The following is a 115,343-nucleotide window of genomic DNA, read 5'->3' as shown; positions in this document are numbered from 1 at the left end:
GGCATGGGGCAAACTGGACGTTTATGATCTGGGGCGGCCTCAACGCTTTATACTTTATGCCTTTGCTCATCATGAATAAAAACCGGCAGAATATAGAAGTTGCAGGGCAAGGGAAGTTTCTGCCATCCTTTAGAGAATGTTTCCAAATTCTGATCACCTTTCTGGTTACCTGCATCGCATGGATATTTTTCAGAGCAGAATCTGTAAGTCAGGCGATTCACTATATCGGTAGAATTTTTAGCCGTGAATTGCTTTCTATTCCGCATCCATTACCCGTAAAAGTATTGGCCTTGATCGGATTTATGATGATAGTAGAATGGATCAACAGGGAAAACTTCCACGGATTGGAAATTAAAAGATTTCAACCCTGGATAAGACGTATTTTCTATCTGATTGTTATTTATATCATTCTCAGGTATGCCAACTTCGGGAATAATGAATTTATTTATTTTCAGTTTTAGCATGAAGAAGTTTTTAATTAAAATAGTGCCTTATTTTGTTGCAGTACTTATTGTATTTGCAATTCTTGGATCTTATGCAGATGGCAATACGGATGATAACTATATGCATTTTGCGGTTAAAAAACCACAGAATATCATCTTGGGAGATTCCCGTGGCTCTCAGGGAGTGGTTCCGGGAATTTTAAAAAATAAACTTTCTGCTGATTTTGATAACTTTTCTTTGAACATTGTGCAGTCTCCCTATGGCCAGGTTTATTTTAAAGCCTTAAAAAGAAAATTAGATCCTGAAACCAAAAATGGTATTTTTATTTTAACAGTAGGTCCATGGAATCTTTCATTGAATAAGAGCATTAAAAGCGAAAAGGATTTCCCTGAAGTACATTCTCCTTTGAATGATATGTATTTGTATGACAGATCGCCCAATTATGAATATCTTTTGAAACATTATACAAGAAGTTGGTTTAAAATTTACACCGAAAGAGCGGACGCTGGAAGATCAAATAGTTTTCTTCATGACGATGGCTGGATGGAAATTACCATAGATATGAATGCGGATTCTGTAGCTGCAAGAACCCGTGTAAAGGAAATGGATTATATAAATCTGGCTAATACGGTAGAACTGTCGCCAGCTCGTTTAAAAGCTTTTAATGAAATTATTAATTATTTAAGAACCAAAGGGTCTGTCTATATTGTTCGTATACCAACATCCAAAAGCCTCACGATAATTGAGAATAAAAAATATCCCCATTTCAGCAAATTATTGAAAGATATAGGTCATAAGCAGAATGTTAAGGTGTTTGATTTTTCAAAAAATTATGCAGATTATGATTATACTGATGGAAATCACATGTATAAGGAATCCAGTAAGAAACTCACTGCTCAGATTGCAGATTCTATTATAATGAGTAGAAGCAAATAGAGTTGTAAAATTAGAACAGATTATTTCTAAAATTAATGTTATAAATCCCAGACCGTATGCTTTTGTAGTCTGTTACAAGATACTTCAGAATCATTCCCCATTTTTTTGAATTGGGAGAGTTGGCAATCTGAAAACTGCGGTACATTCTGTTGATGTGAAGCTTTACATGCTCAGGAAGTGTATTTTCATTTTCAGCCCATGCATCTACTTCTTTCCATAATAGGACCCGTGTAGTTGCAGGATTTATCTTTTTAGAATCTACCAGTGTAATTCTGTTGTCTTCATGTACGCCTCTTATTGCAATAGCTTTATCTAAAATTCCTGGGTAGAGATTAAGATAATAAGAAAGTCTGAATAAAAATTCCGTATCCTGATGCAGTCTTAGGCTGGATTTAAATAAAAAATCCATTTTTTTTACTAAAGAATCCCTACGGATCGTTAAAGCATCAATACTAAAGAGACCAAAGCTTCCCAGCATATAGATTTGTCCTGGAAATACGTCTCTAGGCTCATGTCTTTTATAAACAGTGGTTAATCGGTCCCCAAATAAAGAGTAGTATTGTTCTTTTGCTTTTTCAGTATAATAATGTACACCAAGCGCTCCATAAACGCCTTCTACTTCAGGTTTTTTGAAAAGTTCTTTTTCAGCATCAAATCTGTTAGGAAGAAAATAATCGTCTGCATCCAGAAATGAAATAAAATCTCCACTGGATTTTTCTATTCCAAGATTTCTTGTAGGGCCTGCGCCGTGATTCCCTTTATCCGGATGCTGATAAAGTTTTACCCTGTCATATTTTTCGGCAAGTTGTGTACACACCTCCAATGCATCATCTGGCGATTGGTCTTCCACCAGGATGACTTCACAAACTTCATCAAACTGCAGAGCAGATTCCACCGCCTGGGAAACATATTTTTCGGCGTTGTAAACGGGAATAATTACTGAAATTTTCATTTTTTGGTTTACTTAATTTTTTATATCATTCGTGTATGCAAAAGCGTTGCAAGATAGTTAATTATAAAGACTTATACCTGATTTTTTTTTACACTAAAAAATAGATATACTCTTTATTGAAATTCTGATTCAAAAAGTCTGCCGAACAAAGTGTTTTCAGATGGCTTTAACTATGAGCCTGCAACAATTTTTTTGATTTTGTGTTTTAATTTAAATTTTGAAGTGTATGGTTATTGTTTTAAGAGATTAATGAATGCCGGAAATTGATATTGTATAAACCGGACCTTATGCTTTTATAATCTGTAAAGAAATATTTAATAATCATTCCCCATTTTTTCAGTAATGGAGCTTTTGCAATTTCAAAACTTCTGTGCATCCTTTTGATGTGAATTTTTACCTCTTCAGAAATCTCGCTTTCAGTCTGAGACCAAAGGCCAACTTCTTTCCAAAGTATAGCTCGGGAAACGGAAGGATCTATGACACGAAGGTCTACTTTTGTAATTCTGTTATCTTCATGTACGCCTCTTACCGCGATAGCTTTGTCCAGAATTCCAGGATAAAGATCAAGATAATAAGAAAGACGGAACAGGAATTCCGTATCCTCATGAAGTCTTAAATGGGGTTTAAATAGGGGCTTTACTTTGCTCATTAAAGCTTCTCTGCGTACAGTTAAAGTATCAATACTGAAGAGCCCAAAAGGTCCAAGCATATGGAGCTGACCAGGAAAAACATCTTTGGGAGCATATTTTTTATAAACAGTAGTAAGCCTGTCCCCAAACAATTGATAATACTGTTCTTTTGCTTTTGCGGAATAATAATGTACTCCAAGGGCTCCGTAAACTCCTTCTACTTTTGGATCTTTAAACAGTTCTTTTTCAGCATCAAATCTATTGGGTAGAAAATAGTCGTCTGCGTCAAGAAAGGCAACAAAGTCACCGGTTGATTTTTCAATTCCCAAATTCCTACTTGGGCCAGCTCCATGGTTTTTCTTATCAGGGTGCTGGTACAGCTTTATTTTTTCATGTTTTTCGGCTAGCTGCTGACATATTTGTAATGCATTGTCAGGGGATTTATCTTCAATCAGAATAATCTCATGTACTTCATCAAACTGAAGAACAGAGTCTACTGCCTGGGAAATATACTTTTCTGCATTATAAACGGGAATAACTACTGAGATCCTCATTTCTTCTCCTTTTTACAATAAATTTAGAATTACAATTGCGTTTTATTAGTACCTTTTGAATTCGAAATTTAAGCTTTTAATTTTATTTTATGCTATTAAGATCTTCTTTTTTCCATAAAATGATAGGCAAACATCATAGACGTAACCAGAGTGATGATTTTTAATAATAAATTCCTTTTTAGAGTGAAAAAATATGTTAAAATTCTCCTTTATGGGGATTATTATCGTTATTTTTTTTGCCTGATTATGGGAAGAACAAAGCTTAATTTGATATATTAATGAAAATAAGTAAATCTATATTTTGTCCTCAGAATATTTGGATTTTTAAAAATAGCCGCCAACAATCCTATTTTTTTTGAAACACCCTTTTTTCCTGAAAGCTCAAATGCTTTTTTCTGGAGATAGATATGTTGTGTAATGTCTGTTTCAAGGGGTAAGGTATTAGACCATTCGTAGAGTGAGTTCCAGAAAAGGAATTGACGTTGGTTATACTGTGGAGAATACTTTATTATTTTAGTGATTCTGTTGTCATCATGCATACCCCGCATCGCTACAGGAAGATCTATAATACCAGATTTTAGATGGCACAGATATGAAAGTTTAATGATGAAATCTGAATCCTGATGAAGTCGGAGAGCCTCATTAAATCTTAAATTTTTAGATTCAAGTGAATGCCTTCTTACCGTAAGGGCATCTAAAGTGAAAAATGAACCAAAAGCCGTAGAAGTAAATCCAAGCAATCCTCTGAATACCTCCTTTCCCTCCGCGGCATAATTAACGGTTAGAAGCTCGCTGTCATTAATATTGGACATGAATTCTTCCTTACCTTTTTCAGTAAGATATTCTGTACCAATGGCATTGAAAACGCCATCTATTTTTGAATCTTTAAAAAGTTCTTTTTCAGCTGTAAATCTATTGGGTAGAAAATAGTCATCGGCATCCAAAAATGCAATGAAATCTCCGGTAGCTTTATTCAGTCCAAGATTTCTGCTTGCCCCTGCACCATGATTGCCCTGGTCAGGATGCTGGAAAAGTTTTACTCTATCATATTGTTGAGCCAGTTCTCTACACACCTGAAGAGCATTGTCTGGAGAGCGATCCTCTATCAGAATTACTTCATAGACTTCATCAAATTGTAAGGCTGATTCTACAGCTTTTGATATATATTTTTCTGCGTTGTATACAGGAATAATTACAGAGATCTTCATTTTCATCTATTGTAGTAAGTGAAACGATATTTGGTCTTTAATATTTCAGGGTTTTTAAGGGCTTCCCCTAAAATAGTACAGTATTTAATGAGACCTTTTTTCAAAGAAAGATCAAATGATTTATATTGTAAATAAATTCTTTTTCTGGCTTCCGTCGGAATATGATTGGATATAGCCCAGTCGTTTAGGGATTTCCATAAAAGAAACTGTCTTTGATTATATTGCGGTGAGTATTTTACAATTTTAGTGATTCTGTTATCGTCATGAATACCTCTCATAGCAACAGCCTCTGTTATATTACCTGTTTTTAAGTAACAATGATAAGCCAGTTTGATGATAAATTCCGAATCCTGATGGACTCGAAGGTCTTTATTGAATCGGATATGATGAGCTTCCAGAGCGGCTCTTCTTATAGTAAGTGAATTAAGATGAAAAGACGTGCCGAAAGTTTTAGTTGTTAAACTTAAAAGACCTTTAAATACTTCTTCGCCTTCGGTTGGATAATTGACAGTACTAAGAGATATTTCTTTAAATTTAGATTGAAATTCTTCTTTTCCTTTTTCGGTTAAATATTCTGTACCAATAGCATTAAATACTCCGTCTACCTTCGGATCTTTGAAAAGTTCTTTTTCAGCATCAAATCGGTTGGGGAGATAATAATCGTCTGCATCCAAAAATGCAATAAAGTCTCCTGTTGCTTTTTCTATTCCCAAATTCCTGCTGGCTCCGGCACCATGATTTCCCTGGTCTGGATGTTGAAAAAGTTTTACCCTGCTGTGTTTTTGTGTCAGTTCATGGCATAGCTGAAGTGCATGATCCGGTGATTGATCTTCTACTAAAACTATTTCATAAACTTCATCAAGCTGTAAAGCTGATTCTACGGCTTTCGAAATGTACTTTTCAGCATTGTATACGGGAATGATTACTGAGATCTTCATTTTCATCAATTATAGTGGAACTTTTTATTCAAATAGAACTATTTGATTATATTACAACATGGCTTTGTTATTATCTGCCCATAATGCAAGCTGTAAAAGATTCCAGTGTCTTTCATCTTTGTCAAGGAAATTCTGAGCTGCTTTAAAATCAATAAAATTAAATACCTTATGGTTAGGGTCTTTTAGCAAGTCATTTGAAAAATTCATCAGGTTTTCTTCTGCAAACCAGCTTTTTACTCCAAGTCCAAATCCTTGTTTATGGCGTTTTCTGATGGTTTCTGTCCAATAAGAGCCCATTGCTTCACGAAGAATGATTTTATCATTATTGTCATTCAGTTTCAGCTGATCGGGTAATTGAATACAAAACTCTGCAAAATCCAGATCCAGGAATGGAGTTCTCACTTCCAGGGAATTTGCCATTGCCATCCTGTCGGATTTTACCATCATATTGGCAGGAACGTAGTTTTCCAGATCTACTCTCATGATATCGTTAAGAGAGTCCGGATTAGGATTAAAGCTATAAGTCTGAAGATAATCTGAAGAAACCCCAAGGAGATCACGTTCTTTCTTGTTAAAAGCATTTCTTACATCATTCAGATGGAAATCCATGATAGATGAAAACTCTCCGTTTTTCCTGCTAAGGAAAGATGTCGGTTTTATTTGTTGGTATAACTTTAATCCGAATTGAGCGATGATATTTTTATAACTGAAATGCTGCTTCAATTTATTCTCAACGGTGTAAAAGTGATACCCTCCGAATAATTCATCTCCTACATCTCCTGATAATACAACTGTAAGATTTTTTCTGGCTGCTCTGCATATTTCATAATGAGGAATAAATGAAGCATCTGCAAAAGGCTCATCAAAAAATGGAGATATTTTTAGTAAAGAAGTGACAAGGTCAGATTTCTTTTCATGAACTTCTATATGGTTGGTTTTGTATTTGTCGGCAATTTCCTTTGCATATTTCAACTCGTTGTCTTTGTGGTCGTATCCGAAGCTGATGGTCGTTTGATGAGGTAAAAATTCATCTACTAACGCTACAACAGATGAAGAATCTAATCCTCCACTTAGGAAACTTCCTACTTCTACATCTGCAATAAGCTGCTTCTTTACTGCATTTTTCAACAGATACAGAAATTCTTCCTTTGCATCGGAAAGACTTATTACCCTGTCTTTGGCTGGCAGGCTATAATAACGGGAAATTGTGAATTTTCCGTCTTTCCAGATCAGTTGGTGTGCAGGTGGAAGTGTATAAATATTGCTGTAAATACTCTGTTGAGAACTTACATACCCATATTGAAGGTAGTGGGAGAGTGCCTGGGAGCTTACTTTTGGTTGGATAAGCCCAGAAGCTAAAATAGCTTTGATTTCTGATGCAAAAATAAATTCATTGTTCTTCCCAATGGCATAATAAAAAGGTTTTTCTCCAAAGCGGTCTCTGGCACAGAATAACTGTTGTTTTTGTTCATCCCAAATGGCAAATGCAAACATTCCCGGAAGATCATGGATGAGGTTTTCCTGTTTCCTTTGATACATGGCAAGAATAACTTCTGTATCAGAACCTCCATGATAAGGATACTCTGCATATTGTCTTTTTATGTCCTGATAACCGTAGATTTCTCCATTGAGTACAATACATTCATTTTTAGTATTGGAGAACATAGGCTGCTTTCCATTATCAGACAAGTCTATAATAGAAAGTCGGCGGTGGCCTAGTGTGGCATTTTCATAAAATTCATAGTGAGAAGAATCCGGACCACGGTGAACCAATGCATCTGTCATCTTTCGGATTTCCTCCTGGTAATTTCTGGCATTACTGCTTATAATTCCCGCTATTCCACACATAATATATTATTTTTCATCATTAATTTTCATTTTTTGTACAGCTAATTTACGACAGATTCAGAAAACTTGGGCCTGGTTGAGCCAATTGACTTCGTAAGCTGCTTAATTTTTCACTATCTCCTGCAATTTTTTTATATTTCAGAGAAAGTTCTTTGTATCGTGCAAAATTTCCTGTTATGAAATTCTTCAGCATGCTTTGCTTTAATGATTTTTTTTCCCGTTGTAAAGCATTGGGCAGGCTAGGATTCAAAGTGTTGATTTCTATCCGAACATCTTCGTACTTGGTAAAATCTATTTTATGGAGAAGTTGTACTCCATCATGAACCACCTTACTACCCGGAACCAGCAAAACTTTCTTGTGATGGAAATGAATTCTGTTGACGTACTCATCATCTTCCCCATAATGGAAAAAATAAGGATTAAATCCTCCTATGGTTTCTATAGTTTTTTTCGGTAACAGCCAATGAGCAGCATTTACAAAGTGAATTTCGTAGTAAGGTTTTAAAGTCTGAAAATACAGATCTGAAATCATTCTTGTCTTTTCATAATTCTTGGCAATATATTGATCCAGAAAGATGTCTAGATATTTTTCTGAACCATCAATGTGAATAGGACTTATAATCCCGATTTCGTCTTTGTTGGGATGGCTGTTATATATTTCAAGCATCTTTTCCATACTGTCTTCATAGAGCCATGCATCCTGATTCATCAGATAGAAGAAATCAGCACCATTTTTATAAGCTTTTTCAATGCCTATATTATTGGCTTTTCCAAATCCGAGATTAGATTCGGACTGAGTGAAATCTACTTCCGGGAAATGCTTTTGTATGTATTCCTGAGTACCATCTTTAGATCCGTTATCTATTACAAAGCACTTTACAGGAACAGATGATTTTCTTAAACTGGTAAAACATCGTTCTGCCCATTTCATGGCATTGTAGGTAACAATAATAATATGAATCTGAGGCATTTTTATTTTAATATTTTTTTGTTCCAGATTAATGAATAATCTGTGATTTTATATAGTAAATTAATGATTCTAAAATACAAAAAATAGTAGACTTGCTATTTTAAAAAAAATTAAAGTAGATAAAATAATACAGTTTTTTTTATCATGGAATCAATGGGCGGAAAGGTAAGGAAGCCTGCTGTAAACAGCAGCATTTTCCATAATGAATTAAATACAATCAATAGAATAGCTGTAATATCCTTTTTTAGTGCTGACTAATTGTTGTTTATTGGCTAATAAAGCTTGTTAACAGTGTATAGAAAATTCATTTTCATTTTAATTAATCTTTTTTGAAAATTCTAAAGGTGAAGAATTACTCTTTTTATTAGATTTAAACATAATACGATCTCTCAGTTTTGTAGTTGGCATCTCAAAGTATTTATAAATAAGGAATGCCCCCAAGAGCGATGCGCCCCAATAAAAAGTATTTTTAAGAAGATAAGCTTCTAAATAATCCCCGGCAAAAATGAAGGAAAAAATATGGTCTATCAATAGTTTTTTTATTAATGAATAATGAATCAGATATAAAGAGTATGAAATTAAACTTATATAAGTGATGGCAGTAGCTACTACATTATATTTTTTTAAGGTATACTGGCTCATTAAAGGTAGGAGACAGAATATAGCTGTACAAAAAAGGGGATAGAAAATATTAACGTAGTAAAAGCTGTTGATATCAGTATAAATATAAAAGAGAACTTTCCATATGAATACCAATACAATCCCGGCAATGAAAAATTTATATTTATGCTTCATCCAGAATTCCTGATAATAATAGCTGATATAGGCACCAATTACTCCATACATAATATTATCTATTCTCATAATAACCACGCGACGGAAATCAACCATTTCATACAATTGCCCGTTGTGGTGCATGTAATGTCTGAGAAATGTATAAAACAACAATAAAAAAATGGATACAATAAGCAACGATTTTTTGAATTTGATTTTAAATAAATTCACACAGCAGAAAAGAATAAGAGGAATGCTGAGATAAAACCATTCTTCTACGGAAAGGCTCCATGATTCTCCAAAAAAGGAATCATTGACATGAAATAAATTCTGGCAGAAAAATAAAAAAGGGAAAACCTCTTTAAGAGAAAATTTGCCCACAAAAAGTACACTTAAAACCGTAAGGATCAGTACAAAAAGATAATAGTTCGGAAGAGTACGGAACCATCTCCTTATCCAGAAATTGAAAAGTTCATATCTGGTGAATCCATTTTTTTCAACAGACTTGATGATGATATTTCCAATGAGGAAACCACTGAGAACAAAGAATATGCACACACCATCAAAAATGAAATATTCTAAAAAAGTGTAAACTGATGATGGAAGGAGAGAAGCATTATGGTTGATAACCACAAACATAATGGCAAGCATTCTCAGAATATCCAATCCGAATATCCGATTATCGCCAATATCAAAGGTGAAAATTCTTTTAACTAGCATGTGTTATTAATGATCTATGAAAACTTTTTTAAAAGTATCCATTACCGGATGAGGAAGAAATTTTTCATAAAGCTCTTTTGCAGATAAACTGAGATCTGCATCCAGGATGATGTTCTGTAGCTCCTTACTGTCATTATAATAATAAGCCTGATCTTGTAGATGGGTGATGTGAGCTTTTTCCGGAGGATTGGCAAAAGCAATCACCGGTTTATCCATAATGGCAAATTCAGCAACGGTAATTCCAAAAGTTTCTCCTCTTTCCCGTGCATGAAGTAAAGCATTGCAGGTATTGATGAACTTTTGCTTCATGATAATATCTGAACTTGGCGGAAGAAAGATGATGTTTGACGGAACAGATTTCCACCATTTCTTTTTGATGAAAGAATCTACTCCCATAAAAATGAAATAGATATCTTTATATTTTGATGCTATTTTTTCAATAGTTTTTTGAGCAAAAAGAATATTAAAGCTGATATGGCCGCCATAATATCCGAAAACCTTTGCATTCTTTGGAATATTCAGTTCTGCCCTTAAATTCTCATGAGTTTGGGAATCAAAATTGACCATGTGTGGAACATAAGGATATGTTGAATCTGTCATCTCTTGGCTCAGCCATTCAGAAACATAGGCATATACGTCTCCATGAGGTTCAAAATGTTTGAAAACACTATGGATTACGGATTTACATTCCTTGGTATCTATACCGTCTATATTTCCATTTTTAATAGCATAAAAAAGATCTATATGATCCTCACGGATAAGCTGATCCACTTCACTGAAGTCTGAATAACCATGTACACGGAATCTTTTTTCAAATTTTTCAACACCTAATGGATGATTGGTCTTTGAATTTTTATTGTAGACAATTATAGATTCATTGCCCAGATATCTCTCATTGAAATCTGCATAATCATATACTGCTATGGAAGTCCCTCTGTAGTTGAGTTCATCCTCATGGAAAAGAATCTTCATCTTTGGTGTGTTATTTAAATATATTTTTCAGTCTTCCTATGATCTTTTGAACAATGGTTTTCTTCGGATACTTGGTAAGGTCATTGTGTTTAAAAAGTCCTTCTCCCTGTGCAATCCTAAAATTTTGTTTTACCCACCAGGCAGCAATATTTCTTTCTAAAGAAGCTGTTTCTCCTGAGAAAGGGATAATGGTATCAAGCAAGAAATTTTTTCTGACAAGGTAAGGATTATTGGTCCAGTTGGCCCAACGTGAGGTGGTAATAAAATACTCACCTTGTTTTTGTATTTTATCAGGAAATTCTATTGCAGGATCAAGCCAATGCAGGGATTCCAGGAGATGAGGTGAAGTACATTCATGCCAGTCATCATAATAATTCAGCTCATTTCCTTTATGCCTGATGGAAATAAGAGGATAGCCTGGTGTATTTCTGCTTCTATATCGAACTACATCAAAACCATTGTCAAGCATTTTTAATCCGTTTTTAAGGCGGGAAAATACGGTTTCCTGATCTTCAATCAGCTCAAAGTCATGCTCCAGAAAAAGAATATTTTCACAAGCCGCATTTTCTGCCAACATTTTCATTCCTTTTCCGATTCCGATATTATCTTTTAGTCCTATATATCTGATTTTATACTGATTTGCCAGTTTTTTATCGGACTCACTTACTTCCTGAAAAAGAATTACAATATCATCAATCATATCCAGAAGACCATACTTCCGATAGGACTTTAATGTGTTTCTCAGTGTTTTTCCTGTTTTCCAGGAGAGAATGCAAATGCTGATAGGGAGTGATTTCAAAGGGTTAATTTTTATTTACTACATTATTCATCAGTTCAATTACTTTCGTTGTGTAACTTTCCCAAGTTTGATCTTTTACTAGTTCATGAGCTCTTAAACATAGTTTCGTATACTGCTCTTCGTTCATCGTAAGAATTGTTCGTATACTATCTACAATATCACTTACTTCAGTATTTTGAAGATAAATACCGAAGTCATTGTTCTCTCCATAATCTAAAGCAAAAGCTTCATAAGGTTTTATAATGATAGGCGTGTAGTAAAACATACATTCAATTGTACTAGAATATGCAGCCCAAATTTCGGATGGATTTACAAGAATTTTTGCTTTAGTAATAAGATTGTAGTATTGGGTATTTTGTTCCGGATCTCCCTTATCCAAATATTCATAACAAATTATGTTTCGATCTGTATTTTGTAACAACAATCGATCTTTTGGAATATTAATTATATTTAAAGTTAAATTAGGAAAATCTTTTTGTAAAATTCTAACCGCTTCTACCAACTTTCTCGCACCTAATAAATATTTCATTGATCCAATAAGCAGTAGTTCTTCTGATTTTTTTTTCTTATCTAAAATTTCTTGAAAAGTAGGCTTATTAAAGTTTATATCATTAACAACATTACTGCCGAGATGATGTACTTTTTTACCATGGCGTTCAGAAATGATTTTTTGTGCATCTTTAAAAAGTGAAACTACTAATTCGGAATTGTTAAAGGCTTCATGTTGATATTTGATAAACCATTTTTCAAAGAAGTAGGGTTTCCTCTTTAAGCGATCTAAGATAACCATGTCATAACTCCAATCGTGAAATAATAGCGATGGTGTGTTGCTGAATTTATTATAAAAATCGAAACTCAATATAATAACAAAATAAAGATCCGGGTTATTTTTTACAACCTTCTTGATCTTTTTATAAGCTATCATCCTTGAAATAGGAGTCTTAATAAATTCATATTGTTGACTCGGGAAAAATCGAGATAAAATTCTTCCCGGGTATTTATTCCATAAGGTTTCGTATTTCGTTGCAGGCGAGAGATCTACACGCAGAATTTCATATCCCTGCTTTTTTAAATTTTCAGAAAAAAGGAACGGTACATTAGACCAGGCTTTTGGAGAGTTTGAATCTCCATAACAAACGAAAAGAATTTTTTTACTCATTTAGAAATTTTTATAGATTTAAAAATGGGTGTGGTGAGTTAATAATTTGTTGGCGATGCTCATGAATTTCTTGTAAGCGAGGTAAAAAATATTGATTCATTTCACGTTGCTCAATACGTTCTTTTGTATAACCTTTTAATGCGAATTTATAAAAATCCCATAATAATTGCTTTTTTATTTTTATTGGATCAAAGTCAAATGCAGGATTCATAAATTGGGTTTGTTTTTGTAACCTCAATGAAAGCCATTTTTCTTTATAAGCGGCTTCGGGACTTTGAAACGTTTTATGCTGCTTAGTATCATGAACTACAAGGCTATCCGGACAAAGTATAACTTTCTTTTTATTATACAAAACACGATTTAAATAGTCATAGTCTTCGCCATAATGGAAATAAAACGGATTGAACCCACCAACGATTTCAATGGTAGATTTAGGTAATAACCAATGGGCAGCGTTTACAAAATCTATTTCATACCATTTACTTTGCTGTTTTAAAAATAGGTCGGAAATTAAACGGTTTGTTTTGGCATATTTTCCCAGATAATTTTCAAAATGGAGATCTAATTTTTTTTCGCTTCCGTCCAAATGCATAGGACTTAGGATGCCAATTTGCTCTTTGTTGGGATAATGATGATAAACTTCCAGTAATTGTTCTATACTGTTCGGGAAAATCCATGCATCCTGATTCATCAAATAAAAAAAATCGGCTCCTTGTTTATAAGCTTTTTCAATACCAATATTATTTGCTTTACCAAAACCTAAATTTTCCGGAGACTGAATAAAATCAACTTCAGGAAAGTTTATTTTAATATAATCTTGAGTGCCGTCCGTAGAGCCGTTATCAACAACGATTGTTTGTACGGGAATATTGGATTTTCGTAAACTGGTAAAACATCTTTCTGCCCATTTCATGGCATTATAAGTAACAATGATAATATACATATTAGCCATCTTAAATATACTTTTGAGTTAGCGTTTCTAAGTAATCTTCTGGACTTATTCCAGAGAAAAATGAGTTGATGTTTTCTCCAAAATCTACTTTATAGAAATCTCCTTCATCACTTTCCGAATAGATTCCTTTTTGCTGAGTTTTCTTTTCAATAGCTCCGATAATTTCCTTTAAATCATAATAATAAGGAAAAGCACAGTTAACAATATTATTACCAAGAAGAATACAGTTGGTTTCCAGGAATTTTGTAATATCATCCATGTCTATCAGTAATCTTCTGGCTTTATTGTGAACTGTAAATTTATGAGTATTTGTAATCTGATTGTTTAAATAATTAAAAAGAGTATTGGGGTTTCCACCTTTTCCTACAATATTCCCTATTCTTAAAATGAGGTAGTTATCTGAATTTTTTTTAATATAATTTTCCATAGCCAGTTTATGCAAAACATAGTGGCTATTCTGTTTAGACTGGTCATTTACACTTAATGTGGAAAAGTATATCAATTTTCTATCGCCAGTGTTTTCCAGAGTATTTTTTAAAAGAGTAAATTCTCTTTCAAACTCAGAGCTTCTGGTTTCAAGGGAATTTGAAACGCCTGAAGCAAAGAAAATATTATCCTCTGAATCTATGTCTTTTAATGAATTAGCGATAAGCCCGTTTCCTATGATCATATTATCTAATTATTCCCCTTGTGTTAAATTAATTTTTTTATTGATATCTCCAGAATGTCTGATGTAGCTAAGATATTTTTTCATTATTTCCAAATGATGCTTAAGTGTAAGTTTTTTAGGATAAAACTTCAAGGTAAACAAAATATTTTTTCGGTTAATTAGGTAATATGTAAAATAACGATAAAGAAAGTTATTAAATACATCTTTTTCGACTTCAGAATCTGTATGTATGTTGAAATTTGATCCTAATTTTAATTTAATAGCTATGTTTGTATCAAACCAGATCTTATTTAGATTTCCTCCCGAAAAATGTTGAATAAGAATATCGTCTATAACATAATTCTGAAATTTTTTGGAAGTCCTCAGGCTAAAATCAAGATCATAGCCGTGAAACCCTTTTAGATTTTCATCAAATCTGATCTGAAGATATTTCTCTTTTTTTATGGCTAAAAAAACACCATCTACAGCCAGTGCTTTCATTAGATTTCCCGCCATGGAATGAAGATGTGTATAATCTGTATTTTGTTTATTTCCTTGTAATATATTTATAAAATTATATTTTGTTGCCACTGTCCAACTTGAAGGGGCCGAAGGGACATAAGAAGAACCTGCTATTCCAATGACTCCTGTATTGTCTTTGTTCAGGCTACTTAATAGTTTTTCGCCCCAGTTTTGGGTATGAAAAATAATATCTTCATGAAGGAACAGAAGATTCTCGTACTGACTTTTTTTAGCTCCTATATTGTAAGCTTTTGTAATACTCATTAAATCAGGATTCCATATTTGAATAATTTCATAAAGAAAATGATCGCCAATAGTCTCGTTAATATTTTTAACAAGTTGGTCGTAATATTTTTGCTGATATGATGAAACTATAATGGAGAGCATTATTTACGGAGTTTTCTTAATATTTTTTTAAAAATAGGTTCATTAACAACTTCAGTTAATTTTTCATTGTCCGTTAGTAACTTTTTGTTTTGTCGTACGATATCAAAAAATGTTCCGTATATTTTAAAATATTCATTTTGGTGTTTATTGAATATGTACTTAAAAGCCTCTTGTTTTTGATGTAAATTTTTGTTAATATTTACATCCCTCGATACATCTTTTCTTCTGTAATAGAAACCTAAATAATCCATACAAATAACTTTCTTACTAGAATTTTTCAAGAGTTCAATCCAAAATTCCCAATCCTCAAATCCGTGAATAAGATTTGTATCATATCCAATTGTTTTTTCCCAAGCTGCTTTCTTGAAAAATGCGGAACAAAAGATAAGATTATGCATAAGCAGAAGATCATAAGAAAAATTATCTAAAATAAATTCTTCGTTGCTATTTCCAAAAAATGATGCCCTACAATAAATCACATCAGGATTTTTGTAGAATTCGTTAGAGGCAAATTCTAAGTATTGAGATGCAATTTTATCATCACCATCTAATGGTAATATCCATTCTGCATTAGCTTTTTCTATTCCAAAATTCCTAGCCGAAGATACACCTCCGTTTATTTTTTTAAAATATTTAAATCTTGAGTCTTTATCTAACCAATTTTTAACAATTTTTTCTGTGTTGTCTGTAGAACCATCATCAATTATAATACATTCCCAATCCAAATAAGTTTGATCTAATACAGATTGCAGACATTCATCAAGATAATTTTCTTGATTATAGCATGGTACTATGATGGAAACTTTAGACGCCATTTTCTTTTGATATAATAAATTTTTTTGAGAGCCTTTAAAAAAGCTTTAATTTTAAAATGTTTAAGATAGAAGAATATTACTGAACAATGAGCATTATATGTGTTATAATTACTGGAACTTAAATATTCTTCTACTACGTTGGCTATAAATTGGTAATCAAATAATGATGAGTATTTTGTGACCAGAATTTCTCTTAATTCAAAATGGGCCTTCAGCTTTTGATCATCCAAATGATCTGATCCTGAAATGCTGGATTCCGAAATTCTTACCTTTACTTTACTGTTCTTGGTATAAAGAATATTATTTCCTTGAGAAAATAACAAGATGGCCAAATCATCACTTCCCCAAGCTAACGTAATTTTTTGAAACCCAATTCTTTGATAGCTATCAAACTTAAAGATGTTTTCTGAGAGGCTACTTCGTATTTCTTGAGTATATTTTTTGATAAAAAAATCTGAGGGTTTTAGCTCCGAAAAATTATAATCAAAATTTTCTATTACTTGATTTTTTTCATCAATCCACTGATGTGAAAACTTAATGACAGAGATTTTTTTGTCTTCAACTAAAGGTAAATTTTGGTAAAACTCCTCTGTGAAATTTTCAGAAATCATATCATCATCACCTAATATCTGAAACCATTCTTCCTGAACATTTTCCAATATTCGCTCCCACTGAAGTGCTAGATTTTGACCGCCAATATTTTTTTTATAATCAAAATAATGATAGTCATCTGCTTCAAAATATTTTTGAATGATAGGCAGGGGGTCATTGGGGCTTGCATCATTACCTATATACAAGCTAAAGTTCTTATTGCGTTGTTTGGCAACGGATTTTATGGTTTCCTCAAAAAAATCTATCTTATAGTAGGGGATAACTATAGCCAGTTTATTCTGATGACTCTGAGTCGTCATTTTATCAGGTTTTATATGTTACACTTTCCGATTAAAAACTATGAATCATGCGTACAAATAATAAAGTCGCAATGCAAGACTTAGCTGATTCTTTTTTCAGAATAATTATTAAATATTTTTATTTAAATACTAGATTTTTTTTTCAAAACCAATAACTGATACCCTTCATCGCATAGATTCATATCATACTGATTGGTAAATTTTTCAAAATCTTTTCCAGTTATATTTATTACCTCTTCCGGGGATATTCTGTTTAGTATACGGTTTTTAAGAGTATATTCCTTTCTTTTTCTTTCACCCGGTATTTTTACCTGCTGCAGCATGATCTCTACGATTTCAAATTTATCTGAAAACAGCTTATGGAAATCATAGAAGTTCCATTCAATAACGTGAAAAGGGTTGTTGGGTTTTGTATTGGTGATTTTAGTAATAGGAGTAGAAATTAATAAAACGCCGTCATTGCTTAAATTATTATATAAATTATCAATAAAGTCAATGTAGTTGGGAACATGCTCAATAGTTTCAAAGCTTACTATTACATCAAAAGGGTATTCGTTTTTGTATTGTACTCCATCTTCTACTAATCTTTTCAAATTATGATGAGGATATCTATAATTTCCGTAACGAACTGCTTCATTACTTAAATCTACACCAATTATAGACTCTGCTTCTCCTTTATTTGCAAGAAGATAAGTTCCATAGCCACAACCGCAGGCAATATCCAACACTTTTTTACCTTTTGTATAGTTTTGTGCATATTTATATCGGTCAAGATGTTCATCTTCATATTTTTTTAACATAAAGCCATACACCCATCTTTCTGCTTTTCCATATACAAGTAAATCGGAAAGATTTCTCAGTTCAAAATTTGTACAGAATAGTTCTTCTTCAATATTATTTTCTCTCATTTGTCCATTTTTGGTTTATTATAAAATATCCTTGCGAATAGTCAGGTTTTTCTAAGGTGAAGTTGTCTTTTACATTAACTATGAGTCCTTTATCGTAGTAGTCAAGTGTTTCAGTATTGTCACCAATGTAAATTTCACAGGTATATTTGCCTGATTTTAATGGAAAATTATCTAATGTGCAATAAATCGTATTTTCTCCAATTGATAGATCAAACATTTTTTGAAAATGACCAGAGAAAGGAGTGAATAGCCTGTTACCCATGTCATCATTGAAACCAATACCTATTTTAACGTTTTTTAAATTTTTGTTTGAATAAATATTAAATTCCAAAACACCATTTTTGGCCGTTTGTAAATTGCTTTCAAGGTCATCTTCAGTATATGATTTGAAAGATTTCAAGTAGACATCTTTGTTAGAGTTAGGAATGATATCTTCGCTTTCAGCATTATGGGTGTACATGCTGATGATTGTACTAATATCTGCAGATTCTTTTAATAACCCATGTTCTAAAAGAATTCCTTTCTTACAAAGCTGTAAGATACTGGGAAGGTTATGACTTACGAAAAGAATAGTTCTTCCTTCTCCTTTGGTAACATCACCCATTTTTCCCAGACATTTTTTCTGAAATTCTGCATCACCTACCGCTAATACTTCGTCAACAATTAGAATTTCAGACTCTAAATGTGCAGCTACAGCAAATGCGAGACGTACGTACATTCCCGAAGAATATCTTTTAACAGGAGTGTCAATATACCTTTCTACTCCCGAAAAATCTACAATCTCATCAAATTTACGCTTGATTTCTTTTCTCGTCATTCCAAGAATTGCCCCATTTAGAAATACATTTTCGCGGCCAGTCATTTCAGGGTGAAAGCCGGTTCCTACTTCTAATAGAGATGCTATTCTCCCATTTGTAAAGATTTTACCTGTGGTAGGTTTAGTTACTTTACTTAAAAGTTTTAAAAGTGTTGATTTTCCAGCACCATTTTTACCTATTATTCCTACAGCATCTCCTTGTTCAATTTCAAAGTTGATATCACGGAGTGACCAAACGTAGTCAGAGTTTCCTTTGGAGCTTCGGTCATTGGCTTCACCAATCTTAAAATAAGGATCTTCTTTACCTCTTACCTTATGCCAAAATCTGTTGAGGTCATGTGATAAAGTACCGGTTCCCACTTCGCCCAGACGATATTGTTTTGATATGTTTTCTGCTTTTAAAGCTAGCATGTTGTAGTGTTTTAAATTTTTTATTCAGGTGTTTTTATCTTCAAAATACAGTTTATACCGTGTCCATAAATGTTTTTTCAACCTTGTTGAAGGTAACCACTCCTATAACAAGAAGAATTAAAATAATAACGGTACTGACAATTAACATTGTTGGAGAAAAATCTCCTACTCCCAGCCAGCCATATTTGAAACATTCGAAAATACCTGTTAATGGATTGAAGCTAGCTAGTTTTTTGAAATATCCTGGTAACATAGATACTGGATAAATTACCGGTGTGGCATACATATATAAGCTTATACCGAATGTTAAAAGCATACTTAGATCCTTATATTTTGTAGTAAGTGCTGAAAATATCATTCCCACTCCCAGAGCAAAAAGAGCCATGAGGATGAGTAAAAAAGGTGTTGCTAGAACCCACCAGTTGGGAGAAATCTCATTGTTGATAAGATAATATACCCATACAGTCAGAAATAGGAGAAATTGTACACTTAACCGCATTAAGTTTGAAATAACAATTGAAATGGGAGTTACTAATCTTGGAAAATACACTTTACCAAAGATATTGGCATTCCCTGTAAAGGTAGCCGTTGTCCCCAGTAGCGCTCCGGAAAAATAATTCCATAAAGTTACTCCTGCAAGGTAAAATAATACACCAGGAGCTCCATCTGTAGGTAACTTCGCAAATCTTCCAAAAATAATCAGATAAGTGATTGTGGTGAAGATGGGATTGATAAAAAACCAGATTGGTCCTAAAATGGTTTGCTTGAAGCTTGATATGAAGTCTCTCTTTACAAACATGTAAATAAGATCCTTATATTGCCATACTTCCTTGAGTTTTAAATCAAATAAAGAATGATTGGCTTCAATAGTTTCTGTCCACTTTTGCTGTGGTTCATTCATCTGTGTAAGTTTTTACAAATTTATAATAATTAATTCTTACCGGATTTTTTACCTTGTAAATTATTGTTTACATAAAACTAAAAAATAACAACTAATATATTGATATTTGTTATTATGAACAAAAACTATTGACTATAAAGCCAATAGTTTGTTATGTTTATAAATGATAGGGTTATTGTCCAACAAGTTGTTTCAAGTACTGACCGTAACCACTTTTTCCATATTTAACAGCTGTTTCCAGTAATTTTTCTTCATTGATGAATTTATTTCTGAAAGCAATCTCCTCAATACATCCAATTTTGAAGCCTTGTCTTTTTTCAATAACACTTACGAATTCTGAAGCATCATTAAGTGAATCAAAAGTTCCTGTATCCAGCCATGCTGTGCCTCTGTCCAGAACGCCTACTTCAAGTTTTGCATTTTTCAGATAAACATTGTTGATGTCTGTGATTTCCAATTCGCCTCTTTCAGATGGTTTTATATTTTTAGCGATTTCCACTACATTGTTATCGTAAAAATATAACCCGGGTACTGCATAATTAGATTTGGGTTTTAAAGGTTTTTCTTCAATAGAAACAGCTTTGAAATTAGCATCAAATTCTACAACCCCATATCTTTCAGGGTCTGCAACGTGGTACGCGAAAACAACACCTCCATCCGGATTAGTTTTGTTTTTTAATAAAGTTCCCATTTCAGAACCGTAGAAGATATTGTCTCCTAACACAAGTGCTGCAGGATCATTACCTATAAATTTGTCACCCAGAATAAAGGCTTGTGCCAGTCCGTCCGGGCTTGGTTGTACGACATATTCTATATTACAACCAATCTGAGAACCATCGCCTAACAATTTAATGAATCCAGCTTGGTCATGTGGAGTCGTAATGATAAGGATATCCTTAATTCCAGCTAAAAGTAAGGTGGATAATGGATAATAAATCATGGGTTTATCATAAACAGGCATTAATTGCTTGCTTACAGCAATGGTTAGAGGGTAAAGTCTTGTTCCGGATCCTCCGGCTAATATTATTCCTTTCATCTTTTTTATTATTTGGTATTCCCTATTAAATAGTTCATCTGATTTTGATATTTAAACCAATAGCAGGAGTCATTAAAAGGGCTGAATTGTTTTTTGGACAATTGGCCACCATACTCTTTTTTAATTTTTTCTAATAAAAGAAAATGAACTATGTAACGAAAGTTTAAAATCATCAAAATTGAAATTTTTGATGATTGAATTTGTTCTTAGTTGTATTGTTTTTCGTAATACTTTTGATAATCTCCGCTGGTTACGTTTTCCAGCCATTCTTTATTTTCAAGGTACCAGTCAATCGTTTTACCTAATCCTTCTTCGAATGTTACAGATGGTTTCCAACCCAACTCTTTGTTTAATTTATTGGCATCAATAGCATAACGTTTATCATGACCAGGTCTGTCCTTTACAAAAGCGATTAATTTTTCAGAGTGCCCTTCAGGTTTTCCTAATTTAGCATCCATTTGTTTAATCAATTCTTTTACCAGATCAATATTTTGCCATTCGTTGAATCCTCCGATATTGTAAGTTTCTCCGGTTTTAGCTTCATTGAATATCTGATGAATTGCTCTTGCATGATCAATGACAAATAACCAGTCTCTTGTATATTTTCCATCTCCATAAATTGGTAATGGTCTTTCATTAATGATATTGGAGATACAAAGTGGAATTAATTTTTCCGGGAAATGGTTCGGTCCGTAATTGTTTGAACAGTTTGAAACAATAAATGGCATTCCGTAGGTATTTCCATAGGCTCTTACCAAATGATCTGAAGCAGCTTTTGATGCGGAGTATGGAGATTGCGGATCATAAGAAGTAGTTTCTAAAAAGAAACCAGTTTCTCCTAAGCTTCCATAAACTTCATCTGTTGAAACATGATAGAAAAGGTTTGTCCTTTTTTCATTTGGAAATCTTCCATGGGTGTGATCTGGGTTTAAGGTCCAGAATTCCTTACAAAGATTAAGAAGGTTGGCTGTTCCGTTTACATTAGTATTGATGAATGCCATCGGATCAGTGATGCTTCTGTCAACGTGACTTTCTGCAGCTAAATGTACAACTGCATCTGGGTTATATTTTTCAAAAACTCTTCTTAGTTCTTCAGGTTTTGTAATATCTGCTTTTTCGAAAACGTAATTAGGCTCATTTTCAATATCTTTCAGATTCTCTAAATTTCCAGCATAAGTAAGCGCATCAAGGTTGATGATCATACTTTCCGGATTGTTTTTTACAAATTCTCTTACAACATGGGATCCAATGAATCCTGCTCCTCCCGTAATAATGATATTTTTCATTTCTTTATTTTGTAATTGTTTTTCTACCTATACTTTTATAATAGAATCCATTTTGTTCTGGAATTTCTAACGGATACATATTCCTTCCATCAAAAATAACTTTATTTTTCATTTTCCTAGCCATAAGCTCGAAATTAGGATTTTTGAATTCCGGCCATTCTGTAGCAATAAATAAAGCGTCTACATCTTCTAGTGCGTCATACATTCCTTTTGCGTATTGTATTTTGTCTCCCAGAAGTTTTTGTACATTGTTTTCAGCAATAGCATCATAAGCTACTACTGTTGCTCCTTTTTCTAATAAAAGAGCAATATTATCTAAAGAAGATGCCTCTCTGATGTCATCTGTATTAGCCTTGAAGGCAAGCCCCCACATAGCGATCTTTTTTCCTTCAATATTTCCACTGAAGTATTTTTCAATTTCAGAAACAAGTATTACTTTTTGAGAAGTATTTACGTTTTCTGTAGCTTCAAGGATCTGAAAGTTGAAATTTTCCTGTTTCCCTGATCTTATAAGAGCTTTTACATCTTTAGGGAAGCAGCTACCACCATATCCGATACCAGGGAATAGGAATCTGTGCCCGATTCTGTCATCACTACCCATTCCTAATCTTACCTTATCTACATCTGCACCTACTTTTTCACAGTAGTTGGCAATTTCATTCATAAAGGTAATCTTTACAGCTAAGAATGAATTGGCCGCATACTTGGTGAGCTCAGAAGATTTTTCATCCATGAAAATGATAGGGATACCGGTATTTGTAAATGGCTGATAAATTTTTGCCATAATATCTTTTGCCTTTTCAGAGCTGGCGCCTACAACTACTCTTGAAGGGTTCATAGAATCTTCAACGGCAAAACCTTCTCTTAAAAATTCAGGATTGGAAACAACATCAAAATTAATATTTGTTTTAGAAGATATTGCTTCTCTTACTCTTTCTGCCGTGCCTACAGGAACCGTACTTTTATTAACAACAACCTTGTACTCGGTCATCATTTCTCCAATGTCGTTCGCTACCTTTAATACATAAGATAGATCTGCAGAACCATCCTCTCCTGGAGGTGTTGGCAATGCCAGATAAATTACTTCGCTTTTGTCTAAAGCTTCTTTTAAATTGGTAGTGAAAAACAATCTTTCAGATTGAATGTTTCTAAGGAACATCTCTTCAAGGTTCGGCTCATAGATGGGAACGATGCCGTTTTTCATACCTTCTACTTTTTTTTCATCAATATCAACACAGTATACTGAATTGCCAAGCTCTGCAAGAGTAGTTCCTGTAACTAATCCTACATAACCTGTTCCTACAATCGTTATATTCAAAATGTTTGTTTTTTAAATTCAAAGACAAAAATAATAAAAATACCTTCATGTACTTGTTTAATTTAATGTAAATGAATTTTGATCTATTTGCTTGATAATAAGATAATTTTGCATTTTTAGAAAAAAAGCGTATATTTGCAATGGATTTACGGAAAAAATGGGAAGGCTTCGCAAGAAAGCCTTTTTTCGTACTGTAAATCAAGATAAAAGAATGTATGGAGTTTAAGAAAAGAATTGAAGAATTATTAAATGAATTCCTTGAGACCAGAAAAGATCTTTTTCTTATTGATCTTAAGATCTCTGCAGGGGATGATGTTACAGTGATTTTAGATGGTGACAATGGAGTTTCTTTGCAGGATTGCCTTGATGCAAGCCGTGCAATAGAATTCAATATGGATCGTGAAGAGCATGACTTCAGCCTTCAGGTGATGTCTGCCGGATTAAGCGAGCCATTAGTAACACCAAGACAGTTCAATAAAAACATAGGAAGAGAGATTGAGGTGATGCTGGAGGATTCTTCTAAAATTGAAGGAGAATTGTCAAAAGTAGACGAAGAGAAGGTCACTCTTGTTTTACGTTACCGTAAACCGAAAGATATCGGGAAAGGAAAGGTGGATGTGGAAGAGGAAAAAGAAATTCCTTACACTGATATCAAAAAGGCATTAGTAGTAATTAAATTTTAAAAAAGAAAAAAGAATAGATGGATAATATAGCGTTGATTGAATCCTTTGGTGATTTTAAAGACGAAAAGGGGATCAGTAAGATTGATCTTATGGCAATTATTGAAGATTCACTGAAGACTCTTTTGAGAAAAAGATTCGATTCAGATGACCACTTTGATGTGATTGTAAACCCGGATAAAGGAGATTTTCAGATATTTTTAAATAAAACAATTGTAGAGGACGAAATGTCTGAAGATGACGATTTGGAAATTGAAATTTCTGAAGCGAAGAAGATTGACCCTACCTTCGAAGTAGGTGAAGACTTTACAATGGAAATTCCTGTTGCGCAGCTGGGAAGAAGAAATATTCTTACCCTGAAGCAGATTCTGGCTACAAAACTTCAAGAGCATAACAATGCTATGCTATATGAACAGTTTAGAGATAAAATTGGTGAAATCGTTGTAGGAGAAATCCACCACATTCGTCACAAGCATGTAATCTTATTAGATGATGAAGGAAACGAATTTATTTTACCAAAAGAAAACCAGATCCCATCCGATTTCTTTAAAAAGGGTGAGAATATCAGAGCTATTGTTGAAACAGTAGATTTTAAAGGTTCAAAACCGCAGATTATTATTTCCAGAACTGCACCTAAATTCCTAGAGAAATTATTAGAGCTGGAAATTCCTGAAATCCAGGACGGAACTATCATGCTTAAAAAGGTAGTGAGAATCCCGGGAGAAAAGGCGAAGATCGCAGTAGATGCTTATGATGACAGAATTGATCCTGTAGGAGCTTGTGTGGGTGTGAAAGGATCCAGAATTCATGGGGTAGTAAGAGAGTTGAGAAATGAAAACATCGATGTTATTCAGTGGTCTAAAAACCCTGAGATTTTGGTGAAGAGAGCTTTAGGAAATGTTACCGTCAATAAAATTGACATCAACGAAGATGCTAACTATGCGTTAGTGTATACTCCTGTTGAGGAGATTTCTAAAGTAATTGGAAAACAAGGACAAAATATTAGACTGGCTTCTTGGTTGTCAGGATATGAGATTGATGTTTACAGAGAGTCCAGCGAGGATGACGATGTTGAATTGAGAGAATTTAATGACGATATCGAGCAGTGGATTTTGGATGAATTTAAGAAAGTAGGCCTTACAACTGCAAAATCAGTATTGGATAAAGAAACTGAGAGTCTTTTAAATATGGTAGACCTTGAAGAAGAAACAATTGAAGAGGTTAAACGTATTCTGAGAGAAGAATTTGAAGATTAAGATGTGAAATAAATCTTAATAAGACAGTAAAAAGGAAATACTTTAATTTTAAAAATTAAAAAACAGTAAATAATATAGATGCCAAAAATTAGATTAAATAAAGCGGTTAAGGAATTCAATATTTCGATGTCCAGATTAGTAGAGTTTTTACAAGCTAAGGGTATCGAGGTTGAAAGCAATCCTAACGCTCAATTGGAAGAATCGGCATATTCTGCATTGGAGGCTGAGTTTGCTAAAGACGGCGAACAAAGAAAAGCTTCCCATGAGGTGGTGATCACTAAAGTTCCGGAAGAAAAACTGGAAATTGAAGAGAAGAAAACCCCTGAAGTGATAAGAGCTAAAGCAAACAAACCAGAAACTAAAATTTTAGGTAAAATAGATTTAGAACCTACTAAACCTGAAGTAGAAGAAACACCTGCTGCTCCTGTAGCAACACCGGTTGAAGAAAAGAAAGAAGAAATAGTGAAAGAAGAACCGGAAGTTAAAGCTGCTCCTGAAAAGCAGGAATTTAAAGTTTTGGATAAAATTGATTTGTCTCAAATAGAATCTAGAAATAGACCTGTGAAAAAAGACAAACCAAAAATGGAGGAGAAAAAAGAAGAAGAAAAACCGGTTGAACCTGTAAAAGAAACTCCAAAACCAGTGGTAGAAGAGAAAAAAATAGAAACTCCAAAAGTGGAGGCTGAACCTGAAAATCAGGAACCTCAAAAAATTGAAACTGTTTATCAGAAACTGGACGGTCCTAAGATCGTAGGTGAGAAAATTGACTTAACTCAGTTTGCTCCAAAACCAGGTGCTGGTGCTAAAAAGAAAAGAAAGAGAATTGAAAAGCCAGGCGGCGGTCAGAATAACCAAGGCCAAGGTGGAAACAATCAAAACTCTGGAAATAACAACCAAGGTGGCCAGGGTGGAAACCGTCCTCACAATAATAATGGTGGTGGACAAGGTGGAAACCGTCAAGGACAAGGTGGACAAGGAAATCGTCCGCCAGGTCAAGGAGGCGGCCAAGGTGGTGGAAACCGTTTTGGAAATAACCAAGGTGGAAACCGTCCAGGTGGTCAAGGTGGTGGTGGCTTCAAAAAAGGAGGTCAAAACAACAGACCTGGTCAAAGAGTTATGCCAGTTGAATTAACTGACGAACAAGTTAAAAACCAGATCAAAGAAACCTTAGAAAAACTTACCAATAAAGGAGGTAAATCTAAATCTGCAAAACACAGAAAAGATAAGAGAACGTACCGTAGAGAGCAGGATGAGCGTCAACAAGAGTTTGAAGCACAGGACAGAACACTAAAGGTTACAGAATTTATCACAGTAGGTGAATTAGCAAGTTTAATGAACGTTTCTCCAACTGAAGTGATCTCTGCTTGTTTCTCACTTGGGGTAATGGTTACTATGAACCAAAGATTAGAAGCTGATACCTTATTATTAGTAGCAGATGAATTTGGGTATAAAATTGAATTCTCAGATGCTGACCTTGAAGAAAATGATGCTGAAGATGAAATCGATAACGAAGAAGATCTAGTTACTAGAGCTCCAATTGTTACTGTAATGGGGCACGTTGACCATGGTAAAACATCATTACTTGACTACATTAGAAAAACAAATGTAATTGCAGGTGAATCTGGAGGAATTACCCAGCATATTGGTGCTTACAATGTTAAGCTTGAAAACGGACAGAGAATTACATTCTTAGATACACCGGGTCACGAAGCATTTACAGCCATGAGAGCAAGAGGTGCTCAGATTACCGATATCGCTATTATTGTAATTGCAGCAGACGATGATGTAATGCCTCAAACGAGAGAAGCTATTTCTCACGCACAGGCAGCAGGTGTACCTATGATTATTGCCTTGAATAAGGTTGATAGACCAAATGCAAATCCTGATAATATCCGTCAGCAGCTTTCAGGGATGAATATCCTTGTAGAAGAATGGGGAGGGAATGTTCAGGCTCAGGAAATTTCCGCGAAATTTGGTAACAACATGGATGTTCTATTAGAGAAAGTATTACTTCAGGCAGAAATGCTTGATCTAAAAGCTAATCCTGGTAGAAATGCTCAAGGTGTTGTTATTGAAGCTTCATTGGATAAAGGAAGAGGATATGTTGCTACTATGTTAGTACAGGCAGGAACTCTGAAAGTTGGAGATTATGTAGTTGCGGGTAAAAATCATGGTAAAGTAAAAGCCATGCTTGATGAAAGAGGACGAAATCTTGCGGAAGCAGGGCCATCTATTCCTGTAACAATCTTAGGGTTAGACGGAGCACCTACTGCAGGTGATAAATTCCGAGTATATGCTGACGAAAGTGAAGGTAAGACTATTGCAAATAAGAGAGAACAACTTCAGAGAGAACTTTCTATCAGAACGAAAAAACATACAACGCTTGAAGAATTAGGTAGACGTATTGCTTTAGGAGAATTCAAAGAATTGAATATTATCCTTAAAGGTGACGTGGATGGTTCTGTGGAAGCGCTTTCTGACCAGTTACAAAGATTATCAACAGAAGAAATCAGCGTGAAAATCCTTCACTCAGGTGTAGGACAGATTACAGAGTCTGATATCAACCTAGCGGCAGCATCTGATGCTATTATTATCGGATTCAACGTAAGAGCTGGTGCTAATGCGAAAGATCTTGCAGACCGTGAGGAAATTGAAATCAGAACATATTCTGTAATCTATAAAGCAATCGATGAAGTAAAAGAGGCAATGGAAGGAATGCTTTCTCCGGAAATTCAGGAGCAGGTAATCGGAAATGTTGAGATCCGTGAGGTATTCAAGATTTCTAAAGTTGGTTCAATTGCTGGTTGTATGGTTCTTACAGGAAAAGTAACAAGACAGTCTAAAGTACGTTTATTAAGAGATGGTATTGTGAAATTTGACGGAGAACTTGAAAGCTTAAAGCGTTTCAAAGATGATGTGAAAGAAGTAACAAAAGGTTACGAATGTGGATTGAACTTAAAAGGGTATAACGATATTGAAATTGGTGATATTCTTGAAGTTTACGAAGAAGTAGCTGTTAAGAAAAAGCTGAAATAACATTCAGATAAATATATAAAGAAAGCTGTCTCATTGAGACGGCTTTCTTTGTTTATATTCCCTTTATTGAGGCTACTTTTCTTAAAATATATTGAAATTCTTTAATAAGAAATTTTCGTTTTCACTGTACATTTGTTGGGTTTCTAATCTATTTCTAAAATGAGGATATGTTAAAATGTTTTTTTGCTGACAATAGTGTTGTAGGATAGTTAATGAGTTGCTTAATAGGGTTTTTAAGTGAAAAATGAAAAACAGTCTTGTGGTATATAAAACTTTGTATATTGTTAAAATTGGTTGATTTTTTTTATTTTAAACATCTATTTAGCTGAAAATTAGCACTATTCTAATTTAGATTTATTATAAATAATTTTTTTTGAATCAAATTATTAATTGCTAAATCCCTTTTTAAAACGTTTATTTTTTATTTTCAACAGTAAATATGGGTAAATATTATGAATCTTTCTGTTTTGGAGGGGGTATTTGTATTGCATTGTGAAAGAAAATCACTAATCTGTGCATATAAAATTTGCTAGTGTTAATATTTATTAACATATTTGCCTCTAAAATATATTAAAATTTGTTAATATGAATGTTAAACTACGTGTATTAAGTGCTGGGGCGTTGTTCTTCTTGGGGCAAGCAGCTTTTGCACAGACAACAAAAAAAGATACGGCTAATGCAACTCAGATTGAAGAAGTTGTAATGGTTGGGTTCGGTCAGAAAAAAACAATTCAGGAGATGACTGGTTCTGCTAGTGTTATGTCTGCTAAATCAATTGAAGATATTCCTGTAGCTTCTGTCGATAAAATGTTACAAGGTAGAGTAGCGGGGGTTCAAACTGGTTCTGCTTCAGGGCAGCCTGGAGGTATGACGAATGTTCGTGTTCGTGGTATTTCTTCACTTAATGGAGTTTCTTCACCTATTTATATTGTTGATGGGGTAAGAGTTTCTTCAGGAGATATTTCAAAGCAAAATACAACTACCAATGCTCTTGCTGGATTAAACCCTGATGATATTGAAAATGTAACGGTACTTAAAGATGCTGTTTCTACTGCTGTTTATGGTGCTGATGCAGGAGCTGGGGTTATTGTTATTACGACAAAATCAGGTAAAAAAGGAAAAGCTAAATTTAATGCTTCTTTCAATAGTGGATTCAATGATAGAGCTATAAAACCACACGCTTCTTTCAGATCTGCAGACTGGAAAAATTATTTAGTTGATGCTTATTCAAACCGAGATAAAAAGACTTATACTGCGGCGCAAATTGCAGCTGGTGCTGCAGGAGCTACAGCAGCTGGGATTTTTAGATCTCCGAATGATACTGATTGGCAAGGAGCAACTCAAAAGAAAGGATATCAGCAAAATCTTGATATTAACGTATCGGGAGGAAATGAAAAATTTACTTATTATACATCATTTAACTACTTTAATCAGGAAAGTGTTGTTAAAGGTTCATATTTCAATAGACTCGCTTTTACAAATAAAATTGCATACCAGGCAACTGATAAGTTAAAAATAAGCACAGATTTCCAGGTTTCTTATGGAAAGATCAGTACATTGGCTGCTGGAGGAGCTTTCTCAAACCCTATTCTTGCTCAGTATTTTAACAGACCAACTGACCTTGCTAGAAACCCTGATGGAAGTCTTTATCTTGGTGCATCAAATGGTAGGTTAAGTAATGGTAACTTTAACCCGGCTGCTCTTCAAGAGATGAATTATCAGCGTGCTGGAACTTTCAGAGCTTTTGCTAATTTAAATGTTGAATATAAAATATTAAAAAATCTTACTTATAGATTTGTTTTCTCTCCTGAATACATTAACATGGAAGAGGAGCAATACTGGAATCCATTACACGGAGATGGTAGAGCTTATAGTGGACTAAAGCAATCTGGTGTAAACAGATTCTTTAATTTCAACGTACAGAATATCTTAGATTTTAATTATAGACTTGACCGTCATAATTTTGGAGCTTCATTAATTCAGGAAGCTTATAAAAAAGATAACAAATATTTAACTGCAACTGGAATTACTGTTGGTACTCCAACATTACAGACACTTGAAAACTTTGTTGTTCCTTTTGGATATAATGGACAATTAGATATATCATCGCGTTATGGATATGCTGTTACCGGACATTATGATTATGATAAGTTGGTTATGCTCGATGCATCATACAGACGAGATATCCTTTCTCAATTCCTTCCAGGAAAAAAAGCAGGTAATTTCTGGTCAGTAGGGCTTGGTTTAGATGTGGCACGTTTTGACGTGATTAAAAACATTGAGGCGATCTCTCTATTGAAATTTAGAACATCTTATGGTAAATTGGGGAACCAGATCACGGCAAACCCTTATGCTACCTATTCTTACATAAAGAATTATGACGATCAGGCAGCAGCGGTTATTAATAGAGTGTTTAGTCCTAATTTAAGTTGGGAAACTGTAAATCCATTTAACGTTGGATTTGATTTAGGTTTCTTTAAGAATAGATTGACAATTACTGCTGAATACTATAACAAGAAAACTAAGGATCTAATCTATAATATCCCATTATCTGCAGCTCAAGGAGGTATGGATCCAAACGAAACAAATAATCCTAACTCCAATAATTATGTTGTTGAAAATATTGGATCATTGGTAAACAGAGGTTTCGAATTTGCTGTAAACGGAGATATCTTTAGAGGAGATAGAAACCAATTTAACTGGTCTGTCGGATTTAATTTATCAACACTACATAATGAGGTTACGGAACTATATGGTGGAAATGTTGATACAGGAACACAAACAATTAGAGTTGGTGAAGGTGCTAGAACTTACTACCTAAGAAAATGGGCAGGAGTAGATCCAAGCAATGGAGATCCTCTTTGGTATGTGAATGGAGTAGATGGAGAAACGACTAACAACTATAACAAAGCTAAACAAGCAGTACAGGGATCTTTCTTAAGCAATGTATTTGGTGGAGCTAATACCTCCCTTTCTTATAAAGGATTCTCACTTGATGCACAGTTTACATATGGCTTTGGTGGTAAGATCTTTGATAACTGGGCTTCTTATTTATACTCTGATGGACAGTACACGGCTAGTTATCCTGGATATGATGTAACTGGTGATTACTGGACTCCATCTAATACAGGGGCATCTAATCCAAAGCCAATTGCTACTAATGGAAATAAAAGATCAAATTCTGCTTCTACGAGATTCTTATATAAAGGAGATTATATCCGTTTAAGCAATGCAAGTTTAGGATACACATTTAGTAGTGATTTCCTGGAAGGGACTGGTCTTAATTCAGTGAAAGTCTATGTAATGGCTAATAATGCCTGGACTTACAGATTTGATAAGAATCTGAAGTATGACCCTGAAACAAATATCTCTGGATTTTCGGATCTAAACTTACCAGTATTGAAATCATTCTTATTTGGTGTTAATTTAAGTTTTTAAAAATTAGAAGAAATGAAAAATAAAATATTAAAAGTAGCATTATTATCTCTAGGGCTTTTAATGGTAAATGTCTCATGTAGTGATGATTTTGTAGAAAGACAATTCAACCAGGAAGTGGAGCAGGCTCCTTTGAAAACGATTCAGGAATTGGAATCTTTTTCAAGAGGGATGTACAATGCAATGAGAAATAAAGCGTATTATGGGTGTGATTTCTTAGCATATGGTGAAGTGAGATCTGATGAAATGTATAGTAATCTTGCAAGTGGTTATTATGTGAATGTAATGAACTACACTCAGATATCTTCTGATGGATATGCAAAAGATACTTGGGCTTTTATTTACAGAACAGTAGCAACAGCTAATGTTGTTATTAATACAGATATCAGCGGATTCAATGCTAGTGATAAATCTTCTGCAAACTTTATACAAGGACAGGCTTATGCCGTAAGAGCTTTAGGTTTCTTTGATTTATTACGTGTATACGGACAAAAATATACTGGGGCATCAACAGGCTTAGGAGTAGTATTACCTCTTAAATATGATCCAAGGGCTAAACAAGGTAGAAGTACTATCGCTGAAACAGAAGCACAAATTGAAGCTGATTTTGCTAAAGCAGAACAGTTAATGACGACTAATAATAAAAGTACTAGTAAAACAGAATTATCTGTGGCTGCATTAAAAGGGTTAATGGCTAGATATTATCTGTACAAAGGAAATTATGCTAAAGTTAGACAGCTTGTGAATGATGTTATAACTGGTGGTGGGTATGCTGTTGTACCTGCTACTGATCTTCAGAATTCATATACATTTAAAATGAATGGTTCTGCTGCCAATTCAATTTTTGAGTTAGCGGTAGGAAATACAGGATCTCTTTCTACAGATTCATATGCATATAAAATAAATTATGACGGATACGGAAATGTAGTTGTAAATCCGGATGTTCTTAATTTATATGAACCAGGTGATGTAAGAGCGGATTTCTTTACGGAACTGGAAGGTGATCTATATGTGTCTGCAGGAGAAGCTGGTAAGTACTTGAATATTACAGGATCTGATAATATTAAGATGTTACGTTTTGAAGAAATTCTATTAGATGGTGTTGAAGCTGAACTTAATGGAGGTAGTGCAACTAAAGCTTTAGAATATTTTAACGAAATTAGAACTAAGAGAAATTTAGCAGCTGCTGCAAGTGTTGATATGGCTGAGTTGAAGAAGGAAAGAACAAGAGAACTTATTGGTGAAGGTTTAAGACAATGGGATCTTAGAAGATGGGGTGATGCTGTACCTAGACCTGCAGGTGCTAGTGCAGATCCATTCTTAAATGCATTCCCTATTCCATTATCAGAAACTAACGTGGGTGCTGTTAAAGGAAACCAAGGGTATGATAACTATAATTAATACTTTTACTTAAATAAGTATTTTATATAAAAACCGCTATTATTAGCGGTTTTTTTTATAAAATTGATTTGGAAATATAGTATCTTTACAAATATCAATATCATATAATATGAAAAAATTTTGTTTATCCTTATTTTTATTGTCGGCAACAATAAGTACCTATGCACAAGCAGGCAATGAAAATGTTTTTATGTCCAGTGATAAGATCTTTACATTGGGAGGGAAAAGAGCTAAAAGCGGTGAATATAAAATAGATGGAAATCCATATACCAGTAGTAAAAATTTTGAACAGGTTATTATTGATGGATATTCTAAAAATGTACAGGATCTTCGTTACAATGCTTATGCTGATGAAATGGAATATCTGGATAAGAAAGAGACCTACTATGCTGATAAAACAGATGGTTTAACCATTGTTTTCCCATCATTGAAAAAGACCTATATTGTTAAACATTATACCTATATGGGGAATGAAAAATTTGGATATCTTGTGCTTTTAAGTAAAAAAGATGCCAAATATGGACTGTTCAGACGTGAGAGGGTAGAACTTATGCAAGGAGAAAAGTCAGTGAGTGCTTTCTCAAAAGATGCTAATGATTACTATGCAAAAGAGAAGGATGTATATCTTGTTTCAAAAGGGAATACGTATTACAAGTTACCTAAAAATGTAGATGAGCTTTCAGAAGATTTTTCTTTAGACGCTAAAAGTGTAAAAGAATTTACTAAATCTAATAAGATTAACTTTAATAAAGAAGAAGATTTAGTAAAATTATTCGATTTTATTAATAAATAACACTACTTGAAATCCTATAGGATTTTATGTGTAAAGTAAAAGACTGTCATCAGAAATGAGGCAGTCTCTTTTATTTACGATTATTTCTTATTTTTGCTGAACAATAATGAATAATGAAGTATATCCTTTTCATAATCACTTTCTTTGGCTTCGCTGCCAGTGCACAGGTTGTTAAAACAGAAGATGTCAAAAAGCCCAAGCAGCCCGAAGATACACTGGTCATAGATTCCGGGAAGAAAGATTCCTTGAAAATTTTTAAACCTACTATCAACGATTACCAATATCAGACTCAGTTTTCAGAAAAGAAAGTTTTTGATACGGTAATGACTTTTGATAAAACGTATATTTTCTCACAATATAATAATAATGATAACTTCGGAAGAGTGCAGCCTGCCAATATTGGATCGGGATTTAACCCTCTTGTATTTGAAGTGAATGCAGAACAAAACTTGTCCTTATTACCTTCCAATAAATCTTATATGATTCTGGGAGCAAATGATGTGAAGTATTACGATGTTAAAACACCTACGGCAACATTTATCTATCATAATGCGATGAAAAATGGGGCCGCATTAAGATCTACCTATACTCAGAATATCGGAAAAAGATTCAACTTTGCGATTGAATATATGGGACTTCGTTCACAAGGGCTTTACAGAAACTCACTGGCTGCGAACAACAATACTATATTTTCAGGACATTATGTTTCGAAAAGTGGAAACTATGAATTGTTTGCACACTATCTTCATCAGAATGTCAACAATCAGGAGAGTGGGGGAATTACTGAAGATAACCTGTTTCAAAGTGGAGACAGCAATTACAAAAACAGACAGAATGCTCAGGTAAACCTGGCTTCAACGAGTTCACAATTTGCGTACAGAAGATATTATCTGAGCCATCAGTTTACTCCTTTCAATGCCGAAAAATTTCCATTCCGTATCAGGCATACAATCTACCACCAAGGGAATAAATATTATTATAATCAAGGAGGATTGGAAGGATATTGGTATAAAGATGCAACAGAACTAGTTAATGGTTTTCCTTTGGCAACGAAAAAATATTCCAGCAATCTAAGTAATACGTTAAGTTTGGTTTTTGATAATGAAAAATTTAAGCTAGATGCCGGAGTTCGTTATCAGATGATTAAATTTGGTGTCAAGGATATTATAGCACTTGATGGAGTGCCTTTTCCAGCTGAACTTAAAGAAAGCAGAATTGGAGCTGTAGGAAATCTGCAAGTGAAACTTTGGGATAAAGTTCAATTGAACTCATTCCTTGAGTTCTCAAACGGTAGCCAGTTTAAAAGTTACTTAAGAACTACGAACAATCTGAAGTTTGAGCCAATAAAAGATTACTTTGTGAATGCAAAAGTAAACTTCCAGAGTGCTTACCCATCATTCAATTATTTACTGAATACATCTGTTTATAATAAATTTAATTATTATCTTGAAAATGCGAAGAACCAATCTGTGATGGAACTAGGAGGAAGTATTAATCTAAAATGGTTTAAAACAGAAATTTTTGCGAACTATTTCAGAATTGATAATTATACTTATTTTGACAGTAGTTACGCTCCAAAGCAAAGTGAAAATTCACTAAATATTTCTCAGATTGGAGGTGATGCAACCTTCAATTACGGAAAATTCCATTTGAATACAAGGTTGCATTTCCAAAATGCATTAACGAATAAAAATCTGCTTCCAATGCCAAGTTTTGTAGGAAGAGCTAACTTCTTTTATCAGACTCTGGCATTTAAAAAGGCAGCAGAAATTCAGGCAGGACTTAAAGTATATTACTTCTCTAAATTTAATTCCAGAGAATATTTCCCTGTTCTTAATGAGTATGTTCTTCCTGGTACCAGTTCATTCTCTATTGGAGGGCAGCCTATTGCGGATCTATACATTAATATGAAAGTGAAAAAAATGTTCTTTTTCATAGAAGGTCAACAGATAGGAACCGTTATTTCTACTAACAAAGCTTATGCATTTCCACATTATCCGGTGTATGATTTCAGACTGAATATCGGAATCGTGTGGTATTTGTTCAACTAAAAAACTATACAGGTTGAAAACAATTAATAAAATATCATTTAATGATATAGAAAGCATACCTCAATTAGTAAAAGATTTTTTGAATCAAGATATTGAGGGTTTTGAAAATAAAACATTTTCTGTAGAGCATTTCAGCCAGCAGATTCATCTGAAAAAAGATTCCTTTTCTTCAGAACAAAGGAATATATTATCTGATGTATTCGAAAAACAGTTATCAGATCTTACGCTTTCTTCAAAGCAGAAAGAAAATATTGAAAATCTGAAGCTGCCCAATACTTTTACCATCACAACCGGGCATCAGCTGAACTTGTTTTCAGGACCGGTTTTCTTTGTATATAAAATTCTGCAGACCATAAAAACCTGCACCTATCTTAAGGAGAATTTTCCGGACTTTAATTTCGTTCCAGTGTATTGGATGGCTTCTGAAGATCATGATTTTGCTGAGATCAATCACTTTAAAACGGAGAATAATTATTATGAAATTAATGAGAAATCTGGTGGCCCTGTAGGGCGAATCCAGATTAACGAAACTTACTTTATTTCCGAATTTGAAAAAGAATTCAAAGATTCTGTTTTCGGTACAGAATTGATCTTAATGCTGAAAGAATCCTATAAGGTTGGAAATACTTTGACGCAGGCTATCCAGATTCTGGTGAACCGTCTTTTTTCAAAATTTGGATTATTGTTATTAGACGGGGATTCAAAGGAGCTTAAAGAACAGATTAAAGATGTCTTTAAAGATGAGCTGCTAAATTTCAGTTTGCAGAAAACTTCAAAAGATAAAGTAGACTTCCTGACTGATAAATATGGAAAGGTTCAGGTGAACCCTCGTGAAATTAATCTTTTTTATCTTTCTGAAACAAGAGATAGAATCGATTTTAATGGACAGAAATATTTTGTTGTAGATACAGATATTCAGTTTACAGAAGAAGAAATTACAACTGAGCTTGAAAATCACCCGGAGAAATTCAGTCCAAATGCGTTAATGCGTCCTGTATATCAGGAAAAAGTATTACCGAATCTCGCTTACATCGGAGGAAATGCCGAAATTATGTATTGGCTGGAACTGAAAGATTATTTCTCAAAATTAAATATTCCATTCCCTATTCTGATTCCAAGAAATTCTATGCTTTTCCTGAAAGAGAAAACATTGGGGAAAATTGAAAAACTTGATCTTACAATAGAAGATTTCTTCCAGAATTTTACAGTGATTACTAATCGTAAGATTTTAAATGATAATCCTATTTTGGAATTATTGGATAAAAAAGAAGAAATGTTGGTTCACAATTTTGCTGCATTAAAAGAATCTGCCGAAACTACTGAGAAATCCTTTGGTAATATGGTGAAAGCAGAAGAAGTAAGACAGCTGAAATCATTTAAAAGAATGAAAAAGCGTCTTCTTCACGCAGAAAAAATAAAGCAAAACGAATTACTGGAAAGACTTGAAAATCTGTTTCTGAATGTACACCCATCTAAAACGTGGCAGGAAAGAGTTTTCAACTTTAGTGTATTCTTTTCGGATGAAGGCTATCCATGGCTTGAAAATTGTTTGGAAGAGATGGTGGTTCAAGATTCCAAATTAATAATTGTTGCCATTTAATTTTAAAGAAGTATTTTTGTAAATTATAATTATCGAATATGATAAAGAGGTTTTTTATTCTATCCAGTTTATGTATGGTTTTGGGAGTTTCAGCCCAGAAGTCGCATACCGTTGTACAAGGTGATAATCCTTACAACATTGCAAAGAAGTATGGAATAACTGTAGATGAATTGCTGAAACTAAACCCTAAACATAAAGATGGTAAACTAGCTATCGGAGATGTTTTAACCGTAAAAACAGAAAAAGCAGCAGCTATTGTTGCTCCTAAAACTGTTGCACCTGAAAAAGTAGGTACAATTGCGGGAACTCCGGTGGGCAAAATTATTTTACAGCCTAAGCAGACCATCTATGGGATTACAAAACAATACAGAATCTCTGAAACAGATCTGAGAAAGCTGAATCCTGAATTGGATTCTCATATGAAGATTGGGGATGAGATTACATTGCCTCTTACCAGCATTAAAAAATATGGTGCAGATCAACCTACAGTCACTACAACAACAGTAACAAAACCTGTAGAAACCCCTGTTGAAAAAACAGTAACACCTACACCTACACCGGCTGTAGAAGGAGAAACTTATGTTATTCAGTCCAAAGATAATTATTACAGAATTACAAAACAGTTTGGAATCAGCCAACAGGACCTTTATGCTTTAAACCCAGGTTTGGAAGAAAAAGGATTAAAACCTGGTGAGACTATCAAAATAAAAAGATCAAATACAGAAACTGTAGTTGAAACTACCAATACAAAAGCAAAAATGGATGCAGGGAATGAAAATTCTTCAACGGCTTCCAATAATGTAGTGGCTGGTGATGACTACGTTACCTATACTGTTCAGCAGGGGGATACCGTATTCTCTATTGTGAATAAGTTTGGAGTAAGCATTGATGAATTAATCGCTCTTAACCCAGATCTTTCAAAAGGATTAAAATCCGGAATGGTTTTGAAAATTAAAAAACAAGATCCGGTATATGTTAAGAAAAACGGTGATGCACTAAGTGTAGTACTGATGCTTCCTTTCGGATACAGTACCAACGAAACTCAATACAGAGCAATGGCTCTTGATTTCTTAACAGGTGCTAAACTTGCTATTGAAAGAAATGCAAGAGGAGGTCAGAAACTGGATGTCAAAATTGTGGATTCAGGGAATGAAGCTTCTTTCAAAAACTCTCTTACACAGATTAATCCTGAAAATACAGATCTTATTATTGGACCATTCTTTAAATCCAATGTAATTGACGTATTAGATTTTACTAAAAATCAAAAAATTCCTGTAGTAGCACCATTTGCTAATACACCGGAATTATACAACTATAACAATTTGATTATCGTTGAAACGAATAATCAAACCTATGCAGATAAACTTGTAGAAGAAGTTAAAGCAGTATATTCAGATCAAAAAATATATGTAGTAGCAGATGCTAAAAAAGAAAATGCAAACTACATTAAATCAGGGCTTGAAAAAGCAGTGAAAAATCCTAATATCGTTATTGTAAACTCTCCGGCAGATATTCAGTTGGATCAAAACATGATGACAGGGCAGTCTGCTCCGGTTATTGCTGTATTGGCCAATGATGATATGGGAGAAGTTTTCGCTAATAAAGTGATTGCCCTTTCTAAAGAAGTGCAGGGAGTAAAAGCATTCAGCATGTTCTATTCTCCGGTTTTCGAAAAGAAAGTGGATGATTTGAGCCAGGCAAGTCTGGTATATCTGATGGACAGAAAGATCAATACAGACGGTAACTTTGAAAAAGAGATTCTGGCAGCTTACAAGAGCAAATATTGCAAGACTCCTCCAAAATATGCTATCGTAGGTTTTGACGTTGTTAATGATATGTTGACAAGAGAAAATAAAAAAGGAGAAATTTTCAAACAAATGAATAAGGTGCAGACTCAGCTTGCAACAAAATTCGAGTTTGTGAAATCTAAAGCAAACGGAGCTTATGTAAACACAGGTTACAGAGTAATCCGATTGGTACCTTAGATGATTTATCTTTGTTTAAAAGGATATTGTTAACATTATAGTTATATTTGCATAATATTTAATTCAATACATGAAAGCACTTGTATTTCCAGGGCAGGGTTCTCAGTTCGTAGGAATGGGAAAAGAATTGTATGATTCTAGAAAAGATATTAAAGATCTGATGGAATCTGCCAATGAAATTTTAGGTTTCGACATTCTTTCCATTATGTTTCACGGAGAAGATGCGGATCTTAAAAAAACAGAGGTTACCCAGCCTTCAATTTTTATACATTCAGTAGCAGCATTAAAAGCAGTAAACGGTCTTGGGGCTGAAATGGTGGCAGGACACTCTTTAGGTGAGTTCTCAGCATTGGTAGCTAATGGCGTTTTGTCTTTTGATGACGGTTTGAAACTAGTTTCTGAAAGAGCAAAGGCAATGCAGGAAGCTTGTGATGCCAATCCAAGTTCTATGGCAGCTATTTTAGGTCTTGAAGATGCTAAAGTTGAAGAAATCTGTGCACAGATTAGTGGAATTGTAGTTCCGGCAAACTATAACTGCCCGGGACAATTGGTAATTTCAGGAGAAACTTCTGCAGTAGAAGAAGCTTGCGTGAAATTAAAAGAAGCTGGAGCAAAGAGAGCGCTATTATTACCGGTAAACGGAGCTTTCCATTCACCATTGATGCAGCCGGCTCAGGAAAGATTAGCAGCTGCTATCGAAAATACAAAATTCAGAAAAGCTACTATTCCGGTATATCAGAATATTACTACTACAGCAGTAACAAATCCTGATGAGATTAAACAAAATCTTATCGATCAGCTTACAGGTCCTGTAAAATGGACTCAGTCTGTACAGAATATGATTAAAGATGGAGCTTCTAATTTCATAGAAGTAGGACCAGGAAAAACCCTTCAGGGATTAATTAAAAAAATTGATGGATCTGTAGACACTGCATCTGCAATCTAATTTATAAAAAATATGAGCGCGATATTTTCACCGGGCAAGCTTATGCTTACTTCAGAATATTTCGCAATTGATGGAGCTCTTGTCTTAGCGGTACCCACCAAGCTAGGACAAGAGTTTTTCTTTGAAGAAAAAGATGATAATCAGTCTTTAATTCTTTGGGAAGCTCTTCATCAGAACAAACCTTGGTTAAAAGCTGTCATTGATTATAAAACATGGCAGATTCTGGAAACCAATATTCCATCAAGCGCTGAATTTATTGTCAAGACATTAAAGAATGTTCAGCAGCTTTCTACTACAAAATTCAAAAACGATTTTACTTACCATTTAAAAACCAACCTTCAATTTCCTGCTGATTTTGGCCTTGGAAGCAGTTCTACCTTAATGAACAACCTTGCAGAGTGGGCAGATGTTGATCCATTTTACTTAAATACAATTAGTTTGGGAGGAAGCGGTTATGATATTGCCGTTGCAAAAGAAAAATCGGCAGTCCTTTTTCAGAGCAAACCGGAGATAAGATATGAGAAGGTAGATTTTAATCCATCCTTTAAAAATGAGCTCATCTTTATTCATTTAAATCAGAAACAGGATAGCAGGGAAGGAATCAATCTTTATAAATCAAAAAAGAAGTCTCAGGAATTGGTGAATGAATTTTCAGATATCACAAAGAAAATTTTATTATGCAATGAATTGGAAAGTTTTTCTGACTTAATGATGATTCATGAGCGTAAAATTTCCAATTTTATTGAAATTCCTACAGTTAAAGAAAAAATATTCTCAGATTGCCCTGTATTTGTCAAAAGTTTGGGTGCTTGGGGCGGAGATTTCGTGATGAGTGCCAAATTTGGGGGCTTTAATAACTATTTTTGGGAGAAAGGTTTTACTACTATTTTTGAATGGTCAGATTTAATTAATTTATAATCAGTATTTTACAATCCCCTTTTTTTATTTGTCATTCTGACTTATATCAGTATATTTAAACCACCTTTAACAAATAATTAATATTATTTTTGTTGAAGTCAATAAAGAAATAGAAAATATAAGTAAAATGAAAAACACTAAAATCATCCAGGATTTAGAGAAATTAGGGATTAAAGGAAACTATGAAGTAGTGTGTAATCCTTCTTATGAAGAATTATACCAGGCTGAAGTTTCTCCTGAAAATCAAGGGTTTGAGAAAGCGGAACTTACAGAATCGGGCGCGGTATCAGTAAAAACAGGAATTTTCACAGGTCGTTCACCTAAAGACAGATATATTGTTCAGGATGATGTTACAAGAGATACAATTTTCTGGGATGGTAAGGTAAACTTACCAACTACAACAGAGATTTTCGGGTCTTGTAAAGAACTAGTGATGAACCAGCTTTCAGAAGCTAAGAAAATTTATGTTGTAGATGCTTTCTGTGGAACGAATGCAGATACAAGACTTAAAGTAAGATTTATCATGGAAGTAGCATGGCAGGCGCATTTTGTTACGAACATGTTTATCCGTCCTTCTCACTTTGAGCTTGAGAACTTTGGAGAACCGGATTTCACAGTAATCAACGGTTCTAAAACAACAAACCCTAACTGGGAAGCTCAGGGATTAAACTCTGAAAACTTTGTAATGTTCAACCTTACTGAAAAACTTCAGATCATCGGAGGTACTTGGTACGGAGGTGAAATGAAGAAAGGGATGTTTGCGATGATGAACTATTACCTTCCATTAAAAGGTATGGCTTCTATGCACTGTTCAGCTAACGTAGGTGAAAAAGGTGACGTTGCTTTATTCTTCGGACTTTCAGGAACAGGTAAAACTACTTTATCAGCAGATCCAAAAAGATACCTTATTGGTGATGATGAGCACGGTTGGGATAATAACGGAGTATTCAACTATGAAGGAGGATGTTATGCTAAAGTAATTGACCTTTCAGAAGAAAAAGAACCGGATATCTTCAGAGCAATCAAGAGAGATGCACTTCTTGAAAACGTTGTTATTCACGATGGAGTAGCAGATTATACTGACGGATCTATCACGGAAAATACAAGAGTTTCTTATCCAATCTATCATATCAACAAAATTGTATTACCATCTAAGGCTGGTCATGCGAAGAAGATCGTTTATCTTTCAGCAGATGCATTCGGGGTACTTCCTCCGGTTTCTATCCTGAACGAAGATCAGGCGCAATACCACTTCCTTTGCGGTTATACATCTAAATTAGCAGGAACTGAAAGAGGAATTACTGAACCTCAGCCATCTTTCTCTCCGGCATTTGGTGAAGCGTTCCTTACATTACACCCAACAATGTACTCTAAGACATTGATCGGAAAAATGAAAGAACACGGTGCTAAAGCGTATTTAGTAAACACAGGTTGGAATGGTACAGGTAAGAGAATTTCTCTAAAAGATACTAGAGCTATCATTGATGCCATCATCGATGGTTCTATTGATAACGCTCCTAAAGTTCAGGTTCCAATTATGAACCTTGAAATTCCTGCTGAACTTCCAAACGTTTCTACAGGTATTCTAGATCCTAGAGATACTTACGAAAATGCTTCAGAGTGGGAAGAAAAAGCAAAAGATCTTGCTTCAAGATATATCAAGAACTTCGAGCAGTATTGTGATACTGAAGAAGGTAAGAGATTAATCCCTTCAGGACCGCAATTACAGGAACAAACTATCTAATCAGATATTATACAAATAGAAAGCCTCATCATTGATGAGGCTTTTTTATTTTTATTTCCCACAGATAGCACAAATTTCGCAGATGTCTGTGTTGTAAATGTATAAACTAATACAATTAAGATCTGCTTAATCTGTTAGCAAAATATTGCATTCTATACAAATCAGGGCGATTCATCATTGCTTTATTTTAAGCTCAGTATGGCCAATCTGTATCCATCCATTCCAAAACCGGATAAAACGGCATCGGTATTGGCTGCTGTAACAGACTTTTGTCTGAATTCTTCCCTTTTATAAATATTGCTGATGTGAACTTCTACTTTAGGTTTTCTGATATTCTTCAAACAATCAGCGATAGCGTAGGAGTAATGGGTAAATGCTCCCGGATTAATCACCACTGCATCAAAATCATCCTGCTGAAGCCTGTTAATAAGCTCTCCTTCAATATTAGACTGATAATAACTTAATTCATGAGCACGAAACTCAGACTTTAAGCTGTCCAGATATGTTTCCATAGAAACAGTTCCATAGATTTCAGGTTCGCGGGTCCCTAAAAGATTTAGGTTAGGCCCATTTATAATCAAAACTTTCATACTATAAAATTAATAAGTTTTTTCAATTAAAAATCAAAAACTTCTGTGAATTCAGAGCTTTTCTTTATTGATTTATTAGTGATGATATTTGTCATGTTTAAGAAAATGATAATTGCCGCAAGTCCTTTTTGTAATGGATTTTAATAAAAAGTTATGTTAATTTTTGAAAAATTATCATGAAAAACAATAAGTCTACTTGTTTTATAGACTAAAAGTTTATAGCTTTGCAACCATATTTCGATCGGCTTATAAAGAAAGATGGAGGGAACTGACCCAATGATATCTTGACAACCTGCATTGTGTAAGGTGTTACATTCAGCCTATAAAGGAAAAATAAGCATTTGGTTTATCGTATTTATCGATGCCCTTTGCTGACTTTTCAGTAAAGGGCAAAATTTTAATATATGGTAAACAAAATTGATTATGATTAATAAAAATCTATTTAACTCTAAAGTTTGGATTCCACCAGTTGCTGTATTTTTCCTGGGAATTGTAAGCGTAAGTGCACAGAATTCCAAACCGAAAAAAGATACACTTAAAGAAAAGGAAATTGATGAAGTAGTTGTGGTTGCCTATGGTAAGGCAAAAAGAAATAGCTATACCGGTTCAGTTGCAACTATTTCCAGCGATAAAATCAATAACAGGCCTGTCACCAATGTAACGAAAGCATTAGAAGGTCAGGTACCCGGAATTCAGGTTACGGGTGCTTCAGGACAGCCTGGGGCAACTTCTACTATTCGAATCAGAGGAGTAGGTTCGGTAAGTGCTTCCAGTGAGCCTTTATATGTTGTGGATGGAATTCCTTTTGATGGAAATATCAATGCAATCAGTCCTAATGATATAGAATCTATCAGTGTTCTGAAAGATGCTACAGCAAGTGCTTTATATGGTTCAAGAGGAGCGAACGGAATCATTATCATTACCACAAAGTCCGGTAAAAAGGGGGAAGCCAGAGTAAATCTGAACATCAGCCAGGGGTTCTCAGGAAGAGCCGTAAAAGATTACGAGCAGGTTAATACGGATCAGTATTTCCAATTGTATTGGGAAGCCATGAGAAACGGATATCAATCAGGTTCAATATCTGCCCAACAGGCAGCTCAAATGGCAACAGATAATATTATTTCTAATCTAGGAGTTAATCCTTATGGTGCTAATTATACAAAACCTGTAGGAACTGACGGGAAATTATTACCAGGAGCTAGACCACTATGGAATGATGACTGGAGAGATATTTTGCAGAGAGTGGCTTCCAGAAACCAAGTAGATCTGGATATCAGTGGTGGAAGTGAAAAAAGCAATTATTTCTTTTCATTAGGTTATCTTGATGATAAAGGAATGGCCATTGAGTCAGGATTTAAAAGATATAATACACGATTAAAGCTTAATTCTGAAGTTAAAAGCTGGCTGAATGTTGGAGTAAACTTAAGTTATACCAACAGTATTCAAGAGGCTCCAAGTTCTTCAGATTCTAAAGCCAGCAATGTTATTCAGGCAGCAAGAGTAGTTCCATCTTTCTATCCTTATTACGAAAGAAATCCTGATGGATCTTATGTGTTGGATCCAGAAGGAAACAAGGTTTATGATTTTGGAAAATACAGACCTGCTGTAGCGCTTCCGAATCAAAACTTAGCGGCAAGTTTACCATTAGATAAAAACGAAAATAAGATCGATAACTTCTCAGGAAAGGGATTTATGGAATTAACGTTCCTTCCAGAATTGAAGTTTAGATCAAGCTTTTCTGTTGATATGGTTAATTATAATCAACATTATTATACGAATCCACTTCTTGGGCAATCGAAGGAGACAGGAGGTTCTGTTTCAAAATTAAATAGCAGAACACTTTCTTATACAACCAGTAATATTCTGACCTACGATAAAAGATTTGGAAAACATCATATTAATGTGTTGGCAGGTCATGAATTTTACAAATATGATTACCAGGTTATTTCCGGTAGCAGACAGGGATTTTCTTTACCTAACTATTATGAGCCCGATGCAGCCTCTTTATTGGTGAATTTCGGTGGGAACAGTGATAAATTAAGTTTATTGAGTTTCCTTGGAAAGGTTGAGTATGATTTTGATAATAAATATTTCTTATCTGCATCAACAAGGGCAGATAGTTCTTCAAGATTTGCAAAAGAAAATAGATGGGGTACATTCTGGTCTGTAGGTGGTTCATGGAAACTATCTAACGAAGAATTTATTAAAAACCTGAATTTCTTCAACCAGTTGACATTACGTGCAAGTTACGGGGGACAAGGGAATGATAAATTACTGAAGCCAAATTACGAACCGCTGTATTATGCATATCCGGAATTATATAGAGATTATGCCCTTGCGGGTGAGCCTGGAAAAACATTGGAAAAAGTAGGAACTCCTAATCTGAAATGGGAAACCAATCTTAATTTGAACCTGGGGCTTGAGTTTGCTATTCTTAATAACAGAATTAAAGGTAACGTAGAGTATTTTGAAAGAAAAAGTAAGGATCTTCTGTTTAACGTGCCAGTAGCTCCGTCTTTAGGAATCAGCGATTATCCAGCCAATGTAGGAACTATTAAGAATTCTGGGTTTGAGTTTTCATTGTTTACAACACCTATAAAAACCAGTGATTTTCAATGGAATGTTGATATTAACTTAAGTACCCTAACTAATAAAATCACTAAACTGCCGAAAGGACCTCTTGCAGTAGGATCAACTAAGCAGCTGAATGAAGGCGGTTCTGTATATGATTTCTTTATTCAGGAGTGGGTAGGGGTAGATCCAAGCAATGGTAAACCATTGTGGAAAACAATTACCAAAGATGCTAACGGAAACCCGGTAGAAGGGACTACCTCAGAGTATGCTAAGGCTACAAAAATATTACAAGGTTCTGCTTTACCTAAATTAACAGGGGGAGTTAGTACAAGTATGACGTATAAGAATTTTGATTTCTCAGCATTATTGACTTTCAAGATTGGTGGGAAAATTCTTGATACGGATTATACCTCACTCTTACACAGTGGAAACTCTGGTGGACGCGCTTGGGGTGTGGAAATGCTGAACAGATGGACTCCTGAGAATCCTTACACAGATGTTCCTGCTTTAAACACCAAAACGAATAACTGGAATTCAATGTCTACAAGATTCCTTTATTCAGGAACCTATGCTAGACTTAAGAATGTGAGTTTAGGATATACGCTGCCATCAGATTATTTTGAAACCATCGGGTTGAAGAAGTTCAGAATTTATGTTCAGGCAGAGAACCTTCTTACGTTCTATAAACATAAAGGAATGGATCCTGAACAGGCGCTGGATGGAACAACGTATTATAGATATCCGGCAATGAGAACGATTACTTTTGGTCTTCAGGCAACATTCTAACTTTTAAAATTTGAACAATGAAAAATTTAAAATATTTATCTTTTGCTTTACTAGGATTATGGTCGTTGACAAGCTGTGAAAGTGAAATGGATACAGCTCCTACAGATCAGGCTACCAGTGTGGAGGTTTTCAAAACTGCAGAAAGTGCGGAAACTGTTATCAACGGAACCTGGGCAAAATTCAATAATGACGGAACAACCTTTGCGAATATTGGATACTCAACTGTTCTGAGAGCAAGTGATGCGATGGGAAGTGATGTAGCTGTTTTAACCAATAAATATGGTTTCTCATCTACTTATGATTTTACAGAAATGGTGAATAATACAGTAGGGCGTCCGTCATTTATCTGGACGATGTTGTATTCTACCATCAATAATATGAATAATGTTATTGCTAAAATTGATGCTACGGAAGGAACTCAGGCTAAAAAGGATCAGGTAAAAGGGCAGGCAAAGGCATTACGTGCTTTCTGTTATCTGAATCTTGCCAGCTTTTATCAATTCAGTTATCTGAAAGACAAATCTGCTTTAGCAGTTCCTATCTATACAGAACCTTCAACAACAAGCAGTGTTCCAAAGAAAAAATCCAGTCTGGAAGATATTTATGCTTTAATTAAAAGTGATCTTACAGACGCAGATAATTTACTGAAGAACTATACAAGAAATAAAAAAGATAAGATCAACCGTAACGTTGTAAACGGGATTTTAGCAAGAGTATATTTGAATACCGGAGAGTGGAGTAAGGCTGCAGCAGCGGCAAAAACAGCAAGAGAAGGTTTTGCTTTGATGACTCCGGAAAAATATAAAGAAGGATTCAATGATATTAATAATGGGGAATGGATCTGGGGACATGCACAGACTCAGGAGATGTCAGATGCAAGTTATGCCTTCCATTATCTGGATGTGTCTTCTTCAGGAAGCTACTATTACAGTTTTATGGCAGACCCTTATTTTCAAAAACTGTTTGATGCGAATGACATCAGATCTCAATTATTCTCATGGGACGGTCTTCCGGCAAGAGAAGGATTGTTGAGATATGCTAAATTCAAGTTTAAGTCTACTCTTATTGCAGATATTGTCTATATGAGAGCGGCTGAAATGTACCTGATTGAAGCCGAATCTGAAGCAAGAAACGGAAATCCAGCTCAGGCGGTAGCCGTTTTAAATCAGTTAAGAGCTGCCAGAAATGCGAATGCTTATACAGGATCATTGGCACAGAATGATGTAGTGAATGAAATCCTGATTGAAAGAAGAAAAGAATTATTTGGTGAAGGGTTTTCGCTTTCAGATATTATCAGAACACAGGGGACAGTGGAAAGAAAACCGTTTGTAGATGCGGATGGAAAACCAATCAAAGTTCAGATAACAACCCCAAATGGAACAGTAAAAACAGTGGATGGTAAAGGGCATAGTGTTTTTGATCTTCCGAATAAGACTCCGTTTGTTCCGAACAGTCCTTATTATTTATTCAGTATTCCACTGAAAGAACTTGAAAATAATCCCAATCTATAATCCCAGTCCATAATTAGATTTGATTTTTTAGCCACCGCTTTTGCGGTGGTTTTTGTTTTTGCTACCGAAAGTATCATCATGTTTTTTCAATACTTCAGATAATAAAATCTCCTCCGAAATTTTCGGAGGAGATTTGTTAATAAGTATATTCTATGAGAGCAGATTTTATTTTGTAATGTCTACGTCTTCTAAAGATTTCTCTTTTATGATTTTTTGTAACCTAATTCAACTTGGCTAGGATTAATTGTCTTTTACTATATAAAAAACTTCATCTTTATTAGGTCTTATTATTATAGTGTCCATATTTTTATCTATTTCAACCACACTAATAATTCCTTTATCTTCAAAGATTGTTAATCTCTTGCTCTTGAAAAAAGCTTCCCAATAAATATCTTCAATTTTTCCAAATTCTTTTGTATCTGGTACTCTTAAAGATATTTTATCTTTTTCAATTTTCTTATTGTCGAAAATATCATAACTCCTTGCATATTCAAGCCAAGCTTTATTTATTTGTTTTCCCTTTACATTAGAAACAATATATTTACTAATAATAGTTTTCTCTTTTTCTGCTTCTTGCAAAGAATTGGAGTAATGAAGTTTTCCAATACCCTTGTCCATTGCTAAACCTCCAATTATAAAATATAATATAACTGAAAATAATATAATCAAAATTAATATTGCCAAATAATTATAATTCCTTTTAATCATTATTTTTTAATTCTTTAAAATTAAGATTCGGGATCACTAAATATCCACCATATTGAGACAAACCTGCACCTGTAAGGGCTGCAGATATAATATGATTACAGTTATTAAAAAGAAAATGATAATTACTTTGTAATTGTTTCATTGCTCTTGTTGCAGCTCCCAAATCTTGTGCGGCTGTAATTTTTATCGTAATTGAACCGTCATAATTATACTTTGTTTTAACGAAATTTATAGCTTCTTGTCTGGTTTTAAATGTTTTAACAGTAACATCATTTTTTCCTCCCATCCACATGCTACCTGACGTATCAACCCTTCCATCACTTGCCATATAAATATAACAATCTTTATCGTTACCGATAATTACACCATTATGCCCTTTTCCCCTGCTCTCCGAAGTCTCCCGACTTTGGAGAATGTTTATAAAATTGCTTTTATTTATTGGCTCAAAGTTTTAGGACTTTGCACATGGGGGTTTCCAATTAATTATAGTGTTAAACATTTGTATCAGAACATCAATTTCAAAATATTTTGTTAAAAATAATTATATTTTTGAATAGTATCTGCCTCAAATTTGAGGCAGATATAGAATTATTTATCAATTTTTTCATCTTGCAGAGGAGGCCGAACAAATTTTATAAATTGCCTTTCTATTACTCCGTATTTTTCAAAATTAATTTTTGCTTCTCTTAGACTTACAGCATTAGCTCCGCCATTATAGTCAATATCATTAAGCTGAATACCATCATCTTCCCAATAACATACTGGACATATTTGAAACGTATTATCAGGCTTATATTTAAGAGTATAATATCCGCAACAAGGGCACGGAAATTTTCCATATTTGTTAGTATCCATATAATTGTACTTGTTTTAAATAATAATCCATACCCTGCTCTCCGAGGTATCCCGACTTTGGAGAGCAGAGGTGAACTTTAGACTTTGCGCAACGGGGGATTGATTTTGTATTTCTAACAAAGCTAGTTATTCTGCCGGAAAACATATTATTAGAGACTAAAATTATGCCTGTTTATTCTTCTTTTTAGCAAGACTCTGCGATTATTATTTATTGAGTATTCCACTGAAAGAGATTGAAAATAATCCCAATTTACAATCTACAGTTCATATTAGATTTGATTTTTTTAGCCACCGCTTTTGCGGTATTTTTTTGTTGAATTATGAAGAGATATTTTAATAAAAAAACCGCCTCACTGATGAGGCGGTTTATAGCATTACATTATTAATTTAATGCCAGAGTACTTTCTTTCTTAGGTAATTGCTTTCTACTCTTTTGTAAATATTACTGAAGGTAATATTTTTTCCTGTAAGGAGCTTTTCTTCTAATAATAGGTTCAAATTATAGAATGAAAAATTTTGTTTTTCATAATAAAGTACTGCTTCATTGAATGGTTGAAAATAATAAAGAGTGTTGAATATCCATTTTGCTTCAGAACATTGGTTTCGTAAATCTTCTCCAATAAAATAAAGCATCGGTATCAAAAATTTCTTTTTATCTTCTTCAGTAAGTGACTTACTGAGCTTTTCAGCATCCTTATAGAATGTTTCTGCTGTATATTTAAATCCAAGTTCCTCAAAAATAAGCAACATACTTTCTTTAGTAAACATCTTTTCATTGATTAGATGTTTGTATTGGAAGTAAGGAGTGTCATTTTCTTGGAGTACAGGAAAACTTTTGTTTTCCTCCATTAGTTCATAATCTGCTTTACTTACCAAAATAGAATGCTCTGCTGCCGGAAGATTGGGCATAACAAGTAAATTGTTTTCATCCACAAAATAGGATAGACTTTCATTATAAGATGACATATGGTTAAATTTCATCTTTTTGATGTCATATTTTCTTTCTTCCTCTCCTGATAAGATTTTATATTTTTTTGTTTCCTGACTAGACATATAAATAAACTTAAAAATTGTAACAAATATTATAATCTTTTTCATAAAAACAAAACTATTTAATAAAAGTGGTACTTGGACTCATAGCCCATGGCATCCACCCCTGGATTAATCTCATTTCCATTAATCCGGATACCATTCTATACTGAGCTCTCATTTGTATAACCTGTATATTAAAGAGAGCAGCTTCAGTGTGTATTCCTTTAGAAATTACAGTGTCTGATGTTGTTCCGATTATAAACTGTCCTCCAAAAGTACGCACACCTCTGTTTCCTGCCATAGCTCCAATCATTGAAGCGATTTGTCCGGAATTAGAGCTTGTATATAAGGTACCGTCCATTGCCTTAACTTCAGCAAATTGAACTCCTGAATATTTGTATGTTTTAGTTCCATTAGGAATTGGTATCATAATATTAAACGGACCTACTTTTAAATCGGTCTTTCTGTATTGCATTTCATCATGGATTAAGTCATAGATTCCATCGGGAATTGTATTTCTTGGTCTTCCTTTATACATCCCGGGAATCTTGCCATCATTACTTGTGTAATTCAGTGAAGCATAATCTACACGTATGATTGAATGAAAAGCATTTTCAAACATTATTCCTGCCTTTTGTTGCAATTGTCCGGATGAACAGGTTGTACAGAAATTGGTTTTGACATAATTTAGCAGTATGCTCTTTGTTAGCCCTTCCCAATCACTTTCCATGTTTTCATAAGGAGATACAATGTATCTGTATCCACTAGAAGTAGTACTTGTTGAGGTAATTGGGTTAGCAGATAGATTCCCTGTATAAGAAAGACCGCTTATTGCCCCACCCAGGAAATTATTTCCGTTAAAAGCCGAGTTTAATCCTCCTGAGACAATTCCGGGTAAAATATTTTTAATTGCTCCTGGATTGCTAGCAATGTTGCCTAATGTTCCTGAAAGAGATGCACCTGCTATTGCTCCTCCAAGTACTGCTCCCCATGATTTTTGCCAATCCCATTTGACTGGATTCCATGAGCCGTTTGCCTGTGCACCACTAAAATATCCACCTACCAAAGCTCCGGCTACTAACATCCAAAACTCACCGTTAGGATCATTATACATCATAGGGTTGTTTAATACATATCCATATTTATTATAATTCTGTGTATTATAAAGGTCTTGAATATTTTCATCGGGACTTAAGAATCTTCTTAATAATGGATCATATAATCTACCATTCATGTGGATAATTCCTACTTCAGTAAAATGCTCATGAGATGTATATCCTCTTTCTAGTAGTAAACCGTCATTATTGATGATGTCTTTTATTTTGTTAATATCAGTTTCTACTGTTCCGTTGGCAATCTGTAGGTGAGTTAAATGACCCCATGCATCAAAATGTCTTTGTTCCAGTTTATTCCCTGCTTCATCACTGATTGCTAATATGCTGCCTAAATAATCCTTATGGAGGAATTTATAAGATCCTGTAGTTTCATTATAATTTTTAAGGTAGATTATATTGCTTTCGTAAGGTGTTCCTCCAATATATAGAATATGTTTTTCTTTGCCTGTCGTGTTATTTTTAATAACTTCAAAACTACCTGCTTCACTATAATATTTTGTAAATTTACCCTCTCCTTCAGTATTAAAGTTTCCACCATATATTGCCATTTGCCTCATAGTAGTCAATCCATATTGGAAGGCCATATCTCCTTTTTCTCCATCAATAAAAATAGGATCATTATTCTCATTATAAATAATACTTTGAACAAGATCATTGTTATAATTTTTAACTCCGGATGGATTTAAGGTCATTCCGGTAGGTTGATAGATTTTAGAAGGATTATCAAATTTAATTTTCCCTACTTGATCGTTTTCAAGAATCCTTCCTTTTGCATCGTAAATATTTCTGTTGACTGGTGTACTACCTGTAACGGGATCTGTCCATTGAGTCAGACGATTGGTAGTATCATATCCGAAATTTTCTAAAATGTTGAAACTACCTGATGTGGTTCTGCTTTTCAGCTCGTTTTTAATAGCATCAAAAGTATATTTGATATTTATTAGAGTAGGATTCCCTGTGGAGGTATGTTCTATTTCAGTTAAAAGACTATTGGTGTCGTATTTATTAGTAATCTCGATTGATCCTAATTTTGCTTTGCTTACTTGTCCTCGGACATCCATTTCATTTAATTGCCAAAGAACCTTTCCAGTATTCTTATCTTTAATCTGATACAGTTCACCATTCCATTCACTGTAAATATTTTCAATATTCACTTTGGTAAGTAAACCAGATGAATAGAGACTCTTTTCATAGGAAATGATTCTTGCTTTGTCATCATAAGTAATAGCTTTCTGAATGAAATATTTTCCATTACTGCTTTCCGATACAGAAAGTAATCTTCCTTGAGCATCATAAGCGGTATTGGAATTATAGGGCTTATTTTGGGATGTTCCTGATTTTGAAACAAGTCTGCCTTTATCGTCATATTGATAAGCAATGGTTTTATTAGTGGCTTTTCCACCATCTGTTGTGGACATTTCTTTTTGAGAAATGAGCTGGCCAAATTTGTTATATGTATATTCTTTAATTCCTTTCGGGCTTGTTACCTTTTTAGTTTGTCCAAATCCGTAGTATTCATATTTATATACTCCATTGGAAGGGTCATTGAGTTCAGACTTTCTTCCCCATGAGTCATATTGAGTAGTGACAATATTTTCAGCATATTTTGCCTGAATTTGCTGCCCTGATGCATCATAAGAAAACTGAATGGTTCCTCCTTTATCCGTACTGGATATTATGTTTCCTAAAGCATCTGCTGTTTTGGTAGTAATTCTTAAATTGCCATTGGTTTCTTCTTCTGTAGTTGTATTTCCTGAAACAGATGTTTTTACTTGTTTTCCATTAAGTGTTGTTGATGTGATGACAGCCGGAAATACAGAATCATCATAAGAAATTGTATTCCATTTATTGGGGGTCTGTCCTTCAAAATAAGGCTCACTTTCTCCTATTTTTCTTCCCAATATATCATAAGTAAAGTCTTTGGAAACATATTTTTCTTGTTTAAAACCTTTGGTAGAAACTTTATACTCCTGTCCTAATTTATTGGTGAATTTTTTTGTAATATTTCCGTCAGGATCATATTGTGTAACGATTGAATTATATTGTTTATCTTTAGAATAGGTATATGTAACAGTTCCACTTAGATTCGATTTTGATTTTATAATTTTCCCCCATGAATCATACACATTGATAGAGGTATTTCCTAATGGATCAGTTTGTTTTGTAATTTGGCCCCAATCATTATATGATACATTAGTTTCTAATCCTAAATTATCTGTTGATTTAATAGCAAATTTTCCTTTATTATCATAGAAGGTAGTAGTAATCTGGCTCTGGGAATCAATACTATTTAACGATTCTTTTTGATTAACATTACCAAAGTCATCATAACTATAAATCTCTTCAAAATATCCGGTATTATCCCTGTTGTAAGTCTTATTGGATTTTAAAAGATTACCATTATAAATATACTCTTCTTTGGTTGATTTTGTGTCTCCATAAGCCTGTACAGTACTTGTAATTACTTTTGGCTTTCCAATACTATAGCTGCTTCCTGAATTTGTGTTTGGGGGATAATATTCTGTTTCAGAATTTGTAATAGAAAACCCGTTATTAACATTTATAATTGACTTTTTAGGAAGATATAAATTATCATATTCCAGAACAGTGTGAACTGTTTTTATATTTTTTAAAAAGTCTTTGGATACAGTAATATGTGGATTAATTGCTGTGACAATCTTAGGTTTGTCTGCATCTGAAACATTTGTAATAACACTTCCGTTAAGGAGTTTATCAATCTTATAAGTGTACTGTTTAAAAGATAATAATTGAGAATTGTTTTCAGAAACATCAGCAGGGAAAATCAAATTTTCATTATTAGTTTTGATAGACCATTCTTTTACAGGAATTCCTTCGTTAGTAGGATCAATTTCAGCTCCAGACCATATCTTGGTATTTTCAAATCCATCAGCATACCACGAACTTCGGGCTGTTTTTTTGAATCCGATCATACCTCGTCCAAGTATATTGGAAGTAAGACCTCTGTATTTGAAATTCTGTTTTAATTTACTGGTTGATGAAATGTCTTGTGAAAGTTCAGAAACCACATACATACCTGTTGATTGATTGATCTCAACATAAGGGTAATTTTCTGCCTTAACTCCGTCATATAATCCTGGATTTTTGGATTTGTCTAATTGTTTATAAGTAATATTAGTAGTAACGCCTCCCTGTGTTACACTGTTAATACGTCCTTCCTTAGAGGTGTCATAATATTGGGTTGATACTATAGACTGCCCGGTACCATAAGGATGATTTATTCCGAGTATACTGCCCATTGCCAGCATTTTTAACATAGCCCCTGTCCATTGGTCAGCAGGTACACCCATTAGATCATCCGTACTAACACCCAATACGAATTGCCTATTATTCTCATTGAGATAAATAGGGTAGGCCCCTCCATGTTGGATATTTGTAATAGAATACTGTCCTCCAAATGTTGAATAAACATTAAAGAATGCCTGTCCGCTTGAAGTATAACAAGCTCCTCGAATATTGTCTTCAAGTTTTAATCTCTTAAATAGTTTTTGATATTCAAGTTGAATAAGATCTGTTTTACCATCATTATTAATATCATAAGCAACAAAAGTTCGGGGGTCATAAATTCTGATATTTTCAGTATTGGGATCAACAAATACCCTACGGTCTCTTTCAGGGCGTTCAAAAACGAAAGTGTCTTCCTTAAACCCACGTCCTGTAGAAATATATTTATACCAAATAGCTGCAGTATTTGTTCCTGGCATTACAATGTCAGCCAGACCATCTCCATTAAAATCTCCTACCAAAGCATCTTGCCAATATCCATTTAAGGTCTGATCGTTTGCAGGGTTAAAAGGAGCTATGCTGGATTCATATTTACCTTGAGGGGTTTTCTTAAAAGTTATAAGCTGAGGCTTATTATTATCTAATTTAATAAAATCTAGAAGCCCATCCCCATTGAAATCTCCTATTCTATATTCGGAAAATACATCCGTATCAATACGATTACCATATAATTGGATAGGGGATAGTGATTCTTGTCCCGGAACATCCTGATCTGTATTTAATACAAAATATTTGTTTTCATTAATACAGACTTCCTGCCATGGTGAATTTGGAAATGCTGTTGGAACTTTAAAACATGTTTTATTCTCAAATTCAAAAATAATTTCCGAAAGCCCATCTCCATCAAGATCAAACTCCCTCATTTTCTTTAATTGTGTTAAGATATAATTGTCAGGGCTTTTTGGATCGGGTATTCCAATAGAAGCATCATAAGCAGCATTAGGAATTATTTTTTTATAATTTAAACTTAGTTGATTATCGTTTATGGAATAAAAGTCTAAATGTAAATTTGTTTTGAAAAGGGGAGAAATAGATATATTTCTAGCTGTTACAAATCCTTGTCTGCTATGTATGATATTATCTTTTTTGAAATTCAATACAAGGTTGTTTTTCAAGTCTAATTCAGAGTTTCCTACGAATACTGGAGAATCATGATAACCATCGTATTGAATCTTATAAAAATTAGAGTAGAGATATAATCCTGTTTGTTTTATTTTAGGCGATGTAGCAGAATGATATCTTAATAAATCAAGATTACCATCTCCATCAAAGTCTCCTACTAAATCTGTTTCAGAATTTGGTTTTAATGATACTATGCTATTGATTTCAAACTGACCATAACCAAACTTTTCATATGTAAAAATAACAGGTTCTGCTTCTTCATTTTTACTGTTTAAAATGCTAATCTTGTCCAGGTATTTGTATCTACTTATTTGAGCGTCATTTCTATAGAAAAGATTATATTTTTTATATTGTTTGTTATCAGTAGAAACCACAATGGATTGAAGCATTTTTGTCTGAGAAAACTCAATACCTTTTATATATGCTGTTTCAGCTTGTGGTCTTGCTCCAAATACAAAATCAATTTTATTAAAATGCGGAGTACTCTTAGGTTCATTACCTCCCCATTCAATGCTGTTGATTACTGATACATTTCCATCAACAATATAGTTATAGGTGATGTAATTTCCATTGCTGTCTTTCGATTTTACAATATTATAGTCGATGGCTGTTCTTGCTGAGCTGTTTCCTGAAGCGATAGCTCCGTACCATGTCTGGGAGCCATCTTCAAAAGTTATTTCCCAGTACTCTGGTCCTTGCCATGTTTGACCTGTTATAGTACCAATTGACCTAATCTTTATATTAGAATATTTTTCTGTCACATATTCTGCGCCGTCTTTGCCATATTCTCCGGATTTTAAAATAAGCCTTTGTCCATTAAAGCTATAGTAATCCGAATAATCAAGCTGTACACCTTTTGTGATTCCGTCTTTTTCAATATTTTTTCCAACTCTCGAAATGGATGTTATTCCTGAAATATTCCAACCATAACCAACAAGTCCGTTCCCTGCTCCACTTACATACGCAAGATTGATATTAGGGGCTGTTTTTTGCATACCTGGTGGAAGTTCAATAGCAAGGGTATATTGAAGTTGGCCAGCTTGGGTCACATCTATATTTCCTCTGGTATCATGAAATCTGAGTGTATCTGTTTCTGTTGTTTTTGTAGGATTATTAGCTCCCGCCTGTGAATCTGTTGGTCCTCCGCCTGAATTTTCTGTAGCAGGACCTAATTTTGCCAAAAACGGTTTTGAAATATCCGATTTGGCATGAAATCCCTGTGCCATAATCACCGCTTGCGGGTCCTGAACAGTCCGCGAGGTAGATTCAGCCTGATACAGAATAGTCTGTGAAAAGCCTAATACTGAACACAGGGATAATAGTAATGATAAAATTAATCTCATTATTTTATTCGTTAATTTTTATAAATGATTGCTGATGAAAGGCAATCAAAATGAGAGTAGAGAAAAAATTCTTTACTTTAAAATGTGTATAATCTTCTGTTTTATCGTTTAGTAACGTTTCTGCTAAAGATTCTTCCGTCCTTCAATGTAAACCGCAGAATATATACCCCCCAATCATAACCGGTCATGTTGATTTTTATTTGTCGGTTTAATCCAGAAGCATTCTGTTGCTGGAATTTCCAGTGAACTGTGCTATGTTGATACAATGAAACAGATTCTATTAAACTATCCACCTCTTCTGTCCAGTCAATAGTTAAATAATCATTTACCGGAACAGGATAAAGTCTGAGCTGTTTCCAGAATGTGTTTTCGTCTATAACAGAAGTCTGCTCAGTAATGGCTGCTGTTTTAGCCAATGGCTGTAATTTAATATCTTTTGTAGCAGGATCTTCAGCCGTTTTAGCAGCAGTGCCAGTTCCTCTGTATCGCTGATTTCCTGCTTCATCATACTTGAAATATACTTCAGTCTGTGAAAACCCAAGAAATCCTATTAATAGAGAAAATAGAGAAAATAATTTTCTTTTCATTAATGTCCTATTTTTGAGTAGATAAAAGCTTCTGAACAAGTTGTTCCAATTTTTCAATTTTGTTGGATTGAGATTGTAATTGCTTATTTTGCTCAATAGAATAAAGGGTTAATTCTTCAATTTTTTCCAACAGCTTAGCATCCATTTCACCTAGATTAATTCCGTCTTTCTCAACTTCCAATGCAGATGGAATGTTTGGTAAATGTCCTTTTTCTGAAATATGTTTTTCTACTTCTTCTAAAGAACGAAGTTTATAGTCTTTTTTGAATACATAGTCTGCCCAGCCATTGGTAGCAGGGTTTTCAACTTTCACCTGTTCGGCTTTGATTCCTTTTTTTACATAAAAAATAAAGTTAGGATCATTATCATACTGATCTGTACCTACTGTTACTTTTCCGGTGTTAAAGATGATAAGGTTGCTTTTATGCGCTCCATCAGTAAACTTTATTCTGGTAATATAGGGTGAGTCTGGAGTGCTTGTATCTGTGTTAGGGTCTACAGCATTATTATTAGGCATATTAAATTCCAGATTTTTTCCGCCAAAGTTTCTCATAACGAAATCTCCGGGAGAAGTCCATGGAGAAAGGCATCTTGCACAGATTGCTGCAGCTGCTTCTAATTTACCGTTTTGGTCACCAATGACAATACCATTGTGATATGGGCTGGAAAAAACTCTTAATCTTTCTTTATTATTCGTTTTAAAAGTTAAATCCTGATCGTCAGTAGTCCCAATAAAATTGTTGGAAGGGTTTGTTCCGGCATTTCCGGTAGTGTTCCAGCTTTGTGCAAAAATACTGGATGTCATAATGGTACAAACCAATAGTAATGTTCGTTTCATATATTAGTAAATAAATTCGTTTAGTAAGTTCTTTTGAAATCAAAAGAAAATGAAAATTTTCTTTGATTAATTGCGGATTGCATATCTATTTAGAATGGTTGTTTATTTTTTTGCAAAGGTAATAAATGATTGCTGTAATTCGGTGAAACCCCTTTATTTAAAGGGGTTTTGAGAGTGTAGTTGAATTTTAGAGTTATTTTGAGTTATTCTTAAAAATATGGCATTTGTTTTGGTTAATAAATAGTAATTATTTTGAAATAATAATTATTGGAAAAAATAGAGGTGATGAGAAGTATTTTGATTTTTGTCATATATTTAAAACTTTCATGATTCACCCATTTTAGAAAAAAACTTTACCTTTGTAGCAATGAACCTGTTAAGATGGATATTGGCGATTTATTTCATGGCGTTATCTTTAATGCCATGTGAAGACGTGTCTCATCCATTGAATTCAGGAAACAAAAGTGTCTCTTTAAGTATTTCCGAGACTCATTCTACTGAAAAAGGAGATATTTGTTCACCATTGTGTGCCTGCAGCTGTTGTCAGATGACGGTTTCGGCATTTAAAATGGATCCATTATTGGAGCTCCCTGAGCAGCTCCCTGCTTATTTTTCCAAGAAGATCTTATTTCATAAAAACGATTTTGCCTATCAGGTATACGATCCTATCTGGCAACCCCCTAAAATTTAATTGTATTGAACTTTAGAAAGTTATGCTTTCTAAGCCTACTTGAAACTTTGCAATATCATTGCAGAGGTTTTCAGGATATTTTTGCTGCAGGATTACTGTATGCATTTATTTTCAATAAAAATTAAATATAGATCGTGTTAGATAAAATAATAAAATTTAGTATCAAAAACAAGGTGGTCATTGGTCTTATGACCTTAGTATGGATCATCTGGGGAGTTTGGAGTGCTACCAAGCTGCCTATTGATGCTGTACCAGATATTACGAATAATCAGGTACAGATTATTACCGTATGTCCTACATTGGCAGGACAGGAGGTAGAACAATTGGTGACTTTTCCTATTGAGCAAAGTATTGCCAATGTTCCCGGTATTCAGGAGACAAGAAGTATTTCAAGATTTGGGCTTTCCGTGATTACCGTTGTATTCAAAGAAGAGGTTGATGTGTATTTCGCAAGACAATTGATCAGTGAGCAACTGAAAAATGCTGTAGAAGAAATACCTAAAGGAGTGGGAACTCCTGAGCTGGCTCCTGTAAGTACAGGTTTGGGAGAAGTCTATCAGTATATTCTCCATCCTAAAAAAGGAAGTGAGAAAAAATACAATGCTAAAGAACTTCGAACCATGCAGGACTGGATTGTCCGCAGACAACTTAACGGAACCCCGGGAGTTGCTGAAATCAACAGTTTTGGTGGTGAGTTAAAGCAATATGAAGTCGCTATAGATCCCAACCGACTGAAAGCAATGGGAATAAGCATCAGCGACTTATTCACAGCACTTGAAAAAAATAATCAAAATACCGGAGGTGCTTATATCGATAAAAAGCCTAATGCTTACTTTATCAGAGGGATAGGGCTAGTGTCATCTCTGGAAGATATAAAAAATATAGCTGTAAAAAACGAGACAGGTAGTGTTCCTATTTTTGTAAAAGACGTGGCAGATGTTCGTCTGGGAAGTGCTGTTCGATACGGAGCTTTAACCTATAACGGAAAGGTAGATGCTGTGGGAGGAGTAGTGATGATGCTGAAAGGAGCCAACAGTAATGAGGTCGTAGAAAATGTAAAAGCAAAGATTCCTACCATTCAAAAATCTCTTCCGAATGATGTGGTCATTGAACCATTCCTGGATAGAACAGATTTGGTAAGCAGAGCCATCAGTACTGTTGAAAAAAACCTGATGGAGGGAGCATTAATTGTAATTTTTGTTCTTGTTGTCTTCCTGGGGAATCTGAGAGCAGGGCTTATTGTAGCTTCTGCCATTCCACTTTCCCTATTATTTGCGCTTGGAATGATGAATGTCTTCGGGGTAAGTGCCAATCTGATGAGCCTGGGAGCAATAGATTTTGGACTTATTGTAGATGGGGCAGTCATTATCGTTGAAGCAACTCTGCATGTACTTCATAATAAAAATAAAGGAATGCTGACCCAGGTTCAAATGGACCAGGAAGTGGGAAGTGCAGCTTCTAAGATGATGAATAGTGCCATATTCGGACAGATTATCATTCTGATTGTTTACGTTCCAATTCTTACGTTGGCAGGAGTAGAAGGAAAAATGTTTACACCAATGGCTAAGACGGTAGGTTTTGCAATCATTGGAGCAACAATACTATCTATTACGTACATTCCAATGATGAGTGCATTATTTTTATCTAAAAAGATTTCACATAAAGAGACCCTTTCAGATAAAATGATGAATGCAATTCAGAAGGTTTATCAACCATTGTTACAAAAAGCAATTAGAGTTAAATATATTATCGTTTCAGCAACGATTGCGATTTTTGTCATCGCTGCTTTTATCTTTAAAAATATGGGTGGGGAATTTATTCCACAACTGCAGGAAGGAGATTTTGCATTCCACTGTATTCTTCCACAGGGAAGCTCATTGAGCCAGAGTATAGAAACTTCTATGCAGGCTTCCAGAATTATCAAACAATTTGATGAAGTCAAAATGGTTGTTGGAAAAACCGGTTCAGCCGAAGTTCCTACCGATCCGATGTCTCCTGAAGCAACCGATATGATTGTAGTATTGAAGCCGCAAAGAGAGTGGAAAACCCAAAAATCTTATAATGAACTGGCAGATGAGATTAGCGAGAAATTAGAAGCTATTCCAGGGGTATTTTTTGAAAAAAACCAACCGATCCAGATGCGTTTCAATGAATTGATGACAGGAATCAGACAGGATGTTGCCGTGAAAATTTTTGGAGAAAACCTCGACTCACTGGCGGTGTATGCGGACAAAGTGGGAAAAGTAATCCAGTCTGTTGATGGAGCAACAGCTCCTCAAATAGAAAGAGTAAGCGGTTTACCTCAAATCAACGTACAATATGACAGAACAAGAATTGCCAATTACGGATTAAATATTGAAGATGTCAATAATGCGGTAAGTACAGCCTTTGCAGGGAAAGCTGCCGGACAGGTTTTTGAAAATGAAAGACGTTTCGATTTAGTGGTGCGTCTTGACAGTCTACACAGATCAGATATTGCAGACGTCAATAATTTAATTATTACTACAGCTACAGGAGCGCAGATTCCCTTGTCACAAGTTGCCAATGTCAGTTACAAATTAGGCCCGGCACAGATCAGTCGTGAACAGGGAAAACGTAGAATTGTTATCGGGTTTAATGTAAAAGGACGTGATGTGGAAAGTGTAGTGAAAGATATTCAGGGAAAACTAGACAGAGAAATAAAATTGCCTTCAGGATATTATCTTACCTATGGTGGACAATTTGAAAATCTGCAGGAAGCAAGTAAGAGATTGATGATTGCTGTTCCGGTATCCCTTCTTCTTATCTTTATGTTGCTGTATTTCACGTTCCGCTCATTCAAACAGGCAGGATTGATTTTTACAGCGATTCCGATGAGTGCTATTGGAGGTGTATTTGCCCTTCTTCTAAGGGATATGCCGTTCAGTATCAGTGCCGGAATTGGGTTTATTGCACTTTTTGGAGTGGCAGTATTGAACGGGATTGTTTTGATCGGAACTTTTAATCATTTAGAAAAAGAAGGTGAAAAAGATCTTCTGAAAAGAGTGTTTGAGGGAACGAAGAGTAGGCTAAGACCTGTTTTGATGACGGCTACAGTAGCTTCGCTAGGATTTTTACCAATGGCAATTTCCACAGGTGCAGGTGCTGAAGTCCAAAAACCCCTGGCAACAGTAGTGATCGGTGGATTGGTATCAGCGACATTCCTTACTTTATTCGTTTTGCCAATGCTATATATTATTTTTAACACAAAGATTTTGAAAAGAAAAAATAATAATACAGGAACATTTACCATCGTTCTTGTTTTAGGATTGATGATGATGGGGCAAACTTTTAATGCACAATCTAAACAGATGTCCGTTGAACAAGCAGTACAGATTGCGGTGGATAACAATTTAATTTTAAAATCAAAAGATTTAAGTATTAAATCGGCCGAAGCTTTAAGACCAACATCTAAAGAACTTCCCAAGCTAAACGTTGAAGCTCAGCTAGGGCAATACAACAGCCGAAATTTTGATCAGTCGTTCGCGATCTCCCAGAGTATTCCTTTTCCAACGCTCTTTAAGGCAAGAAAAGAATTAATCAATGAAAATATTAAAAGTAAACAAATTGATAAAGAGGTAACCTCAAATGAGCTTGTAAAGCAGGTTCGAACTTATTATTATCAGATCGAATATCTTCAATATAACAAAGCTCAGCTGACAAGTCTTGATAAAGTTTATGATGATTTTATCAGAATCGCAACCATACGATTTAAAGCAGGTGATATAAAAAAGATTGAAATTAATACGGCAGAAACTCAAAAAGGAGAAATTGATTTGTTACTTAGACAGAATGAGGTATATTTAAATAACGCTTATAAGAATTTAAAAACCATTTTAAACACTTCAGAAGATTTTGAAGTTCCTTTCAATCAGAATTATGAACCATTGAAAGTAGAAAATGTATTGGATAGTGCAGTCGTTGCAAATAACCCGGCAGTGAGGGCTTTTTATCAGGAGATGGAAATTGCGGAGAAAAATAAAAAGGTTGAAAAGTCTTTAGGACTACCTGATTTCAGCTTACGATATACCAACCAGTCATTAATTGGTTTTCAGACGGTAAATGGGCAGGAAAGGTATTATGGATCCGGAAATCGGTTCAATGCCGCGACGATAGGAGTAGGTATTCCTTTGACGTTTGGCGCTACCAAAGCAAGAATTCAGGCATTGGAATATGAGAAACAGGTGGCTGAAACGAATGCGAAAATGCAGCAGAAGCAGCTTACGACGCAGTTGGACAATACCTTCAGTCAATATCAGCAGGATATACAGCAGTATGATTACTATACCAATCAGGCCATACCTAATGCTGAAAAAATTGTGAAAGCAGCTCAATTAGGCTATAAAACGGGAGAGATTTCCTATGTGGAGTACCTTTTTGCCCTGCAAACAGCAACCAATATTCAATTAAAATATCTGGAATCGATCCAGCAGGTCAATCAATCTGTAGTAACTATTAATTCAATCATTAATAAATAATATGAAATCACTATTCACAACATTTCAAGGTAAACAAATACAAATGAAAATGGTGATTACATATGATCTTATAAAAAATAAATATTTGCATATGAAACTCAAATATAATATCATATCCCTTATACTTATTTCCCTGTTGATTATAAGCTGTGGAAAAAAAGAAGCTTCAACAGAAAATGCTCCTGAGAAAACGCCTAAGAAAACAGAGCAGAAAGAAAAGTCAAAAGAAGAGGCACCTCAAACGATAGCCGCATTAACGGAAGAGCAGATGAAATCGGTAGAAGTGACTCTTGGAGCGGTAGAAATGAAAGAGCTGACCTCCACCATCAAAGCAAATGGTTTATTAAGTGTTCCCAATAGTAATAAAGCGACGATCACTTCTTTATATGGGGGGATTATCAAAACATTGAATATCCAGGTAGGGAGTGTTGTTAAAAAAGGGCAGGTGATTGCTACGATTGCCAATCCCGATTATATAAGACTTCAAGAGGATTATCTGACGACAAACAGTAGAATCACTTATGCTGAGCAGGAATACAGAAGACAAAGAGAGCTTTTTGATAATAATGCCGGAGCAAAGAAGAATTTGCAAAGTGCCGATGCTGAACTCAATACTTTAAGAACCAAAAGAGCCTCCCTTTTAAAACAACTTCAGATGATGGGAATAAGTCCGGGAAGTGTCAGCAATGGAAACATGAAGTCAGGATTAGTGATCACTGCTCCAATTAGTGGAACCATCAGTAGTATTACAGCACAGATTGGAAGTTATGTAGATATTTCGTCTCCGGTGGCTACCGTGATTGATAATGGTTCTATTCATCTGGATCTTCAGGTCTTTGAAAGAGATCTTCCTAAAATGAGAGTAGGACAGATTGTTCATTTTAAACTGACCAATAACCCTGAAACGGAATATGACGCAAGAATTTACAGCATAGGATCTTCTTTTGAAAATGATAGTAAAACCATTTCGATGCACTGCCAGGTGATCGGAAACAAAACCGGATTAATTGACGGTATGAATATCACAGGGATCGTGAGTCTTGATAAAAGTACTACACCGGCGGTTCCTTCCTCAGCAATCGTAGAGGCAGATAGCAAATATTATGTTTTTGTACAGACGGATAAAAAACCAGAGGAAGATCATGAAGAAAAAGGAAAACCCCATCCTAAAACTTTGAATTTTGAGAAAATAGAAGTGGTAAAAGGGACTTCGGATATGGGGTATACAGCGATTACACCCATAGGTCAAATTGCTGCTGATGCAAAAATTGTAGTGAAAGGAGCCTTTTTTGTAAATGCTAAACTCGTGAATTCAGGAGAACATGAATAAGTCGTAATGAACATGGTCGGGATCAGCCAGATATCAATTTTTATGCTTAAATTAGAACTGTTTACGTAATAGTTGATTAAAGTATAAAAACAGGCTGGTAGGAAGTAATGATCATCATACAGTATTTAATATTTAATAAATGATTCTATTATGCTATTGAACAAAAAAATATCAGTCTGGTATTTCATCCGTGAAATTAAATCTCAAATTCTGTTTATCGGAATATTTGCTGTAGCCATAGGAATTTTGGATATGCTGCCATGGTTTCAGAAAATTTCATTGCCTCTGAATATTCCTGCACTTTTGGGAACAGCAGTATCATTATTGTTGGCATTCAGAACCTCTCAATCTTATGAAAGATGGTGGGAAGCAAGAACCGTCTGGGGAGCTATTGTAAATGATTCCAGAAGTTTCGTAAGGCTTGTTATTCAGTTTTTACCTGCGGAAGATCATAAAACGATTAAGGAATTTGCAGAGAGACAGATTATCTGGACGTATGCTTTAGGAGAATCATTGAGAAAATTACCTTTTTCAGATAAAGTACAGAACTATTTGAAAGAAAATCAGATCAGTGCTGTTAATGTCCCGAATGCCCTTTTGGATGCTCATTCCAAACAGCTTAAAGAAATCGGAACTTCAAAATTGACAGATTTCCAGCAAATGCAGCTGAATGACATGGTAACCAGACTTTGCGACAGCATGGGGAAATGTGAAAGACTGAAGAACACTGTTTTTCCAAGGTCTTACAGCGTTCTGGTTCATACATTAATCTATGTATTTGCCATTATACTTCCATTTGGATTGGATGATTCTCAGCTGGTCATAGAGATTCTCATTACTTTCCTGATTCCGATTGTGTTTATTACCATTGAAAAAACCTCTATTATGATGCAGGATCCATTCGAAAACAGACCTGTAGATACTCCGGTAACCTCTCTGGCAGAAACCATAGAGATTAATATCAGACAAATGATTGGGGAACAAAACGTTCCCCCTAAAAAAGAAAATACATCCTATTATGAAATGTAATTAATTCATGAGCTATGGAAAATACCAAAACACAAATACAAACTCCCTCCGCAGCAAGCAGACATAAGAAAAACCTGCTAATAGTACTATGCCTGAGCGGAACCTATCTTATTGCTGAGGTTATAGGAGGAATTGTTACCAATAGCCTTGCGTTATTGGCAGATGCAGCACATATGTTGACTGATGTTGTGGGTCTACTGTTAGCCTTTATTGCCATAAAAATTGGAGAAAGAAAAGCAGATCCATCTAAAACATATGGATATTACCGAACTGAAATATTAGCTGCGGTAATCAATGCCGTTGTTTTATTAGGAATATCAATATATGTATTATTTGAAGCTTACAGACGCTTTCAAGATCCTCCGGAAGTACAAAGTAAATCAATGCTGATTGTAGCCGGAATCGGATTAATCGTAAACATTGTTGGTTTAATGATTTTAAGAAAGGACTCGGAAGCAAGTCTGAATATGAAAGGAGCCTATTTTGAAGTACTCTCAGATATGCTTACTTCCGTAGGAGTGATGATTGCGGGAGTGATTATGCTGACAACAGGTTGGTATTATGCTGACCCATTGATTTCCGCAGCTATCGGATTATTGATATTCCCAAGAACATGGCGATTGCTGAAAGAAGCTATTAATGTATTACTGGAAGGAACTCCGAATGATGTAGATATTCAAGAACTCCGAAAATCTCTGGAGCAGACTCCGGGAGTGAAGGATGTTCATGATCTGCATGTCTGGTCGCTGACCTCCAGTGTGAATGCGATGAGTGCCCACGTTGTTAAGGAAGATGGAACTTCTCAGAATCAATTATTAAAAACATTGACAGATACAACCGTTGAAAATTTTAAAATAAGCCATACCACTTTTCAGATTGAAGATGAAGGATATGAAGAAAATGAAGTACATCTGTAGAATTTTAAAGGATTAATAATGAAAAAAGATATAGAAAACAAACTCATCGATAAAAATACGAAACCTACCAGTATGAGAATTCTGGTATATGATTTTCTAAGCTCACAAGATGCTGCAATGTCTCTGTCTGAAATAGAAAATCACTTTGAGAATGCAGATCGGATTACCATTTATAGAACCTTAAAAACCTTTGAAGAAAAAGGAATTGTTCACAGTATTCAGGAAAATACCACTACAAAATACAAATTGTGTGATGACGATTGTGATGAGAAAACCCATAAAGACTGGCATCTTCACTTCTATTGCAAAATATGTAAACAGACGACCTGTAAAGAAGATATTTCCTTTCCGGAAAATATACAAACTAATTTCCGGATTGATGAAATAAGGCTTTTTGCCAAAGGAATTTGTGAAAATTGTCTTGAAAGTTTGCAATAGCATTGCATGAGTCTCACCACTAAATTTGTATAAAAATAACAGGTATGGAAAAGTGCTGTAATACAACCCCGGAAAAAGAAACAAAAAGACATCAACATAATCACTCAGAAGGAGATGGACATGACCATGATGGACACGATCATTCTCACGACTCAGGAGGTCAGACGATCTTTCAAATGTTTCTCCCAGCGATTATATCTTTTGTAGTCTTATTATTAGGAATTGCTTTTGACAACTATATAAAACCTACATGGTTTACAGGATGGGTACGATTAGTCTGGTTTTTGGCAGCGTACATCCCTGTAGGATTTCCAGTCCTGAAAGATGCTTATAAAAGTATTATCAAAGGAGATGTGTTTTCAGAATTCTTTTTGATGAGTATTGCTACCATTGGTGCATTTGCCATCGGAGAATATCCTGAAGGTGTTGCGGTGATGCTTTTCTACGCAGTAGGAGAGGTTTTCCAATCTATGGCAGTAACCAGAGCCAAAGGAAACATCAAAGCTTTACTGGATCAGCGACCAGATGAGGTAACGATTATAGAAAATAATCAGCCTAAAACGATGAAGGCTAAAGAAACCAAAGTAGGAAATATTATCCAGCTGAAACCTGGTGAAAAATTAGCCCTCGATGGAGAATTGCTTTCTGATTCAGCTTCATTCAATACTGCAGCTTTAACTGGTGAAAGTAAGCCAGATACTAAAAATAAAGGTGAAGTTGTATTGGCAGGGATGATTAATATGAACAGTATTGCCCTTGTGAAGGTAACTACAGCTTATGAAGACAGTAAATTAAGCAAAATATTAGAACTCGTTCAGAATGCAACCGCTCAGAAAGCACCTACGGAACTATTCATTAGAAAATTTGCAAAAGTATACACTCCAATTGTCGTATTACTGGCTATAGGAATTACTTTCTTGCCTTATTTCTTTGTTAGTGATTATCAGTTCAGAGATTGGTTGTACAGAGCATTAATCTTCCTTGTGATTTCATGTCCTTGTGCCTTGGTGATCTCTATTCCATTAGGATACTTTGGAGGAATTGGAGCAGCCAGCCGAAATGGTATTTTATTCAAAGGAAGTAATTTCCTGGATAGCATTGCAGAAATTCAGAATGTAGTGATGGATAAAACCGGAACAATGACAGAAGGAGTCTTCAAAGTTCAGGAAGTAAGTATTAGTTCTGAGTTTAATAAAGACGAAATCATGCAGTTGGTAAATCTGCTGGAAAGTAAAAGTACACACCCTGTAGCCACGGCAATTCACAATTATGTAGGAGATATCAATTATTCCATTCCAATGGAAAATGTAGAAGAAATTGCAGGTCATGGATTAAAAGCAACAGTCAACGGAAAAGAACTTCTGGTAGGAAACTTCAAACTAATGGATAAGTTCAATATCAGCTATGATATCAACCATGCTAATATTGTATACACCCTAATTGCGGTAGCATACGATAAAAAGTTTGCAGGATATATCACGATTGCGGACAGTATTAAAGCAGATGCCAAAGAAACGGTTGATAATCTTCATAAAATGGGAGTAAAAGCAACCATGTTAAGTGGAGATAAAGGTACTGTTGTAAAATATGTTGCAGATCAGCTTGGTATTGATAACGCATTCGGAGATCTTTTACCGGAAGATAAAGTGAATAAAGTAAAAGAAATCAAAGCCAAAAATCAGACTGTAGCTTTCGTAGGAGATGGAGTGAATGATGCTCCGGTAGTTGCTTTAAGTGATGTGGGAATAGCTATGGGAGGTTTAGGAAGTGATGCCACCATTGAAACAGCAGATGTTGTGATTCAGGATGATAAACCAAGTAAAATTCCGATGGCCATTAATATTGGGAAAAAAACGAAAAAGATCGTTTGGCAGAATATTATTCTTGCCTTTGCTGTAAAAGCGGTAGTTCTTGTACTTGGTGCCGGAGGTTTGGCAACAATGTGGGAAGCGGTATTTGCTGATGTGGGAGTTGCTTTGCTGGCAATTTTAAATGCAGTGAGAATTCAGAGAATGAAATTTTAATCCAAAAAACATACAACTAAATTATATTAATGAAGGCTCTGCTGGTTACAGCGGAGTCTTTTTTGTGATGTAGAGGAAAAAGATTGCTGGGAGACGCAAGGGTGCAAAGGTTTCTACTTATGTTGCGCATATTTTAAGGCGCAAAAAAAATCAAAGATTTTTAGCAAGGAGAGAACCAGTGATTTTTTGCCACTAATGCACGAATGAAATCTTTGTGGTTAAAGCTTAAATTTTACGAACTCATTCTTATTGTGCTTATGTGGTGAAAGTTAAATGGGTTTTAACAGCCATACAGAGCCATGCATTTTATATCAATACAATCATTCGTGGCCATAAATATGCAGCATTCAATTTTATCGCAGATAAAATCCTTGCGCCTTAAAAACATGATCTTTTAAAACTCTTAGCACCTTTGCGTATTCCAACCACTTCTGCATCATTCTCAAAAAAAGCTCTGCCGAAAAAACAACAGAGCTTAACAAGATTAAACTTTTATAAAGAACTAATTTTTTTGTTTTGATAAGGAAACGAAGTCAGAAATCTTATTATCAAATGTCGTTATAATATTAAGATGATAACAGATACAGTTTTGTTCAATCTATAGGTAACAGATTATTGAGGGTGGGTGAAATTTCTCGCAGATTTTGCTGATTACTCAGATTGTTTTCCACAATCATCTGTGGAAATCTGTACCATCTGTGATTAAATATAAATGTAATCCTAAAAACTCTCTTCGTCTTCCAACAAAACATAGGTAGTTCAGCAGAATCATTAATGACATTCATCATAAATAGAACAGAAAACAATTTTGAAGTAGTATATTTGTAATACAGAACTGAAGAATTGAGGTTATTTATTTCCATATTTATCATTTTTACAGTTGCAGTACGTCCTGTTCTGCCATTAGTAAATTATGCGGTAAACTATGATTATATTGTGAAAAACCTTTGTGAAAAGAGAGAAGTTCCTCAGTCTACTTGTAAAGGAAAATGCTATGTTGAAAAAGAACTGGCCAAAACAGAAAAGCAATCCAACAGTTCACAGACTATAAAAATTGCCGGACTGGATGTTTTCCTTTCTCATGATATTCTTTCTTTTTCAGATAAAAAAGATACTGAATTAAAAGATGAAACTTCAGATTCATATTATTTTGATTCCCATTCTTCAGATTATTTTTCAAGGATATTCCATCCACCTTTAGTTTAATATTTCACATTGAACTAATATTTTAGTTTTTATCTAAAAAACAGGTAGACAATTCATTACAGATTAACCTAAAAAACTTTGTTAATAGGATTTTATATGATTTCAGATAATCATATAGTTATTGTGATGTACTGTTTAGCCTCATAATTGTATTCAATAGTATTAATTTCAATTTATTATTAAATGAAATCTCCAATTATTTTGATAGCGCTGCTGTCAATAACCCTGTTTTCCTGTGCAAAAGAACCTCAGGTAAAACATAAAAGCAACATGGATTCTTCCGGAGAAAATATTAAAAATGTTCAGGTAGTGAATGAAGAAGATCCTATCTGCCACATGAAAACGGCAGGTTCTTTAAAAGATACAGCAGTATATAAAGCTAAGGTATATGGCTTCTGCAGTTCGTATTGTAAAGATGAATTTAAGAAAAATCCTGAAAGTTATGCCCAAAAATAATCAGAAGAATAACAAGAGCAAGATTATTACTCCGATTGCAATTTTTGCGTTACTGTTCTTAGGAATAGGAGTTGGAATGAGTTATTTTAAAAAGAACCTTTATACGGTGATGAAGGTTCCTGATTTTGAACTGACAGATCAGAACGGTAAAAAAATTACCAATAGAGATATGTTGGGGAAAGTGTATCTGGTCGAATTTTTCTTCAGTAAATGTCCTACCATATGTCCCGTGATGAATACAAATATGAAAGCGGTTCAAAACCAGATCAACAGCCCTGATTTCGGAATTGTTTCCATTAGTATTGACCCTGAAAATGATACTCCGCAAACTTTAAAGGAACATGCCCAAAGAATCGGAGCAAAATCTCCTAACTGGCATTTCCTGACGGGTGACAGAACCTATATTGGTAAACTTGCAGATCATTTTAATATTTATGTAGGAGATAAAGAAGATGAGGCAGAAAGCCTTAATCACAGCGGGATGATTGCTCTTGTAGATGAAAAAGGAAACATCCGCTGCCGATACAATAAAGAAAATATGCCAATTCTTTACTACTCTGGATTGAATTACGAAGACCCAGAAGGAAAAGTACCAAGACTGAACGGAAAATATCATCCGGACAGAGAGATCCTGATTGAGGATATTAAGAAGTTATTAGATTAGAATGGAAGATGGAAGCACGAAGATGGAAGTATTCTTCGTTTATAGAAGAAAAAGAGTACAGATTATTAACTAATAGAACTCCAAGCTTCCTTACTTCCTTTCTAAAGAAATATTGTTTAACCATACAACAAAACGTTATGAAGATTATGAAAATTGCTGCTTTAGGAGCAGTATTAGCGGCTCAGTTTACACTGGCACAATTTAAGCAAACGCCTTTACCCTATGCTTATAATGCATTGGAAGGATCGATAGATGCACAAACAATGGAGATCCATTATTCAAAGCATGGCGCAGCGTATGCAAGCAACCTGAATAAAGCGATTGCAGGAACTCCACAGGAAAAAGAAACCATAATTAAGATTCTTTCTGAGACTTCAAAATTAAGTCCTGCCGTAAGAAATAATGCTGGTGGACATTATAACCACGAGCTTTTCTGGACGATCCTTACTCCGGAGAAAAATACTCAACCTTCTGCTAAGTTAGCAAAGGCTATTACTGAAACTTTCGGAAGTATGGATGCCTTCAAAGAAAAGATGAGTAAGGCAGGGGCAGACCGTTTCGGATCTGGATGGGCTTGGCTTTCTGTAGATAAAAACGGAAAACTTTTCGTTTCCTCTACTCCTAATCAGGATAATCCATTGATGGATATCGTTGAAGAAAAAGGAACTCCAATCCTTGGCATTGACGTTTGGGAGCATGCTTATTATCTGAAATATCAGAACAAAAGAGCAGATTATCTTTCTGCAATCTGGAATGTGCTGAACTGGAAAGAAGTGAGCAAAAGATATGATGACGCTTTAAGCAAGAAATAATTTATGAAATTAATTTACAGCATACTCTTTATTAGCTATATGGTGTTCAGACCTCTGATACCACTGGCTGAGTATGCTGTAAATTATAATTATATTGTTAATACACTCTGTGTTAACAAAAGCAAACCGGAACTTCATTGTAACGGAAAATGCCATTTGAAAAAAGAGCTGGCAAAAACCAATACTGATTTGGAATCTACACCTTTCAATAAGGCAAAAAGCTCAGGGCAGAAAATTTTTGATATGTATACCCTGCCTGAAATTACAGAGGTGCTTCACACTGGAAAAATTGTAATTTCCAATACTAATTTCATCTACGAAACAGCCTATTCTTTTCTGTTTCTAAAATACATCTTTAAACCTCCGGTTTTTTAGTAATCTCCTATAGAAAATTAACCACAAAAGTTATAAAAATTTAGGTGACTATATACAATTTTACACTATTGTCATTGACTACGTCGAATCTTCGATTTCTGACGAAGGAAGAATCTCATATATAACTTAGATTCTTCATTTCACTTTGTTACATTCAGAATGATAGAGTCCATAAGAATATTATATCAGGATTATTGTAAATTGTATATGATTATCAAGGTTTATTCAAGAGAGCCTGAATAAGCTTAAGAGACCTATTTCAAAAAGGGTTACGTATACTTATCCACAGTCTGTGGATAACTTTAAAATACCTTAGGTGTTATCAAAATCTTTTGTGCCTTTTTGTGGTAAAAAATCTTGAATGTTTCTGCATTCAACGTATTTCTATTGTATTCACCCAACTAAAAAATCAACAATGAAAATGTATCAAATTTTCATAATGAGTCTTCTGTTGATGGCTGTTTCCTGCACCCTCGACAAAACTGATTATGAAAGCGAAATCAACACCGCAGTTCCGGAACATTACGAATTTAAAGAAGCAACCACAGTAAATAAAGATGGTTATACAATAAACATCGAGACTTTAAACGGAACATTTTATCAAGGGTATAATGAAATCAGATTAAAGATTACTGACTCCCAGAAGAATGAAAACATCAATGTTGCGGATGTTACTTTTTTACCAATCATGACGAAGGCTGATGGAAGCAAAACTTCATGTCCCTATCAGTACAATCTGGATTATAAACCGGATGGAAAATATTATTCGGGGTATTCTGTATTTACGGATAAAAGTAATACCGCAGCGAGCTGGAAAATTTATCTGAGCTTCACGGTCAACAATAAAATATATACGGTCAACAAAGATCTTACAGTGAACGATCAGAATAATAAAAACCTGAATATGTCCTCGTTTACAGGAAATGATGGGGAACAGTATTGTATTGCCCTTATTTCACCTCAAAAACCGAAAGTGGCGGAAAATAAGCTGGTAGCAGGGATTTATAAATATAACAAACCTTCTGTTTCTACAGGAACTTTTCCTGATCCTTCACAGTTTTCTTATTCGGAAGTGAAAGGCTACACACTACAATTGGATCCAAGAATGCCGGAACCGTCTATGGGTAATCATTCTTCTCCCAATAATCAGGATTTAAAACAAGGAAATGACAGTTTATACCATGGAGTTGTCAATTATACGATGACGGGAAACTGGACCTTAAATTTCATCCTGCTTAATCAAAATGGAAAAATCATCAAGGGAACTAAGGTTTCCACTGATTTTACACCAGGTGTTCCGGGCGCTAAAAGTGAACTTTTTATTGACACCTTATTCTAATTTCATGAAGCAGTTCGGAATCATATTGATGTTTTTGGGAGTCGTAATGAATGCTCAAAACAGAAAAACAAGAAAAGACAGTATTACTCTTTTAGAGAAGGTAGAAGTGAAAGGCAGCAAAAAGAAAATGGGAACCGATATGAAAATGTCAGTTTCAGTAGACGAATTTCTGGCATCTTCAGACAAAATAAGTTTTATAAAACGGGGAGCCTACGCCTGGGAACCTTTACTGAATAACATGAGCACAGAACGTTCTGTTGTTACCATAGACGGCATGCGTATTTTTGGAGCCTGCACCGATAAAATGGATCCGGTGACTTCTTATCTGGAGAGCAATACTCTTTCATCGATAGATATAAAATCCGGTCAGGAAGGGAGCTCGCATGGAGCTACAGTAGCCGGAAGTATTGATTTAAAAAGAAAAAGCACTCCTTTTGGCCTTGAGAAAAAGTGGAATGGAGCTTATCAGACAGGTTTTGAGTTTAATAATAAACAGTTTTTCAATCTTGGAAATATTTCCTATTCCGGGAAAAAACTTGTGGTGGATGGAAGTATTTCCTTCAGAAAAGCACAAAATTATTATGATGGAAATGACGCTGAGGTCAATCATTCGCAATATAATAAATTCAATACCGGAATTGGAATAGCTTATAAAACGAGTCCTTTATCCTCAGTAAGAATAGATGCGATTTTCGATATGGCAAAAAATGTAGGATTTCCTGCATTACCAATGGATTTATGGCTTTCCAGAGCAATGATTACATCAGCTTCCTACAAGCAATTGTTTAATGAAGGATTGATTAAATCCTGGGATACTAAAATTTATTACAATACCATAGAGCATTATATGGATGATACCAGGCGTCCTGAAAATCTTGTACACATGGATATGCCAGGCTGGAGCACCACCTATGGGTTAGTTTCCTCAGTCAATTTGAAAAAAGAACGGTATAGCTCAGCCATAGAACTCAATATGTACAATAATACTTCTATTGCAGAAATGAGAATGTATCCACAGGATAGAAAGAACAGAACTATGTTTGCCTACAGCTGGCCTTGGGTAACTACTCGTTTTGCAGGGCTTTCGATGAATAACAACTGGGAAATATCGGATAAAAGCAATGTAAGCTTTGGAGGATCTTTAGGACTGAATTACAATGAGTCCAAATATGCAGAATTCAACTGGATTTTTCATCCGGGAGCACCTCAGCAAAAAACGAGAATTCTTCCAAGTTTACATGCAGGGTATCAGTTTACAGAGAATCATTTTAGCTTTTCTGTAGGAACCGGCTACGGACATAGAGCACCTTCTGTTTCAGAAGGCTATGGATATTATATCTACAATAGTTTTGATCGATATGATTATATCGGAAATCCCAATTTAAAAAATGAAATTTCTTATGAAACCAATGCCAGCGTAGGTTTTAAAAATGAAAAAATGAGTATTGAAGCCAAAGTAAATTACTTCTATATTCAGAATTATATCATTGGAAAGATTTTAAGTCTGGGAAGTCCTATGAATTATCAATCGGTAGGAGTGAAGGCGTATACTTCACTGGATCATGCAACACTCTTTAATATGGCTCTAAATGCCGGTTATAGCTTTTTACCGGAACTGCACTGGAAAGGAACTTTAACTTATGCCCGAGGAAGAGATGATAAAGGAAAGAATTTACCCTTCATTCGACCTTTAAGCTATCTGACCTCCTTACATTTTACCCATCAAAATTTGGGAATTCAGACTTCTGTAAATGGAGATTTCATCCAACGTAATTACAGTCCAGAATATGGAGAAGATAAAACCCCAGCCTATGCTGTCTGGAATTTCTCCGTGAACTATACTTTCAATATTCAAAAATTGAAAACCGTTTTTCAGGTAGGCGCAGAAAACCTGCTGAATAAATACTACAGCACCTATGCAGATTGGGGGAACATCCCAAGAATGGGGCGTAATATCTACACTTCTTTACAATTTAATTTTTAAGATCAACAACTTTAATTAAAACAACCACTAAAATTTTTACAATGCAAAACTTTAAAAAATATCTACTATTATCCGCTTTTTCATTAGGTGTAATTTCATGTCAGAATAGTGATGATAATCCTGTAGCGAATAATGTAACCCTTGAATTCAATAATACGTTTAAAAATACAACCATTGTTCTTGGAGGAACTACTGCTGCTACCACAAATATTTCTGCAGAGGGACAGGTTCACCACTTTTCAGAATTGAAATATGTAATCAGTAATATTCGACTGATAAAGGCAGATGGTAATGAAGTTCCTTATAAGATTAATGATCTGGATCAGGGAGCTACCGTAATAGATCAATCAAAACCGGAGACTCTTCGTTATATTTTAAGTAATATACCTGCAGGAGAATATAAAAGAATCAAATTCGGATTGGGTGTAAAAAGAGATCTGAATGTACTCGATCAGGTAAGATTTCCAAAATTCTATGCAACCGCAGGAGCCAATGATACACAAATGATGTGGGAATGGGGTGCTGGTTATCGTTTTACCAAAATAGAAGGTTTCTACGGAACGGATAACAAGCAGATGTCTATCCATACAGGAAGTACCATAAAAGGAACGAAAGATAATTTTACACAGGGAGTAGATGCGTACAGAGAGGTTACACTAGATCTGCCTAAAAATGCAATAGTAGACAATAAAGCACCTAAAATTACTGTTAAAGCAGATTTTGATAAGCTGTTGACGGGTAAAATCAACACCATTGTATTGGTTACCGGAACAGGATCAGATGGTAATGCCACTCCGAATATTCATACAGCGAACCAAATGATAAAATTTGTGGATAACCTTGGAGGAAACGGGTCTAGTGATACATCAGGAATGTTTTCAGTGAGTAGTGTTGAAAACTAGATTCATTTTAACTGTAATGGAAAAAGGACTAAGCATTTTAGCAATTTTTATACTGTTAATCTCTTGTAATAATGATTATTATGAGCCAGCTCCGCTTGATAATCCACAATTATCACTCAATATTCCTTTGAATTTTCCGGAACTAAATAACTCGGTGAAAACTAATGTTCCTACAAAGTATGGTGTGGAGTTGGGAGAAAAGTTATTTCACGATAAAAGACTGAGTGCAGATAATACAGTATCCTGTTCCAGCTGTCACATTCAGGGAAATGCTTTTGCGGATAATAATGCTCAGGCGATAGGTATTCAAAACAGAGTAGGCTTACGGAATGTACCGGCTATTCAGAATATGAAGTTTATGAAATTCTATAATTGGGATGGTAATGTCCTTCAGTTGGAAGATCAACCACTCGTTCCTATTATCACTCATGAAGAAATGGGATCTTCTATTTTAGAGGTGATTGGTAAAATAAAGGATGATGTGATGTATAAAGATTTATTCAAAAAGGTATTTGGAGATGAAACTGTTACAGCGGAAAGGATTTATAAAAGTATTGCACAGTACGAGTATACACTTATTTCTGCCAATAGTAAATATGACAGAATAAAAAGAAATGAAGGAGACGTTTTTACAGAAAATGAAAAACAAGGTTACCTTACTTTTCAGCAGAAATGTGTGAGTTGCCATAGTACAGAGCTTTTTACAGATCAGAGCTTCAGAAATATTGGATTTCCACTAAATACCAATACCAATGAGGCCGGACGTGGGAGAGTAACAGGTCTTCCGGAAGATTATATGAGCTTTAGGGTTCCTTCATTAAGAAATGTAGAATATACGGCTCCTTATGGAAGTTTTGGGCAGTTTCCAACTTTAAGAGCCGTTCTTGATTATTTTGATAAAGGGGTTTTAAAGAGTAATAATCTTGATCCTGTCTTTAAAAACAACGGAAACAGAATTCCTCTCACAGAACAGGAAAAGACTCATCTTATCCTGTTTATGAAAACTTTGAGCGACCGTGAATTTGTGAAAAAATAATCATTGAAAAAATAGAAAATTCAGTAGAGATTGATTGTTTAAATCCCGTTATAACCTAACGGGATTTTTCATGTTTATGCATTGATAATCATTTTATTCTGCATCACATTGTATCTGGCGGGAATTTTATATCTTTGCCGAAATTTGGTGAGCCGTAACAGGCTCTTAAAAGGGAATCCGGTGAAAATCCGGAACAGACCCGCTGCTGTAAGCTCCGAACCAGAGTTTTTGAAGAATATATCCACTGTTTTTAGGAATGGGAAGGATTTCAAAAATGGAGTAAGTCAGAAGACCTGCCAGAATAAATAAACGTTTGACGCTTTCGTGGAATAAAGCTTAAGACTACAATGATTCTGTGCAGTAACAGCTGTGCTTAGTCATTGCTTTTCTTATATCCATTAGCGTCATCATTATCCCTGAATGAGCTAATGGTGGCAAAACTGACTACATCTCAACTTCATAAAATTGTTTTCACAATAAGTGTGTTAACATCACAATTCTTGTTTTCTCAAACCAAGAAAAAAGATACTATTAAAGAAGAGGCCATAAAGGCTGTCAATATTTACAAAAAGAACTTTAAAGAAATCCTCCCGGCCCAGATTTTACAGGGCGAAGAGCTTGAACGGTTGAGCAGCCATTCCGTTGCTGATGCCTTACGGTATTTTTCCGGTGTTCAGATTAAAGATTATGGCGGAATGGGGGGCTTAAAGACGGTCAACATCCGAAGCATGGGAAGCCAGCATGTAGGTGTTTTCTATGACGGGATCCAACTGGGAAATGCCCAAAACGGTCTGGTGGATCTGGGAAGATATTCTCTGGATGATCTGGAAGAAATTTCGTTGTACAACGGTCAAAAAAGTGAAATCTTTCAGCCTGCAAAAGACTTTGGATCATCAGGGTCTATCTATTTGCAGCCTAAAACACCAGTATTCACAGGAAACAGAAAAACCAATCTCACTATAAGAGCAAAAAGTGCTTCTATTGATCTCTTTAATCCCTCTTTCCGATTAGAACAAAAGATTTCAAAACGGATCGCAACGAGCTTCAGTGCGGAGTTTCTTCAGAGTGACGGCCTTTATAAATTCCGTTATGGCAGAAAATATCCCAATGGAGAAACTGCTTCTGATACCATTTCCAAAAGATATGATTCAGATATTAAAGCAAAACGCTTTGAAACATCTGTCAATGGAACTTTGAATAATGGAAGCTGGAACATCCGTGGTTATGGTTATATTTCAAACCGTGGTATTCCTGCCCCTATTGTAAAGAACCGTTTTAAGGCAAGAGGAGCAAGAATGCTGGATGAAAGTTATTTTGTACAGGCCAATTTCAGGAAAAAGCTGTTTCCTAAGTTTGAAACTCAGCTGAAGGCTAAGTTTGCTTATGATTACACTTATTTTAATGATACGGTAAGGTCTCAATCCGGGATGCCTGCAAAGAATACTTATATTCAACGGGAGGTTTATCTTTCCTCTTCCAATCTATATTCCATTACCCCTGATTGGGATGTCAGTTTAAATGGAGATTTCCAGTACAATAATCTGGATGCTGACTTGCATAATTTTTCTTATCCTACCCGTTATACCACCCTGGTTGCATTGGCTTCAACCTACCAGTGGAACAGATTTAAGTTTTTAGGAAGTCTTTTAGGAACATTTACTTCTGAAGACGTCAAAATGAATTTCAAAGCTGATGACAGAAGAGAATGGACTCCTGCCTTCTTTATGAGCTATCAGCCTGCTTCCATACCGGAACTTACCGTTAGAGCTTTCTATAAAAATATCTTCAGGCTCCCAACATTTAATGATCTGTATTATACCAGCGTTGGAAATACTTTCCTGAAACCGGAATTTACCCATCAGTATGATCTTGGTTTTACCTATCAGAAAAAGTATAACAAGTCTTTATTCAAAGGACTTTATGTAAAGGTTGATGGTTATTATAACAAGGTGACGGATAAGATCGTTGCCATCCCTACATCCAATATGTTTCGTTGGATGATGCTCAATCTGGGAAAGGTTGAAATTATAGGAGCAGATGTGAATGTTCAGACCGAAATGATGTTGGGGAATGTTAAGATCAAACCATTATTGGCTTATACTTACCAGAATGCCCAGGATAAAACAATCACTAAAGGATTTAAAGAAACTTATTATGGGGAGCAAATCCCTTATACACCAAGACATAGCGGATCTTTCACCTTAATGGCAGATTATAAAGACTGGAGTTTTAATTACAGTACAATCTATGTTGGGGAAAGATATGACGGACAGCAGGATAATATCCGGTATAACTATATTCAGCCCTGGTATACCCATGATCTTTCTGTTCAGAGAAAACTAAGCCTTGCCGGGCATCCTTTTAAAATAAACCTTGAAATGAACAATGTCTTTAATCAATATTATGACGTTGTCCTGAACTATCCCATGCCGGGAAGAAACTTCAGACTCACTCTAAACTTTACATTATGAAGAAGCTAAATCTGTTTTTTTTATTTTTTGTATTCATTGCCCTTACTTCCTGTCGTACTGATGACACGATCATTCCTATGGAAGTAGTGGAAGGACTTAACCCCGTTGAAAAAAACACCATAAAAGGATTCTACGTATTGAATGAAGGAAATATGGGAAGTAATAAATGCACCCTTGATTTCTTTGATTACACCAAAGGAACCTATTTCAGGAATATCTATTCCGAAATTAACCCCAATGTTTTGAAAGAATTGGGAGATGTAGGAAATGATATTAAAATTTATGGCAGCAAGATGTACATTGTAGTGAATGTTTCCAATACCATTGAAGTTCTGGAAGCTAAAACAGCTAAACATATCAAGTCTATTTATTTACAGAATTGCAGATACATGACCTTTAAAGATGGGAAAGCCTATGCGAGCAGTTATGCTGGTCCTGTGGATATCAACCCGCTGGCTCCCAAAGGAAAAGTAGCAGAAATAGATACTTTATCCCTTACTATTCAACGTACTGCAACAGTTGGATATCAGCCAGAAGAAATGGAAATTGTAGGAAATCAGTTATTTGTAGCTAATTCCGGAGGATATATGGTTCCGAATTATGATAAAACCGTTTCAGTAATTGATCTGAACACTTTTACTGAAAAGAAAAAAATTGATGTAGCCATCAATCTTCACCGTCTTAAAAAGGACAATTATGGAGATCTGTATGTAAGCTCAAGAGGAGATTACTATAACGTTCCTTCCAATTTATATCTGGTAGATGCAGCAACAGGCACTATTAAAAAAGATTTTCACATTGCTGTAAGTGAAATGACCATCGTGAATGATAAGCTGTATTACTACGGCAATGAATTCAACTATAATACCCATGCCTACGTAAAAACATTTGGGATCATTGATGTAAAAACGGAACAGGTCATTTCCAACAGAATTATTGACAAAGAGTATGAAGACATTATTAAAACTCCATACGGAATTGCAGTAAACCCAATTACAGAAGACATTTATATGACAGACGCCCGAAACTATGTTTCCATGGGATTTGTATACTGCTTTGATAAAAACGGACATTTTAAATGGAAAACTGAAGGGGGAAATATCCCTGCCCATTTTGCCTTTTTATATAATTAAACAAAACTGATAAACATGAATAAAAGAACGCTTAATTATTTAAAGACAGGACTTTTATCCCTGCTCTTTGCAGGAATAATTGCCGCTTGCCAAAGTGATGATGAGGTTGTAGCACCGGTTCCTGTTGATCCGGAAGTAATACCACCAGCATTTAAATTAGATACGGCTTATACCATTGAACGTTTCAGAGTATTGAACATCCCTACCAATATTTCCGGAAAAATTACCTGGAGTATTAAAGATTCAATTATTTCCGAAAATTCTGAACTGGAATTCATCAGTACCAAAACCGCGACCTATCCTTTGACATTAAAGGTGGGAACTGATAAAGTATTTCATTCTAAAATCAAAGTAACGAAGGAAGCTGTAACGCTGAGTAAATACATTTCTAAAGTATTTGATTTCCATCCGGCTGTTGGTCAGTTTATGAACGAAATTCCAGAGTTTGAACAGGGAAATACCGAAACAGATATGATTAAAAAAGCCAACAGCTATCTGGTAGGATCAAATCCGGCGATGGTAAGTCTTGGTGGTTTTGGTGGTTATGTAGTGTTTGGTTTTGATCATACTATTCCTAATCTGGAAGGGAGAGACTTTAAAGTTCTTGGGAATGCATTTTTTGGAAATGCAGCCAACGATCCCCGCTCAGGAAATTGTGAGCCGGGAATCATTATGGTGGCTTATGACAAAAACAAAAATGGAAAACCCGATGATAATGAATGGTATGAGATTGCAGGGAGTGAGTATTTTAAAAATACAACGATAAAAGACTACAATATTACTTACTTCAAACCCGATGAAAATAAAGCACCCGTTCCGGGTAATAGTGGATGGCAGACTGATATAGAATATATAAAATGGCAGGATAATCTTGGAAATACAGGATTCAAAACAAAGAATACTTTCCACTCACAAAGTTATTATCCATTATGGTTTGCCAATGCATCTTATGGCTTTACAGGGACAAGACTTAAAGATAACTTTTACGATCAAAGTGGAACAGGAACCTATTGGGTAGGTAAGTCTTATGATTTTGGATATGCAGATAATGCCCCAAACAATGATGAAGCTTCTAATATTGATATTGCCTGGGCTGTTGACAGAAACGGGAAGTATGTAAAACTACCGGGAATTGATTTTGTAAAAGTATATACAGGAATCAATCAGGAAGCAGGCTGGCTGGGTGAAGTTTCTACAGAAGTAGCCGGAGCTTACGATTTACATTTAAAAAAATAATCAACCTATAATATCTTTAAATTAATAAAAATGAAAAAGTTTTACCTTTTTACTCTACTTTTTCTGTTTGCATTTTTTACGAATGCTCAGATAAAAGTACAGGGGGTACCCCGGAATGATATTTCTGGAAATACCCCATTAACCACCACAAATGTTACCGCGAATATCAGCTTTTCTGATATCCAGTATTGGGTGGGAACAGGTTCCAATCAGGCTGCATTTGTAGTACAATGGAATGATAGTAAAAATCCTGACGCCCTGGTTTGGGGATTCAGATGGGATGGAAATGCCACTGGAGAAGATATGCTGAAAGCCATTGCCAAAGCAGATAAAAGATTCTTTACTTTACTGTATCCGGGAACTCAGTTCGGAACTGCGGTAGGAGGTATGGGGTTTGATCTGAATGGGCAGGATTCAAATGCTTTAATCAAAAACAATAATGCAGCATATCCTCTATATCCTTTAGACGGTATTGTGAAGACTACCCAATATGACTTTGATGAATATACTGCAAAGGATACTAACGATCACTGGATGTCTGGCTGGTATAATGGTTTCTGGTCCTACTGGGTGAAAAATCCAACAGATGCTGATTTCGGATTTTCAGGAGTAGGAGCTAGTTCTCGTATCCTTGAAAACGGAGCATGGGATGTGTGGAACTATAGCCCAATGTCTGGATCACCTGAAATATCCTCTACAATGACACCTGTTTCTCCTTATGTAAGTTCTACGAATTTTACTGATGGATTCTTTATGGTTAATGAAGAGTGGTTCGGGCATACCAATGGCTCGGTTAACTTTATAAATAATAACGGTCAGATCAACTATCGTGTTTATAGTAACGCTAACAATAATCACGCTTTTGGAGCGACTACACAGTATGGAACAATCTATGGAGACAAATTCTATTTTGTGTCTAAGCAGGCTGCTGACGGAGGAGACACGCAGTATACACCAGGTGGAAGATTGGTAGTAGCCAATGCTCAGACCATGCAGAAAATTGCAACCTTTAATAATATTGGAAACGGAGACGGAAGATCATTCCTTGGTGTAAATCAGCATAAAGGATATATCGGAGCCTCTAACGGAATTTATCTGTTTGATATTGATAACCTTCAGGTTGGAAGCCTGATTGCAGGAACAGGTGGTGGAAGCCAGTATTCAGGGCAAATCGGAAATATGATCCGTACTTCAAAATATGTTTTTGCCGTGAAACAAACTGCAGGAATTTTAGTAATTGATCCTAATACTGATACTGTAGTTACAACAATTGCAGGAGCTTTTAGTTCTATTGTTCAGGCAAAAGACGGAAGTGTTTGGGCTATTCAGAATCAAAAACTGACTAATATTGATGCTGCAACACTTACCGTTCAGGATTTTAGTATTCCTACATCTAAATATTCAGATTCATGGGGTGCCTGGAATGCCGGAAGCTTTACGGCAAGTAATACAGAGAATACTTTATACTGGATTAAAGCAGGATCTGGTTTTAACGCCGGAAACCAAATTGTAAGATTTGATGTTACAACTAAAGTCTTTAATGAAACATTTATTACCCTTCCCGGGCAAACAGGAAACTTTAAGCAGATTCCTTACGGTGCAGCACTTCGTGTAAATCCTTCTACAGGAAATCTTATTCTTAATACTACAGAAAGCGGATATGGAGCACATTTCCAAAAGAACTGGATCCATACATTTAATACAAGCGGAGCTCTTATTGATACTAAAATCTTAAATGATTACTATTGGTTCCCTGCATTGGCTGTGTTCCCTGATAATACAGCTCCTGTAGTAAGCAGCACTTTTCCGTCACAGGTTACAGCAACAGGTACTACAGCTATTGATCTGAAAACATTGGTTTCTGATGAAGACAGTTTTGGAGCATCTATTGTAAAATCTGTGAAGTCAAATAGTAATCCATCGGTAGTTTCTGCAGAAATTAATACCAATGAAGAATTAACACTTACTCCAATAGGTTCAGGAACAGCTGATATTGTCATCAGCTTCAATTCAAACGGTAAAGTAGTGGAAAGAACACTTAAAGTAAACAGTACTACTTCTACATTAGCAACAGCTGAGGTTAAAAAGATTGAATTTAGCATTTATCCAAACCCTGTTACGGATATTCTGTATATCAAAACACAGGAAAAAGTGATTCATGTTGCTATTTATGATGTTACAGGAAAACTTATCAATACCCAGTACAATAATGGGCAGGTAAATGTAAGCATGTTACAAAAAGGAATGTATATCCTAAAAGCTACAACTGACAAAGCTGTATACCAGCAAAAACTGATTAAAAATTAATTTTAGCATAGCTAATTTTTGTTTCACTCTGACCCGGCCAATTTCTGGCCGGGTTTTGTTTTGACCAAATCGGACATGTTTTTTTTAGTGTTGCCAAAAAAAGATGAAAATTTTAAGTATTTATTCAAAAACTTATAGAGCGTTGATGATGAAAAATACAAGGGTTGCGCCCTTTCGGTTATTGAGGGTGTAGAAGACATGTAGAGTGTCTGGAGTACGATGGATATTGTAACTGTTGTATATAAGGCGTATATCTATTTTTGGAGGTCGGGGTACCGAAAATATACTTTTGCTACAAAATCAAACCAAATGAAAAACAGAAAAAATTATTTATTACCCTTGATATTCTTTGCGAATATCTTATTCTCTCAGGTAGGTATAGGTACGGCCAACCCCAGGGGTGCGTTAGACATCAATAAAGAAACCACCAATAATATGGGGTTGGTTCTTCCTACCAATTCAGATCCTAAAAACATGATTACCCCAAAAGGAGGAGATATTGCTATAGGAACAATTATGTATGACTCCACATTAAGTTGTGTAAGGGTATTCAAGCCCACAGGATGGTCCAATTGTCTATGTGATCAATGTGGTCCTACACCTGGCCCCGGTTTTACTTTAGACTGTTCCAGCGGTACTCTTAGTGGGACTTTTACTGCGGGAACTCAGGCAAATGGGACTAAAGTCATTAATTATACCAATGCAACAGGCCAATCTTACCCAGGTATATCAGCGGCCTCTTCGGGAGTTTCAGGTCTTATAGCCTCAGCAGGTGCAGGAACATTAGCGAATGGAAACGGAAGTATTTCCCTCAATATTTCAGGAAATCCATCATCTTCAGGAACTGCATCATTTACCATAAATATTGCAGGCCAGTCTTGTAGTTTTTCTGCGAATGTAAGTGCAGGAGTGATTCCCAAAAGAATGATTTTATCTTTAGGAGGCGGAATGTATACACCTAATCCGGGAAATACAACAGCTCCTACCACAATATTACAGTCGTCAGCAAACTTTGGTCCTACGGGAACCGTTCCATCACAAGGATTTGATATTAAAACAGTAGGAACTACACAGGGAAAACTTGCTGCAAACATTGCTACATATAATCCATATATGATTATTTTTACTTGGGATTATTCCTCCAATGCAGCAGATGCTGTAGCACTTAAAGATTATCTTGATAAAGGAGGACGGGCGATGATCTTTTTACAGCAGGCACAACCGAACCAGTTACTAAACCAAATCTTTGGTGGTACAACTACTAATAATGCGGCTACTGGAACAGGTCTTGTTAAACAGATAGCCAATCTTAGCCATCCTATCCTTAATGGTCCGTTTGGAGATGCAAGAGGAAATTTGGTGGGAGATGATAATGACGATTCCAGTTCTTATACCAATGCTAATATCAACAGCTCCAATGTCGATATTTTATCCACAAACAATGGTCAGATGGTTGGTTTCATCCATAAAACATACAAATTATTCTTTTGGGGAGATGGTGGATTTCCACTTGGAGCAGTAAATGACGCTTCAGCAGCATCCTATCCGGCAGGAGTAGATGCATCCGGAAAACCAATCCCAAAAACCAAGTTTGGTACCGGAACATCAGCTTCATCTGTAGTTTACAACAGTATTTTATATGCCAATGCAGTAGCATGGATGATGCAGTAAAAAAAGTTAACATTCCTATTAATATTTGTTTGGGCACTAGAAATCTTAAAACAGTTTTGGTTTAACATCACAAGTCTATTTTAAATTGTACACAAGTGTGGATAAGGCAGGTTTTATGTAACCTGTCTTATTTTTTTAGTAAAATATTTGAAGGATTAGTTTTGAGGATAGATATAAATAAAAAAAGCGGCAGGCTTTTTTAAGCCTGCCGCCTCTGGCATGTTTAATTATTTATTTAAGTAAAACCTTACTTGAATGTGTTTTTCCATCCTTAGTCTGAAGTTTTATAATGTATAAACCTTCAGGCTGGTTGGTTTCAAACGTATTGGAATTTAATTTGGTGCTGAATACTTCTTTTCCGGAAGTGTTGATCAGAGTAACCTCCGAACCTTCTACTTTTAAGTTTTTATCCAGAGTAACCTGACCATTTTGGCCGTGAGCCATAAAACTAATGAAAGGATCTCTGTATTGGTATCCGTAATATACTCTAAACTCTCCACCTAAACTCAATAATCCACCATTTACATTGATCTTAATACGGTCATAAGGCTTGTTCATGGTAAGTTCAATTTCACCTTTACTTGGATCACCAGCCCCAAGCTTTAAAATGTCATTGTTTAAGTTTTGGTAATCATTGTTAGAAACATTTCCGTTGAATGTCTCAATAGATACACCCCCTAATACTTGTGCACTTAGAGGAGTTCCGTTAGAACCAATACCAATCACCAATTTGTTGGTGTAAGTACTGTTAGGGAAAATTAATGTCTGTTCAGTACGGGCTAGTAAGCCAATGGATACCTGTAGAACGGAATAGTCACTCTCGTTAGGACCAATTGCATTCAATGGATTTAGAACTCCACAGCCTATACATACGCCGTATACCTGATTCGCTTGGGCATTTGCATAATATTTTACAATTTGTGCAAATGACATGTTGCTTGCTAGAAACAATAAAGAAGCAAAAATAGCAGTCTTAATACTGCGTGGACTCAATAATAAATTAGTTTTCATATATTAAAATTTTGATTTTTAGTTTTTTGTAAATTTATAAATAAAATGATTATGTTAAATAATTTATTTCATTTTTTTGTGATATGCTAATATTTAATTTATATAAACTGTTTTTATTAATGATAAATTAATATATGTCGTTCTTTTAAGCATAAAAAAGCGGCAGCCTTTTTAAAGACTGCCGCTTTTTCTATGTTTATCATTTATTTAATAATGACTTTCTTAGAGTATGTTTTTCCTTCCTTAGTTTGAAGATTCATGATGTAAACTCCTCCAGGTTGATTAGCATCAAATGTATTGCTTCTAAGCTTTGAACGAAACACTTCTTTTCCTGAAGTATTAGTCAAAGAAACTTCAGAACCTTCTACATTAACATTTCCGCTCAGGGTTACCTGTCCATTCTGGCTATGAGCTAATAAGTGAATCAATGGATCCTGATAAGCATAATAAATTCTAAATCCACCTCCAAGGCTTAATACCCCTCCGGTTAAACCGATTCTTATTCCATCATAAGGTTTTGTAGGCTTAAATTCTACTGTACCTCTGTTAGGAGTTGCTCCCAACTTTAGAAGACTGATGTCTATCGTTCTGCGGTCCTCGTTAGAAGTTCCTCCGTTCATCGTTTCAAGAGTTACTCCACTTAATAGTTGTACAGATAAAGGAATGTTATCCGTTCCAATTCCTACAACAAGCCTTGTGTCGGCTCTAAGATCAGGGAAAATTAATGTTTGCTGAACTCCACCTAATAAAGCAGTTCCCAATACCATTGTGGAATAATCATCTTCATTACCTCCAACGGCATTCAGCGGATTATCTACTCGGCATCCTAAGCAGGCTACTCCAAATACACCAGAACTTTGAGCGTGAGCATAGATTCTGTCCTGACCAAATAAAAGTTGAGCAGAGAATAAGCAAATCGCAATTAAAGCAGCTTGAAAAGAGAATGTATCTCTCAGAAGTAAATTAAATTTCATGTTATTATTTTTTAGATGAATAGTTTTAGTCAAATTTAAGGAATTAAAGAAGACACAGAAAATAATATTTCCATTTTTGGTGATATTTTTAATGAAATTTAATATTCCTCAAAATAATTAAGTGAGATATATCTTTCTCAATAAGAATGGTCGTGGAATTTTAAAGTTATTGAAATAAATCCTGAAATAGGATAGGGGGAAGGGGATTAAAACAAAAAAAGGACTTTCGAAAAAGTCCTTTTTAGTAGCCCGTAGGGGAATCGAACCCCTCTTACCAGAATGAAAATCTGAGGTCCTAACCGATAGACGAACGGGCCCTCTATCTTCCACTACCGAAATAGTGTGTTAGTTTTTGTTTTTATAAGTATCAACTCTTAGTTTGTAGCCCGTAGGGGAATCGAACCCCTCTTACCAGAATGAAAATCTGAGGTCCTAACCGATAGACGAACGGGCCGGTTAGATGTGTTTAAGTAATAGCTTTCTACTTTGTTTTTAAAAACCACTGTAAAAACTCAGTGGTTTTTAAAAATTAAGTAGCCCGTAGGGGAATCGAACCCCTCTTACCAGAATGAAAATCTGAGGTCCTAACCGATAGACGAACGGGCCGCTATACTTATTACGCTAATTTATTAACGTGCTTTGTCAATTTGCTTTTTAAGTTAGCTGCTTTGTTTTTGTGGATAATATTTTTCTTAGCTAATTTATCCAATAAAGCGATAACTTTTGGCAGTTGCTCTGTTGCAGCAGCTTTGTTTTCCTCATTTCTTAAGGCTTTCAATGCTGTTCTAGCAGTCTTGTGATAATATCTATTACGAAGTCTTCTAGTTTCGTTCTGTCTGATTCTCTTTAGTGCTGATTTATGATTTGCCATATCGTTCAAATGTGAGTGCAAAACTATAAACTTTTTTTGAAACTACCAAATTTATTTTTAAAAAATTTAATTTTCTTCTGAAAGGTACTTTCTAAGCTTATCTATTGCTTGTTCTATTTTTAAATTTTCTTGTTCTTTTTCTATTTTTTTGATCGTATTCCCTAGCATGATCAGTGCATTATTCCATTCTCCAGTAGTATTGGTGAAAGTAAGTTCATCTATTGTTACTTCAAAAGCAACCCTTTCTCCGGTCCTGTAAAGTCTGAAACTTATTTTATCATCCTTGCCTGTAATCCCTTCTTCATTGATTTGTAAATCATAACTTTTTGGGTTAGAGTGGATTTTCTTAAAAAGCAATTTTGCTTCTTGTATTTTTAAATCCGGCATGATATAAAATTTGATAATCTGTAGTCTCCTACAGACTGTGGGTTATCAATAATATTTTTCATCAGTGTTACCATATTTGTTTGACCAATTATGGATAAATTTATTAAAAAATTTTTGCAAATATAATGCTTTTATGAGATATAACGTAAATAGAGTGCTTTTTTAGAGCGAAAATTATGTTTTTTTTATCCGTATAATAATAAGTATCTCACTACCAGTATACTATTATTTTCAAATTTTCATGGCTGATTTTAAATCTTAATTAGAAATATCAATTGAATAAATAAGATAAAAGGAATCTTGATATTTTATATTGAGTTTATTAGCAGAGAAATACATAGCGCAATCTAATAAAAAGGTATTATTAATAAAACTAGACGGCCTAGAAGTAATTTTATGAAAAACTAAGTGCTGTACAAAAAATATCAAATCATCAAAATGGTTTGATTGTATTAAAATAAAAAAAGAGAAACGATACGTATCATTTCTCCTTTTTTGTAGCCTATAGGGGAATCGAACCCCTGTTGCAAGAATGAAAATCTTGAGTCCTGACCACTAGACGAATAGGCCAAATTTTGAGGTTGCAAAAATAGAAAAACCTTTTGAAACCTCAAAATTATTTTTTAGTTATTTATAAACTTTTTGGATGACCGTATTCTTAATTCCTTTGGCCTCAACCTCTTTTTGTAATTTTACAGCATCCTCCAATGTATAAGCCTTTCCATAGGTATAATAGAACACACCACTGTCTTTCTCTCTTTCTACATCTTTAAGGTTCTGAAGGATGTATGAATTACCATTCAGCTTTTCACCAGTATATACTTCCAGCGTGTAATATCCCATGCTTATTCTCTGATTAGGCATAAATCCTACTGCAAATGCATTCCTGAATCCTGCATCCTTAGCTGTTTTAAGATTAATGTCTTTCACAGAAGCCATATTGGTTACTGCATAATAATATTTGTACTGCCCGTTTTCTTTCAGAGTAAGAACATAATTCAGTCCTTTCAATGCAGGATCATTCTCATTGTATTTTGTAGGAGAACTCATCAGTAATATTCTGAAATCATTCTTCAGTGGAGTTTCTGCAGGTTTTTCAGGTTCCTGTTTTTTAGTGGTGAAAGATCCTCCTGTTTTTCTGTCAACTGCTTTTTTATAGTCAATGATAGCGTCGTAGATACTTTCTGCAATTTCATTCTGTCCTTTTTCGGAGGCAATATAATGGCTCTCTTCCGGATGATTAATGAAACCTGTTTCTATCAGAACAGAAGGCATGGCATTCATACGGAGAACGTGAAGGTTCTTCTGGAATACTCCTCTTGAAGATCTCTTATCCTTATTTACAAAGTTATCTTCTACCAAACCGCCCAAAAGAAGACTGGATTCAAGATATTTACTCTGTTGCAGCTTTAATGCAATTAAAGATTCCGGAGAATCGGGATTATAAGATCCGAAGGTCTGTTTATCCTTTTCATCCAGAAAGATCACATCGTTTTCCCTTTTGGCAACCTCCAGATTTTCATTGTTCTGGTTGGGTCCTTGTACATAAGTTTCTGTACCATAAGCTGTAGGTCTTGCAGAAGAATTACAGTGAATGGATACAAAAAGATCTGCTTTGCTTCTGTTAGCAAGGTTAGTTCTGTCGGATAAAGAAGGGTATTCATCAATCTTTCGGGTATAGATTACTTTGAAGTCCCTGTTTTTTTCAAGCATGGCTCCTACCTTTAGGGTAATGGCAAGAGTAATATCCTTTTCTGCAATTCTTCCAATGTCCGAATAAGTCCTGTTGGCTCCATGGTCACTTCCTCCGTGACCCGCATCTAGAACTAGTGTAAACTTCTTTTGAGAGAAAATAAAGTTACTGATTAGGAGTAGGAGAAATGATAAAATTATTTTAAAATTTTGTTTGCGCATCTTACAGTTATAAAAATTATATTAATTTTGGGCCTTAATTATATAGAACAAAATTGGCCAAAACCGTCTTCAAAAATATATTACAAATTTTAATTATCCTAATTTTTAACAATTTTTTAGCACAGAAAACTCCTGAAAAATTGCCTAAAAATGTGGTTAAAGATACTATTTCCAAAAAGGATACCATTGTTGCAAAAAAAGAAGCTTTAGATGATGTACTTCAAACAAAAGCAGACGATCAGCGACGAGATATCCCTAAAAAGATGACATTCCTTAATAAGAATGCCCAGGTAAAGTATCAGGATATGCAGATTGATGCAGATTATATCTCCATTGATGATAATAAGAACCTGATCTATGCCAGAGGGAAATTAGATTCTTTAGGGAAAATCATAGAGCCTGTAGTGACTACTCAGGCTGGGAAAAAATATGAAACCAATGAATTCAGCTATAATACAAAAACCAGACAGGCCATCGCTTTCAATGCAAGAACAGAGGAGAGTGAGGGAGTAATTATAGCCCAAAAAACAAAAAAATACAATGACTCGGTGTTTGCTATGAGAAAAGCAGATTATACCACCGATGAATATTTTGTTAAGAAAAAAGATACGGTAGCAGATTATTTCATGAGAGCTTCCAATATTAAGCTGATAAAATCAAAAAATAAATCTCAAATCGTTACAGGACCTATTCAAATGTATATAGAGCAGGTTCCTACACCGCTTATTATGCCTTTTGCAATTCTTCCTTTCTCGGATAAAAGAGCAGCAGGTATTTTGATTCCTAGTTTCGGTGAAAGAGAAGATGTAGGATTTTTCCTTAATGGTATTGGATATTATCAGCCGATTGGAGAGCATTTTGATCTTAAAGTGCTTGCTGATATTTACACCAAAGGAAGCTGGAACTTGCGTCCACAAATGAATTATCAGAAAAAATACCGTTATTCGGGAAGTTTCAATGCAGACATTGGAACAATGGTAAGAGGGATCAAGGGGTTGGATGATTATACTAAAAATAGTACCTATAGAATCAGCTGGACTCATTCTCAGGATTCAAAAGCTAATCCTTTCCTTACGTTCAGTGCTCAGGTGGATATGGTAAGTACGAAGTTTTATAACAATCCGCTTAACAACGCTTATATTTTCAATCAAAATGTATTGAATACTCAGCAGAACTCAACGGTAACTCTTACCAAAAGATTTCTGAAACTTCCGGTAACCATTACAGGAACGGCATCTTACTCACAGAACTTTGCAACAGGATTGGCAGATCTTCGTCTTCCGCAGATGAACGTAGCGGTTAATCAGTTTTATCTGTTTAAATCAAAATCCGGAGTAAGACAAGGACTTCTTGAAAATATTACTGTAAATACAGGTTTTAACCTGACGAACTTTGTGAACACTCAGGAAAATGAACTGTTCAAAAAAGAAATGTGGGATAAAATGCAGACAGGACTTAAGAACAATATCGCTTTAGCTACCAATACTACTTTGGCTAAATATTTTACATTCAGTTTAAGTGCTAATATTGATAATGCTTTAACTACAAAAACATTAAACAGATACTATGACCCTGTAAAGAATGTAACGGTAGATGAAATCAATAAAAAATTCGCAGGATATTCTTCATTCTCAACCACTGCCAGTCTTCAGACAACATTATACGGAATGATGAAATTCAAAAAAGGTTCTATTGTAGAGGCGGTGAGACATATGGTAATTCCAAGTATCGGGTTTACTTACTCTCCTGATTTTTCAAGTCCTAGTTTCGGATATTACAAGAACTATTATAATGCAACCGGAGCGCTTACTCCTTATTCCATCTTTGAAAAAGGAATTATTGGAAGTCCATCAAACAATTTGGTGGGTGCATTAGGTTTCAATATCGGAAACAATATCGAAATGAAGGTGAAATCTAAAAGTGATTCTACCGGGGTGAAAAAAGTGAAGATCTTTGAATCTTTAAACCTTTCAGGAAGCTACAACTTTGCTGCTAAAGATCACCCTTGGTCTATTTTCACTATTAATGGACAGTCTTCTTTCTTTAATAATAAACTTACAGTTAATACCAGTCTTTCTCTTGATCCATATAAAATTGAATTCATTCCAGGACAAGATCAGGGAATCAGAACAGAGAAGTTTGGAGCTTTTGGAGTACAGGGATTCAATGTTCAGTTATCTTACCCTTTAAGCAGCGAAATCTTTGGAGAGAAAACCGATTATGCTAAAAAATATAGTTCAAAAGGAGAAGTAAGAAATGAGAACTATTATTTTGATGATGATAACTACTCACGTTTCGATCAGGCATGGACATTGAATATTAATGCGAATTATGCGTATTCTAAAGGAACTAGCAGGTTTGGAAATAAAATTGCCTCTCTAGGTCTTGATGGAAGTATTAAGCTTACTCCTTATTGGAACGTTACAGGAAGTACCCATTATGACTTGGTGACTAAAGAATTGGCATATACAAGAATTGGTTTTTCAAGAGATCAGCGAAGTTTTACCATTAATTTTAACTGGGTGCCTTTTGGACAATATAAGGTATATGACTTCTTTATTGGGATCAAAGCCAATATCTTAAGTGATGCATTGAAGTATAAAGACAGAAGCTTTACCCAGCCAAATGCACCTTTCTAATATCAGATTGGCATTTGACAATATAAATTTTATATTTGCATCCAAAATAAATCTAACGAGATTATCATGAAATTGCTTAACTTATGGTTGGTAATGAAAGATAATTTTACAAAAAAATAAATATCCGTATATGAAACAAATAATCAATACAGTTAATGCACCTGCGGCTATCGGTCCTTATTCACAAGCTAATATGGCTAACGGAGTTTTATACATCTCCGGACAGATTCCTGTAGATCCTGCAACTGGTAAACTGGTAGAAGGAATTGAAAAGGAAACCCATCAGGTAATGAAAAACCTTGAGGCAATCCTTACAGAAGCTGGAATGACTTTTAAAAACGTTGTAAAGGCAACTATCTTTCTTAAGAGCATGGATGATTTTGCTGTAATGAACGATATTTATGCTTCTTATTTAGATGCAGAAAGCTATCCGGCACGTGAAACTGTACAGGTTTCTTGTCTGCCTAAAAATGTGGATATTGAAATTTCTATGATCGCACATCAGGATTAATGAACTTTATAAGAAATACATTTGCGATATTGATGGGCCTTGGGATAACAGGGCTTATTATTACTCTTGGTATAAGAGCTTTTCCGCAATGGGTTACTTTTGAAGCTTTTGCTCCGTTTGAGCATTGGCAGAGATTTCTTTTTAGTATGAAGGACGATAAAGCCTTTTTCGGCTTTCTTTTGTTTATTTCCGGACTGGGAACTACAATTGGTGGAGTAGCAACGGCAATCATCGTTAAATACGCTAAAGTGGCGTATGCTATTCTAATTGGTTTCATCATGCTTTTCATCGCAATGCTGGATGTAATTATATTTCCTTATCATCCTACATTTTATAAGATTTCAATCTTCCTTACCTTTTTTCCGTTTTCCTGGATTGGCGGTAAGATTGTAGAAGTAATCTATGAGCGAAACAAGAAGAAAAGAATCGCTGAGAAAATGAATAAACCCAAATAAATAAAAAACGCTGCAAATCTTTGCAGCGTTTTTCTTTGATATGAAAATAACTATTGTTGAGTTATTGATTAAGGCATTTTAAATCCTTTCGTGTACATTCTTCCGTAATCATCCACAAACTTCACCTGTACATTTCCTTGGTATTTACTTAGAATACTTTCAATGTCTTTTTGTGAGTTTACCGGCTTACCGTTTATTTCAATGATGATGTAGTTGTCTACAATTCCGATTTTGGCCATTTCGCCTCCTTCAGATACATTTTTAGTCACTACACCACTATTAAGACCATATTCAGTTTTGAATCTTTCAGTAAGAGGATCAAATTCAGCTCCGATTTTTTCGGTTACACTAAGATCTGCTTTGGTTCTTGTAGATGTACCGCCTTTCTGGTCTCTTAAAGTTACGCTTGTTGTAGCTTCTTTACCATTTCTTGAATAAGTTACCTGAACTTTATCACCAGGACGCTTGCTTCCGATAGACATAGACAGATCAGCAAAATCAGTAATTTCGTAGTTGTCTATTTTTGTAATGATATCTCCTTTTTTCAATCCTGCATCTTCTGCACCACTGTTATCACCAAATCCTGTTACATACACTCCGCTGCCAGACTTAATGGTAGTTTTGAATTGTTTGTTATAGGCCTGAACTTGTTGGTCATTGGAAAGGTCTAATGATGAAACACCTAAGAATCCTCTTTGTACAATACCAAACTTTTTGATATCCTCAACAATTTTTCTGGCTAAGTTAGCAGGAACTGCAAATCCGTACCCTTGATAATATCCTGTTGTAGACTGAATCGCAGAGTTAATCCCGATAAGTTCTCCGTTAGTATTTACCAAAGCACCTCCAGAGTTTCCTGGGTTGATGGCAGCATCCGTTTGGATAAAGCTTTCAATAGGGTTGCTTGCTTTCCCTTGGCTTCCTAAAATACCTATTCCTCTTCCTTTAGCAGAAACAATACCTGCAGTTACTGTAGAGTTTAATCCTAGTGGGTTTCCTACAGCCAGTACCCATTGTCCAACATCAATATTATCAGAGTTGGCAAAGTTTAAGTAAGGAAGTCCTTTTTCTTCAATCTTTAATAGAGAAATATCCGTGTTAGGGTCAGTTCCTATTAAAGTTGCGATATATGATTTTTTATTGCTCAGGACAACTTCAAGTTTATTAGCTCCCGCCACAACGTGATTGTTCGAGATGATATATCCGTCAGGAGAAATGATTACTCCAGAACCCATCCCTGAAGGCATATTGTCCGGAGCCTGCTGTTGCTTTTGCCTTTGCTGGCCTCTTCCTCCGAACGGATCTCCAAAGAAGTAGTCGAACAGATCCTGTTCAGTAGCTCTGCTTGCTGTTCTGCTTTGATAATTTTTAATAGTAACCACAGCCGGAACAGTTGTTTTAGCTGCTTTTACAAAGTCATCACCTACTGCTCCTGTATTCATTCCTGCAAATGAAGTGTTAGGGGCTGATGCTGTGAAAAATGATTGATCTCCGTTATTGGAACCATGTCCGAAATATTGTATAGCTCCAACGGTAGTAGCTCCAGAAATAACTCCGACTACTGCAAATGGTAATAGTTTTTTTAAAGTACTCTTCATTGTATATCTTTCTTGTTTATTAATTAATTCTTTTTTATGTTTTTGAGTAAACAAATTTAATGTTAAATAAGTAAGCAATTAGCATGCTATGTTTCAATTTTAACTAAAATTTAACGGCTATTATATCATTTTATGTATTATGTCATAATTGTTAAGCCCAGCATTAACAAAACTTAAAATAAAATTAAATGAAATATGACAAAATGTTACCATAATAAGTACAATATAAAAAGTATTTTTCATACTCATAGCTGTCAATTATCATTGAGCTCATGAAAGGCTGTTAATTTGAAAATACCTATCTTTACAAAAATATTTTTCTCACTTAAAACGTTTATAGCATGCAACTGTATAACACCTTAAGCGCAGAAGAAAGAGCTAGACTTATTGATGAAGCTGGTAAGGAACGTCTTACTTTATCTTTCTATGCGTACGCTAAAATTGAAGATCCCAAAAATTTTCGTGACGACCTATTTGTAGCCTGGAACGCCCTTGATGCGCTTGGCCGTATTTATGTTGCCCATGAAGGTATTAATGCTCAGATGAGTGTTCCTGCAGATCAATTTGAAGCTTTCCGCAATACGTTAGAAGTATATGACTTTATGAAGGGAATCCGTTTGAATGTAGCGGTAGAGCAAGACAATCATTCCTTTTTAAAACTTACCATTAAAGTAAGACATAAAATTGTTGCTGACGGTCTTAATGATGATACTTTTGATGTAACCAACAAAGGAGTTCATTTAAAGGCTCAGGAATTTAATAATATGCTTGATGATCCTAACACCATTGTAGTTGATTTTAGAAACCACTACGAAAGTGAAGTAGGGCATTTTGAAGGCGCTATTACTCCTGATGTAGAAAACTTCAGAGAAAGTTTGCCGATTATCAACGAACAATTACAGAATTTCAAAGAAGATAAAAACTTATTGATGTATTGTACTGGAGGGATCCGTTGTGAAAAAGCCAGTGCCTATTTCAAACACCAAGGGTTTAAAAACGTATTCCAGCTTGAAGGCGGAATTATTGAATACACCCGTCAGATTAAAGAAGAAGGAATAGACAGTAAATTCATTGGGAAGAACTTTGTATTCGATCACCGTTTAGGAGAAAGAATTACGGATGATATTATTTCTCAGTGTCACCAATGTGGAAAGCCTTGTGATAATCACACCAATTGTGCTAATGATGCCTGTCATCTTTTATTTATCCAGTGTGATGAATGTAAAGAAGCAATGGAAAACTGCTGTTCTACAGAATGTCTGGATACCATCCATTTGCCTTTGGAAGAGCAGCTGAAATTAAGAAAAGGATTACAGGTTGGAAATAAAGTATTCAGAAAAGGAAAATCTGATGCTTTGAAGTTTAAAAACTCAGGTGATTTACCTAAAACACCTTTAGCAAAAGCTGAAACTAAAAACATTCGTCAGAAATTAGCTGTTAAAAAAGTATTGGTTGGAAAGGCTGAGCATTACTTCTCAAAATCAAAGATCGGACAGTTTTTAATTGAGAATAAAGAAGTTTCAGTAGGAGATAAAGTATTAATTTCCGGTCCTACAACTGGTGAGCAGGAATTTACGATTACTCAGATTTATGCAAACGGAGGTCCTTGCGAAACTGCAAAACAGGGAGATCAGATCACTTTTGAAATTCCGTTCAGAGTTCGTTTGTCAGATAAACTGTATAAAATTCTTGAACCAGCTGAAAACGCTTAATGTATAAAGAAACTGTTCAGTAAAAATAATATAACGATTATGTTGAAAGCTGAGCTTAGAAAAAAATATATGCAACAAAGAAAAGCCTTGTCTCGTGATGAGGCTTTCTTGTTATCTGAACATGTTTTTCAGAATTTCATTACTTACTTTAAACCAGAACCAGGACAGAAGATCCATATTTTCGTTCCGATTGAGAAGTTTAATGAGATTGATACTCAAATCTTCATCAATTATTTTTTAGCGCAAAATATACGCGTTTACGTGCCTAAAGTTGTAGTAGATAAACTGATTTCTATTGAAGTTTTCAATGATACTGTATTTGAAATAAACAGCTGGAGAATTTCTGAACCTGTTTCCAATAAAGATTCCGGAGAAATTAACTTTCATTATGTGATTACTCCGCTTTTATACTGTGATTCAAACGGGAATAGAGTAGGATATGGAAAAGGTTTCTATGATGGACTTTTCCAAAGTATTTCCCCAGAGACAAAAAAAATCGGAGTCAATTATTTTGACCCCGATGATTTTATTGATGATGTCTGGGAGAATGATATTCCCCTCGACTATTTGGTTACCCCTACAGACGTACTGTCTTTCTTAAGCGGTTTGGAATAAAAATCTAAAAAGTAAAATTTAAACTCCTTTTTCATTTTGGAGGTTGACAGTAGTATATATTGAGCATTTTTCTCAAAGCTTCCCAAAGACTTATTCTTATCATCAAAATATTCTACATTGAATTTAGCATAGTCTAAGGTGTCTTTTTTATAGAATTCCTTATAAACATTCAAGTCATTTACCTTTGCAGCCTTCACTTTCATACTATCCAGTTCCTTAAACATTCTTTTGAAGGTCAGAGAATCCGGTTTGTGAAAATAGCTTTCCATTTGTGAATAAATAAAACTGTCTACTTCAGTATTTCTGTTACCGCTCACATAAAGGGTAGAAAGATCCAGAAGTTCCTGAACTTTTTGTTTGGTAATAGAATTAATAGCCTGCATACTATCCATTTGTACAGCTGGATAACTTCTTGTGTTGTTGCTGTTTCGTAGTTTATCTAGGTCGCTCGCTTCTGTTTTCTTATTACAGGCAGCAAATAAAGTCAGAAGTATAGTGAGGATTAAAAAATTATTTATTCTTTTCATCTGTAGTCGCAATTTTGAATTTAATGGATACGATCTTACCGTTGTCTTTTTTCATTTCTATTACATTCAGATTTTTCAGAGATGTAGTAGGGGTTGTAACGAGGGTGATATACTTTTGTTTGTCTATTTTTTCAATACCATAGGTGTTATTGTCATATACCTGATAGATAACAGCATTGTTGCTGATTAGATTTTCCAGCTGATTTCTTTTCTGCTTAATAAGGGCAACTTGTTCTTCTGAGTTTCCTGTAATGTCTTTTCTTGAGAAATAATAAGCAGCCATTTTGTAATCATCCGGCTTAAGCTCAATTTTTTCTTCTCCTGGGGCGTTTTCAAGATTTCTGCTTACTTCCAATGGCTCGTAAAATGCAGCACTGATCTTCATCTTCAGGTTTTTATCCTTTGTGGAATAAGAGAAACATTCACCAGGTTTTATTTTGTACATCATAGGAGATTCGTTTTCCTTGATAACCATAATGTCTAAGGTGTTAATAACAAAGGTTCCTCTGTCTTTGTCAATAAAGCAATAAGTATAAGTTTTTGAAAAAAGAACATCCTTGAATCCCAATAAACCTGTTATGGCAATTAAAACGGAAGTAATAAGTGCCCAGGCATTCTTTTTTAAGAAATTCTTCTTAGCTGGAAGGGTAGAAATCTCAACTTCGCTGGATGTTATTTGTTTTTTATTAACTTCTTGGTTTTCAGTGTTTGTTTTTTGTAAATCAGTGGTTTCAGTAGGCTTTATTTCAATGTTTTTAGGCTGAATTTCAGTTTTTGGAAGTTCTGGAGCTGCAGAAACCATTTTTTCCAATTCATTGATCTCTTCTTCTTCCAGATTTTCATTTTCCTGTAACAATTCTCCAGCAAAAAGATGCTGCTTTTTGAATTCATACCATGAGTCGTATCCCGCATAAATACTCAATAAATTGAGCATATCTATTCTTGGTAATTTAGTGACTGGTGAAGTTTTGAAATAGGTGTAAAATGACTTTTCACTGATGTTACCTTTCGCTTTTTTGCGCAGGTCTTCCTGAAAATATATGATATCTATACCCTTCCACTTGGATATGTCATCCTGTGATGGGGTATATTCTTTTAAATATTGACCTTGGACATCCTTTTTTAGCTGTTCAAAGTGTAATAGATCTAAATCTGTCAATTTTTTTTTAAATAATTAAATTGTTGATTATCAGTTATGTTTTTTTGTAAAACTATTTTACAAAGGTATTACAATTATTTTTCATAAACAAATTTTCTAACTGCTATACCTTTGTCTTGTTCAAATAACAGAACAGAAGAAAATTTTATAAAACAATATTAACAAAATTAAATTTAATTTATTATGAAAAAGTCATTATTCGTAGCTGCTATCGCTGCAATCTCTCTAGTTGCTTGTAAAAAAACTGACGCTACAGCTACTGAAGGTACTACTGATTCTGCTGCTGCTACTGTAGCTGATTCTGCTGCAACTGTAGTTGATTCAACTGCTAAAGTTGTTGATTCTGCTGCTACTACTGCTGTAGAAGCTACTAAAGATGCTGCTGCTGCTACTACTGCTGCTGGAGCTGAAGTTGCTAAAGATGCTGCTAAAGGTGCTGCTGACGCTGCTAAAGGTGCTGCTGATGCTGCTAAAGGAGCTGCTGACGCTGCTAAAGATGCTGCTAAGAAATAATTTTAGCTTACGCTTAAAAATAAAAGGACCGTTTCACCCAGTGAAACGGTTTTTTTATGCTCTATGATCAACTCTTACCTTACCCTGTCATGGCGAACCGAAGGTGAAGCAATCTCTATATAGAAATAATACATGTTGATGCAAGATAATCTATCAAACATCAACTTAATATTATTTATCCTTTCTTTTGTTTCAAAGATTCATAGCAGGTAATCGCCACAGCATTACTTAAATTCAAAGAATCTATACTACCAGCCATGGGAATCAATGTGTTTTTACCTTTCCCAATCCAGAAATCACTTAATCCGGAATGTTCTGTCCCGAATAATACTGCAGAACGTTGTGTAAAATCTCTTTTATAAAGGTCTTCAGCTGTTTCATCCATCAGTGTTGTATAAATATTAAACTTATTTTTCTGAAGGAATTCAAATGTTTCCTCATTTTCTGCCTGATAAACTTCCATTCCGAAAAGGCAGCCTACGCTGGATCTGATCACATTTGGATTATAAAAATCTGTTTTTCCATCAGCAACAATCAATGCATCAATACCAAATGCTTCACAGCTTCTCAGAATAGCTCCCAAATTGCCCGGTTTTTCTACCCCTTCAACAATAATAACAGTAGAATTATCTTTTGGAACATAAGAAGAAAGAGGCGTTTCTTTGGCTTGATATATTCCGATGATCCCTTCTGAACTGCCTCTATAAGCTATTTTTTCATAGACTTTATCACTTACATAATGGATTTTTCCCTCAGGAAGTTTTTCTTTAAAGATATTTTCACAGATAAAGAATTCTACAGGCTCAAAATTATATTGCAAGGCTCTGGTATTTTCCTGCTGTCCTTCTACAACAAAAACCTTTGATTTTTTACGAAACCTGTTGTCAGTAAGTAGCTTAGTGACGTTTTTTATTTTTTCGTTTTGAAAACTTTCTATCAACATATTGCAAAATTATGCAAAATTTATGAGTGTACTTCTCTGCTTTTTATAAAAAGGTTTCTCTAGGTGATCTGAAAGGGAGTTTTCTTCTTTATTTTATGGTATGTAACGATACCTATCACCAGAATTATAGATAAAAACTTATAAAGATTTCCATAGAGATTTCCGGAAACGTTTTCTGATACACTGAATATTTCCCAATACAGGTTCATGAAAAAATGTAGAAATATGGCAGCCCAGATATTAAAATCCTGTTCAAAATAAGCCCAGGTAAAAAATACAGAACCTAAAAATGTAATGGCAAATATCTCGAGAAGCTCTATTGTATTTTGGCTCTGATATAAATGAACTTGTGCAAATAATATTGATCCAAACATGATGGATGAAAGAAATCCCAGTCTGGTAAATCTATATAATGTCCCGATAAGAAAGACTCTGAATATAAGCTCTTCAAAGAAAGCAGATGAAATGGTATTGATAAATAATGATTCAAAACTGATTGTATTGGTGAGTTTAAAATGTATGATGTATCCAATCAGCATGGGTAAGGTTCCCATAAATGCTAGGGTAAAACCTTTAGCAGCAGATTGATTTAAAGAAAGCAGATTTATGGTTTTATTTTTGGGAAGCAGTACCTTCAGAGTAATGATGATCGGGATCAGAGTAATGGAATAGGCTAAGACATGGGCTATAGCTTTACTGTGGAAGAGCTCTTTTATAAAATGTTGAATAGTTTTAAAACAAAAAAGGTCAAAGAAATAATAAGTGATGAATCCTAAGATAAAGATCATAAAGAAGCGTATGTTTTTACTCATGTTAATTATTTTGAGCAAAAATGTGGCTTTCCGGTACAGAGATCAATTTAATGTGATGAACATCAAGAAATAGTGACGAATGGCAAGTATTTATCTTTTAAGATGTAGCAGTTGAGGAATTATAATGGATATGAAGCTCCTTGATACAGGAATATCAAAATCTATCTCGGGCAAAGTCAATTTGTAACCTTGAGCATTTCCTTTGATATTTTTTACTTTTCCAAGATTGATAATATAAGAGCGATGACACCTTTTGATTGTAGGAGTTTGTACCTGTGCCAATATATTGGATAAGCTTATTCTGAGCCATATTTTTTTACTGTATTGTTGTCTAAATAGTACAATGTGCAGTAGTTTTCCATAGATTGAACACATAGGAAATCACTTTCAGAAATCATCAGTTCAGTGTTATTCACTGAAATAGCAAGACTGGTTTTTGTTGAGTGTAAAGGATTATCAATGAGTTTTGGAGCAAGGTTTTCGGCAATATTCTGATGAGTGTTTTTTAAATAAATAAATCTTGACAAAATGTAAATGGTTGAAATTGGAATACCAACAGCCAGAGAATAAAGAAACATATACCCGTAATTCTCAAAACTTAATGGGACATGGCTTATGAACAACGAGTTATAAAAATAGGAAAGAATAGATCCGAGGAATAGAATCACTATTGTTTTTAAGAGTTCTGATGTAATATTCCAGTCCTGGAATCGGTAGGCCAGAAGATTGGAAACGAAAAATGCAGCTCCAAAAATAATAGTATATGGAAAAAGAATAAGGTATTTGTAAGGATGATGAAAATTTTCCGTACCAAAGGGCTGGAAAATAATCAGGAAAAGATATACCAAAGCTCCTGCTGCTAAAGAAGAAATTAATATCTCCTTAACTGATTTTGAGGTAGGATATGGGTAAGTTGTAAGGGAAAACATATCAATCGTTTTATAGAATTAATAGTTCGTTGGTCCCGAATTTTGATCTTGAATTTTCTTTGACGTAACCATCAAAACAATATTTCCGAGTAACAGAGTGAAGCAACTTGCCATCCAAAGAAAATATCCCGGTCCGTATCCTGTTATAGGAAATTGATGCCCTGCTTCATTCACTGTAATTTCACCAACAGATAAATAACAAAAAGTAAGACCAAAGGCAATAAGGCTGATAACAGCTGATATTTTTACTTGTTTTAACAACAGAAAGAACACTCCAATAAATAACAGAGGGTTAGCCATCCAGGCTATTCCGCCACCTTTCATTTCAGCCCAACCTAACAATGCACAGGCTAGTCCGCTCATTTCATGACCTTTGGCATATACTGCTGTGAAAGGAAGTGAGGCTAAATAGAGAATAAGACATATTAACAGGATGAGATTTGATTTTTTCATGGTGTTTCGATTTTTATTCTATCAAATTGCTATTGTCAATAAGGCTCTGAGGAAGATCCTTTTTATTTTTAATTCCCAGTGATTTTAGTTTTTGAGTTTGAATCACAAGGTTGTCATTCCCTGTATAAAGTTGTTTGTAGGCATCATTATAAACATTCTTTGCAAGGTCGAGATTACGTCCTACTTTTTCAAGGTTATCCACAAAACCTACAAATTTATCATACAATCTGGCTCCTCTTTCTGCTATTTCCAGGGCATTTTTGTTCTGGTATTCACGTTTCCAGAGGTCGGCAATCAGCTTTAAGGAAGTGATTAGGTTGCTTGGATTTAATAATAGAATTCTTCTTTCATACGCATAGTTCCAAAGGTTTTGATCTGCCTGCATAGCGGCAATATAAGCCGGTTCACTAGGAATGAACATCATCACAAAATCCAGAGATTTTCCATAATCATCATACGCTTTTTGGCTAAGCTGCATAATGTGATTTTTGATGGAACTTAAATGTTGATTAAGTTTCATGGTATAAATCTCCTGGTCGGTTTCATCCACCAATTCTGTGAAAGCTGTAAGAGAAACTTTGGAATCAACTATGACATTTCTCTCATCGGGATATTTTATCACAGCATCCGGGCGCATTTTTTTACCCGAAAATTCAGAGAAAAGAGCTTTGTTATCTTCATCACGAAGTTCATGTTCCAGGAAATATTCTCTGCCTTTTACCAATCCTGATTTTTCAAGGATACTTTCAAGAATCATTTCACCCCAATTTCCCTGGGTTTTGCTTTCGCCTTTCAGGGCTCTGGTTAATTTTTTGGCATCTTCGGAAATCTGCTGGTTCAGCTCAGCAAGTTCTTTTACTTTTTCAGCAAGAGAGAAACGTTCTTTATTTTCCTTTTCATAAGCTTCATTCACTCTATTCTTTAAATCGGTGATTTTTTCCTGGAAAGGGTCAAGGATATTTTTAAGATTATTTTGATTTAAAGTGGTGAACTTTTCTGTTTTTTCTTCTAATATTTTATTGGCCAGATTTTCAAACTGGAGCTTGGATTCATCCTGTATTTTTGTAATCTCTTCTTTTTGGGTATTCAGTGATTTTTGCAGACTTTCATTCTGGGCAGAAAGTTCAGCGTTTTTAGCAAAAAAATCCTGTTTTTCGGCAATAAGGGTTTCTATCTGAAAATCCTGTTTTAAAGACAGCTGTTTTTGATCCTGAAATTGATTGTTCAGTGAAGAATGTTGCGCAGAAAGCCTGGCAAACTCATTTTTCAGATCATTCAGAAGATCCTGATGCTGTATATTGAGATCCTTTTCTTTATTGAGTTGTAGATTCAGCTCCTGATTTTTTGTGTTTGAATTTTCAAGGTCTGATTTGTTTTTAATATGTAAGAAGTTTAACTCATCAAAAGTACTTCTTGAAACCGTAGACGATTTCAAGGCAAAATATAAAATAATGGCTCCCAGGGCTCCACCAACAATACATCCAATAATTAAATAGGTCATCTCCATTCTTCAAAATTAGGAAAAAAGGCTGGAAGTTAATGCTGAGTATTGAATTTCAGGATAGAGGTTGAAATCAAAATCATTCATTTTTTCAATACATCGAAAAAAATGGCTTCCTTCTTCCGGCTTCCTTTCTTCAGCCAGAATCCCTATATTTATGGGAAATTTCAGAAACATTATGAATATCTTATTGGTAGAGGACGATCAGAGAATTAGCAGTTTCCTGTTGAAAGGGCTTTCTGAAGCCGGTTATACAATGACGCTAGCAGATTCGGGTGAAAAAGCCAGAGAAATTCTTCATACCTACGATTTTGATATTATATTAATGGATATTATGCTTCCAGGATTGGATGGAATGCAGCTTACGCAGATTATAAGGTTTAAAGGAAATTATACTCCAATTTTGGTTTTGAGTGCACTGAACAGCCCGGATGATAAAATTAAAATGCTGGATCTTGGTGCGGATGATTATTTATCCAAACCTTTTCATTTTGAAGAACTGATTTCAAGAATTAAAGCATTAACAAGACGGAATAAACTGAGTTATCAGAAAGAGGATAATCAGCTGTCGTGTGGCAGTATTACAGTTGATACAGATCTTCATAAGGTTACCCAAAATGATAAAGAGATTGAATTTTCTCCTACCGAATACAAGCTTTTTACTTTCCTGATGGAGAATAAAAATAAAGTGTTGAGCAGAACCCAGATTCTACATAACGTCTGGGGAATAGATTTTGACAGTTCAACGAATGTAGTGGATGTTTATATTTCCTATGTTCGTAACAAGATTGATGAATCTGAACAGAAAATTATTCATACTGTAAAAGGTACAGGATATTTAATTAAAGATTAGAATGACTCTTCGGAACAGATTTACCATTATTTCAAGCCTTTCGTTTGGCATTGTTTCTATCATTACATCTGCGGTGATATTTTTTGCCTATTATGACAGTACGAAGATCTTTTATTTCGAAAAACTTAGGAATACCGCTCTGATTTCTGCCATTTATTATCTTGAAAAAGATGAATTACCCAAAGATAGACACGCCCAGATTAAACAGGAATACAAACATCTGATTCAGAATAATCAGGTTGCAGTTTATAATCAGAATAATGAAGTGACGTTTGGGCAGAATCTGAATGATAAAAATATCAGACTTTCTCATTTACAGGCTGCTAGGAATAATAGGGGAACTCAATTTATGTCTGATAATCAGTTTTATTATGGGATTTTCTATCCGGATAATCAGGGAGACTTTGTTGTTTTTGTGAAATCCCCGAATGATTCATTTCAGTCACAGATATGGAGGCTTTCTATTATTATGCTTTCTGTTTTGATGATAGGGTTGTTGGCTATTTATTTCTTAAGCCGATATCTTTCAAAAGTAGTGTATAAACCGATTTCGAATGTTGTGGAACGGATTAACAAGGTAGATTATAATAATATCTCTACTGCTATTACATCTACTAATACCAATGATGAAATTGAAGATTTAATTAAATCCTATAATAAACTATTGGGAAGAATATCTGAAAATGTATTGTTACAGCAGAATTTTATCAACTACGTTTCTCACGAATTCAAAACGCCGTTAGCTGCTATTTCCGGAAATCTGGAAGTATTTGCTCAAAAAGACAGAACTCCCGAAGAATATAAAAAAGTAGCCAAAGAATCTCTGGATAATGTTTTTGAGATTGAAAATATTCTCAATAACCTTCTGTTGATGTCCGGGATGACTAAGCTTGAATCTTCCCACAAAACGGTAAGAGTGGATGAATTGATCTGGAAGATGTATGAAAAATTGGATTCCAAAGCCAAAGACAATAATTCAGCCATTAAGATCCAGCTTCAGGTCACAAAACCTTCTTTACTGGAGTTTCCAGGTAATGAAACCCTTTTGTATCTGGCATTGTATAATATTGTAGAAAATGCAATCAAGTATTCTCATGGTCATCCTGTGGAAATTATTTTGTCGGAAAACGAAAATCAATTGAATATTGAAGTGAAAGATCAGGGAAAAGGTATTCCTGCAGATGATCTTGTCAAAATTACAGATACATTTTATAGAGGAAAAAATGTAGATGGAATTAAAGGGAGTGGTATCGGGCTGTCTTTATCTAAAAGTATCTTTGATCATCACAATATTTCAATGAAAATTGATTCTCAAGTAGATGTGGGTACGAATGTTCTGCTTGTTTTTCCTCCTAATTTGGAAAACTAAAAGGATCTTTTTATGTTTTGGCTAAAGCCAGTGGAATGCTAATTTAAATGTAAACGGACTAAAGTCCGTTTCTATTGATGTTAATCTCCCACGGATTTTCACAAAGTTTTGTGGATAATTCTTTTGCGTAAAATAGTAGTGTTGTTTGTGAAACGTATTATTGCAATTCGTGTTAAAAAAATCTGCGTAATCTCCATGATCTGCGAGAATTAAAAATAAATCCCAACCTATTCTAATCAAACTCTAATGTTGGCCTAATTGAATTTTAATTTCATTCGAAATTGGCTCTAATATTAGGAGAATAGCTTTGTGGTCTTAAATAAGAGACCTTGAAGAAGATTTTTTTTACCCTATTTTATATTCATTGTTTTAGTTTCTTTTCTGCGCAGGCTTCAGATACTTTGAAGATCAGCAGAAAGGAGGCTGAAACAATTTTTCTTGCCAATAATCTAGATATTATTGCCCAAAAACTGGAAATTTCCCAGGCAGAAGCCAGAGCGCTCCAGGCTAAATACTGGCCTAACCCTAAATTAAGCATCAGTGAAGTTAATCTCTGGAGAACTTATGATATTGAAGAGCAGCCTGCGCTTATTGGAAACTGGGGGAAGAATACCCAGATCTCTGCAGAAATAGAGCAGGTGATTCAGACGGCAGGGAAACGAAGAAAAAATATAGAATTACAGAAAATTGAAGTAGAAGGCGAAAAATACGAACTACAGGAAGTATTACGCGAACTCAAAAAGACCTTAAGAAACTCAGTTACCGATATTTTATACAATCAGGAACAACAGAAAATTTACCAAGGTCAAATTGCTTCTATTGAGAAACTAACAAAATCTTACAACAATCAATTAAACCTTGGGAACATCAGTAAGGCAGAATATATCCGTCTGAAAGCGCAGGAAATTGAATTCAAGAAAAAACTTGTGTCCTTGAAACAGGAAATTGAAGACCAGCAGGCAGAACTGAAAGCTTTACTGATGATTCCATCTCATTCTTATCTTGTGATTTCGGATTCATTTACTATGCCGGAAAAACAGCTTTCAGAAATTGAACTTACGCAATGGCTGGAAAAAGCAAAAGAAAACCGTCCGGATATTATGATTGCGAAGAATAAAGAAAAGCATGCTGCCAAGAACCTTGAAATTCAGAATGCAATGAAAACTCCGGATGTAGCTGTTTCTATTGGCTATGATCGTGGTGGAAATATTATGAAAGACTTTATCGGATTAGGCGTTTCAGTAGACCTTCCCATTTTCGACAGAAATAAAGGAAACATTCAGGAGGCCAGACTTGAAATTGAAAAAAGTAAAAATGAAACCCGTAAAAATCAGTTGAAATCTGAGAATGAAATTGTCTCTGTTTTCAGAAACTATATCCGTACCCAAGAGGTCTCAGAAGAAATTGATGAAGCCTACGAATCTACATTAGATGGTTTATTGGTAAGCCATGAAAAAAACTTCAGACTCAGAAATATAAGCATGCTGGAATACATGGATTTTCTGGAGACCTACATCGGTAATAAAATGATCATACTGGATACTAAAAAAGAGCTTAATCAATATTATGAGAACCTGCAATATGTTGTTGGACAGGATTTATAAATAACCATTAAGCATGACCTTAAAAAATATGAACATCTAATTATGAAAATGAACACTACTAAATATATCGCAGTTATTTATCTGTCTGCCTTGGTAACTCTTACGGGCTGTAAAGATCAGAAACCAGCCAATGAAGCTGAAAAAGGATATTGCATCAGTCAGGAACTTAAAAAAGATATTAAGCTGGCCAAAGCAGAAATGCTTCCTATTGAAGAAAGCATCACTCTTACCGGAGAAGTGGAAAGCAATTCTGATAAAACAGTTCCCTTTGTAAGCCTTGTGGATGGAGTAGTTACTGATACTTATTTTTCCCTTGGAGATTATGTGAAAAAAGGACAGGTTCTGGCTTCCGTAAAAAGTACAGCTGTTAATGAAATGCAGGATGATACCCAGACATTACAGGCTCAACTTGCGGTAGCAAAAAGAAAATTGGCTTCAGTAGAGGCTATGTACAAAGATGATATTGCCTCTCAGAAAGATCTTCAGGAAGCAAGAGCTGAAGTAACGATCCTTCAGTCTAATATTTCTAAAACGCAAAAGAATATGCAGTTGTATTCTGCCGGAGGGAGCACACTACAGATTAAAGCACCTGCAGATGGCTATGTGATAAGCAAGAATATCTCTAAAGGAATGCCTGTAACTGCGGGTGGTGACCAGCTTTTTACCATTTCCAATCTGGATAAGGTTTGGGTAATGGCGAATGTATATGCTACCAACATGAGACATGTATATGTAGACCAGCCTGTAGTGGTGAAGACTTTAGCGTATCCTGATGACAGCTTTGCAGGAAAGATCAACAATATTTCTCAGGTTTTTAATGAAAATGAAAGAGTATTGAAAGCGAAGATCATCATGGATAATAACGGAATGAAGCTAAGACCCGGAATGTCTGCAGATGTTGTTTTACCTGTTAATGCGCAAAATAAAAGTGCTTTGGCTATTCCTGCAAAAGCTTTGATCTTCGATAATAATCAAAGTTATGTAGTTGTGTATAAAAAAGACTGTGAACTGGAAATAAGACCTGTAACAGAAATAGCTTCTAACAGCCAATATATTTATGTAGAAGGAAATTTAAAACAAGGTGAAAATGTGATTGCTTCCAATGGATTGTTGATCTATGAGAACCTGAAAAATCAATTAAATACCTCTAAGAAGTAATGCGAAAATTTGTACAGAATATAGTTTCCTTCTCCTTAAAAAACTCGCTGATTGTTCTTTTGGGAACTTTCCTGTTGTTAGCCGGAGGAATCTATTCTTATATACACACCCCGATTGAAGCATTTCCGGATGTAACCAATACCAGAGTAAGAGTAATTACCCAATGGCCGGGAAGAAGTGCTGAAGAGATAGAGAAATTTGTCACACTGCCCATCTCCAAGGAAATGAATGCTATTCCGAATAAAACTTCGGTACGATCTATTTCCCTGTTCGGATTATCTGTGGTTACGGTGATTTTTGATGATCATGTCAATGATTTTTATGCCCAGCAGTATGCTTCCAATAAACTCGGTAATGTAAACCTTCCTGCTGGGGCAGAGTACAGCATTGAGCCGCCATCAGGAGCTACCGGTGAAATTTACCGTTATATCATTAAAAGTAAATTACCCATTAAAGAAGTAACGGCTATCCAGGATTGGGTGGTTGAAAGAGAGCTATTGGCTGTTCCCGGTGTTGCAGATGTAGTGAGTTTTGGTGGTGAAGAAAAAACATATGAAATAAAAATTAATCCTACAGAATTACACAATTACGACCTTTCCCCCCTGGATGTGTATGAAGCGGTTTCGAAGAGTAATATTAATGTAGGCGGAGATGTAGTGGCAAAAGGAGATCAGGCTTATGTTGTGCGGGGGATTGGTCTTTTGGAAAAGAAGGAGGATATTGAAAATATTCAGATTGAAGTAAAAGGTTCTACTCCTATTCTGGTAAAACATGTTGCCGAAGTTAAAGTGTCAGCAAAACCAAGATTAGGTCAGGTAGGGTACAATAAAGAAAATGATGTAGTAGAAGGTATTGTCATCATGCTTCGCGGTGAAAATCCAAGTGAAGTCATTGCAAGACTTAAAGACAGGATAGAGGAATTGAATGGCGGAGAATTGCCGGGCGATGTTCAGATTGTTCCGATCATTGACCGTACAGAATTGGTGAATACAACTGTTCATACTGTTTCTAAAAACCTGATTGAAGGAGTAATTCTGGTTTCCATTATTGTATTCATCTTCCTATACAATTGGAGAACAACATTTATTGTAGCATCAGTAATTCCATTAGCTTTCCTTTTCGCGATTATCATGTTGAAAATTCAGGGACTTCCGGCAAACCTGATCTCCATGGGAGCATTGGATTTCGGATTACTACTGGAAGGAACACTCGTCATCGTAGAACATGTATTTGTCGCCCTCGAACTGAAAGCTAAAAAAATCGGGCTTAGAAGGTTTAATAAAATTTCCAAACTTGGAATCATCAAGAAGAGTGCAGGAAGTGTAGCAAGTTATATTTTCTTTGCTCTATTGATTCTGATTGTGGCCTTAATGCCGATCTTCTCTTTCCAGAAAGTAGAAGGAAAAATGTTCTCTCCTTTAGCATTTACATTGGGATATGCTCTGTTAGGTTCATTGATCCTAAGTTTGACCTATGTGCCAGCGATGTGTAAGCTTTTACTAACCAAAAATATTGAGGAGAAAGAAAACTTTATTTCAAGATTCTTCAAAGTGAACATCTATAGAATCTATGAATTTAGTGTTCGCCATAATAAAGGCTTTATGATTGGTTTCGTTGCCTTACTTGCTTTATGTGGCTGGAGGTTTTCAAACTACGGTTCGGAATTCTTACCTAAGCTGAATGAAGGAGCTATTTATGTGCGTGCTACGCTTCCAAATAGTGTAAATCTGGATGAATCCGTACGATTAACCAAAGAGATGAAGGAGATTTTGATGAAGTACGATGAAGTGAAATTCGTCATGACTCAAACTGGTCGCCCTAATGATGGAACAGACCCCACAGGATTCTTTAATATTGAATTTAATATCCAGCTGAAACCGGAAAATGAGTGGAAGAAGAAAATTTCCAAAGATGAACTCCTCGAACAAATGAGAGTTTCTCTTGAAAAATATCCGGGAATCAATTTTGGATTCAGTCAGCCGATCCAGGATAACGTAGAAGAATATGTAGCTGGAGTAAAAGCGCCGCTGGTAATTAAAATATTTGGGAATGATTTATTTCAACTTGAAAATTATGCCAATCAGGTAGCGAATTCCATCAGAACCGTTCCGGGAATTTCAGATGTGAATGTCTTTAAAAACATTGGACTTCCGGAACTCAGAATACAGCTTCATGATTCCAAAATGGCAAAGTATGGAGTTTCCACAGCAGATGCTCAGGCGGTGATTGAAATGACCATTGGTGGACAGGCCGCTACCAAGTTCTACGAAGA

The 115,343-nt window shown here is 34.9% G+C and carries 91 protein-coding genes, 4 tRNA genes and 2 riboswitches (2 of these 97 running past the window's edge); of the genes, 48 read left to right on the top strand and 47 right to left on the bottom strand.

Annotated features, from left to right (window positions below):
- Nucleotides 1-461, top strand: the final stretch of a protein-coding gene (locus BLS98_RS06630) for an MBOAT family O-acyltransferase (RefSeq protein ID WP_089734817.1). Its footprint begins 973 nt before the window's first position; the window shows 461 of its 1,434 coding nt (coding positions 974-1,434); its start codon lies beyond the left edge, outside the window; its stop codon occupies nt 459-461.
- Entirely contained in the window at nt 436-1,380 is a 945-nt protein-coding gene (locus BLS98_RS06625) for a hypothetical protein (protein WP_089734815.1), read from the top strand. The genes BLS98_RS06630 and BLS98_RS06625 overlap by 26 nt, the downstream gene beginning before the upstream one ends.
- Nucleotides 1,381-1,390: 10 nt before the next feature.
- On the opposite strand, the gene BLS98_RS06620 is transcribed toward BLS98_RS06625, so the two are convergent.
- The 21 genes from BLS98_RS06620 to BLS98_RS06520 form a co-directional block, all read right to left on the bottom strand.
- Complete coding sequence (locus tag BLS98_RS06620; protein ID WP_089734812.1) at nt 1,391-2,332, bottom strand: glycosyltransferase family 2 protein; 942 nt, start codon at nt 2,330-2,332, stop codon at nt 1,391-1,393.
- 238 nt (nt 2,333-2,570) lie between these two features.
- Complete coding sequence (locus tag BLS98_RS06615; protein ID WP_089734810.1) at nt 2,571-3,515, bottom strand: glycosyltransferase family 2 protein; 945 nt, start codon at nt 3,513-3,515, stop codon at nt 2,571-2,573.
- 275 nt (nt 3,516-3,790) lie between these two features.
- The gene (locus BLS98_RS06610) at nt 3,791-4,723 is read right to left on the bottom strand and encodes a glycosyltransferase family 2 protein (RefSeq protein WP_089735692.1); all 933 of its coding nucleotides are present in this window, start codon (nt 4,721-4,723) and stop codon (nt 3,791-3,793) included.
- Between the two features lie 2 nt (nt 4,724-4,725).
- On the bottom strand, nt 4,726-5,661 hold the full coding sequence (locus tag BLS98_RS06605) for a glycosyltransferase family 2 protein (protein ID WP_089735690.1): 936 nt from the start codon (nt 5,659-5,661) through the stop codon (nt 4,726-4,728).
- 51 nt (nt 5,662-5,712) lie between these two features.
- Nucleotides 5,713-7,509 (bottom strand): asparagine synthase (glutamine-hydrolyzing), encoded by a 1,797-nt coding sequence (asnB, locus tag BLS98_RS06600; RefSeq protein ID WP_089734808.1) that lies wholly within the window; start codon nt 7,507-7,509, stop codon nt 5,713-5,715.
- 46 nt (nt 7,510-7,555) lie between these two features.
- Nucleotides 7,556-8,479, bottom strand: coding sequence for a glycosyltransferase family 2 protein (locus BLS98_RS06595; RefSeq protein ID WP_089734805.1), 924 nt, complete (start codon nt 8,477-8,479; stop codon nt 7,556-7,558).
- Nucleotides 8,480-8,794: 315 nt separating this feature from the next.
- On the bottom strand, nt 8,795-9,973 hold the full coding sequence (locus tag BLS98_RS06590) for an acyltransferase family protein (RefSeq protein ID WP_089734802.1): 1,179 nt from the start codon (nt 9,971-9,973) through the stop codon (nt 8,795-8,797).
- A gap of 6 nt (nt 9,974-9,979) precedes the next feature.
- Nucleotides 9,980-10,945: a glycosyltransferase family protein gene (locus BLS98_RS06585; protein ID WP_089734800.1), complete on the bottom strand. Its 966-nt coding sequence runs from the start codon at nt 10,943-10,945 to the stop codon at nt 9,980-9,982.
- Between the two features lie 10 nt (nt 10,946-10,955).
- Complete coding sequence (locus BLS98_RS06580; RefSeq protein WP_139166083.1) at nt 10,956-11,744, bottom strand: glycosyltransferase family 2 protein; 789 nt, start codon at nt 11,742-11,744, stop codon at nt 10,956-10,958.
- A 4-nt stretch (nt 11,745-11,748) separates the two neighbouring features.
- On the bottom strand, nt 11,749-12,903 hold the full coding sequence (locus BLS98_RS06575) for a glycosyltransferase family protein (protein WP_089734796.1): 1,155 nt from the start codon (nt 12,901-12,903) through the stop codon (nt 11,749-11,751).
- 10 nt (nt 12,904-12,913) lie between these two features.
- On the bottom strand, nt 12,914-13,855 hold the full coding sequence (locus BLS98_RS06570; protein WP_089734795.1) for a glycosyltransferase family 2 protein: 942 nt from the start codon (nt 13,853-13,855) through the stop codon (nt 12,914-12,916).
- Nucleotide 13,856: 1 nt separating this feature from the next.
- Nucleotides 13,857-14,525 (bottom strand): NAD-dependent epimerase/dehydratase family protein, encoded by a 669-nt coding sequence (locus BLS98_RS06565; RefSeq protein WP_089734794.1) that lies wholly within the window; start codon nt 14,523-14,525, stop codon nt 13,857-13,859.
- A 9-nt stretch (nt 14,526-14,534) separates the two neighbouring features.
- Entirely contained in the window at nt 14,535-15,413 is an 879-nt protein-coding gene (locus BLS98_RS06560; RefSeq protein WP_089734792.1) for a glycosyltransferase, read from the bottom strand.
- A complete protein-coding gene (locus tag BLS98_RS06555; protein ID WP_089734790.1) occupies nt 15,413-16,228 on the bottom strand; it encodes a glycosyltransferase family 2 protein in 816 nt (271 codons plus the stop codon). Before BLS98_RS06555 ends, BLS98_RS06560 begins: the two co-directional genes overlap by 1 nt.
- Nucleotides 16,204-17,139 carry a glycosyltransferase family 2 protein gene (locus BLS98_RS06550; protein WP_089734788.1) on the bottom strand — a complete coding sequence of 312 codons (936 nt, stop codon included), beginning with the start codon at nt 17,137-17,139 and terminating at the stop codon, nt 16,204-16,206. Before BLS98_RS06550 ends, BLS98_RS06555 begins: the two co-directional genes overlap by 25 nt.
- 122 nt (nt 17,140-17,261) lie before the next feature.
- Nucleotides 17,262-18,047, bottom strand: coding sequence for a class I SAM-dependent methyltransferase (locus BLS98_RS06545; protein ID WP_089734786.1), 786 nt, complete (start codon nt 18,045-18,047; stop codon nt 17,262-17,264).
- A complete protein-coding gene (locus BLS98_RS06540) occupies nt 18,034-19,275 on the bottom strand; it encodes an ABC transporter ATP-binding protein (RefSeq protein WP_089734784.1) in 1,242 nt (413 codons plus the stop codon). The genes BLS98_RS06545 and BLS98_RS06540 overlap by 14 nt, the downstream gene beginning before the upstream one ends.
- Before the next feature lie 52 nt (nt 19,276-19,327).
- The gene (locus tag BLS98_RS06535) at nt 19,328-20,176 is read right to left on the bottom strand and encodes an ABC transporter permease (RefSeq protein WP_089734782.1); all 849 of its coding nucleotides are present in this window, start codon (nt 20,174-20,176) and stop codon (nt 19,328-19,330) included.
- 172 nt (nt 20,177-20,348) lie between these two features.
- Entirely contained in the window at nt 20,349-21,212 is an 864-nt protein-coding gene (gene rfbA / locus BLS98_RS06530) for a glucose-1-phosphate thymidylyltransferase RfbA (protein ID WP_089734780.1), read from the bottom strand.
- Between the two features lie 206 nt (nt 21,213-21,418).
- A complete protein-coding gene (gene rfbB, locus BLS98_RS06525) occupies nt 21,419-22,498 on the bottom strand; it encodes a dTDP-glucose 4,6-dehydratase (RefSeq protein WP_089734778.1) in 1,080 nt (359 codons plus the stop codon).
- 4 nt (nt 22,499-22,502) lie between these two features.
- Nucleotides 22,503-23,816, bottom strand: coding sequence for a UDP-glucose dehydrogenase family protein (locus BLS98_RS06520; protein ID WP_089734776.1), 1,314 nt, complete (start codon nt 23,814-23,816; stop codon nt 22,503-22,505).
- Nucleotides 23,817-24,031: 215 nt separating this feature from the next.
- Here BLS98_RS06520 and rimP point away from each other — a divergent pair, with 215 nt between their 5' ends.
- From rimP to pckA, 12 genes are all read left to right on the top strand, one after another.
- The gene (gene rimP, locus BLS98_RS06515; RefSeq protein ID WP_089734775.1) at nt 24,032-24,499 is read left to right on the top strand and encodes a ribosome assembly cofactor RimP; all 468 of its coding nucleotides are present in this window, start codon (nt 24,032-24,034) and stop codon (nt 24,497-24,499) included.
- A gap of 17 nt (nt 24,500-24,516) precedes the next feature.
- Nucleotides 24,517-25,752: a transcription termination factor NusA gene (nusA, locus tag BLS98_RS06510; RefSeq protein ID WP_089734773.1), complete on the top strand. Its 1,236-nt coding sequence runs from the start codon at nt 24,517-24,519 to the stop codon at nt 25,750-25,752.
- A 78-nt stretch (nt 25,753-25,830) separates the two neighbouring features.
- A complete protein-coding gene (gene infB, locus BLS98_RS06505; protein WP_089734770.1) occupies nt 25,831-28,788 on the top strand; it encodes a translation initiation factor IF-2 in 2,958 nt (985 codons plus the stop codon).
- 585 nt (nt 28,789-29,373) lie between these two features.
- Nucleotides 29,374-32,226 (top strand): SusC/RagA family TonB-linked outer membrane protein, encoded by a 2,853-nt coding sequence (locus tag BLS98_RS06500; protein ID WP_089734769.1) that lies wholly within the window; start codon nt 29,374-29,376, stop codon nt 32,224-32,226.
- Nucleotides 32,227-32,238: 12 nt separating this feature from the next.
- Nucleotides 32,239-33,624, top strand: a complete 1,386-nt coding sequence (locus tag BLS98_RS06495) for a RagB/SusD family nutrient uptake outer membrane protein (RefSeq protein ID WP_089734767.1) — start codon at nt 32,239-32,241, stop codon at nt 33,622-33,624.
- Between the two features lie 109 nt (nt 33,625-33,733).
- Nucleotides 33,734-34,417, top strand: coding sequence for a hypothetical protein (locus BLS98_RS06490; protein ID WP_089734765.1), 684 nt, complete (start codon nt 33,734-33,736; stop codon nt 34,415-34,417).
- Nucleotides 34,418-34,530: 113 nt separating this feature from the next.
- Nucleotides 34,531-36,468 carry a putative porin gene (locus BLS98_RS06485; RefSeq protein WP_089734763.1) on the top strand — a complete coding sequence of 646 codons (1,938 nt, stop codon included), beginning with the start codon at nt 34,531-34,533 and terminating at the stop codon, nt 36,466-36,468.
- Nucleotides 36,469-36,481: 13 nt separating this feature from the next.
- A complete protein-coding gene (gene bshC, locus BLS98_RS06480; protein WP_089734761.1) occupies nt 36,482-38,068 on the top strand; it encodes a bacillithiol biosynthesis cysteine-adding enzyme BshC in 1,587 nt (528 codons plus the stop codon).
- A 38-nt stretch (nt 38,069-38,106) separates the two neighbouring features.
- Nucleotides 38,107-40,053, top strand: coding sequence for a LysM peptidoglycan-binding domain-containing protein (locus tag BLS98_RS06475; protein WP_228425461.1), 1,947 nt, complete (start codon nt 38,107-38,109; stop codon nt 40,051-40,053).
- A gap of 70 nt (nt 40,054-40,123) precedes the next feature.
- Nucleotides 40,124-40,999, top strand: coding sequence for an ACP S-malonyltransferase (gene fabD / locus BLS98_RS06470; protein WP_089734757.1), 876 nt, complete (start codon nt 40,124-40,126; stop codon nt 40,997-40,999).
- Between the two features lie 12 nt (nt 41,000-41,011).
- Nucleotides 41,012-41,917 carry a GYDIA family GHMP kinase gene (locus BLS98_RS06465; RefSeq protein WP_089734755.1) on the top strand — a complete coding sequence of 302 codons (906 nt, stop codon included), beginning with the start codon at nt 41,012-41,014 and terminating at the stop codon, nt 41,915-41,917.
- A 127-nt stretch (nt 41,918-42,044) separates the two neighbouring features.
- Nucleotides 42,045-43,661, top strand: a complete 1,617-nt coding sequence (gene pckA, locus BLS98_RS06460; RefSeq protein WP_089734753.1) for a phosphoenolpyruvate carboxykinase (ATP) — start codon at nt 42,045-42,047, stop codon at nt 43,659-43,661.
- Between the two features lie 182 nt (nt 43,662-43,843).
- Here the strand turns inward: pckA and BLS98_RS06455 are convergent, their stop codons facing one another.
- Nucleotides 43,844-44,251 (bottom strand): type II 3-dehydroquinate dehydratase, encoded by a 408-nt coding sequence (locus tag BLS98_RS06455; RefSeq protein ID WP_089734751.1) that lies wholly within the window; start codon nt 44,249-44,251, stop codon nt 43,844-43,846.
- Between the two features lie 243 nt (nt 44,252-44,494).
- Nucleotides 44,495-44,591: riboswitch (SAM riboswitch) on the top strand.
- 83 nt (nt 44,592-44,674) lie between these two features.
- On the opposite strand from BLS98_RS06455, the gene BLS98_RS06450 reads away from it, so the two are divergent.
- On the top strand, nt 44,675-47,611 hold the full coding sequence (locus BLS98_RS06450; RefSeq protein WP_089734749.1) for a SusC/RagA family TonB-linked outer membrane protein: 2,937 nt from the start codon (nt 44,675-44,677) through the stop codon (nt 47,609-47,611).
- 17 nt (nt 47,612-47,628) lie between these two features.
- A complete protein-coding gene (locus tag BLS98_RS06445) occupies nt 47,629-49,122 on the top strand; it encodes a RagB/SusD family nutrient uptake outer membrane protein (protein ID WP_089734747.1) in 1,494 nt (497 codons plus the stop codon).
- Between the two features lie 240 nt (nt 49,123-49,362).
- On the opposite strand, the gene BLS98_RS06440 is transcribed toward BLS98_RS06445, so the two are convergent.
- The 7 genes from BLS98_RS06440 to BLS98_RS23500 form a co-directional block, all read right to left on the bottom strand.
- Complete coding sequence (locus BLS98_RS06440) at nt 49,363-49,830, bottom strand: hypothetical protein (RefSeq protein ID WP_089734745.1); 468 nt, start codon at nt 49,828-49,830, stop codon at nt 49,363-49,365.
- Nucleotides 49,823-50,158 carry a hypothetical protein gene (locus BLS98_RS06435; protein WP_089734743.1) on the bottom strand — a complete coding sequence of 112 codons (336 nt, stop codon included), beginning with the start codon at nt 50,156-50,158 and terminating at the stop codon, nt 49,823-49,825. Before BLS98_RS06435 ends, BLS98_RS06440 begins: the two co-directional genes overlap by 8 nt.
- A 260-nt stretch (nt 50,159-50,418) precedes the next feature.
- Entirely contained in the window at nt 50,419-50,685 is a 267-nt protein-coding gene (locus BLS98_RS06430) for a CPCC family cysteine-rich protein (RefSeq protein ID WP_089734741.1), read from the bottom strand.
- Between the two features lie 387 nt (nt 50,686-51,072).
- Entirely contained in the window at nt 51,073-51,783 is a 711-nt protein-coding gene (locus tag BLS98_RS06425; RefSeq protein WP_167356182.1) for a hypothetical protein, read from the bottom strand.
- 10 nt (nt 51,784-51,793) lie between these two features.
- Nucleotides 51,794-58,621, bottom strand: coding sequence for an FG-GAP-like repeat-containing protein (locus BLS98_RS06420; protein WP_089734737.1), 6,828 nt, complete (start codon nt 58,619-58,621; stop codon nt 51,794-51,796).
- A gap of 101 nt (nt 58,622-58,722) precedes the next feature.
- Nucleotides 58,723-59,208: a hypothetical protein gene (locus BLS98_RS06415; RefSeq protein WP_089734735.1), complete on the bottom strand. Its 486-nt coding sequence runs from the start codon at nt 59,206-59,208 to the stop codon at nt 58,723-58,725.
- A 7-nt stretch (nt 59,209-59,215) separates the two neighbouring features.
- Complete coding sequence (locus tag BLS98_RS23500; protein ID WP_089734734.1) at nt 59,216-60,046, bottom strand: hypothetical protein; 831 nt, start codon at nt 60,044-60,046, stop codon at nt 59,216-59,218.
- 367 nt (nt 60,047-60,413) lie between these two features.
- Here BLS98_RS23500 and BLS98_RS06405 point away from each other — a divergent pair, with 367 nt between their 5' ends.
- The 21 genes from BLS98_RS06405 (at nt 60,414) to BLS98_RS06300 (ending at nt 88,563) form a co-directional block, all read left to right on the top strand.
- Nucleotides 60,414-60,737, top strand: a complete 324-nt coding sequence (locus BLS98_RS06405) for a DUF6660 family protein (protein WP_089734732.1) — start codon at nt 60,414-60,416, stop codon at nt 60,735-60,737.
- 134 nt (nt 60,738-60,871) lie between these two features.
- Entirely contained in the window at nt 60,872-65,233 is a 4,362-nt protein-coding gene (locus BLS98_RS06400; RefSeq protein WP_089734730.1) for a CusA/CzcA family heavy metal efflux RND transporter, read from the top strand.
- 91 nt (nt 65,234-65,324) lie between these two features.
- Nucleotides 65,325-66,563 carry an efflux RND transporter periplasmic adaptor subunit gene (locus BLS98_RS06395; RefSeq protein WP_089735688.1) on the top strand — a complete coding sequence of 413 codons (1,239 nt, stop codon included), beginning with the start codon at nt 65,325-65,327 and terminating at the stop codon, nt 66,561-66,563.
- Nucleotides 66,564-66,713: 150 nt separating this feature from the next.
- On the top strand, nt 66,714-67,592 hold the full coding sequence (locus BLS98_RS06390) for a bestrophin family protein (protein ID WP_089734728.1): 879 nt from the start codon (nt 66,714-66,716) through the stop codon (nt 67,590-67,592).
- Nucleotides 67,593-67,606: 14 nt separating this feature from the next.
- Nucleotides 67,607-68,509 (top strand): cation diffusion facilitator family transporter, encoded by a 903-nt coding sequence (locus BLS98_RS06385; protein ID WP_089734726.1) that lies wholly within the window; start codon nt 67,607-67,609, stop codon nt 68,507-68,509.
- A gap of 18 nt (nt 68,510-68,527) precedes the next feature.
- Complete coding sequence (locus tag BLS98_RS06380) at nt 68,528-68,947, top strand: Fur family transcriptional regulator (protein ID WP_089734725.1); 420 nt, start codon at nt 68,528-68,530, stop codon at nt 68,945-68,947.
- Between the two features lie 44 nt (nt 68,948-68,991).
- A complete protein-coding gene (locus tag BLS98_RS06375; RefSeq protein WP_089734723.1) occupies nt 68,992-70,971 on the top strand; it encodes a heavy metal translocating P-type ATPase in 1,980 nt (659 codons plus the stop codon).
- A gap of 843 nt (nt 70,972-71,814) precedes the next feature.
- Nucleotides 71,815-72,177, top strand: a complete 363-nt coding sequence (locus BLS98_RS06365) for a hypothetical protein (protein ID WP_089734719.1) — start codon at nt 71,815-71,817, stop codon at nt 72,175-72,177.
- A 183-nt stretch (nt 72,178-72,360) separates the two neighbouring features.
- Nucleotides 72,361-72,633 carry a YHS domain-containing protein gene (locus tag BLS98_RS06360; RefSeq protein ID WP_089734717.1) on the top strand — a complete coding sequence of 91 codons (273 nt, stop codon included), beginning with the start codon at nt 72,361-72,363 and terminating at the stop codon, nt 72,631-72,633.
- On the top strand, nt 72,620-73,297 hold the full coding sequence (locus tag BLS98_RS06355) for an SCO family protein (protein ID WP_089735686.1): 678 nt from the start codon (nt 72,620-72,622) through the stop codon (nt 73,295-73,297). Before BLS98_RS06360 ends, BLS98_RS06355 begins: the two co-directional genes overlap by 14 nt.
- A gap of 137 nt (nt 73,298-73,434) precedes the next feature.
- Nucleotides 73,435-74,109: a superoxide dismutase gene (locus tag BLS98_RS06350; RefSeq protein WP_089734715.1), complete on the top strand. Its 675-nt coding sequence runs from the start codon at nt 73,435-73,437 to the stop codon at nt 74,107-74,109.
- A 3-nt stretch (nt 74,110-74,112) separates the two neighbouring features.
- Nucleotides 74,113-74,484 carry a hypothetical protein gene (locus BLS98_RS06345; RefSeq protein WP_089734713.1) on the top strand — a complete coding sequence of 124 codons (372 nt, stop codon included), beginning with the start codon at nt 74,113-74,115 and terminating at the stop codon, nt 74,482-74,484.
- Between the two features lie 415 nt (nt 74,485-74,899).
- Entirely contained in the window at nt 74,900-75,823 is a 924-nt protein-coding gene (locus BLS98_RS06340; protein ID WP_089734711.1) for a hypothetical protein, read from the top strand.
- A 4-nt stretch (nt 75,824-75,827) separates the two neighbouring features.
- Entirely contained in the window at nt 75,828-77,807 is a 1,980-nt protein-coding gene (locus tag BLS98_RS06335; RefSeq protein WP_089734708.1) for a TonB-dependent receptor plug domain-containing protein, read from the top strand.
- A 41-nt stretch (nt 77,808-77,848) separates the two neighbouring features.
- Complete coding sequence (locus BLS98_RS06330) at nt 77,849-78,709, top strand: MbnP family protein (RefSeq protein WP_089734706.1); 861 nt, start codon at nt 77,849-77,851, stop codon at nt 78,707-78,709.
- A gap of 16 nt (nt 78,710-78,725) precedes the next feature.
- Nucleotides 78,726-79,745: a cytochrome-c peroxidase gene (locus tag BLS98_RS06325; protein ID WP_089734704.1), complete on the top strand. Its 1,020-nt coding sequence runs from the start codon at nt 78,726-78,728 to the stop codon at nt 79,743-79,745.
- A 128-nt stretch (nt 79,746-79,873) separates the two neighbouring features.
- Nucleotides 79,874-80,060, top strand: a riboswitch (cobalamin riboswitch).
- Between the two features lie 185 nt (nt 80,061-80,245).
- Complete coding sequence (locus BLS98_RS06320) at nt 80,246-82,216, top strand: TonB-dependent receptor plug domain-containing protein (protein ID WP_317040618.1); 1,971 nt, start codon at nt 80,246-80,248, stop codon at nt 82,214-82,216.
- Nucleotides 82,213-83,349, top strand: a complete 1,137-nt coding sequence (locus BLS98_RS06315) for a YncE family protein (RefSeq protein ID WP_089734700.1) — start codon at nt 82,213-82,215, stop codon at nt 83,347-83,349. Before BLS98_RS06320 ends, BLS98_RS06315 begins: the two co-directional genes overlap by 4 nt.
- A 15-nt stretch (nt 83,350-83,364) precedes the next feature.
- Complete coding sequence (locus tag BLS98_RS06310; RefSeq protein WP_089734698.1) at nt 83,365-84,585, top strand: cell surface protein; 1,221 nt, start codon at nt 83,365-83,367, stop codon at nt 84,583-84,585.
- A 30-nt stretch (nt 84,586-84,615) separates the two neighbouring features.
- On the top strand, nt 84,616-86,892 hold the full coding sequence (locus tag BLS98_RS06305; RefSeq protein WP_089734696.1) for a DUF5074 domain-containing protein: 2,277 nt from the start codon (nt 84,616-84,618) through the stop codon (nt 86,890-86,892).
- 309 nt (nt 86,893-87,201) lie between these two features.
- A complete protein-coding gene (locus BLS98_RS06300) occupies nt 87,202-88,563 on the top strand; it encodes a hypothetical protein (RefSeq protein WP_089734694.1) in 1,362 nt (453 codons plus the stop codon).
- Between the two features lie 231 nt (nt 88,564-88,794).
- On the opposite strand, the gene BLS98_RS06295 is transcribed toward BLS98_RS06300, so the two are convergent.
- The 9 genes from BLS98_RS06295 to BLS98_RS06255 form a co-directional block, all read right to left on the bottom strand.
- Nucleotides 88,795-89,574: a T9SS type A sorting domain-containing protein gene (locus tag BLS98_RS06295; protein WP_089734691.1), complete on the bottom strand. Its 780-nt coding sequence runs from the start codon at nt 89,572-89,574 to the stop codon at nt 88,795-88,797.
- Nucleotides 89,575-89,777: 203 nt separating this feature from the next.
- A complete protein-coding gene (locus BLS98_RS06290; protein WP_089734689.1) occupies nt 89,778-90,548 on the bottom strand; it encodes a T9SS type A sorting domain-containing protein in 771 nt (256 codons plus the stop codon).
- A 245-nt stretch (nt 90,549-90,793) separates the two neighbouring features.
- A tRNA-Glu gene (locus BLS98_RS06285) sits at nt 90,794-90,865 on the bottom strand.
- Nucleotides 90,866-90,930: 65 nt separating this feature from the next.
- Nucleotides 90,931-91,002 (bottom strand) — tRNA-Glu (locus BLS98_RS06280).
- A gap of 80 nt (nt 91,003-91,082) precedes the next feature.
- Nucleotides 91,083-91,154 (bottom strand) — tRNA-Glu (locus BLS98_RS06275).
- A gap of 10 nt (nt 91,155-91,164) precedes the next feature.
- Nucleotides 91,165-91,419 (bottom strand): 30S ribosomal protein S20, encoded by a 255-nt coding sequence (gene rpsT / locus BLS98_RS06270; protein ID WP_002983073.1) that lies wholly within the window; start codon nt 91,417-91,419, stop codon nt 91,165-91,167.
- Nucleotides 91,420-91,485: 66 nt separating this feature from the next.
- Nucleotides 91,486-91,806, bottom strand: a complete 321-nt coding sequence (locus BLS98_RS06265) for a hypothetical protein (protein ID WP_089734687.1) — start codon at nt 91,804-91,806, stop codon at nt 91,486-91,488.
- A gap of 498 nt (nt 91,807-92,304) precedes the next feature.
- Nucleotides 92,305-92,376: transfer RNA gene (locus BLS98_RS06260), tRNA-Glu, on the bottom strand.
- A gap of 57 nt (nt 92,377-92,433) precedes the next feature.
- On the bottom strand, nt 92,434-93,720 hold the full coding sequence (locus BLS98_RS06255; protein WP_089734686.1) for an N-acetylmuramoyl-L-alanine amidase family protein: 1,287 nt from the start codon (nt 93,718-93,720) through the stop codon (nt 92,434-92,436).
- A gap of 53 nt (nt 93,721-93,773) precedes the next feature.
- Here BLS98_RS06255 and BLS98_RS06250 point away from each other — a divergent pair, with 53 nt between their 5' ends.
- The 3 genes from BLS98_RS06250 to BLS98_RS06240 all read left to right on the top strand — a co-directional run bounded on the left by BLS98_RS06250 (nt 93,774) and on the right by BLS98_RS06240 (nt 97,325).
- Nucleotides 93,774-96,359 carry a putative LPS assembly protein LptD gene (locus BLS98_RS06250; RefSeq protein WP_089734684.1) on the top strand — a complete coding sequence of 862 codons (2,586 nt, stop codon included), beginning with the start codon at nt 93,774-93,776 and terminating at the stop codon, nt 96,357-96,359.
- A 130-nt stretch (nt 96,360-96,489) separates the two neighbouring features.
- The gene (locus BLS98_RS06245) at nt 96,490-96,870 is read left to right on the top strand and encodes a RidA family protein (protein WP_045491236.1); all 381 of its coding nucleotides are present in this window, start codon (nt 96,490-96,492) and stop codon (nt 96,868-96,870) included.
- A complete protein-coding gene (locus BLS98_RS06240) occupies nt 96,870-97,325 on the top strand; it encodes a hypothetical protein (RefSeq protein WP_089734682.1) in 456 nt (151 codons plus the stop codon). The genes BLS98_RS06245 and BLS98_RS06240 overlap by 1 nt, the downstream gene beginning before the upstream one ends.
- 68 nt (nt 97,326-97,393) lie before the next feature.
- On the opposite strand, the gene BLS98_RS06235 is transcribed toward BLS98_RS06240, so the two are convergent.
- Nucleotides 97,394-98,923 (bottom strand): trypsin-like peptidase domain-containing protein, encoded by a 1,530-nt coding sequence (locus BLS98_RS06235; RefSeq protein WP_089735683.1) that lies wholly within the window; start codon nt 98,921-98,923, stop codon nt 97,394-97,396.
- A gap of 341 nt (nt 98,924-99,264) precedes the next feature.
- On the opposite strand from BLS98_RS06235, the gene trhO reads away from it, so the two are divergent.
- Nucleotides 99,265-100,635: an oxygen-dependent tRNA uridine(34) hydroxylase TrhO gene (trhO, locus tag BLS98_RS06230; protein ID WP_089734680.1), complete on the top strand. Its 1,371-nt coding sequence runs from the start codon at nt 99,265-99,267 to the stop codon at nt 100,633-100,635.
- 69 nt (nt 100,636-100,704) lie between these two features.
- Nucleotides 100,705-101,250, top strand: a complete 546-nt coding sequence (locus tag BLS98_RS06225; RefSeq protein ID WP_394331776.1) for a 5-formyltetrahydrofolate cyclo-ligase — start codon at nt 100,705-100,707, stop codon at nt 101,248-101,250.
- Here BLS98_RS06225 and BLS98_RS06220 read toward each other — a convergent pair.
- Together BLS98_RS06220 and BLS98_RS06215 are read right to left on the bottom strand one after the other, a co-directional pair.
- Nucleotides 101,199-101,777, bottom strand: a complete 579-nt coding sequence (locus BLS98_RS06220) for a hypothetical protein (RefSeq protein ID WP_089734676.1) — start codon at nt 101,775-101,777, stop codon at nt 101,199-101,201. The genes BLS98_RS06225 and BLS98_RS06220 overlap by 52 nt on opposite strands.
- Nucleotides 101,761-102,936: a hypothetical protein gene (locus BLS98_RS06215; RefSeq protein WP_089734675.1), complete on the bottom strand. Its 1,176-nt coding sequence runs from the start codon at nt 102,934-102,936 to the stop codon at nt 101,761-101,763. The genes BLS98_RS06220 and BLS98_RS06215 overlap by 17 nt, the downstream gene beginning before the upstream one ends.
- A 183-nt stretch (nt 102,937-103,119) precedes the next feature.
- Between BLS98_RS06215 and BLS98_RS06210 the strand changes: the two genes are divergently transcribed.
- Nucleotides 103,120-103,449 carry a hypothetical protein gene (locus BLS98_RS06210; protein WP_089734673.1) on the top strand — a complete coding sequence of 110 codons (330 nt, stop codon included), beginning with the start codon at nt 103,120-103,122 and terminating at the stop codon, nt 103,447-103,449.
- Nucleotides 103,450-103,624: 175 nt separating this feature from the next.
- On the opposite strand, the gene BLS98_RS06205 is transcribed toward BLS98_RS06210, so the two are convergent.
- From BLS98_RS06205 to rmuC, 6 genes are all read right to left on the bottom strand, one after another.
- Nucleotides 103,625-104,392 carry a TrmH family RNA methyltransferase gene (locus BLS98_RS06205; RefSeq protein WP_089734671.1) on the bottom strand — a complete coding sequence of 256 codons (768 nt, stop codon included), beginning with the start codon at nt 104,390-104,392 and terminating at the stop codon, nt 103,625-103,627.
- A 59-nt stretch (nt 104,393-104,451) separates the two neighbouring features.
- On the bottom strand, nt 104,452-105,204 hold the full coding sequence (locus BLS98_RS06200) for a CPBP family intramembrane glutamic endopeptidase (protein WP_089734669.1): 753 nt from the start codon (nt 105,202-105,204) through the stop codon (nt 104,452-104,454).
- Nucleotides 105,205-105,294: 90 nt separating this feature from the next.
- Nucleotides 105,295-105,579, bottom strand: coding sequence for a LytTR family transcriptional regulator DNA-binding domain-containing protein (locus BLS98_RS23745; protein WP_089734667.1), 285 nt, complete (start codon nt 105,577-105,579; stop codon nt 105,295-105,297).
- On the bottom strand, nt 105,501-106,133 hold the full coding sequence (locus BLS98_RS06190) for a hypothetical protein (protein ID WP_089734665.1): 633 nt from the start codon (nt 106,131-106,133) through the stop codon (nt 105,501-105,503). Before BLS98_RS06190 ends, BLS98_RS23745 begins: the two co-directional genes overlap by 79 nt.
- Before the next feature lie 18 nt (nt 106,134-106,151).
- Nucleotides 106,152-106,586, bottom strand: coding sequence for a hypothetical protein (locus BLS98_RS06185; RefSeq protein ID WP_089734663.1), 435 nt, complete (start codon nt 106,584-106,586; stop codon nt 106,152-106,154).
- A 13-nt stretch (nt 106,587-106,599) separates the two neighbouring features.
- Nucleotides 106,600-108,087, bottom strand: a complete 1,488-nt coding sequence (gene rmuC / locus BLS98_RS06180; protein WP_089735682.1) for a DNA recombination protein RmuC — start codon at nt 108,085-108,087, stop codon at nt 106,600-106,602.
- Between the two features lie 178 nt (nt 108,088-108,265).
- Between rmuC and BLS98_RS06175 the strand changes: the two genes are divergently transcribed.
- The 5 genes from BLS98_RS06175 to BLS98_RS06155 all read left to right on the top strand — a co-directional run.
- Entirely contained in the window at nt 108,266-108,940 is a 675-nt protein-coding gene (locus BLS98_RS06175; protein WP_089735680.1) for a response regulator transcription factor, read from the top strand.
- A gap of 1 nt (nt 108,941) precedes the next feature.
- Entirely contained in the window at nt 108,942-110,309 is a 1,368-nt protein-coding gene (locus tag BLS98_RS06170; protein WP_089734661.1) for a HAMP domain-containing sensor histidine kinase, read from the top strand.
- Nucleotides 110,310-110,638: 329 nt separating this feature from the next.
- The gene (locus tag BLS98_RS06165; RefSeq protein ID WP_089734659.1) at nt 110,639-111,913 is read left to right on the top strand and encodes a TolC family protein; all 1,275 of its coding nucleotides are present in this window, start codon (nt 110,639-110,641) and stop codon (nt 111,911-111,913) included.
- A gap of 48 nt (nt 111,914-111,961) precedes the next feature.
- Nucleotides 111,962-113,071, top strand: a complete 1,110-nt coding sequence (locus tag BLS98_RS06160) for an efflux RND transporter periplasmic adaptor subunit (RefSeq protein ID WP_228436008.1) — start codon at nt 111,962-111,964, stop codon at nt 113,069-113,071.
- Nucleotides 113,071-115,343, top strand: partial view of an efflux RND transporter permease subunit gene (locus BLS98_RS06155; RefSeq protein WP_089734655.1) — the 5' portion only. Its footprint extends 826 nt past the window's final position; 2,273 of the gene's 3,099 nt are visible here — the first part of the coding sequence; the start codon lies at nt 113,071-113,073; the stop codon falls past the right edge of the window. The genes BLS98_RS06160 and BLS98_RS06155 overlap by 1 nt, the downstream gene beginning before the upstream one ends.

The organism is Chryseobacterium jejuense, assembly GCF_900100075.1.
In the GTDB taxonomy this organism is placed as follows: Bacteria; Bacteroidota; Bacteroidia; order Flavobacteriales; family Weeksellaceae; genus Chryseobacterium; species Chryseobacterium jejuense.
The sequence above is the reverse complement of the archived record's forward strand: the minus strand, read 5'-3'. Positions and strand labels throughout refer to the sequence as shown.

Bases quoted from the DNA above. Each gene is read 5' to 3' on its own strand.
- BLS98_RS06305 (WP_089734696.1), top strand. From the start codon at position 84,616: ATGAAAAAGTTTTACCTTTTTACTCTACTTTTTCTGTTTGCATTTTTT.
- BLS98_RS06385 (WP_089734726.1), top strand. From the start codon at position 67,607: ATGGAAAATACCAAAACACAAATACAAACTCCCTCCGCAGCAAGCAGA.
- BLS98_RS06390 (WP_089734728.1), top strand. From the start codon at position 66,714: ATGCTATTGAACAAAAAAATATCAGTCTGGTATTTCATCCGTGAAATT.
- BLS98_RS06380 (WP_089734725.1), top strand. From the start codon at position 68,528: ATGAAAAAAGATATAGAAAACAAACTCATCGATAAAAATACGAAACCT.
- BLS98_RS06475 (WP_228425461.1), top strand. From the start codon at position 38,107: ATGATAAAGAGGTTTTTTATTCTATCCAGTTTATGTATGGTTTTGGGA.
- rmuC (WP_089735682.1), bottom strand. From the start codon at position 108,087: ATGACCTATTTAATTATTGGATGTATTGTTGGTGGAGCCCTGGGAGCC.
- BLS98_RS06210 (WP_089734673.1), top strand. From the start codon at position 103,120: ATGAAAAAGTCATTATTCGTAGCTGCTATCGCTGCAATCTCTCTAGTT.
- fabD (WP_089734757.1), top strand. From the start codon at position 40,124: ATGAAAGCACTTGTATTTCCAGGGCAGGGTTCTCAGTTCGTAGGAATG.
- BLS98_RS06430 (WP_089734741.1), bottom strand. From the start codon at position 50,685: ATGGATACTAACAAATATGGAAAATTTCCGTGCCCTTGTTGCGGATAT.
- BLS98_RS06540 (WP_089734784.1), bottom strand. From the start codon at position 19,275: ATGCTAGCTTTAAAAGCAGAAAACATATCAAAACAATATCGTCTGGGC.
- BLS98_RS06615 (WP_089734810.1), bottom strand. From the start codon at position 3,515: ATGAGGATCTCAGTAGTTATTCCCGTTTATAATGCAGAAAAGTATATT.
- BLS98_RS06560 (WP_089734792.1), bottom strand. From the start codon at position 15,413: ATGCTCTCCATTATAGTTTCATCATATCAGCAAAAATATTACGACCAA.
- BLS98_RS06595 (WP_089734805.1), bottom strand. From the start codon at position 8,479: ATGCCTCAGATTCATATTATTATTGTTACCTACAATGCCATGAAATGG.
- BLS98_RS06495 (WP_089734767.1), top strand. From the start codon at position 32,239: ATGAAAAATAAAATATTAAAAGTAGCATTATTATCTCTAGGGCTTTTA.
- BLS98_RS06340 (WP_089734711.1), top strand. From the start codon at position 74,900: ATGAAAATGTATCAAATTTTCATAATGAGTCTTCTGTTGATGGCTGTT.
- BLS98_RS06625 (WP_089734815.1), top strand. From the start codon at position 436: ATGAATTTATTTATTTTCAGTTTTAGCATGAAGAAGTTTTTAATTAAA.
- BLS98_RS06535 (WP_089734782.1), bottom strand. From the start codon at position 20,176: ATGAATGAACCACAGCAAAAGTGGACAGAAACTATTGAAGCCAATCAT.
- BLS98_RS06445 (WP_089734747.1), top strand. From the start codon at position 47,629: ATGAAAAATTTAAAATATTTATCTTTTGCTTTACTAGGATTATGGTCG.
- BLS98_RS06240 (WP_089734682.1), top strand. From the start codon at position 96,870: ATGAACTTTATAAGAAATACATTTGCGATATTGATGGGCCTTGGGATA.
- BLS98_RS06350 (WP_089734715.1), top strand. From the start codon at position 73,435: ATGAAGATTATGAAAATTGCTGCTTTAGGAGCAGTATTAGCGGCTCAG.
- BLS98_RS06465 (WP_089734755.1), top strand. From the start codon at position 41,012: ATGAGCGCGATATTTTCACCGGGCAAGCTTATGCTTACTTCAGAATAT.
- BLS98_RS06590 (WP_089734802.1), bottom strand. From the start codon at position 9,973: ATGCTAGTTAAAAGAATTTTCACCTTTGATATTGGCGATAATCGGATA.
- BLS98_RS06585 (WP_089734800.1), bottom strand. From the start codon at position 10,945: ATGAAGATTCTTTTCCATGAGGATGAACTCAACTACAGAGGGACTTCC.
- BLS98_RS06300 (WP_089734694.1), top strand. From the start codon at position 87,202: ATGAAAAACAGAAAAAATTATTTATTACCCTTGATATTCTTTGCGAAT.
- BLS98_RS06440 (WP_089734745.1), bottom strand. From the start codon at position 49,830: ATGATTAAAAGGAATTATAATTATTTGGCAATATTAATTTTGATTATA.
- rfbA (WP_089734780.1), bottom strand. From the start codon at position 21,212: ATGAAAGGAATAATATTAGCCGGAGGATCCGGAACAAGACTTTACCCT.
- BLS98_RS06360 (WP_089734717.1), top strand. From the start codon at position 72,361: ATGAAATCTCCAATTATTTTGATAGCGCTGCTGTCAATAACCCTGTTT.
- BLS98_RS06175 (WP_089735680.1), top strand. From the start codon at position 108,266: ATGAATATCTTATTGGTAGAGGACGATCAGAGAATTAGCAGTTTCCTG.
- BLS98_RS06565 (WP_089734794.1), bottom strand. From the start codon at position 14,525: ATGATCATAGGAAACGGGCTTATCGCTAATTCATTAAAAGACATAGAT.
- BLS98_RS23745 (WP_089734667.1), bottom strand. From the start codon at position 105,579: ATGTGTTCAATCTATGGAAAACTACTGCACATTGTACTATTTAGACAA.
- BLS98_RS06315 (WP_089734700.1), top strand. From the start codon at position 82,213: ATGAAGAAGCTAAATCTGTTTTTTTTATTTTTTGTATTCATTGCCCTT.
- BLS98_RS06190 (WP_089734665.1), bottom strand. From the start codon at position 106,133: ATGTTTTCCCTTACAACTTACCCATATCCTACCTCAAAATCAGTTAAG.
- BLS98_RS06550 (WP_089734788.1), bottom strand. From the start codon at position 17,139: ATGACGACTCAGAGTCATCAGAATAAACTGGCTATAGTTATCCCCTAC.
- BLS98_RS06335 (WP_089734708.1), top strand. From the start codon at position 75,828: ATGAAGCAGTTCGGAATCATATTGATGTTTTTGGGAGTCGTAATGAAT.
- BLS98_RS06425 (WP_167356182.1), bottom strand. From the start codon at position 51,783: ATGAAAAAGATTATAATATTTGTTACAATTTTTAAGTTTATTTATATG.
- BLS98_RS06265 (WP_089734687.1), bottom strand. From the start codon at position 91,806: ATGCCGGATTTAAAAATACAAGAAGCAAAATTGCTTTTTAAGAAAATC.
- BLS98_RS06605 (WP_089735690.1), bottom strand. From the start codon at position 5,661: ATGAAGATCTCAGTAATCATTCCCGTATACAATGCTGAAAAGTACATT.
- BLS98_RS06395 (WP_089735688.1), top strand. From the start codon at position 65,325: ATGAAACTCAAATATAATATCATATCCCTTATACTTATTTCCCTGTTG.
- BLS98_RS06610 (WP_089735692.1), bottom strand. From the start codon at position 4,723: ATGAAGATCTCTGTAATTATTCCTGTATACAACGCAGAAAAATATATA.
- BLS98_RS06575 (WP_089734796.1), bottom strand. From the start codon at position 12,903: ATGAGTAAAAAAATTCTTTTCGTTTGTTATGGAGATTCAAACTCTCCA.
- BLS98_RS06345 (WP_089734713.1), top strand. From the start codon at position 74,113: ATGAAATTAATTTACAGCATACTCTTTATTAGCTATATGGTGTTCAGA.
- BLS98_RS06490 (WP_089734765.1), top strand. From the start codon at position 33,734: ATGAAAAAATTTTGTTTATCCTTATTTTTATTGTCGGCAACAATAAGT.
- rimP (WP_089734775.1), top strand. From the start codon at position 24,032: ATGGAGTTTAAGAAAAGAATTGAAGAATTATTAAATGAATTCCTTGAG.
- rfbB (WP_089734778.1), bottom strand. From the start codon at position 22,498: ATGAAAAATATCATTATTACGGGAGGAGCAGGATTCATTGGATCCCAT.
- BLS98_RS06355 (WP_089735686.1), top strand. From the start codon at position 72,620: ATGCCCAAAAATAATCAGAAGAATAACAAGAGCAAGATTATTACTCCG.
- pckA (WP_089734753.1), top strand. From the start codon at position 42,045: ATGAAAAACACTAAAATCATCCAGGATTTAGAGAAATTAGGGATTAAA.
- BLS98_RS23500 (WP_089734734.1), bottom strand. From the start codon at position 60,046: ATGAAACGAACATTACTATTGGTTTGTACCATTATGACATCCAGTATT.
- BLS98_RS06225 (WP_394331776.1), top strand. From the start codon at position 100,705: ATGCAACAAAGAAAAGCCTTGTCTCGTGATGAGGCTTTCTTGTTATCT.
- BLS98_RS06170 (WP_089734661.1), top strand. From the start codon at position 108,942: ATGACTCTTCGGAACAGATTTACCATTATTTCAAGCCTTTCGTTTGGC.
- BLS98_RS06405 (WP_089734732.1), top strand. From the start codon at position 60,414: ATGAACCTGTTAAGATGGATATTGGCGATTTATTTCATGGCGTTATCT.
- BLS98_RS06420 (WP_089734737.1), bottom strand. From the start codon at position 58,621: ATGAGATTAATTTTATCATTACTATTATCCCTGTGTTCAGTATTAGGC.
- asnB (WP_089734808.1), bottom strand. From the start codon at position 7,509: ATGTGTGGAATAGCGGGAATTATAAGCAGTAATGCCAGAAATTACCAG.
- BLS98_RS06200 (WP_089734669.1), bottom strand. From the start codon at position 105,204: ATGAGTAAAAACATACGCTTCTTTATGATCTTTATCTTAGGATTCATC.
- BLS98_RS06185 (WP_089734663.1), bottom strand. From the start codon at position 106,586: ATGAAAAAATCAAATCTCATCCTGTTAATATGTCTTATTCTCTATTTA.
- BLS98_RS06205 (WP_089734671.1), bottom strand. From the start codon at position 104,392: ATGTTGATAGAAAGTTTTCAAAACGAAAAAATAAAAAACGTCACTAAG.
- BLS98_RS06160 (WP_228436008.1), top strand. From the start codon at position 111,962: ATGAACACTACTAAATATATCGCAGTTATTTATCTGTCTGCCTTGGTA.
- BLS98_RS06435 (WP_089734743.1), bottom strand. From the start codon at position 50,158: ATGGCAAGTGATGGAAGGGTTGATACGTCAGGTAGCATGTGGATGGGA.
- BLS98_RS06620 (WP_089734812.1), bottom strand. From the start codon at position 2,332: ATGAAAATTTCAGTAATTATTCCCGTTTACAACGCCGAAAAATATGTT.
- trhO (WP_089734680.1), top strand. From the start codon at position 99,265: ATGCAACTGTATAACACCTTAAGCGCAGAAGAAAGAGCTAGACTTATT.
- rpsT (WP_002983073.1), bottom strand. From the start codon at position 91,419: ATGGCAAATCATAAATCAGCACTAAAGAGAATCAGACAGAACGAAACT.
- BLS98_RS06245 (WP_045491236.1), top strand. From the start codon at position 96,490: ATGAAACAAATAATCAATACAGTTAATGCACCTGCGGCTATCGGTCCT.
- BLS98_RS06325 (WP_089734704.1), top strand. From the start codon at position 78,726: ATGGAAAAAGGACTAAGCATTTTAGCAATTTTTATACTGTTAATCTCT.
- BLS98_RS06375 (WP_089734723.1), top strand. From the start codon at position 68,992: ATGGAAAAGTGCTGTAATACAACCCCGGAAAAAGAAACAAAAAGACAT.
- BLS98_RS06310 (WP_089734698.1), top strand. From the start codon at position 83,365: ATGAATAAAAGAACGCTTAATTATTTAAAGACAGGACTTTTATCCCTG.
- BLS98_RS06555 (WP_089734790.1), bottom strand. From the start codon at position 16,228: ATGGCGTCTAAAGTTTCCATCATAGTACCATGCTATAATCAAGAAAAT.
- BLS98_RS06450 (WP_089734749.1), top strand. From the start codon at position 44,675: ATGATTAATAAAAATCTATTTAACTCTAAAGTTTGGATTCCACCAGTT.
- BLS98_RS06570 (WP_089734795.1), bottom strand. From the start codon at position 13,855: ATGGCTAATATGTATATTATCATTGTTACTTATAATGCCATGAAATGG.
- BLS98_RS06290 (WP_089734689.1), bottom strand. From the start codon at position 90,548: ATGAAATTTAATTTACTTCTGAGAGATACATTCTCTTTTCAAGCTGCT.
- BLS98_RS06295 (WP_089734691.1), bottom strand. From the start codon at position 89,574: ATGAAAACTAATTTATTATTGAGTCCACGCAGTATTAAGACTGCTATT.
- BLS98_RS06255 (WP_089734686.1), bottom strand. From the start codon at position 93,720: ATGCGCAAACAAAATTTTAAAATAATTTTATCATTTCTCCTACTCCTA.
- BLS98_RS06415 (WP_089734735.1), bottom strand. From the start codon at position 59,208: ATGAAAAGAAAATTATTTTCTCTATTTTCTCTATTAATAGGATTTCTT.
- infB (WP_089734770.1), top strand. From the start codon at position 25,831: ATGCCAAAAATTAGATTAAATAAAGCGGTTAAGGAATTCAATATTTCG.
- BLS98_RS06330 (WP_089734706.1), top strand. From the start codon at position 77,849: ATGCAAAACTTTAAAAAATATCTACTATTATCCGCTTTTTCATTAGGT.
- nusA (WP_089734773.1), top strand. From the start codon at position 24,517: ATGGATAATATAGCGTTGATTGAATCCTTTGGTGATTTTAAAGACGAA.
- BLS98_RS06455 (WP_089734751.1), bottom strand. From the start codon at position 44,251: ATGAAAGTTTTGATTATAAATGGGCCTAACCTAAATCTTTTAGGGACC.
- BLS98_RS06485 (WP_089734763.1), top strand. From the start codon at position 34,531: ATGAAGTATATCCTTTTCATAATCACTTTCTTTGGCTTCGCTGCCAGT.
- BLS98_RS06545 (WP_089734786.1), bottom strand. From the start codon at position 18,047: ATGAGAGAAAATAATATTGAAGAAGAACTATTCTGTACAAATTTTGAA.
- BLS98_RS06500 (WP_089734769.1), top strand. From the start codon at position 29,374: ATGAATGTTAAACTACGTGTATTAAGTGCTGGGGCGTTGTTCTTCTTG.
- BLS98_RS06220 (WP_089734676.1), bottom strand. From the start codon at position 101,777: ATGAAAAGAATAAATAATTTTTTAATCCTCACTATACTTCTGACTTTA.
- BLS98_RS06235 (WP_089735683.1), bottom strand. From the start codon at position 98,923: ATGAAGAGTACTTTAAAAAAACTATTACCATTTGCAGTAGTCGGAGTT.